The organism is Caulobacter sp. 602-2 (assembly GCF_011043625.1).
GTDB lineage: Bacteria > Pseudomonadota > Alphaproteobacteria > Caulobacterales > Caulobacteraceae > Caulobacter.
Genome location: NZ_JAAKGT010000008.1, coordinates 57,672 through 169,191, shown reverse-complemented (window position 1 = coordinate 169,191; position 111,520 = coordinate 57,672). Strand labels below are relative to the sequence as shown.

The following is a 111,520-nucleotide window of genomic DNA, read 5'->3' as shown; positions in this document are numbered from 1 at the left end:
ACAACATCCGCGACTGGATCATCCGCAACAGCGCCGTGCCGATCGGCACCGTTCCGATCTACCAGGCGCTGGAGAAGGTCGGCGGCGTGGCCGAGGACCTGAACTGGGAGGTCTTCCGCGACACCCTGATCGAGCAGGCCGAGCAGGGCGTCGACTACTTCACGATCCACGCCGGCGTGCGCCTGCCGTTCGTGCCGATGACCGCCAAGCGCGTCACCGGCATCGTCAGCCGCGGCGGCTCGATCATGGCCAAGTGGTGCCTGGCCCACCACAAGGAGAACTTCCTCTACGAGCGCTTCGACGAGATCTGCGAGATCATGCGCGCCTACGACGTGTCGTTCAGCTTGGGCGACGGCCTGCGTCCGGGCTCGACCGCCGACGCCAACGACGAGGCCCAGTTCTCCGAACTGCGCACCCTGGGCGAACTGACCAAGGTGGCCTGGAACCACGGCGTGCAGGTGATGATCGAGGGGCCTGGCCACGTGGCCATGCACAAGATCAAGGCCAACATGGAAGAGCAGCTCAAGCACTGCCACGAGGCCCCCTTCTACACCCTCGGCCCGTTGACCACCGACATCGCCCCTGGCTACGACCACATCACCTCGGCGATCGGCGCGGCCATGATCGGCTGGTTCGGCACGGCGATGCTCTGCTACGTCACGCCCAAGGAGCACCTGGGCCTGCCCGACCGCAACGACGTGAAGGTCGGCGTGGTCACCTACAAGCTGGCCGCCCACGCCGCCGACCTGGCCAAGGGCCACCCGGGCGCCTCGATGCGTGACGACGCCATCAGCCGGGCGCGGTTCGAGTTCCGCTGGGAAGACCAGTTCAACCTCGGCCTCGACCCCGAGACCGCCCAGGCCTTCCACGACGAGACCCTGCCCAAGGAGGCGCACAAGACCGCGCACTTCTGCTCGATGTGCGGCCCGAAGTTCTGCTCGATGAAGATCAGCCAGGAAGTCCGCGACTTCGCCGCCGCCCAGGCGCCGAACACCGCCGAGCTGGGCATGGCCGAAATGAGCGAGAAGTTCCGCGAACAGGGGTCGGAGATTTACCTGAAGACGGAGTAGGAGCGGCTTTTCAAAAGTCGTCCTTGCATTGAAGCTGGCGAGGCCCGGTCCGAGACGACCGGGCCTTTGTCATGTTGAGGCGCATGTTGACAGCGCTGATCATCGCCGGGCCGAACGGGGCGGGGAAAACCACCTTCGCCAATGCTCTGCTGGCGCGGCGTGTGGAGCCCTTTGAGTTCGTCAATGCCGACGAGATCGCACGCCGGATGAACCTTTCGTCCCTGGATCCGGCGACGGCCATGTTGGCAGGGCGGCAGATGTTGAGCCTGCTTGACGCCCTGACGTTGGAGAGGCGCGACATAGCCCTGGAGACGACTTTGGCGAGCCGTGCCTACGCACGCAGGATCGAGCGATGGCGAGGCGAGGGCTATCGTGTGGAACTGGTCTATCTGCGGCTGCCCACCGTCGAGGATTCATTGGCCCGCGTGCGCAGACGGGTCGAGATGGGCGGCCATGACATTCCGGAGCGTGATATTCGACGCCGGTTTCCCAGAAGCCTTCAGTATCTCGAAGAGATCTACAAGCCTCTCGTCGACGCTTGGCAGGTGTGGCTGAGTGGCGAGGAAGGGCTGGAACTGCTAGATTCATCGTCATGAACCAGCGCACCGATATCAAGCTCGTCGGGGAGGCCTTGAAGGAGGCCGCCTGGAAGGCGCGTCACGGTACGCGCGAGGAGCGCGCGGGCAAGTTTCTGGGCAAGCAGGCGGCGGTCGAGAAGGCGGTTGCTACGCTTCAGAAGAAATCCGGCGACTGAGTCCTGGCTGAACGGGGCGGCATGAGGGTCCTGGCCGGCCTAACCCTGATCGCGGGGCTTCTCCATGCCGCGCCGATCGCGGCGGCTCCTGCCGATTTCCGGCCCATCATCGAGACCGGCCCCATCGCCAGACCCCTGCAGGGCGTCTGGAAGTCTCGCGGCTACGGCTGGGCCGTGCGGTTCGACGCCGACGGGCCAAGCCTCTATCACCTCGCCGGCGAGGACTGCTGGCGCGACCCGCGCGCGGAGGCCGATCCCGACGGTGTGCTGAAGCTTTGGCGGCCCATGGGCGCGGCGCTCGAGACGGCGGGCGAGGCCGACGGGACGGTCTATCGCTTCGATCGGCTGAAGGCCCTGCCGGAGGCCTGTTCCGAGGTCCGGCCCTGGACCCCGCGCCGGACCCTGGCTGTCGTCGCCGACACCTTCGAGGCCTCCTACCCCCTGTCGCGGGAGCGGGGCCTGGACTGGCCGGCGCGACGGGCCGCGGCCGTCGCGGCTCTCGGCGAGGCGCCCGACGAGGCGGCGCTGTGGAGGGCGCTGGGCGTGCTTCTGCGGGGGATGAACGACGCCCACGTGGCGCTGGACGGGATCGTCGGCGGCCAGCCGCGCACCCAGCGGTTCGGCGAGGCGGAGGCGCTGATGCGGGCCAAGGCCGCGCCCGGCGGCGAGGCGGCCTGGGCGAGGGCCTGGCGGGCCGACCTGCTGGCCGCGCCCCTGGGCGTTCGCGAGGCGGCCGGCGGGCGGATCCTGTGGGCACGAAAGGGGAAGGTCGGCTATCTCGCCGTGACCGCCATGGGCGGCTTCGATCCCAGATCCGGCGACGACGACCTCGCGCTGCTTGAGGCCACGCTGGACGAGGCCGTCACCGCCTTTTCGGGCGCAGAGGCGGTGATCGTCGACGTCAGCGACAACCGCGGCGGCTACGACGTGATCGCCCGCCGCATCGCGGCCCGCTTCGCCGACCGCCGGCGCGAGGTCGGATCCAAGGTCGCGGTCGGCGGCGACGGCGTCGCCCAGCCGCTGTTCATCACGCCGTCGGACCGCCCGCGCTACCTCGGCCCTGTCTGGCTGCTGACCAGTCAGGTCACGGTCAGCGCCGGCGAGACCTTCACGCTGTCGATGCGGGCCCTGCCCAACGTGCGCCAGGCGGGCGAAACGACGCGCGGGGCGCTGTCGGACCAGCTGCAGAAGCCGCTGCCCAACGGCTGGCGCTTCGCCCTGCCGGCCGAGGTCCACCGCGACGCGCAAGGTCGCGTGGCGGAAGGCGAGGGGGTCGCGCCGCAGGTTGCGCTGCCGGTCTTTCCGCCCGGCGATCCGCACGGACACCTCCGGGCGCTGGACCGTCTGCTGATCTTGATCGACGGGCGCTGAACTTTTTCGCGGCCCCCCTGTCGGCCTCCTCCGCGTTGGAACGTCCTATGGGGGCCAACAACGATCCAAGGGAGGATCCCATGACCTATGTCGACGGTTTCGTGCTCGCCGTGCCCAAGGCCAATGTCGAGGCCTACAAGGAGATGGCGACCCTGGCCGGCTCGATCTGGATGGAGCTCGGCGCGATCTCCTATGTCGAGGCCATCGCCGACGACGTGCCCTACGGCGAGCTCACCTCGTTCCCCCGCGCCGTCCAGCTGAAGGACGACGAGGTGACGGTGTTCTCGTGGATCACCTACGAGAGCCGGGCCAAGCGCGACGAGATCATGGCCAAGGTCATGGCCGACGAGCGCCTCAAGCCGTACATGGACAAGATGCCCTTCGACGGAAAGCGCATGATCTTCGGCGGCTTCGAGAGCCTGGTGGAGTACTGAGGGCCTATTTGGCCTTCATCGACTCCTCGCCGTTCATGATCTGGATGCCCGTGGCCTGGCCGCCGGCGCGAAGCTTGGCGATGTAGCCGATCTCGTGCTTGGCGCCGCCGTGGTCGGGCTCGATCTCCAGCGAGTCCCTGTAGGCCTTCTCGGCCTCGTCGAGGCGGCCCAGCTCGATCAGGGAGAAGCCCCGGGCGCGCAGCAGCCGGGCCTTGCCCTGCTGGTCGGAGATCAGGAAGGCGGCGGCCTTCTCGAAGGTGGCGTCGTACAGCGCCAGGGCGTCGGCAAAGCGGCGCTGCGCCGTCAGCACCATGCCCTTCTCGGTGACCAGCATCAGGTTCTCGGGTTGCAGGGCCAGACCCTTGTCGAGCCATTCGGAGGCCTTGTCGTAGTTGCGCGCCTCGACGGCGGCCGAGCCGAGCAGGAAGTAGGCCAGGCCATAGGTGTTGTAGTCGACGACCACCTGGGTCTTCTGGTCCGGCGCGGCCTTCTCGGCCGCGGCGCTGGCCAGCAGGCTGGCGATCAGGCCCTGGTCCAGGTTGTAGGCCCGCACGATGAAGGTGTCGCCCTTGCGCTCGACCAGCGGGTAGGCCGCAGGGGCGTGCGAGGCCACGGTCTCCAGCGCCGGAACCATCTTGCGGATCGTCCCGAGGTCGCCGCTGTTCATCGCCTTCTTGACCGTGGCCTGGTCCTTGGCGGCCTGGGCGTCGGCGGCCGAGGCCGGCGCGGGCGCCGGGCGGGCGTGGACCATCGCCGGCGTGGCGGCGATCATCAGGGCGGCGACGGCGGCGGCGATACGCATGGACTTCCTCCGGTGAAGCTCCAAGTTATTCTACGTCTGTAAGATTGCAAGCGGGGCGTGCGGTCGGTGCGATGGCCCGCTTGAGTGGATGCGAGGGTGGAACAGGCAGGAGTGCGCCGGCATTGCAGCCTCATGCTCGAACTGGTTCTGGATCTCTGCAACCTCGTCGGCGGCTTCCTGCTGGCGATCGGTCTCCTGGCCCTGCTGCCCCGGGCGGGCGACGACCTGGGGCGCTTCGCCGCGCGCCTGGCGCCGTTCGGCTGGATCGTCGGGATCGCGGCCCTGGTCTGCGGCGGCTACTTCCTGATCGTGCACCTGGTTTCAGGGCCGCACGTCTTCCATTTCGAGATCGTCGGCATCGCCGTCGGCGTGCTGCTGCTGTGGGACCGCCTGCGGGCCGGGGTGCTGGCGCGGCGCCTGGGCGGGTCGGGCGAACTGCCGGCCAGCGGAGCGCAGGGCGCGGGACTGGTCTTGGCGATCTTCGGGATCATCGCCATGATCGTCGGGTTGCAGGGTCTGCTGACGCCCGATTGACGAGTAACGACCGCTTAAGGGCCTGGGCGCAGACTCGGCGGCAAGCACGATGCGGTCAGGGAGGCCGTCATGTCGTCCACCGTCACCTCCAGCACCCGGAGGTTCAGCGATCACTTCGAGCCGCAGGACATCGATCCGCAGGAGCAGCGTCGTCTGCGCGGTCATCTCGAACAGATCGACTACACCGCCTTTCTGTCCAATCGCGAGATCATGGCCCAGGCCCTGGGCAGGCTCGACGCCGGCCATTTCCAGAAGCTGGCCGTGACCACGGCCCAGGCCCGCGCCCGCTGGGCCGCCATGGCGCTGGCCATAGGCCAGTCGGGCCGCGCGCCGGATCCGGCCGAGGTCGAGAAGCTGGCCGGACTGCGCCTGGCCTATGACGAGCTTTCCGCCGCCTACGAGGCCCTGCGCCGGATGGTCGAGCGCGGCTACGTCGCCTACGGGCCGACCGCTTCTTCCTGAGAAAACGGGTTCGCGTCGGGAGAAGACTGGGGGGAAGGGGCCTTCTCCCGACGCGTCCGCCATGGAGCGCCGCAACCCTGCCGGAGGTTGTGCGCGGGCGGTTCGGGCCGTCGCCTAGGGAGCGCCGTCCGAGCGAGTCGCCGCACCTGCGGCCTCGGATTGACCATGCTCTTTATAGTTGTGCCGAGCAATCCATTTTTTCCACCGAGGGTCGAAGTTCCGTCGGGGAAAGCCTTGCCTTGCATTTGGGCGCCTCGGCCGGAGGCGCCCAGCCGTCTACGGCAGGCGGTCGCCGCGGTGCAGCGGGTCGGGCAGGGGATCGCCGGCCTTCACGAACTGCAGCGAAACCGAGTTGATGCAGTAGCGCAGCCGCGTCGGCGCGGGGCCGTCGGGGAAGACGTGGCCCTGGTGGCTGTCGCAGCGGGCGCAGCGGGTCTCGATGCGCACCATGCCGTAGGAGGTGTCGCGCACAGCCCTGACGTGGTCCTCGTCGAACGGCGCGTAGAAGCTGGGCCAGCCGGTGCCGCTCTCGAACTTGGTCTCGTGCTTGAACAGCGGCAGGCCGCACAGCCGGCAGCCGTAGACGCCGGGGCTCTTTTCGCCCAGCAGGCCGCCGCAGAACGGCGCCTCGGTGCCGTGATGCAGCAGGACGCGGGCCTCCTCGGCGGTGAGGTCGGCCTCCAGGCGCTCGCGTTCGGGCTCTGTGGGCGGGGTCAGGTCGAAACCTGTGGAAGAGAGGGTGGCGGCTTGGGTCATGCGTGCCAATCTAGGGGCTCGCACGGCCCGCCGGTAGGGCGCGCCGCATCAAGGGACGGGAAGCCTGCCATGATTACCTCGACCACTCCCTACGTCGCCGAGCGCGAGACCGTGGCCACCCTGGGGGTCGTCTCGGGCGAGGCCATCATCGGCGCACACATCTTCCGCGACCTGTTCGCCGGCATCACCAACATCATCGGCGGCCGCGCCGGCGGCTACGAGAAGGCCCTGCGCGAAGCCCGCGACATCGCCCTGCAGGAGATGATCGACGAGGCCCGCCGCCAGGGCGCCGACGCCGTGGTGGGCGTGGATCTCGACTACGAGGCCCTGGGCGCCGACAACGGCATGCTGATGGTCACCGCCGCCGGCACCGCGGTGAAGCTGCGCTGATGACCGTCGCCGTCGCCTTTCTCCAGCCCGGCTGGGCCGACTGGGAAGCCGGTCACGTGCTGGCCTCCCTGCGCGAATATTTCGGCGTGCAGATCGAGATCGCCACCCCGACCGGGGATCCGGAGACCTCGATCGGCGGCGTCCTGGCCGCCGCCGACTACCGCTTCGACGATCCGGTGCTGTCGGACGCCGACGCCTACCTGCTGATCGGCTCCGACGCCTGGCAGGGCTATGACAACGACGCGGTGTTCAGCCTGCTGCGCCAGGCCCACGCCGACGGCAAGATCGTCGCCGGCATCTGCGGCGCGACCATCGCGCTGGCCAAGGCCGGCTTGCTGGCGGGCAAGGCCCACACCTCCAACGGCAAGGACTGGCTGGCCGAGCAGGCTCCCGGCTACGCCGGCGCCGAGGGCTATGTCGAAAGCCCCCGGGCGGTGGTCGACGGCAGGATCGTCACCGCCTCCGGCTCGGCCCCGGTGACCTTCTCGGCCGAGGTCACGCGGCTGATCGCGCCCGAGGCTTCGGAGCGCCTCGACGGCTACGTGGCGATGTTCGCCCGCGAGTTCGGCGAGGGCTGAGGCCTCACTTCACCGCCGCCGCGCCCGCCCGGGCCAGGACGCCGTCCTGCTCGGGCGTGGCGCCGGCCACGCCGACCGCGCCGACGATCCTGCCCTCGACCAGCAGCAGCTCGCCGCCCTCGATGGCCAGGGCGCCGTTGGAGATGGCGTTGAGGTTGCCGCCCTTGACCGCGTCCTGGAACGCCTTGGTCGGGCGGCGATAGGCGGTGGCGGTCTCGGCCTTGCGGCGCGAGACCTCGGGGGCCGAGTACGAGGCCCCGTCCATCTTCCAGACCAGCACCGGGGCGCCGTTGGGCTCGACCACCGTGATGGTCACGGCCACGCCGGTCTTCAGGGCCTCGGCCTCGGCGGCGGCCGCCACGGCCTTGGCCTCCTTCAGCGTGACATTGCGGCCGTAGGGCTCGGCGGCGTTCGCGCCCGAGCCCAGGGCCAGCAGGCCGGCGATGATCAGAACCTTGCGGATCATGGCAGCTTCACCTCGTCGTTCAGGGCGGTGATCTGCGGCTGGTCGCTGACGATGCGCAGGCGCAGTTCCGACGGCTTGGCGCCGGCCGGGATCTTCAGGCGGGCGGTGTGGACCTTGGGCGTCAGGTCCTTGGGCGCGGCCAGGGGCGGCACGACGGCCGAAGCCAGCACCTTGCCGGCGGCGTCGACCAGTTCCAGCTTCGCGGCCTTGGCGTCCTGGGCGCCCAGGCTGTGCACCTTGGCGGTGATCGCCGAGCCCTTCACGCTGACGTCGCCGCGGCCGATGCCGAGGTCGGCGCGCTGGGCGGGGTCATCGCCCGGCGTCGCCAGGGCCATGTCGATGATCGTGGTCTGGCCCGGTTGCAGCACGACGCTGACGGCCTTGGTGCGCTCGAAGGCGACCTGGCGGGTTTCGCCCGCCCCATCGATCGCGTCGTCGCCCGTGGTGTCGATCCCCTGGGTCAGCGTCCATTGGCCGGGCGCGACGTTCCAGCCGGTCATGGTCGCCGTCACCGGCTTGTCCGACAGGTTGTAGGCCACGACCTTGAAGCCCTTGGCCGTTCCGTCCTTGACCAGGATCGCCACGTCCTCGCCTTTCGCGGCGCCCTCGAAGCGCCAGCTGACGATGTGCCCGGGGTTCATCTGGCCGCGCTTGTTGGCGATGCCGCCCAGGCGCGAGCGCTGCAGCACGTCCGACGGGATCTCCACCCGATCCGACCACCAGTGGCCGTCGGTGTGCATGTACATGTGCTGGTCGGCCCACTGGATCTCGTCGGCATAGGCCTTTTCGAGCCAGGCCTTGTCACCGGTCAGGCTCCAGGCGGCGAAGCGCTCCATGGCCCCGCCCTTGGCGGCCGACTTGACGATGGCGTCCTTGTTGGCGTCGGCCAGGCCCAGCATCGACAGGGCGTTGTCGTTGAGGTCGTTCAGCGATTTGACGCCGTTCTTGCCCATCCGCCACTGGATCGGCGCCAGGTACTTGGCCTCGCCCGTCCAGCGCCAGGCCTGCCAGAAGATCTGGAACGGCCCGCTGGCGCCCGAGCCCTGCAGCACCGTGCCGCCCCGCTCGGCGTCGGTGCGCCAGTTGATCTCGTTGGGATAGGAGCCGTCGGCCTTGGCGTGGGCCAGATAGCCGTCGGCCAGGCCCAGCACGATGTCGCGGGCGGTCTTGTCGCCGTTGTAGTCGCCGATCAGGATCGCCGGGTGCACCACGCCGAACGAGTAGGGCTTCTGCCACTCCCACGGGCCTTCGCGGTACGAGATCGAGCCGCTGTACCAGTTGGTGTTGAAGTGGACGTGGCCGGCCGGATTGCGATCGATGATCCCCGGCAGGGCCTTCACCGTCGTGAACAGCCGCTCGACGGCGAGGGGATCGCCGTAGTCGAGATACATCGCCTCGCTGTTGGAGTTGATGCCCTCCTCGTAGGCGTGCAGCTCGTCGGTGGCGATGGTCGACAGGCCGTTCGTGAACATGCCGTTGCGATAGACCGCGTCGGTCAGCAGGTTCAGCGAGCCTTTCACCTTGTCGGGATCCACGCCCATCAGGGCCAGGCCCGGCCATTGCTGCAGCAGGTCGGTGTCGTCCGACAGGCCGCCGCCGAAGTCGCCGTACGGAACCTGGCGCTCGTCGATCCACCAGTTGATGAACCTGGCCACCCGCTTGAGGTCTTGCGTCTGGCGGAAGGCCCACAGCGGAACGCCGTCGGGCGCCTTGGGCTGCTCGAAGGCCGGCCAGCCCTGGCTGCCATAGGTGATGTCGCCCCAGTACTCGCGGCCTTCCTTGTGGTCGGGATCCACGCGCAGCAGGTCGGAGATGTCGGCGTAGAGGCGGCGATAGAGGCCCTGGCGCTTGGAGGTGGTGTGCTCCTCCACCAGGAAGGCCCAGTTGTCCTTCACCTGGTTGAAGCGGTCGGCGACGTGCTCGGCCTGCGCTTCCTCGCGGGCCTTGAACACCAGCCGCACCTTGGCGCCGTCCAGCGCCTTGGGGCCGAACGCGGCGCTGTCGGCGGCGATGGTCAGGTACAGGCTGTCGGGCGTCAGGATCCGGTCGCGCAGATCCAGCCACAGGGTGCGGGCCTCGCCGGCCTTCACCGAGACCGAGACGTCGATCATGTTGCGGCCCGGCCAGATCGGGTCCTTGACCTGGATGTTCAGCGGGATGGTCGTTCCCGCCGCGCCGGGCAGGGCGGGGATGTCCAGCGCGATCCCGTCCAGGCCGTCGCGGGCGTTCTCCCAGCCATAGGCCCAGTTGCGGGCCAGCGGCTGGGCCGCCGGAGCGTCGCCGAAGCCCGACGGGATCATCACGTGGACGATCGGCAGGCCGGGCGCCGAAAGGTCGGCGGCCGGACGCTTGCGCTGCGGGGCCGCGTCGGGAATGGCCACCACCGTCGCCCGCTCGCCGGCCGGGAAGCGCCCGGCGACATAGGCGTTGAGGTCGGCCAGGTTCAGATAGTCCGGCGCCACGTCGGCCCGGACCGTGTAGTTCATCTTGAAGACGCCCTCGGGCTCCTTGCCCGACGAGACGTCATAGGCCCAGATCTCCTGGATCGGGGTTTCCTGGTCGGTGTTGGTGAAGGTCAGCACGCCGCCCTTCAGCGGCTGGGCCAGGGTGGTCACCGAGCGGTAGAGGCCCTTGGGCCGCACGCCGACCTTCACGCCCTTGTCGCCGGCCCCATTTTCTTGATTTGGCGCCGCCCAGGTCAGGTCGCCATAGGCAGGTCCCTGAATCTCCAGCCGGCTGATCGGCTCGTCGGGCAGGGCCAGCGTCAGGGCCTTGCCGCCCTCGACATAGACGTTCCAGTCCGGCAGCGGGAAATAGTCGTCGCGGCCTTCCAGGCGCGAGCGGTTGTAGACGCCGGGCCAGGTGGTCTCGGGGATGCCGTCGTTGGCCCGCCACATCCACTGCTTGATGTCCTTGGCGTCGGCGAACTCGACCTTGCGGATGCGGGTGGCCGGATCCGTCAGCAGGGGCGGGGCCTCGCCGGTCCAGCCGTGGCGCAGGCGCCAGGCCGCGCGCGTGGCCGGATCGTCCAGCGTCGGGACCGGGGCGGCGGCGCCCGGGGCTTCGTTGCGGGCCAGGGCCGCGACGCCGGCGGCGTCCAGCGCGCGGTCGTAGACGCGGATTTCGTCGAGATCGCCGCCGCGCAGGAAGTTGTAGCGGCTCTGCACCTGGTGCGGGGCGATCACCCGGCCGGCGATGCCGAATTGATCCAGGCCCGCGTCATAGGCCCGCTTGGCGTCCTTCCTGGCTGCGGGCTTGCCGTCGACGAACAGCTGCACGCCGGTCTGCTCGTCCCAGGTGAAGGCCAGGTGCGTCCAGGTGTCGGGCGCCGGCGGCTTGTCGAGCTTGAACGAGACGCGGGTGCGGGCCAGACCGTTGTCGGTGACGAAGGCGTCGAAGCCGTGGCCGTTCCAGTCGACGCGCAGGAAGGCCATATCCCAGCTGGTGTGGTCGGCGTAGCCGACGCGGAAGATCACGAAGGGCGCGACGCCGACCGGATAGCCCGAGCGCCAGAAGAACGACAGCGTGCCCCGTTGGGCCTGGATGTTGCCCGGCGCGTTCCAGGCCAGGATGCCGTCGTCCTGGGCCGACAGGGCCGGACCGGCCTTGCCGGCGGGGATCACCGCCACCTTGTCGGCGAAGTTGGGGATGGCGTCGCCGGCGGCGTAGTCGGCCTTCAGGCCCTTGTCGCCGGAGACGTGGAAGAGGAGGGCGGGTTCTGAAGGGGCGGCCGCCGCGGCCGCGCCGGCGGCGGTCAGAACCGAAAAGGCCGAGGCCAGAAAAAGCGCCTGCTTTACCACGCGTCACTCCCTAGTCGTTCTTATTGGAAACCGGTGTCATGGTTCCTGCGACGCTTTTAGCGCGATGGGCCCGCGTTGCAAACCGGCCTTGGCCTGTTACGCCTAGGAGAGGGCATGCGCGGCGCGAGATGCTCCCCCTCTGGGGGAGCTGTCGCGAAGCGACTGAGGGGGCCCAGCGCCGCGCTGTCCCCCTCCGGCCCTCCGGGCCACCTCCCCCAGAGGGGGAGGATCTACGAAGACCAACCGTTCGAGGGCCGCCGATGTTCAACAAGATCCTGATCGCCAACCGGGGCGAGATCGCGGTGCGGGTGATCAAGACGTGCCGGCGGCTCGGGATCGCCACGGTGGTGGTCTATTCGGACGCCGACGCCGACAGCCTGGCGGTCGAGATGGCCGACGAGGCCGTGCACATCGGCGCCTCGCCGGCCGCGCAGAGCTATCTGGTGGCCGACAAGATCATCGCCGCCTGCAAGCAGACCGGCGCCCAGGCCGTGCACCCGGGCTTCGGCTTCCTGTCGGAGAAGGCCGAGTTCGCGCAGAGGTGCGCCGACGAGGGGATCGTGTTCATCGGTCCCAATCCCGGCGCCATCTCGGCCATGGGCGACAAGATCGAGAGCAAGAAGTTCGCCGCCGCCGCGGGGGTCTCCTGCGTGCCGGGCCATATCGGCGAGATCGCCGATGTCGCCGAGGCGATCAAGATCTCCGAAGAGATCGGCTATCCGGTGATGATCAAGGCCTCGGCCGGCGGCGGCGGCAAGGGCATCCGCGTGGCCTGGAGCCGCAAGGACGTCGAGGAGGGCTTCCCGGCCGTGCGGGCCGAGGCCGCCGGCGCCTTCGGCGACGACCGCATCTTCATCGAGAAGTTCATCGAAAGCCCGCGCCACATCGAGATCCAGGTGCTGGGCGACAAGCACGGCCACGTCGTCCACCTGTTCGAGCGCGAATGCTCGATCCAGCGGCGAAACCAGAAGGTCATCGAGGAAGCGCCCAGCCCCTTGCTGGATCCAGAAACCCGCGCGGCCATGGGCGCCCAGGCCGTGGCCCTGGCCAAGGCGGTGAACTACGACAGCGCCGGCACCGTCGAGTTCGTGGCCGGCCAGGACAAGAGCTTCTACTTCCTGGAGATGAACACCCGCCTGCAGGTCGAGCACCCGGTCACCGAGCTGATCACCGGCCTTGATCTGGTCGAGCAGATGATCCGCAGCGCGGCCGGCGAGCCGCTGTCGTTCGGCCAGGACGACCTCTCCATCAACGGCTGGGCCATCGAGAGCCGGATCTACGCCGAGGATCCCTATCGCAAGTTCCTGCCCAGCATCGGCCGCCTGGTGCGCTACGCCCCGCCCGAAGAGGGCGAGAAGGCTGGTTACGCCGTGCGCAACGACGCCGGGGTGCGAGAGGGCGACGAGATCTCGATGTACTACGACCCGATGATCTCCAAGCTCTGCACCTGGGCCCCGACCCGCAGTGAGGCGGTGGCGGGCATGGCCCGGGCGCTGGAGGACTTCCACATCGAGGGCCTGGGCCACAACGTGCCGTTCCTGGCCGCGGTGATGGACCAGGACCGCTTCGTCTCCGGAAAGCTGGCCACCAGCTACATCAAGGACGAGTTCCCCGACGGCTTTGCCGGAACCGAGCCCACCGCCTTCCAGGCCGACCTGCTGACCGCCGTCGGCTGCGCCATGCAGCGCCTCCAGGCCCAGCGCCTGGGCCGCGCCCGGGCCGACTGGACGGTGGTGATCGGCCACGGCAAGCAGCGCGTGCACCTGTCCGGCGAGGGCCAGTCCCTGAGCGTCGAGCTGCTCGACGCGGGCCGCACGCTGAACCTGGCCGACATCGCCTGGCGGCCGGGCCTGCCCACCTTCCGCGGCGTGCTGGACGGCCAGGCCTTCACCGCCGAGGTCGCCCCCGCGCCCGAGGGCTTCACCATCCGCCACCGCGCCGCCAAGGCTAGGGTGCTGGTGCTGACCGCCCGCAGCGCCGAACTGCACGACAAGCTGCCCGCCAAGGCCCCGGCCGACACCTCCAAGCTGGTGCTCTCGCCGATGCCGGGCCTGGTGGTCTCCATGGACGTCGCGATCGGCCAGCAAGTCCGCGAGGGCGAGGTCGTCTGCGTGCTCGAGGCCATGAAGATGCAGAACATCCTCCGCGCCGAGCGCGACGCCGTCGTCAAGACCGTCAACGCCAAGCCCGGCGATCCCGTCGCCGCCGATCAGGTCCTCGTGGAGTTCGACTGACGCCTGTGTTTAGGTCGCCCCCGAAATCAATCGGGGGACGATTCCATGGACGTGAAGCACAAGCTGTTCGGCTTTTCCGGGCGTATCCGGCGGCTCGACTACTGGCTGCTGGGGATCGGCACGAGCATCACCATCGGCGTGCTCGACGCGGTCCAGACGCTGGTGCTGAACGCCGGTGACTTCAACGCCCTGGAGACGGGCGGCAACATCGCCAGCGTCGTGATCTCGCTGGCGCTCAACCTGATGGGTCTCTGGATCAACATCGCCCTGATGCTCAAGCGCTGTCACGACCGCGACAAGCGTTGGGGCTGGGTGGCCTTCTTCCTGCTGGTGCCGATCGTCGGCTGGATCTGGGGTTTCATCGAGCTGGCCTTCCTGGACGGCACCCAGGGGCGCAACCGCTTTGGTCCCTCGCCCAAGGGCGTCGGCGGCGGCGAAGAGGACGACCTGGCCAAGGTCTTCGCCTGAGCACGGCCGGGTTTCGGCGGCGCGGCGAGCAACCTTGGGTTTGTGAAACGCCGCGTCGCGTGATCTAAGCTTGGCCATGGCCAAGAAGCGCACGCATTTTCTTGTCGAAGGACTGTTCGGGTTCGAGGGCCGCATGCGGCGCTCTGAGTTCTGGATGCTGAACATCGGGATCGGCGCGATCAAGTTCGTGCTGGCGCTCGTGATCGGCGGGGCCATGGGCCTGGGGATGGGCGACCAGCAGGGGCTCTTCGTGCGCCTGGGCCTGGATGCGCTGTTCTTCTGGCCGGCGCTGGCCTTCGCGGTGAAGCGCGGGCACGACCGCAACCGCCCGGCCGCCTTTTCGATCGGACTGACGGCGGTCATCACCGGCATGGCGCTGTGGCTGGTCTTCCTGTCGGCCTCGGTGACCGCGGCCGCCGGGGCCGCCGACATGGGCACGGTGGCCGTCATCGGCATCGGCTCGCTGATCTATATCGCCCTGCTGATCTACTGGTTCGTCGACTATGGCTGCCTGGACGGCACGAAGGGGCGCAACCGGTTCGGCGCGTCGCCCAAGGGCCTGAAGGGTCCCGGCGACAAGGACCTGTCCGAAGCCTTCGCATGAAGACGCTGGCCGGCAAGCTGTTCGGTTTCTCCGGGCGGCTGGTCCGTCGCGACTACTGGCTGCTGGGCCTGCCGGCCTTCGCCGCACTGGTCGCGGTCAACCTGCTGATCCCGGTCGAGATGACGCCGGGCGGGCCGATCTATACGCCGCCGGTCATCCTGCGCCTGGCGCTGTCGGCGCCGCTGATCTGGGCGCTGTACGCGATCGGGCTCAAGCGCTGCCACGATCGCGGCAAGGGACGCGGCTGGCTGCTGCTGTTCCTGGTCGTGCCCGTGGCCGGCTGGGCCTGGAGCCTCGTCGAACTGGGCTTCCTGCGCGGCCAGCCGGGCGCCAACCGTTTCGGCCCTTCGCCCTACGGCGACGAGAGCCTCGACGAGATATTTGCCTGATGACCTTCGCCCAGAAGCTGTTCGGCTTTCACGGTCGTTTACGCCGGCGGGACTTCTGGCTGCTCTTCATCCTGATGATCGGCGCGTCGGCCGCATTGGCGTTCGCGGTGCGCCGTGGGCTGGGCCTGGCGCCCGACGATCCGTGGATGGATGCGCTGAACCTGGTCACCGCGTGGCCGATGACGGCCATTGCGGTCAAGCGCCTGCATGATCGCGACCGCAGCGGCTGGCTGGTGATCATCATCTGGGCGCAGACCGCCGTGTCGATGCTCGCCGCCTTGTATCCTGGTTCCAGACTCCAAGTGATCGCCCAGGTCCTGTTCGGCCTTGTCCAGCTCTGGATGCTCGTCGACCTTGGCATTCTCGACGGCACGAAGGGCCCCAACCGATACGGCCCTTCGCCCAAGGGGATCGGCCCGACGCCGGAAGGCGAGATCAGCGAAGTTTTCGCCTGAGGGTGTGACCCGGCGGCGACTTCCGCTGGCGCTCGGCTGCGCCTAGGTTCCGCCGAGAAGAGTCGCGGAGCCTTAGATGAACGGTCGGATCGATTGGGCGGAGCTGTTCCTGTCCTCAACGGGCAGGCTGGCGCGTGCGCCGTTCCTGATCGCCTCGGCCGTGCTGATCGGCGTGGCGGTGCTGTACGAGGCCATCGCCGGCGACGTTCTGCGGCTGCTGACCGGCTGGCTCGTCTATTCGGCCCTGTTCTACAGCGGCGCCTGCGTGCTTTCGAAGCGCCTGCACGATCGCGGCCGCTCGGGCTGGTGGGCGGCGCTGGTGCTGGTGGCCCTGGTCGCCGTCTGGCCGACCCCGCAGCACTTCCTCGACTTCGTGTTCGCCCTGGTGATCGTCTGGGCGATCGTCGAGCTGGGCGTCATGGGAGGAGAGCAGGGGGCCAACCGCTACGGCCAGCCGCCCCTGAAGGCGCCCGCGATCTAGTCGCCCTGCACCGGCGCTTCGGCGTCCTCGACCGCGCCGAACACCTTGCGGAAGCTGGCCTTCAGGGCCTCGTCGGCCTCGTCCAGCGTCACCGGCAGGCCAAGGTCCACCAGGCTGGTGACCCCGTGCTCCACCTGGCCGCAGGGCACGATGCCCGAGAAGTGCGACAGGTCAGGCTCCACGTTCAGGCTGATCCCGTGGAAGCTGACCCAGCGGCGCAGCTTGACGCCGATGGCGGCGATCTTGTCCTCGCGCGACCAGCCCGCGCCCTTGCGCTCGACCCAGACGCCCACGCGTCCCTCGCGCATCTCGCCGGTGACGTTGAAGGCGGAAAGGGCGTCGATGATCCAGGCCTCCAGGGCCGCGACGAAGGCGCGCACGTCGCGCCCGCGCCGGGTCAGGTCCAGCATCACATAGGCCACCCGCTGGCCGGGGCCGTGATAGGTGAACTGGCCGCCGCGGGCGCTCTCGAACACCGGAAAGCGCTCGGGCTCCAGCAGGTCGGCGGTCTTGGCCGAGACGCCGGCGGTGTAGAGCGGCGGGTGCTCCAGCAGCCAGATCAGCTCGCCCGCCGTCCCGTCGGCGATGGCCGCCGCGCGGGCCTCCATGGCGGCAACGGCTGCCGGGTAGGGCACGTAGCCGGTCGAAACCGCCCACCCCGCCGGGGCGCCGTCGGGGCGCGACAAATCGGGAAGGCCTTTGTCTTCAAGGTTTAACGGGCGATCAAGCATGCGGCCTTAGTCTTGCATGAGCCGGGGCGCGGTCATCCCGCCGCTCGGCAACTTCAGTTCCAGGGGCCTTACTTCGTGAGCCAGGTCAACGCCGTCAATGTCGAGATCTCCGTTCTGCTCGGCCGGTCGATCCTGCCGATGCAGCAACTGCTGCGCATGGGCCGCGGCGCGGTGATCCCGCTGGACGCCAAGACCAACGACGAGGTCTGGATCCTGGCCAACAACCACCCGATCGCCCGCGGCGAGATCCAGATCAACGACGATCGCATCGCCATCCAGGTGACCGGCCCGGCCGACGTCTACGACTACATGGCCGGCGGCGCCTGAAGTTCCCTGTGGGTTCTTCGAGATAATCGAACTCTCCTCTTCCCAAAGCCGATTCAGTTTGCTACCTGCCGCGCCTCACCACGAGCGGTCGTGGCGGAATTGGTAGACGCGCAGCGTTGAGGTCGCTGTGGGGCAACCCGTGGAAGTTCGAGTCTTCTCGACCGCACCAGGTGAACTTGCGTAGAGCGCGGCAGGCTTCGGTTTCCGAATCGCCTTCCGCGCTCTAACCATTTTTCGGCCAAGGTTTGGGAGCAACCGCCCGCCAAGCTTCGGCTTTCAATCATTCGGATCACGCGCGCGCAGCTCAAGCCTCGCCTAAAGTTCAGGAGGTCCCCATGACCCGGGAAAACGCCGACCTGAGCGAAGACGCGCGCCACGCCCTGACCATTCCCGAGCCCGAGGTCGTCGAGGATCTCGAAGACCTGGCGCTCGGCGACGACTACGCCCTCAAGCCCGACTATGTGGAGATGGTGGTCGACGCGGCCGATCGCGGCGACACCGCGCGCCTGTCCGAGCTGGTGGGCGCGCTCGACCCGGCCGACGTCGCCGACCTGATGGGCTTCCTGTCGGCCGCCTATCGCGAGGAGGTCATCCCCGTCCTGGCGCCCCACGCGCTGGGCGAGATCATCTCCGAACTGGAAGACAACATCCGCGAGGAGGTGCTGGAGGCGACCCCGTCGGTCACCCTGGCCCGCGCGCTGGAAGAGCTGGACACCGACGACGCCGCCGACGTCATCGACGACCTGGACGACACCAAGCGCTTCCAGGTGCTGGCGGCCATGGGCGAGACCGACCGGGCGGCCATCGAGACCACGCTGTCCTACGAGGACGAGACCGCCGGCCGCCTGATGCAGCGCGAGTTCCTGGCCGCGCCGCAGTTCTGGACCGTCGGCCACACGATCGAGCACGTGCGCCAGTCGGGCGACAGCCTGCCGGAGCTGTTCTTCGACGTCTATGTGGTCGACCCCTCGTACACCCCCGTCGGCGCCCTGCCGATCAGCCTGCTGCTGACCAGCAAGCTGGAGACCCCCCTGGCCGAGATCATGGAGCCGGTGACCGAGATCACCGTCGACATGGACCAGGAGGAGGTGGCCTACATCTTCGACAAGTACCACCTGATCAGCGCCCCGGTCGTCGAGGCCGGTGGTCGCCTGGTGGGCCAGATCACCGTCGACGACATCGTCGGCGTCATCCGCGAGGAGGCGCAGGAAGACATCCTGGCGCTGGCCAACGTGTCCGACGTCGGCCGCGACGCCAGCGTCGTCGAGATCGTGCGCTCGCGCCTGCCCTGGCTGCTGCTGAACCTCCTGACCGCGACCATCTCGGTTTCGGGCATCGCCCTGTTCCAGGAAGAGATCTCCAAGCTGGTGGCCCTGGCGGTGCTGATGCCGATCGTCTCGTCGCTGGGCGGCAACGCCGGCACCCAGACGCTGGCGGTGGCCGTGCGGGCGCTGTCGAGCAAGGAGCTGACGGCCGCCAACGCCACGCGCATCATCACCCGCGAGCTGCTGGTGGGCCTGATGAACGGCCTGACCCTGGCCATCGTGATGGGCGGGGCGGTCTATGTCTTCTACGACAATCCCAAGCTGTCGCTGACCGTGGCCCTGGCGCTGGTGGTCAACATCTTCACCGCCGCCGTCGGCGGCATCCTGGCGCCGCTGACGCTGGAGAAGATGGGCCGCGACCCGGCCGTGTCGTCGTCGATCTTCGTGACCTTCCTGACCGACTTCGCCGGCTTCTTCTCGGTGCTGCTGATCGCGGCGCTGCTGTTCAATTGATCCTGGCCGTCCGGTTCATTTTTCTTACCCATTCCTTGAGAAACGGCGCCGGTCTTGCGCGGGACGAGGCGAGGGCATCCGCCCCTGTTTCAAATTGGGTCGTTTCTCGCGATGAAGCCGCGTCATCAGGTCTCCCGCGCCGCCGTCGATCTCATCAAGAGATTCGAGGGCTATCGGCAGAAAGCCGCCCAGCTGCCCGACGGCCGCTGGACGATCGGCTACGGGCACACCCTGACCGCCCGGGGCGGCGCCAGCGTCTCGGAACAGGACGCCGAGGCCCTGCTGCTCTACGACCTGATCACCGTGGCCCATGCGGTGAACGAGCACACCTACGCCCCGCTGAACCAGAACCAGTTCGACGCCCTGACCTGCTTTGCGTTCAACATCGGGACCGAGAACTTCATGCGCTCGGGCGTGCTGCGCCGGATCAACGAGGGCTCGCTGCTGCAGGCCGCCTGCGCCATGGAGATGTGGCGCAAGGCCGACTTCGAGGGCGAGCGGATCGTCATCGACGCCCTGGTGCGCCGCCGCGCCGCCGAGAAGACCCTGTTCCTGACCCCGCCCGACGGCCAGTGGGTGCCCGCGCCCAGCCCGGTGCTGCGGCCCAAGGTCGACTACGACGCCAGCTGCGCTGTTCCGAAACAGACCCCGGCCGCCGTCTCGGCCCGCCTGGAGGGCGACAGGGCCGTCGCCGAGCGCGAGGAAGGCCCCGCGCCCCTGACCCCGGCCGTGCCGGAAGAGGACGCCCCCAGCGCCAGCCAGCAGGCCGCCGCGGCCGTCAGCGCCCGCCTGGAAGCCATCCTGGCCGACGAGCCCGTCCGCCCGGTCGTCAAGCCGGTGCAGGACCTGGCCATGCCCGAGCCGCCGCTGGCTCCCGCTGCGGCCCCCGCGCCGGTCCCGGCCGCCGAGCCCGCCCCGGTGCTGCACGCGCCCGTCGAGCCCGCGCCGACCCTGGAGCCCTTCCGCCTGACGCCGGAAGAGCCGGTTCCGGCCCAGGCTCCGCTGTTCGTGCCCGATCCTCCGGCGGCGCCGGCCCCCCTCCCGTCGCAGGTCGAGCCGACCCTGTTCGAGACCGCCCGCGAGCCGGCCCGGTCACCCTTCAACCTGGGCGGCTTCTCGACCAGCGGCGCCGAGGTCGACATCCAGACCCTGGACGTGCCGCTGAACCCGCCCGAGCAGCCGGCCTTCGGCGGCGGCAGCCTGCTGGTCAGCCTGGGCCTGCTGGGCCTGGCCCTGTTCGGCGGCGGCGTACTGTGGAACCTGTCGGTGGCCTCCGATCCGGGCCTGACCGCCGTGCGCATGTTCGGCTGGGGCGCCAGCGTCATCGGCGTCATCTGCTTTGCGGTCTCGGCCTATCTGCTGCTGCGCAAGCTGGGCGGACCCGATCTGGACGACGAATGATCGTCGAACGCCGTGGCTGAAAGGCCGGTCGGACCCCTGATCGCCGAAGAAAAGAGCATGAACGCCCGCTGGTCTCGTTGATCGGCGGGCGTTTGTGCTATGCCTCTGGGCATGACGCTGCAAACCGCACCCTCGATGGACTTCGCGCTCGGCGAGACGGCCGACGCGATTCGTGAAACCACGGCCCGCTTCGCCGCCGACAAGATCGCGCCCCTGGCGGCCCGGATCGACGAGACCAACGCCTTCCCGCGCGAGCTGTGGGTCCCGATGGGCGACCTTGGCCTGCACGGCATCACGGTCGAGGAGGAATTCGGGGGGCTCGGCCTCGGCTATCTCGAGCACGTGGTGGCCATGGAGGAGATCTCCCGCGCCTCGGCCTCGGTGGGCCTGTCCTACGGCGCCCACTCCAACCTCTGCGTCAACCAGATCCGCCGCTGGGCCACGCCCGAGCAGAAGACCCGCTACCTGCCCAAGCTGATCAGCGGCGAGCATGTCGGCTCCCTGGCGATGAGCGAGGCCGGCGCCGGCTCGGACGTCGTCTCGATGAAGCTGCGCGCCGAGCAGGTCGGTGACCGCTACGTGCTGAACGGCGCCAAGTTCTGGATCACCAACGCCCCGCACGCCGACGTGCTGGTGGTCTACGCCAAGACCGGCGAAGGCAGCCGCGGCATCACCGCCTTCCTGGTCGAGAAAGGCATGAAGGGGTTCAGCGTCTCCAAGAAGCTCGACAAGATGGGCATGCGCGGCTCCGACACCGCCGAGCTGGTGTTCGAGGACTGCGAGATCCCCGAGGAGAACGTCATGGGCCCGGTGGGCGGCGGCGTCGGGGTGCTGATGAGCGGCCTCGACTACGAGCGCGCCGTGCTGTCGGCCGGCCCCCTGGGCATCATGCAGGCCTGCCTCGACTACGTGCTGCCCTACGTGCGCGACCGCAAGCAGTTCGGCCAGGCGATCGGCTCGTTCCAGCTGATGCAGGGCAAGGTCGCCGACATGTACGTGGCCCTCAACTCGGCGCGGGCTTATGTCTACGCCGTCGCCAGGGCCTGCGACGCGGGCAAGACCACCCGCTTCGACGCCGCTGGCGCGATCCTGATGGCCAGCGAGAACGCCGTGAAGGTGTCCCTGGAAGCCATCCAGGCCCTGGGCGGGGCCGGCTACACCAAGGAATGGCCGGTCGAGCGCCTGCTGCGCGACGCCAAGCTCTACGACATCGGCGCCGGCACCAACGAAATCCGCCGCTACCTGATCGGCCGCGAACTGGTCGGGGCGTAGAAACAAAATCCTCCCCCGGTGGGGGAGGTGTCGCCGAAGGCGACGGAGGGGGGACGTTTTCAGCCGTCGCGGCGCTGGCCTATGCGCCCCTAAGCCCTTCCCCATCGAGGGGGAAGGGAGAAGACCCGCGGACGGGGATGGAGCCGCGTGGATCCCCGGCGTATCCCGAAAAGAGTTCCACGAACTCAACCACTTCCAACTTTCTCGCGCCCCTGGATCAGACGGGCTCAAACCCGCCGTACACTCAAAGCTGTCCCGTCGCGGGGAGAGGGCGCAAGGATCCGGCCCGAAGCGTGCGGCGGTGATGCGATCGAGCGGGGCCGCCGGAGCTGCGTGAGCAGGGCCGGGCCAGGCTTAAATGAGGATGGGGGACGTAAACCCATCCATCGGGAGCTTGCCTAAATAGGCTCCCGCCCGTCCAAGGGTCCGCGCCGCCATGCACGCCTGGCCGTCAAGAAACGGGGCGCCCTGCATGGGGAAGGGGTAAAAGGCGGAAGAGGCCTGCGCGCCCCGGCCTGAGGGATAACGATCGCGCGGGGCGTTCAGCTTCGTCGAAACGGTACTTGAAACTCACACATCCGGGCGAAGCCCGGACGCCCCGCGCCCTCTCCATCAGCTCTGCGCAATCGCGCGAGAGGCGGAGAAGCCGCGCCTCCGCGCGGCCCCCTCAGTCGCTCCGCGACAGCTCCCCCAGAGGGGGAGCATCTTGCTGACTAGATCCTCCCCCTCTGGGGGAGGTGGCCCGGAGGGCCGGAGGGGGTCAGCACCGTCCCATTGACTAACTCATAACTCATCAGTTATGAAACTCACATAACCCGTCAGTTATCGATTATCCCCCATGGAAACCCAGACCGACCTCCTGTTCCGCGCCCTGGCCGACCCGACCCGTCGGGCCCTGTTCGAGCGGCTGTGCCGCGAGGGCGAGCAGACCGTGGGGGCGTTGACGGCGACGGCGGGGGTGTCGCAGCCGGCGGTGTCCAAGCACCTGGCGGCGCTGAAGGCGGCCGGTCTGGTCGCCGACCGGCACGAGGGCCGGCAGACCCACTACAGCCCCCGTACGGCGGCCCTGGGGCCGCTGGCGGACTGGACCAAGGACATGGCGCGGTTCTGGGAAGGGCGGTTCGACGCCCTCGAGGACCTGTTGAGCAGGATGGACCAATGACCGATACGCGCACCGCCGTCGTCGAGCGGGAATTCCAGCATCCCCCGGAAAAGCTGTGGCGGGCCCTGACCCAGCCGCACCTGATCGAGGAATGGCTGATGAAGAACGACTTCGCCCCGAAGGTCGGCCATCGCTTCCAGCTGAAGGGCGAGTGGGGCGGCACGCTGGACTGCGAGGTGCTGACCATCGAGCCGGGCCGCGTGCTGGCCTACCGCTGGGACTTCGACCACGAGGACCCGGCCTATGGCCTGAAGAGCATCGTCACCCTGACGCTGACCCCCACCGCCGCCGGCACGCATCTGCGCATGGAGCAGGCCGGCTTCCGTCCCGACCAGAAGCAGGCCTACGGCGGCGCCCACGCCGGCTGGAAGACCTTCTTCGACAAGCTGGACGGACTGCTGGCGAAGGAAGGGTAGGGGCGAAACCCTCGCCCTTCGGCAGGCTCAGGGTGAGGGTTTTCAGCCGCCGAGCCGACCATGGTCCTCATCCTGAGCTTGTCGAAGGACGAGGACCACGCAACCACAACAAAGGGAGAAAACCATGAGCGGCTTCATCCGCCAGGGCCATCGCTGGCTCTCCATCGCCTTCACCCTGGGCGTGCTGACCTACATCGCCGTGATGACCACGAAGGGCCAGCCGGCGGCGTGGGTGGGCCTGCTGGCCCTGATCCCGTTGATCCTGCTGCTGGTCTCGGGGCTTTATCTGTTCGCGCTGCCCTACGTGCTGCGCTGGCGGAGGAAGGGCTGAGCCATGACGGGCGACAAGGGTTCCGTGAAGCTGCTCGCGGGCGGCAATCCGCAGATCCCCAAGGGCGACGGCGACGCGCCCGTCCAGGCCTACATCGCCGCCATGCCCGGCTGGAAGCGACAGGTGGGCGAGCGCATCGACGCCGTGGTCGCCCGCGAGGTGCCCGGCGTGCGCAAGGCGGTGAAGTGGAACTCGCCGTTCTACGGCGCGCCGGACGGCGAGGGCTGGTTCCTCAGCCTGCATTGCATGACGAAGTACGTGAAGGTGGCCTTCTTCAAGGGCGCGGCGCTGGAGCCGCCTCCGCCGGGGCCCTCGAAGCAGGCCAACGTGCGCTATCTCGACGTCTACGAGGACAGCCTGAGCGAAGGGGCCTGGGACGAGGCCCGGTTCGCCGACTGGGTGCGGCAGGCCGCCGCCCAGCCCGGCGAGAAGATGTGAGGGAGTGACGACATGAAGGCGGAAGCCGCCGGCGAGCCCCAGAGCGGGGCGCAGGCCAGCAAGCTGATCGACGAGCGCATCGCCTCGCTGGGCGACTGGCGCGGAGAGACCCTGGCCAGGGTGCGGGCCCTGATCCACGAGGCCGATCCCGACGTGCTGGAGGAGTGGAAGTGGCGCGGCACGCCGGTGTGGTCGCACGGCGGCATCGTCTGCACGGGCGAGACCTACAAGGCCTACGTCAAGCTGACCTTCGCCAAGGGCGCGGCGCTGCCGGATCCCGCGGGGCTGTTCAATTCCAGCCTGGAGGGGAACACTCGCCGGGCGATCGACATCCACGAGGGCGCGACGATCGACGGGGCGGCGCTGAAGGCGCTGTTCCAGGCGGCGGTGGCGCTGAACCTGAGCAAGAAGAAGGGCAGGAAAACCCCTCTCTCCTAGAGAGAGGGAGGGGCCCGCCGCGAAGCGGTGGGAGGGTGAGAGGTTTCAGAGTCGGACGTCTTTGTGAGGCCCGTTTGTTTGCGGGGAGGGGCGGGCTTGCCTGTCGGCGGCGTACCCACTCACCCTCCCACGCCTTGCGGCGCGGGCCCCTCCCTCTCTCCATGAGAGAGGGTCGAAAAAAGCCGCCCCGGTTGCCCGGGACGGCCTTTTCGTTTCGCTTTCGCGACGCCTTAGAACTTGTAGGTGGCGCCGACGAAGAAGCGACGGCCGGCATAGCCGGTGTTGATCAGGCGGATGTCGCCGGCCCAGGTGGACTCGTCTTCCTTCGTCAGGTTCTTGCCTTCGACGAAGAGCGCGAGGCCTTCCGGACCCGGCTTCCAGGTGACCTTGCCGTCCAGGTAGCCGGTCGGATCGCGGAAGATCGGGTTGGCCGAGGTGTCGGCCGCCGTGACCAGGTATTCCGAGCGGTAGTTGTAGGCGAGGCGGGCGTTGATCGGGCCCTTCTCGTACCACAGGGTGGCGTTGTAGCTGTGCTTCGACAGGCCCGGATAGGGCAGCTGCGAACCGTCCAGCGAGCTGTAGACGCCGACGTCGGTGGCCTTCTGGTAGGTGTAGTTGAAGTCGACGCCCAGGCCCGACAGCAGGCCCGGCAGCCAGGTGAAGGCCGTCTTGGCGGTCAGCTCGACGCCCTGGATCTTGGCGCCGTCGCCGTTGATGTAGGTGTTGTAGTAGTACAGCGTGCCGTCGCCGAAGATGTCCTGCTGGCCCAGGTTGGTGCGCTGCGACAGGTAGAACGAGCGGATGTCCTTGTAGAAGAAGCCGGCCGACAGCTGGGTGTCGCTGTCGGGGTACCACTCGAACGACAGGTCGTACTGGTTAGCGCGGTACGGCTTCAGGCCCGGGTTGCCGGCGGTGCAGCTGTCGGGGCCGTCTTCCGACGTGCCGTCGTTGGTGTAGTTGATGGTGCAGGTGACGCTGGGCATCAGGTAGTTGACCAGCGGGCGGGCCATCAGCTGGGCGAAGCCGGCGCGGGCGCTCAGGCGGTTGTCGATCAGCCAGGTCTGGATGTTGAAGCTCGGCAGATAGACCGTGTACTTCTTGGTCATCGTCGTCTGGACGTTCGACACCGTCGTGGTGGTGGCGACGTTGTTGACGAGACGGGTCTCGTTGCGGGTCAGCTGGCCCGTGGCGGTCGTCTCGGTGGTGACGCGACGGACGCCGAAGTTGCCGAGAACTTCCTTGCCCAGCAGGTCGAAGCCGTAGTCCAGACGGATGTACTGGGCGCCGGTCTTCTCACCGACGCGGTACGGGATCTGGTCGTAGGTCTTACCGTCGTTGCCGACGCCCTTGTACAGGTTGTCGAGGTTGAAGTGCGTCGTGTCGAGGTATTGCGAGATACCGGCGAACGACGGGTACTTCCAGCTGTCGGGCAGGCCGTTGCCGCCGTAGTAGAAGTTCGACGGCAGCTGGGTCATGGCCTGGGCGAACACGGCGTTCGAGAAGGCGCGCGACCAGGTCTCGGTCGAGTTCCAGTAGCTGGTCTGATAGGCGTTGCCGAGCACCGGGTTGGTCTGGTCGGCGGTCTGTCCGGCCAGCACCGTGGCGGTCGAGTTCACCGAGTTGGCGTAGATGACGATGTCGTCCAGCGCGCTGGTCGGGTTGGCGCCCGTGTTGACGATGTAGCCGCCGTAGCCGTAGCCGTAGGTGTTGGCGTCCGAATAGCGGCCGCCGAACTTGACGCTCTTCAGGAACGGCAGGTCGGTGCGGTAGGTGAAGTCGATCTTGTACTGGTCTTCCTCGCTGGCCGACTGCGAGGGGCGGTACTGGATCTGGTACTGGTTGACCGCCGAGGCGTCCGAGGGGCTGTAGCCCTGGGCGAAGGTGAAGATCGGGGCCGAGCCGTTCGGGTCCAGCGTGACCTTCAGGCCGGGCGTGTTGAACGACACCGAGGCGTTGTTGGTCTGGCTGAGGGTCTCGGTTTCGCCGTGCGAACCGACGAAGTCGACCTTCAGGCGCTCGCCGTCATAGTTGAAGCCGAACGTCGTGTACTTGGACTCCGAGGTGTACTTGAAGTCGCGCGACGAGATGCTGAAGGCGTTGTTGCCGCCGCGGTTGGCCGTGCCGACGCAGTCGCCGATGACGAATTCGGTGACGTTGTGGTTGGCGTCGACCTTCACGCCCGGGACGTTCTGGGCGGTGGCGGCCGTGACGCGGGCGCAGCCCGGGCCGTAGTTCAGGGCGTCGAGCGAGGTCAGGCCCGTGCCGTAGTTGATGTCGTTGAGGATCTGCTCGCGCTTGTTCTGCTGGTAGGTGACGAAGGCGTTCAGGTTGTCGGTGAACTTGTACTGGGCGGTGAACTCACCCGAGGTGCGGGTGTCGTCACGGGTCCAGACGCGGTAGCGCGGCACGCGCGGGCTGTAGTCGTACCACTGGCTTTCGCAGGCGGTGCGGGCCTGGGCGGTCGACAGCACCGCGGCGTTCGGCGTCGTGATGGTGGCGCAGCTGGCTTCGGTGTCGAAGCCGGCGATGTAGTCGCTGACCGCCTTGCCGTAGGTCGGGTTGTAGTACTCGACGGTCTTGTCGGCCGAGTTGTCGAAGTCGCCGAGCAGGGCCCAGGAGTGGTCGTCGTAATAGTCGCCGCGGGTCAGGACGCGGTCGTAGGTGACGTTGCCCATCAGGCCCAGGCGGCCGTCGAACAGCTGGGTGGCGCCGAACACGCTGCCGCGCGGCTTCCAGCCGGGCAGGGTGTCGAGCTTCTGCTGCGAGGCCGTGAACGACATCGTCGGCTTCTTGAAGTCGAGCGGCTTGCGGGTGGTCACCGACACGGTGCCGCCGACGCCGCCTTCGGTCATGTCGGGGGTGAAGCCTTTGAAGACGTCGATCGACTTGACCATTTCCGACGGCAGTTCGCGGAAGTCGTTCGAGCGGCCGCCGCCGCCGTAGACCGACAGGTTGCCGGCGGTCGACAGGGCGCTGACGCCGTTGATCTCGACGCGGTTCAGGTCGGGTTCGACGCCGCGGATCGACACCGCGTTGCCTTCACCAAAGTCGCGGGCCAGCTGCACGCCGGTGACGCGGCCCAGGGCTTCGCCGACGTTCTTGTCGGGGAACTGGCCGATGTCTTCGGCGACGATCGAGTCCGAGACCGTGCCGGCGCGCTTCTTGCGGCCCATGGCCGACTGCAGGCTGGCGCGGGTGCCGACGACGACGACTTCCTCGACGGCGGTCTCGGTGGACGCGCCGGCGGCGGGAGCCGGAGCGGTCTGGGCGAGGGCCGAGCCGCCGCCGACCAGCAGCAGGACGGCCGCCATGCCCGTGGTGCGCATCAGTCCGTTATCGCGTCGGACCTTGGTGTTGACCTTCATAGTATTCCTCCAAGTCGTGGGTGGCGAACCACCCGGCCGGCGGCGTCTCGCGAGGCGGCCGGCCTTAAAGTCGTGAGATGGAAGCCTGGGCGGCGGGAGCGTCCGACGAAGACCGGCAGTCGAATCGGAAGTCCCTGGGCCCGGGCCGTTGCGATGCGCGAAGATCGAGGGCAGGGCGGACCGGCGGCGCTGTGCGCTCTGGCGGACGTTCCTGACGGCGAGCCTGGGGTAAGGAGCTGACGCCTCGACGGTCGGCGGCGAAACGCTGCGCCGGTCCGTATCTCGATCTTCTGCGATCGTGCGCGTGTTGCGGACACGCGGCACTGTCCAAGGCGGTCTGTCGTCCGTCGCGGACCTTTGGTCTCTGCGTACGGAACGTATCCATCCATTTCCAAACCGAAGCCACGAGTCAACGGTCTGTAGACAAAATTGCGTCGGCGGGGCCTGTAGCCCCATTCGTGTGACAATTAAAGCACCATATTCCCATATGGTGGAATGCTTTTGCAGTAATCGGGATTAGTGCTTGATTTTGGCGCGTATCCTGCCCACTGTGGCGACATTCGGCGCGTCCGCGCGCCCGGCCGACGGCAAGATCGGGATCGAGAGGAAACGACAGGACATGGCCCCAAGGGCCTTCCCCGTTCCCTACCGCCCCATCGAACCGCCTGCCGCCTTGGGGTAGTCAGCAGGGAGGGACAGTCATCCCACCGGTCGCTTCGGCGGCGCGTCGGACGCTTTCGCAGAAGGCTCGGGCGTGACGAGGATACCGGTGTCTATAGCGGTCTTTTAGTCACTAGAGATTGTGGTCGCGTTTCTCGGCGTTGTGTGTGCGTGCCGTGGGTCGACGCTTCCGGAAGCGGGTTTCGCAAGGGGTTGCGGGCGCGCTTCGAGCACTGACCGTCCCGTCCTGCAGAGGGCGGGGCGAATTCCATATCTGGGGGGCTCTGCCGGGCGTCAACGCGCCTGGCGAGTCTGATCGCCGCGGCGCCTTGTCCGCGAGCCTGGCGCGTGGGCGCACCGAGATTTTCTATTCCCGAAACGAAAGAAGCCCCGGAACGTGTCCGAGGCTTCCGATCCGTTCACGGCCTGCGCTCGGGCGCGCGGCCGAAGGACGGCATTTGTCCGCAAAGGGCGCTGGAGGTCAGGGTTGACCCATGGTCTTCACGGAGCGTTCCAGCGCGTTCGCGATCGACAAATGAGACACTGGATCACCTCCTTTCGGCTGCGCGTCACAACCTGACGCCCAACTAAGGTTGGGTGCGAAAGGCGCTTTGGCAAGTGGCCGGCGACGGCGCGCGCGACCTGTCCGATCGGGTGATGGGGGCAGCCCCGGTTCGCGCAAAGGGGGACCGTGCGCGATCCGGGGCCGCGCTCCTGGCGGCTGGCTAGAGGGCGCGCCAGGCCAGGAGGATGAGAGTCCAGAGACCAAGGTTGAAGGCCAGGGCCGCCACACGGGGGCCGTTCACGCGCGCGGCCAGGGCCACGGCGCGAGGGCGCTGGGCATGGGGAGCGGCGGTGGCGGCGGTGCGGGTCACGGCGGTGGTTCCTTCGGATGTCGGGGCGACGCCGGGTGCGTCGCGCTTCTGATGATTAAGATAGGAAGCCGGCCGTTAGTTTCATATGCGACAAAACGGACGCGGGGCCTCATGGTCCTGCGCGAATTGTCGCAGAGAGTCGCGCATGCCCGCCTGGGATCCTGACGTCTATTCCCGCTACCGCGCCTATCGCGACCGGCCGGCCCTGGACCTGATGCTGAAGATCCCTCGCGACCTGGATCCCAAGGAGATCTGGGACCTGGGCTGCGGCCTGGGCGAGCACGCCGCGCTGCTGGCCGCGCGTCATCCCGGAGCCGTGGTCCACGGCCTGGATTCGAGCCCGCAGATGCTCGAGCGCGCCAAGGGGCAGGGGGCGGACGTCGACTGGGTGCTGGGCGACATCGACGCCTGGCGCCCGGCCGTCGCCCCCGACCTGATCTTCACCAACGCCGCCCTGCAATGGCTGGATGGGCACGAGGCGCTGTTTCCCCGGCTGCTGCAAAGCCTGGCGCACGGCGGGGTGCTGGCCTGCCAGATTCCCCAGGTCGAGGACGCCGGCTGGCGGCGCAGCCTGCGCGAGGTCGCCGCCGAGGGTCCTTGGGCCGGCAAGCTGGCGGCGCTGGACGGCGTGCGCCAGGGTCACGATCCGCGCGCCTATCACGACTGGCTCTCGCCGCTGGCCGGAGACCTCGACGTCTGGGTGACGACCTATGTCCACGCGCTGGAGGGCGAGGACCCGATCGTCGACTGGACCTCGGGCACGAGCCTTCGACCCTATCTGGAGCGGCTGGAGCCCGGCGCCGAGACGGCGGCGTTCCTGGCGGCCTGGCGCGAGCGGCTGGCGCAGGACTATCCGCGGCGGGACGACGGGATCACGCTGCTGCCGTTCACGCGACTGTTCGTGGTGGCGCGGCGGTAGAGGGCTTTTGATCCCTCTTTCCAAGAGAGAGGGATCAGAAAACTACTCCATCTCCGCCAGGCTCTTCCTGCGCCGGAGCTCCGTCACCGGAACCTCCAGGCCGTCGAGCGCCATCGCCGCGGCCTCGAAGCCCGCCGCCACGGCCGGTTCGAAGGCTTTCCAGTCGCGGATGTCGACGCCTTCCAGCTTCGGCGTGACCAGCACGTCGCTGGCCTCGCGGCTGGCGGCCAGGTCCCGGCTGGTGGAAACGGTGGCCGCGCGCATCAGCAGCGCGACGATGGGCGGGCCCTTGCGCCACTCGCCCGAGACCAGCCAGCGCCAGAACGACGGCGGCGTGACGATGTCGTCGGCGGTGATGCTGCGGCCGCGGGTGACGTCGACGCCGATGATGGGGCCCAGCTGGAAGGCGCGCATGACGTCGGCGGGGAAATTCTTCATCACCGCCCCGTCGACCAGCACCGCCTCGCCGTTGGTCACCGGCGGCAGCACCCCCGGCAGCGAGATCGAGGCGCGCAGCGCCCGATGCAGCGCTCCGGTGCGATGCAGGTGATAGGCGCCCGAGGTCAGGTTCGACGACACGCAGAAGAACGGCAGCCACAGGTCGGCGATGTCGATGTCGCCGAAGTGCTCGTGCAGGCGGTCCTTGACCTTCTCGCCCCGGGTCATGGCGATCAGCGGAAAGGCGATGTCGTCCAGCGGGCTGGATTCCACGAAGGCCTGGCGGATCCGGGTCTCCATCTCGCCGTCGTCCCAGCCCATGGCCAGGCCCGCCGCGACGATGGCGCCCATCGAGGCGCCGCCGACGAAGTCGATCGGCACGCCCCGTTCACGCAGCGCCTGGACGGCGCCGACATGGGCGTAGGCCCGCGCGCCGCCGCCGGAAAGGACGAGACCTACCGACTGCCCGGTCAGCACCCGGGCCAGGCGCTCCACGTCGGCCAGGCCGTTTTCGCGCAGGTGGAACAGCCGGGCCGCGTCGGTGGCCTCGACCCAGGCCTGCGAGCCCTGGGGTCGCTGGGCGGCGGGCGGCTGGATCAGGATCAGGTCGATCAGGCGCTGGGCCTGCAGCGGCCGCGAGGCGTAGGTCGGGAGCTCGCTTGGCGGCGGGCGATCGCCGCGGCCGACCCGGAACAGCCGGTCGACCTGGCGACCGACCACGTGCTTCCAGGCCGTCTCGTGCATCTCGGCGACGTACAGCACGAAGTCGTGGGTGCGCTCCACGCGGCTGAACCACTCGGTGGGGGCCAAGAGGCTCTCGCCGCCCTCGACGGTGACCGCATAGCCCAGCGAGGCGATGCAGCGGGCGATGCGCTCGATGATCGGGCGGATGGGCGGGCCGTCGCTGGCGGCGATGAAGCCGTAGACCGACGGGTCGCCGATGGAGGCGTGAGCGCCGGCCTGGCGAGCGCGGCGGATCATCAGCCGCGACAGCTCGATCATCACGTCGGGGTCCTGCTCGACCGCCTCGAAGAAGGCGGTGCGGGGCAGGGCCAGGACCTCGGAATCGCGCAGGGCCACCATATGGGCCGAGTGCGGGGCGCCGGCGATCATCGCCATTTCGCCGGCCGGCTCGCCCGGGCGGATCACGCCCAGGAACTGCGGTTCCTGGCCCTCTTCGCGCCTGAAGGCGCCGAGGCGGCCTGTGCGCAGGAAGTAGAGGTGGTCGGAGGCCTCGCCGGGCGCATAGAGTAGGGAGCCGCCGGGCAGGGAGAACCAGGCGGCGTCGCCCTCGCGCCCTTCGCGCGCGAACAGCCGGGCCAGGGCCGTGTCGGCCATGAAGTCGGGTAGGGTGACCACGAGACGGACGCTAAACGGAACCGGCGAGCTTTGCCAATGAGGGTGAAATATCGTCGCTTTCGGAAGGAAACGGAAAAGGCTATGCCTCGCCTATGCCGAAGCTGAACACGCTTATTGACAAGAACAGCGCTTCGTTCGCGAAAAACGCTGCCCACAACACGGCCCTGGTGGAGGAACTGCGCGAAAGGGTCGCGACCGCGGCCCTGGGCGGCTCGGAGAGCGCCCGCAGCAAGCACGCCGCCCGTGGCAAGCTGCTGCCCCGCGAGCGCGTCGAGCGTCTGCTGGACCCCGGTTCGCCGTTCCTGGAGATCGGCCAGCTGGCCGCCTTCGACCTCTACAAGGGCGAAGCGCCGGGCGCGGGAATCATCGCGGGGATCGGCCGGGTCTCGGGCCGCGAGGTGATGATCGTGGCCAACGACGCCACGGTGAAGGGCGGCGCCTATTTCCCGATGACGGTGAAGAAGCACCTGCGCGCCCAGGAGATCGCCGAGCAGAACCGCCTGCCGTGCGTCTATCTGGTCGACAGCGGCGGCGCGAACCTGCCCCACCAGGCCGAGGTGTTCCCCGACCGCGACCACTTCGGCCGGATCTTCTTCAACCAGGCGCGGATGAGCGCCCGCGGCATCGCCCAGATCGCCTGCGTCATGGGCTCGTGCACCGCCGGCGGCGCCTATGTGCCGGCGATGAGCGACGAGACCGTCATCGTGCGCGAGCAGGGCACCATCTTCCTGGCCGGCCCGCCGCTGGTGAAGGCCGCCACCGGCGAGGTGATCAGCGCCGAGGAACTGGGCGGGGCCGACACCCACGGCCGCCGTTCGGGCGTCGTCGACCACGTGGCCGACGACGACGAGCATGCGCTGGAGATCGTCCGCTCGATCGTCGCCAACCTCAACGCCGAGAAGCGGCACGAGGCGGTGGTCGCCGACGCCGAGCCGCCGCTCTACGACCCCGAAGAGATCTACGGCGTCGTGCCGACCGACGTGCGCGCGCCCTACGACGTGCGCGAGGTGATCGCCCGCATCGTCGACGGTTCGAAGTTCGACGAGTTCAAGGCGCTGTACGGCACGACCCTGGTCTGCGGCTTCGCCCGCATCTGGGGCCAGCCGGTGGCGATCCTGGCCAACAACGGCGTGCTGTTTTCCGAGAGCGCGCTGAAGGGCGCGCACTTCATCGAGCTGGCCTGCAAGCGCAAGATCCCGCTGGTGTTCCTGCAGAACATCTCGGGCTTCATGGTCGGCGGCAAGTACGAGGCCGGCGGCATCGCCAAGGACGGCGCCAAGCTGGTGACCGCGGTGGCGAGCGCAGAGGTGCCGAAGTTCACGGTGCTGATCGGCGGCAGCTTCGGGGCCGGTAATTACGGCATGTGCGGCCGCGCCTATAGCCCGCGTTTCCTGTTCACCTGGCCCAACAGCCGCATCTCGGTGATGGGCGGCGAGCAGGCCGCCAGCGTTCTGGCCACCGTCCACCGCGACGCCGCGACCTGGAGCGAGGAGGAGGCAGAGGCCTTCAAGGCTCCGATCCGCCAGCGCTACGAGGACGAGGGCAATCCCTACCACGCCACCTCGCGGCTGTGGGACGACGGGATCATTGATCCGGCGCAAACCCGCGACGTGCTGGGCCTGGCCATATCGGCCAGCCTGAACGCGCCGATTCCGGAGACGACCTTCGGCGTCTTCAGGATGTGACGGTGCAAGCGGAACCTCTGCTTTGGGCGTACCATTAGACTTCCGATTAGAAGGAGCGTGCTCATGACCAACCCCATCGCCGACCCGATCGTCGAGGTTCCCGACACCGACGCCATGAGCCCGCTGGTCCATATCGATTCCACGCCCGAGGGGGCGGTGACGGTGTGGATCAACCGGCCCGAGAAGAAGAACGCCTTCGACGGCGAGACCATCGCCGCTCTGGCCCAGGCGTTCGAGACCCTGCACGGGGCCGAGGGCGTGCGGATCGTGTTCCTGCGCGGCGTGGGCGGCACGTTCTGCGCCGGGGCCGACCTGGAATGGATGGCCGCCGCCGCCGAATGGGACGAGGACGACAACCGCACCGACGCGCTGGAACTGGCGCGGATGCTCAAGGCCCTGCACGACATCCCGGCCCTGACCGTGGCCCTGGTCGAGGGCGCGGCCTTCGGCGGCGGGGCGGGCCTGGTGGCCGCCTGCGACCACGCCCTGGCCAGCGCGGATGCGAAGTTCGCCTTTTCGGAAGTGAAGCTGGGCCTGACCCCGGCCACGATCAGCCCCTACGTCATCGCCGCCCTGGGGCCGCGCACGTCCAAGCTCCTGTTCGCCACCGGCCGGGTGTTCGACGCCGACGCCGCCTGGAGCTACGGCCTGGTCGACGAGGTGTTCGACGACGTCGAAGGCCTGGTCGCCGCCCAGGACGCCCTGATCGAGGAGGTGCTCGTCTGCGCGCCCGGCGCGATCGGCGACGCCAAGGCCCTGGTCAACGACTTCGCCTTCGAGAAGATCGATCGCGGCCTGATCGACGACAGCGCCCGCCGCATCGCCCGCCGCCGCGTCTCCGACGAGGGGCAGGAAGGCGTTCGGGCCTTCCTGGGCAAGCGCAAGCCCAGCTGGATGGCCGACAGCTAGCAAGCTGTATCCGAGCGGCGGTCATCGCGCGCGATGCGATTTCCTCAGGTTGTATCGCGCGTAGCATCATGCCCCGGGGCCACTTGGCGGGCCTTGGGGGATGATCATGATATCGCGTGCGGCTCTGGTGGTCGTGGCTCTCTGCGCGGCGGCGCTGTCCGGCTGCGTCGAGACGGTGCAGGGGGCGAACTGGAGCGGCCCGGATGTCTGGACCGGCGACGGGCGGCTCACCTCTAAGAAGGCTCTGCAGGAGCATGTCGAGGGCGTGGCCGTGCTGGTCTGCCGCCAGGCCGAGGAAGGGCGACTGGCCGACTGCCGGATCGGCCTTGAGACGCCGGAAGGCTACGGCTTCGCCGATGCGGCGATGCGGATGTCTGGGCAGATGAAGATCGTCCCCGCCGAGCGGCGTCCGTTGGGGGAAATCCTGGCCCTGCCGGTGTCGTTCTGCCCCACGCCCAAGGACCGCCCGGCCTGCCAGGCGCGCGCCGCGCAGCGGGCCAAGGAGGTGGCCGAGAAGGCGGGCTGAAGGCGAGTGCGCCTCGAAAGCCCCTTGCCCCGGCCGTAAAAACGCGCATCTAGGCGCCATGCGCCGGTTCGACTTTTCCAGCCCCGACTTCGCCCAGGCCTTCAAGGCCTTCCTCGACGAGCGCCGCGGTTCGCCCGCCGACGTCGACGCCGCGACCGCGGATGTGCTGGAGGCCGTGCGACACGGCGGGCTGGACGCCGTGCTCGACTACACCCGCCGCTTCGACAAGGTGGAGCTGACGCCGCAGACCGTGCGCGTCACCGCCTACGAGATCGAGGCCGGCGCGGCCGAGTGCTCTATCGAGGTGCGCGAGGCCATCGCCTTCGCCGCGGCCCGCATCCGCGCCTATCACAGCCGCCAGCGTCCGGCCGACCAGGCCTGGACCGACGAGGCCGGCGTCGAGCTCGGCTGGCGCTGGACGCCGCTGGAGGCCGTGGGCGTCTACGTGCCCGGCGGCCGCGCCGCCTATCCCTCGACCGTGCTGATGAACGCCGTGCCGGCCCAGGTGGCGGGCGTCGACCGCATCGCCATGGTCACCCCGCCCGGCAAGCTGCAGCCTGCGGTGCTCGCGGCGGCCAAGGAAGCCGGCGTCACCGAGATCTGGCGCATCGGCGGGGCCCAGGCCGTGGCCGCGCTCGCCTATGGCGCCGGACCCATCCAGCCGGTCGACAAGATCGTCGGCCCGGGCAACGCCTATGTCACCGCCGCCAAGCGCCGCCTGTACGGTGTGGTCGGCATCGACGCCCTGGCCGGCCCATCGGAGATCGTCGTGGTCGCTGACCGTGACAACAACCCCGACTGGATCGCCGCCGACCTGCTGAGCCAGGCCGAGCACGACCCGGCCGCCCAGTCGATCCTGATCACCGACGACGAAGGCTTCGCCGCCGCCGTCGAGGCCGCCGTGACCGAGCGGCTCAAGACCCTGTCGACCGGCGAGGACGCCGCCGCCTCGTGGCGCGACCACGGCGCGGTGATCATCGCCCCGCTGGACGAGAGTCCGGCCCTGGTGGACGCCATCGCGCCCGAGCACGTCGAGTTCGCCACGGAGAACCCGGAAGCGCTGTCGGACCGGGTGCGCCACGCCGGCGCGATCTTCCTGGGCCGCCTGACGCCGGAAGCCATCGGCGACTACGTGGCCGGCTCCAACCACGTGCTGCCGACCAGCCGCGCGGCGCGCTTCCAGTCGGGCCTGTCGATCTACGACTTCATCAAGCGCACCTCGATCGTGAAGTGCGACGCGGCCTCGTTCGGCATCCTGGGTCCGCACACGGCGGCGCTGGCGCAGGCCGAGGGCCTGCCGGCCCACGCCCTGTCCGCATCCATCCGGTTGCCTTCGAAGGGCTGACAGGCAAATCTCGCCATCCGATGTCAGACGCGCCCAAGCACTTCCTGAAGACGATCGCCATCGACGAGGATTCGCTGGCCGCGGCCTCGCGCGACCAGGAGCAGGAGCGCCAGGTCGCGATCTTCGATCTCCTGGACGAGAACTATTTCGAGCCGGCCGAGGCGCAGGGCGGGCCCTATGACCTGAAGCTGTCGCTGATCGAGAACCGGCTGGCGCTGGATATCGCCGGCGCCGGCTACGAGAAGCGGCACCTGCTGTCGCTGTCGCCGTTCCGCGGGGTGATCCGCGACTATTTCATGATCTGCGACAGCTACTACCAGGCGATCCGCAACTCGACGCCCCAGCAGATCGAGGCCTTGGACATGGGCCGGCGCGGCCTGCACAACGAAGGTTCGGCCCTGCTGCGCGAGCGGCTGGACGGCAAGGTGAAGACCGATCTCGACACGGCCCGGCGCCTTTTCACGCTGATCTGCGCGCTGCACTGGCGGGGCTGATCGTGGTCGATCTGCCCGATGCGGTGCTGTTCACCTGCAACTACAACCGCGTGCGCTCGCCGATGGCCGAGGCGCTGTTCAAGCGCTTCTACGGCACCCGGGCCTATGTCGATTCCTGCGGGCTGAAGCCGGACCCCGCCGGGGAGGGGATCGACCCCTTCGTGGTGGCGGTGATGGACGAGATGGGCGTCGATGTGGCCGCCCACCAGCCCAAGACCTTCGACGAGCTGGAGGACGACAGCTTCGACGTCGTCGTCTCGCTGACGCCCGAGGCCCAGCATCGGGCGGTGGAGCTGTCGCGCGACCGCTCGGTCGAGATCGAGTACTGGCCGACCCACGATCCGACCCTAGTGAACGACGGCTCGCGCGACGCCATGCTGGCGGCCTATCGCGAGGTTCGCGACACGCTTTCGGCCGCGATTCGCGCGCGTTTCGGGACACCATCGACGTTTGGGGGGTGAATGCGCTATAAGCCCCGCCTCGCAGCCGCGGCTCGCGTCACGACTCGCCCGCGGGTCGCGCGGGCCGCGTTGCTATTGAACCCCTGTTGAGAGGCCTGATGGCTAAGGAAGAACTGCTCGAGTTTCCCGGCACGGTCAGCGAACTGCTGCCCAACGCCACCTTCCGCGTGAAGCTCGAGAACGATCACGAGATCATCGCCCACACCGCCGGCAAGATGCGCAAGAACCGCATCCGCGTGCTGGCCGGCGACAAGGTGCTCGTGGAAATGACGCCCTACGACCTGACCAAGGGCCGTATCACCTACCGCTTCAAGTAAGCCGGGCGCGCACATGACGGTCGCCCAGCCTTCGCTGGTCCTGGCCAGTGCGAGCCCCCGGCGCTTGGACCTGTTGGCCCAGGTCGGCGTAACGCCCGACCGGGTCGATCCCGCCGACATCGACGAGTCGCCACTGCGCGACGAGACCCCGCGTCGCCACGCCCTGCGCCTGGCGCAGGAGAAGGCGCGCGCCGTCGCCGCCCGCTCGCCGGGCGATTTCGTGCTGGCCGCCGACACGGTGGTGGCCGTCGGCCGCCGCATCCTGCCAAAGGCCGAGAGCGAGGGCGACGTCCGCTACTGCCTGACGCTGCTGACCGGACGCGCCCACAAGGTGCTGACCGGCGTCGCGCTGATCGGGCCGGACGGAACGATCAGCTCGCGCGTCGTCGAGACCCGGGTGGTGTTCAAACGCCTCTCGGCTTCCGAATTCGAATCCTACGTCGCGGGCGGGCAGTGGCGCGGCAAGGCCGGCGGCTACGGCGTGCAGGGGCAGGCGGGCGGCTTCATCGTCGACCTGCAGGGCTCCTATCCCAGCGTCGTGGGCCTGCCGCTGTACGAGACCCTGTGCATGCTCGAAGGCAAGGGCTGGACCCGTCGCGAGGCCGCCGCATGAGCGAGCGTCGCGCATACCTCCACAAGGGCGTCGGCGAGACCGTCGGCGTCGTCACCCTGGACGGCCGGCCCGAGCGGCTGATCGTGCAGTGGCCGGGCGATGATCCGCTGGACGCCGAGGGCGTGCGGGGCGTGGCCCGGGTGAAATCCATCGAGCGCGCTTTCGGGGCGGCCTTCGTGGCCCTGCCGGGCGGCGCCGACGTGCTGCTGCCGATCAAGCCGGACATGCCCAAGCTGGTGCAGGGCGGCCTGGTCGAGATCGAGATCCGCACCGTCTCGCGCGCCGACAAGGCCGCCGTCGCCCGTTTCGTCGCCGAAGGTCCCGTGGGGGAGGGGGCCGAACCGCGCGTGCTGGCCGCGGCCCCCACGGTCGAGGAGCAGCTTCGCCACTATGTGAAGGCCGGCTCGCCGACCACTGGCGAGCGCGCCCTGGAGGCCGTAGAGGCGGCCGAGGCCGACATCCTCGAGACGATCTTCGCCCTGCCGGGCGGGGGCGACGTCGCCGTCGAGACGACCCGCGCCCTGACCTCGGTCGACGTCGACCTGGGCGGCCGGGAAGGCGACGCCAAGCGCGCCGCCCGCCAGGCCAACATGGCCGCCATCGCCGTTTCGGCCCGCGTGCTGCGCCTGAAGGGGCTGGGCGGCCTGGTGGTGTTCGACCTGGTGGGGCGCGGCCATGACGGCCAAGCCCTGACCGTGGCGGCCCGCAACGCCTTCGCGCCCGACAACCCTGGCGTGGCGATCGGGGCGATCAGCAAGTTCGGGGCGCTGGAGATGGCCCTTCCGCGCCGCGCACGGCCGGTCATGGAGCGCCTGGTCGACGCCCGCGGGGCCTGGACGGCGCCCTACGCCGCCCGCCGCCTGGCGCGGGCTCTGGAGCGGGAAGGGCGGGCCGATCCTGGCGGCCGCCTGGCGGCCCGCTGCGCCCCGGCCGTGCTGGAGGCCTTCGCCGAGCTCGACGCCGGCCTGGCCGAGCGCCTGGGCCGCCGTTTCACCGTTTCGGCCGAGCCGGGCTGGAGCAACGACCGCATCGAGGTGTCCGCGGCATGAGCAGCGCCTGTCCCATCTGCGGCAAGCCCGCCCAGGACGCCACGCGTCCGTTCTGCTCCAAGCGCTGCTCGGACGTGGACCTGCAGCGCTGGCTGTCGGACCGCTACGTCGTGCCGGGCGGTCAGGACGACGAGGAAAACCCTCCATCCACAGACTTCGACAATTAGTCGAAAAGGCCGCTGGACAAGCCCGGCGGCCTCTCTTATAGACCCCCTCCTCGCCGCAGGGCGAGGCCAGGAGCGGCCTTCACCGCTTCGAAGGCCCAAGGGCCTGGGTAGCTCAGTTGGTAGAGCAGCGGATTGAAAATCCGCGTGTCGCTGGTTCGATTCCGGCCCCAGGCACCACCTTCCTTCTCCCCTGTGCAGAACGGGTTTGCGGCGCTCCGAAGGAGCCTGCGTATTCGCGCGTTCTAGAACGGTTTCCATTCGTTGTTCACGGCTCGCTTCTAGGGGGGGGGCGGGCGGCGTGAGCCCGGGCGTTCCGGGGCGGGGTCGTCGGCATTCGACCCAATCAACCCTTCTTTTTCGGGGCATACAGGGGGGGCACGGGGCTACCCATGTTCGAGAAGCTCCGCCGAACGTTGAGCAGGACAACGATAGCCGCAACGCCAACCGCGCCTTCACAGCCCGCTGATAAGGTCGTGCCTTACCGTTTGGCTGCGATCGATGTTGTCAAGGCGGTGAGGCGCGACTAGCAATCAAGTCATGCTGACCAGGATCGAAATCGACGGCTTCAAAACGTTCGAGGGCTTCGCTCTCGATCTGCAGCCTTTCACGGCAATTGTCGGACCCAACGCCAGTGGAAAGTCGAACCTCTTCGACGCCCTTCGATTCCTGTCGCTTCTCGCGCAGACCGACATTCGGACAGCGATGCAGGACCTTCGCGGCCTGCCGGAGGAGCTATTCCGACAAACCCCGTCGGGGAATGTCGACACAATGCGCTTCGCGGTAGAGGTCTTACTTGAGCGAACAGGTACCGACGCGTTCGGGCGGACCTACGTGATCACAGCGCAGCGGCTTCGCTATGAACTGGTCCTGGAGATGATCCGCGACGCTGACGGATACCCACGTAGCGTGCAGGTCGTGAACGAGCACTGCCGACCTCTTTCCAGGAAAGAAGACACTGCGTCGTATTTGGCGGCCATAAAGCCGAAGTACAATTCGCAAAGCCCCTTCATCCGCGTCAGCGATGATGGTGAAGCGCTATGGCTGCGACAAGATGGTTTTCAAAAGCGGGGCAGGCCCGTCAGCCTTTCCCTCGTCGAGGCGTCTCGGACCGGTCTATCGACAGTGACCACCGCCGAGTTTCCGCACCTTTACGCACTACGCTCTGCGCTTTCGGCGTTCAGATTTTTAGAGATCAATCCCAAGGCGGCACGCAGCAGCAACGACCGGTTTGAGGATCGGACCCTTAAACCAGATGCGTCCAATCTCGCGGCCGTACTCGCAGATCTTAAAGATGAAACGGCGAGCGACACGCGACCCGATGGCGTCCTAGCGGACATTGCGGCCGACCTTTCGTCGCTTATCCCCTCGGTATGCAAGCTTCAGGTTAGCAATGATGCTGCTCAGAGGCAGATTTCTTTTAGCTTGGTTTTTACGGACTCATTGGAGTTCAGCTCGCGCGTCATATCTGACGGCACGTTGCGTCTTTTGGCGCTGCTAACGATACTTAATGACCCACGACGTCGAGGCACGCTATGCTTTGAAGAGCCCGAAAATGGCGTGCATGAAGGTCGCGTGCCAATGCTCATTAAATTTCTCCGCGATGCTGCTCGCATCGAACCTGGTTCAGACACCGTCCCGTTTCAGATTCTGATCAATACCCATTCTCCGAAAGTAATGAGTGCGCTCGAGGATAGCGAAATCGTTGCTGCCGATGGAGTTTCGGTCATCGACCCTGCGACACGCAAAAAGGCCAACAGGACCCGTATGCGAACAGGGTTGGGCCGAGAGATGGACATGTTTGATCCGGAGCGCCACCTCACGCGGTTCGAAGTCGATCGCCTCCTTCAAAATGCGACTGACGCCGCATGAGCACCTATGTCGCTTGGGCCGTCCTTTACGAGGGCGAGACTGACGCTGCCTATTATGACGTCCTTATTCCTCGAGTGATGGAGGAGATGGTTATCGCTGGCACCAAATTGCCGACAATCCCAACTGCGCCCGCCGTCCGCTTCACCCGAGGATCATCAGAAAAGGTCGCAGCGGAAGCCTGCGCTGCGTCAGAAGCGTTTCACTTGGTCTTTATCCATGCCGACACCGGGGGGCGCAGCCTTGAGGCTGGAATGGGCCAGCGGTCTACGGATTACTGCCAAGCTATGAACGACCGTTGCGAGTGGCCGATGCCGCGCTGCATCGTTATTGCGCCTCGTCACGAAACCGAGGCTTGGATTTTGGCTGATCCACAAGCGGTGACGAGCACCCTGGGCTATAGTGGGGCTCCTGCCGCGATAGGGCTTCCTGCAAACGCCGCCGCTGCTGAGCGGCTCGCCGATCCCAAAGCTGTTCTGCACAGCGCAATCGTTGAGGTTCGGGGGCGCAGACGGGCTGTCGACGTCACCCAGGTGTTCCCGGCCATCGCGCAACGCCAGCGTTTAGAAGAACTTCGTCGGGCCAGATCATTTCAGGTTTTCGAGGATCATGTTCGACGAGCCTTGAACGACCTCGGCTGCCTGTAGACCTAGCATCAAAATGCAACCAGAAAGCAGCGCTTTCGACAGTTAGCCAACCAAGGCTGGACTTAGGCGCGGCCCGGCTCTCACGCTGCAACATTCCCCACACGGAAAGCCGGCGGGCGAATGAAGGGGGAAGCGCCGCACTCCGGCCGGGGTGAGGGTGCTCCTTCTGCTCTCTTGCGGCCGGGGAGGGGCGAGGTCAGCGTCCTTCGCTCAAGCTTCTAGCTAAGTCGGCGGGGCGACGGATTCTTGTCCCGCCAGGACATTTGCGTGCGGCCGCTGAGATTCTGGGGTGCCTCGTTTGGAGGACATCTGACCACCCCGCGCGCACTTGCCGGAAGATCGCTGTTTTGTCGCTATGCTGCGCTGCGGCGCCAATATTCCCTTTGGTAGGGAAAAACCGCCCCGAAATCCTGATTTGCCATTTGTGCAGTGCAGCAAAGGGCGTCCATCGGGGGGGACTGTCGTAAATTTATGCCCAAGCGGCCCCCTTGACGGTGCGAAAAGGGGTTGCCAAAGGACCCATGCCGCAATTCTAACATTGCGGTAAGGCCTGGGCTTCGAGAGGAGCTCCGGTCACTCGCGCTTCGAAACGATCCTTCACGGCGGGCATGAGCCTTCCGCGGCGGGCGTAACGGGTCGAGCGCAGCGAAGCGGGTTCGCCCACCTTCCGAGAGATCGGATGGGAAAGCGGGCTTTTCAAGTTAGGGTGGAGACGCTCTCGCGCGACGACCCTCGGTCCAAACGTGCTAGACCAATCAGGAACTGGCGACAGATGCTCGACATTAAACGGAAGACCCCCCTCATCGCTCTCGTCGGCGCCATGGCGCTGATGGCGAGCGCCCCGGCCTTCGCTCAGGACGCCGCCGCTCCCGCGCCGGCCACCACCGAAGCCGCCGCTCCGGCCGCCACCCCGGCTGCTGAAACCCCGGCCCCGGCCGCTGACGCCGCTCCCGCCGAGGACGCCGGTGAAGCCGCCACCGAAAAGATGAAGTCGCACTCGCTGACCCCGGTCGGCATGTTCCTGGCCGCCGGCATCGTCGTTAAGGTCGTCATGATCGGCCTGATCCTGGCCTCGATCTTCTCGTGGGTGCTGCTGATCACCAAGCTCCTCGAGTTCGCCAGCCTGAACAAGCAGACCGACCAGTTCCTGGAAGCCTTCCGCGGCGCCCGTTCGATCTCCGACATCGCCCGCATCGGCTCGTCGGAAGAATTCGAAGGCAACCCGCTGGCCGACATGGCCGCCGCGGCCGCCCAAGAAGTCGAACTGTCGCGTCAAGCCGGTCTGCAAGTCGGCGGCGAACACCGCGACTCGACCCTGGCCCGCGCCACCTACGCCATCAACGCCGTGCAAGCCTCGCTCGCCAAGCGTCTGTCGGGCGGCATGGTGTTCCTGGCTTCGGTCGGTTCGGGCGGTCCGTTCATCGGTCTGTTCGGTACGGTGTACGGGATCATGACCTCGTTCATCAGCATCGCGAACACCAACACGACCAACCTCGCCGTCGTGGCCCCGGGTATCGCTGAAGCCCTGCTCGCCACCGGTATCGGTCTGTTCGCCGCTATCCCGGCCGTTATCTTCTACAACTACTTCCAAACCCGCATCTCGGCTTTCGGCACCCGCTCGGAAGGCTTCGTTGCTGAACTGATGAACGCTATCTCGCGTCAGCTCGACAAGGGGGCGTAAGACCGATGGCCGCCAAACTTTCGGGCGGCGGCGGCGACAGGTTCAACGTCGAACAGAACAGCGAGATCAACGTCACGCCCTTCGTGGACGTCATGCTGGTCCTCCTGATCATCTTCATGGTGGCGGCTCCGCTGGCCTCCGTGTCGATCGAAGTGAACCTGCCGCCGGCGGTAGCGAAAGCATCGCCTAACCCGCCGAAACCGGTCTACATCTCCATCAAGTCAAACGGTCAGCTGTACATCGGCGACGATCGCACTTCGATTGACACGATGGGTGAAGACCTGACGAAGAACATCGGCAGACGCGACCCTTCGAAGGAGCGCATCTTCATCCGTGCTGACGAAAAGACGCGCTACGGCTCGTTCATGGAGGTGATGAACACCCTCCAGGACAATGGGTTCTACAGCGTGGCTCTCGTGGGCCGTGATGAGAACAGCTGAGGGGTGATGCATGGCTGAACAACAAGCGCCCGAGCATCGCCACTACGATCCGCTGACTTCGGAAGGCCCGCGCCGGAAGAAGGGCATCGGCACCTTCGGCGTCGCGACGATCATCGTGATCGGCCTGCACGCGGCTCTCTTCGCCTACCTGGCGAAGCAGAAGTTCGAGGCAGTGCTGAAGGAGTACAGCGACGAAGCCGTGGATGTGGAGCTGCCTCCGCCTCCGCCGCCTCCGCCGCCGCCTCCGCCGCCGCCGCCGCCGCCGCCGACCAACGCTCCGCCCCCGCCTCCCGCGGTGGTGCAGCCGAGGCCGCCGATCGCGCCGCCGCCGGACGTGACGCCGCCGCCGCCGCTCCCGATCCCGCCCGTCAAGGAGCGGGTCGAGCAGACGGCGCCGCCGATCATCTCGTCGGCTCCGCCGGCGCCGGTGACGGCTCCGCCGGCTCGCGCTTCGGTCGTGACGCGTCCTGACTGGGCGCGCAAGCCGAACGCGGACGACATGGCCCGGTACTATCCGGACCGTGCGCAGCGGATGGAAGTCGGTGGTCGTGCGACGATCCGTTGCACGGTGAACGCCAAGGGTTCGCTCGAGAACTGCTCGGTCGTGTCGGAATCTCCGGCCGACTACGGTTTCGGCGACGCGGCCCTGAAGCTGTCGCGCCTCTTCCGCATGAAGCCGAAGACCCTCGACGGGGCTCCGGTGGACGGCGGCGAGATCACGGTGCCGATCACCTTCCAGGTCCCGCAATAGCGCCAGGCCTGGGACGATCCCAAGAAGACGCCTCGGAACTCCGGTTCCGGGGCGTTTTTCTTTGCGCGCAACGGGGGGCGAAGGCGCGGCGGCTTCAAGGCCCCTTCGGGGCGTGCGATTTTCTCTCGTGGGGGGCTTTTCGCCGCTTGATCCCGGGGGCGGGTCCGACTAAGAACACGCCTCTCGCGGAGCCGCCTTAGCTCAGTTGGTTAGAGCGCTAGATTGTGGATCTAGAGGTCCTCGGTTCGAGCCCGAGAGGTGGTACCACGAGACGATGAACAGGCCCGGCGGCGACGCCGGGCCTTTTTCGTTTCCGCCGCGCGAAAGCGGGCGCGCCATTGCGTCGCGGCGGCGCGGCACCGCATGGCGAACGCCTTGGCGCCATGGGACTTTTCCGATGCGGCCGGGTGTGCCTGGGACGCATCGTCGCGCATCTGCACGGACCATAGCCAAGTCGCGTGCAACGTGCGTACGGTGATGTTCACGACACCGCCGCTTGAGCGGGCCCGCGCCGCGGCGCGGAGCGAGATCGGGGAGGAAGCAATGGCTGACGGCGCTATGGGAATCGTTCCGACCGAAGAACAGGTGGCGGCCGCCGCGCTGGACGTGGCCACGCTGCTGGGCTTCGCCGATCTGCTGCCGGCCTACGCCGTGGCGCAAGGCGGCGAGAAGCTGGACGTGCTGGGCCTGATCGTTCGCGTGATCGCCGCCGACGTGCTGGGCGTCGAGCCTGGCGGCGACCGGATCGCCCCCGAGACGGCGCTGTTCCTGGGCCAGGACTAGGCCCGAGGGGCCGGCGCCCGACCGCGCGTTGGTCCGGGCCGGCGATCCTCGATCATGTCAATCTCGCGCTTCCGTCCAGCCGCCGCCCAGCGCCTGGTAGAGCGCCACGGCGTTGAGCAGGCGAGCCTCGCGCACCTGCGACAGGGCCAGTTCGGTAGCCAGAAGGCCGCGCTGGGCGTCCAGTTCTTCCAGATAAGCCACGTAGCCGGCCTGATAGCGCTTGTGCGCATGGCCTAGCGCGTTGGCGGCCGCGTCGCGCTGCAGGCGGGCGTGGTCCTCTTGCTCGGCCAGGCGGCCCTGGCCCTCCAGGGCGCTTTCGACCTCGTTGAAGGCCGTCAGGGCCGCTTTCCGATAGGCGAAGGCGGCCTGGTCGCGCCGCGCGGCCGAGGCGTCCGAGGCTCCGCGCAGACGGCCGCCGTCGAAGATCGGGGCCAGCACGCTGCCGCCCAGGCTCCAGATGGTCAGCGGATCCAGGTGTCGCACCTGCAGGCCCCCGGCCGCGGCCGACAGCCTGACCTGCGGCAGGAAGGCGGCCCGGGCGGCCGCCAGGCTGGCGTCGGCGGCGGCCAGGCTCGCCTCGGCCTGGGCGATGTCGGGGCGGCGAGCCAGCAGGGCCGAGGGCAGGGGGGCCGCTGGCTGCGGCACGGCCAGGGCGTCGAGCCCGCCCCGGGCGATGGGGCCCGCGCCGTCCTCGCCGGCCAGCAGGGCGAGGCGCGCCTCCTGCCGCCGGACGGCCAGCTCCAGGGCCGGCACGCGCTGGGCGGCGGCTTCCAGTTCGCCCTCGGCCTGGCGCAGCTCGAGGTTCGAGGTCAGGCCCTGCTGGGCGCGGCGGCGGGCGCGGGCGGCGGCTTCCTGGCGCGAGACCAGGGTGGCGCGGGCGGTGGCCAGCTGGGCGTCCAACGAGGTCAGGGAGACATAGGCGCGAGCCACGGCCGCGGCGACCGACAGGCGCGCAGCGTCACGGGCGTGGCGGCTGGCCCGCAGGCTGGCGCGGGCCGCGTCGTCGCCGGCTCGCAGGCGACCCCAGAGATCGATCTCGTAGGCGGCCTGGAACTGGCCCTGCGCGGCCAGGGGCTCGGCCGGCGTGCCGAACGCCGACAGTTCGCGCTGCTTCTGCACCCCGCCCGTGGCGTTCAGCGTGGGCAGCAGGACGGCCCGGGCCTGGGCCGCCAGCCCCTCGGCCTCGCGCACGCGCGCTTCGGCGATTCCGAGGTCGGCGTTGCGGACCAGGGCGGCGGCGACCAGATCGGAAAGACGGGCGTCGCCGAAGGCCTTCCACCAGTCGGCGGCGACGGTTTCCTGGCCGCCGGAGGTGTCGGCGCGCCAGCCGGCGGGCGGGGCCAGGCCGGCCTCGGGCGGCGGCGCGGTCCTGGGGGCGGGCGTGGCGCAGGCGGCCAGCAGGAGCGTCGTCGCCAGCAGGGGGAAGGCCGGGCGCATCAGCGGCGGTCTCCCTCGCGCGGCGCCTTGGCCAGGTCGACCTGCGCCTCGACCGACATGCCCGGCCGCAGGCGGGCGAGGTCGGGCTGGCCGGCGTCGAGCACGATGCGCACCGGCAGGCGCTGGGCGATCTTGGTGAAGTTGCCGGTGGCGTTCTGGGCCGGCAGGATGCTGAACTCCGAGCCGGTGGCCGGCGAGATCTGCTCTATGCGGCCATGGAAGCGCCGGTCGCCCAGGGCGTCGACCGTGACGCTGGCGGCCTGGCCCGGGCGCATGCGGCCGGCCTGGCGCTCCTTGAAATTGGCGATGATCCAGCGCTGGGGCGGCACCAGCGAAACGAGCTGGGTGCCGGCGGTGACGAACTGGCCCTGGCGCACGCCGATCTGGCCCAGCTGGCCGTCGGTCGGGGCCAGGACCAGCGTGTTGTCCATGTCGATCTCGGCCAGCCGCAGCGCGGCGCGGGCGGCGGCCACGGCGGCCTCCAGGCCCTGGCGCGAGACGCCCACCGAGCGGACGTCCTGGCGGGCGATGTCGCGGCCGGCCTGGGCTGCGACGACCTGGGCCTCGGCGGCGCGCAGGGCCGCGCGGGCCTGGTCGCGTTCGCGTAAGGACACCGAGCCGTCGGTGGCGAGGTCGGCGACGCGGGCCATGTCGGCGCGGGCCCGCTCCAGCTGGGCTTGGGCCGAGCCGATGTCGGCGTGGCGAGCGGCCAGGGCGGCCTCGCGCGAGGCCTGGGCCTGGGTCGAGTTGGCGAGATCCGCTTCACGGGCGGCCAGGGTGGCGCGGGCCTGGTCCAGGCGCTGGCCGTAGATGCGGCGGTCGATCTCGACCAGGGGCTGGCCGGCGCGCACGGTCTGGAAGTCCTGCACCAGCACCTTGGTGACATAGCCGCTGAGCTGTGGCGCGATCACCGTCACCTGGCCGCGCACATAGGCGTTGTCGGTGCGCTGCACCGAGCCGGCGAAGGGCGGCAGCTTCCACAGGAACAGGATCAGCAGCACCACGGCTAGGGTGATCACCGCCGTCAGCACGATGGCGCGCACGCCCGGCGGCCGGGGCCTGGCCGGAGGCGGGGCGGCTGCGGCGGCGCGGTCCTCCGGTTGCGGGGGCGGGCTGGCGGGCGGCGGGGCGGCGGCGTCGGTCATGCGGGTTCCGAGGCGGGCTTGGGTGGTGTCGGTGAAGAGGGCGGCGCGGGCGCCTGGACGCCCTGGCGCTTCATGCGCACGGCCAGCAGCACGAACAGCAGGGCGGCGTAGAAGAACTGGGCGACGGCGATGGCGCCGATCACCCGGAAGACGTCGTTGAAGGCCAGGATGTTGGCCTGCTGGACCAGTTGCTGGGTCAGCAGGGCCACGCCGTCGGCGGCGCGGAAGGCCGGATCGCCCTGAGTAGCGGCGTAGGCGCCGCCATAGGCCTGCAAGGTCGCCGCCACGGCGGGGTCCGAGCCGGTCAGGTGTTCGGCCAGATAGACGGCGTGGTGCTGGGCCCGGACGGTCTGCAGCGTGCCCAGCAGCGAGGCCCCGAACAGGCCGCCCAGGTTCTGGGCCACCCCGAACATCACCGAGAAGGTGATGATCGAGCCAAGCCCCCGGGTCAGCAGCTGGCCGATGCCGAACATGAAGGCCGGCCCCAGGAACATGGCGGCGGCGAAGGCCAGCAGGGCCTGGCTGAGATAGAGATTGACCGGCGCGGTCAGCACCGTGGCGCGCGCGTCGAGGAAGGCGCCGACGGCGATCAGCAGGATCGAGCCGAGGAACTGCGGCGCCAGGGTCTTCTGGTTGAGGGTCGCAGCGCTGACCACGACGCCGGCGACGGTGGCCAGCAGGACAACGCCGTAGAGCAGGCGCTGCTGCTCGGCGGCCAGCCCCAGGACGTTCATCAGGCCGGCGGCGCCGACGCTCTGCTCGGACAGGATCAGGCGGACCAGCGCGATGTTGAGGCAGAAGCGCAGGAAGGCGGCGGTGGCCACCCAGCGGGTGTCGATCAGCGGGTGGACGCGGCCGTGCTCGACCAGCGAGGCGATGGCGATCATCACCACGGCGGCGGCCAGGCACCAGCCCAGCCACGGCGCCTCGAACCACCAGACCACGCGGCCCAGGCCCAGCACCGCGACGATCAGGCCAAGGCCGCCGCCCAGCAGGGCGAAGGTCAGGGCGTCGGTCTTCTCGAAGACGTGGATGCGCACCCCGTGCGGCAGGCGAAACAGCAGCACCGCGGCCAGGCAGGCGGCGGCCAGGCAGGCCTCCAGCGCGTAGAGACCATGCCAGTAGGCCGCATCCAGCAGGCCGGTGGAGATGACCCGGGCCAGCGGCGCACCCAGCTGCGAGACCCCGACCCCCAGCACCAGCGCGCCCATCCGGAACGAGGCCGGGAAGGCTTGCAGCATGTAGAACATGGCCAGCGCGCTGAGCGCGGCGGCGCCGACGCCGCTGATCGCCCGCAGGGCCAGGGCCATCGGATAGTTGTCGAGAAACAGGTGGGCGAAGGCCGCCACCGTGTAGAGGCTGAGGAACACCAGGGTGAACCGGCGGATGCCGAACTGCTGACGATACTTCACCAGCAGCAGGTTCATCGAGATGTTGGTCATCACGTAGATCGTGGTCAGCCAGGCGCCCTGAGTGGGGGTGAGGCCCAGCGAGCCCTGGATGGCCGGCAGGTTGACCGAGATCAGCGCCGTGCCCAGCGAGCCGGTGACCCCGATCAGGACCGAGATCAGGGCGTGGACGATGCGGAAGGGCAGGGGGAAGTCGGGCGTCGAAGGCGAGCCGGGGATCAGCGGCCGCTCGTGCGGCAGCCAATCCGGGGTCTGGCCGATCGTCTCGCCGTGCCGGGGCATCACGCCTCTTGGTGCTGACGGCGTCACTGTGGGATGCGCCGGGCCGTCGGTCAAACACCGTCTGGTCGCAGCCTGGCGAGCGTGGCCTTGCCGCGTCTTGAACGAAATTCCTCAGACATCGGCGCATCTTGACGCTTGCGCCAAATTCGAACGCTTGTAAGGGTTCCCTAGGGGTAAAGGGGATTGAAGTCTTGAGTTCGACCACCGAGATCGCCGCCGGCCAGGACGCCGAGGCGCAGGAAACCGAAGCCGTCACCAAGAACCTGGTGTTCACGGCGGCCGAGCGGCTGTTCGCCCTGCACGGCTTCCAGAACGTGTCGGTGCGCGACATCACCGCCGCGGCGGGCGTGAACCTGGCGTCGGTGAACTATCACTTCGGCTCCAAGGACGCCCTGCTGTTCGAGATCTTCAAGCGCCGCACGGCCGAGCTCAACCGCGAGCGGGCCCGCATGCTGCACGAGGCCAACGACCGCAACGCGGGCGCGCCCCCCGTGCGCGAGATCCTGGCCGCCCTGCTGACCCCGCCGCTGCGCTGGCTGGCCCCCGACCACGAGCGCCGCATCTCGCTGCAGTTCCTGATCCGCGCCCGCAGCGAGGGCACCGACGAGATCCGCCAGGTGCTGAAGACCGACGTCTCGCACCTGCGCCGCTTCTCCGACGCCCTCCTGAAGGCCCGTCCGGACCTGTCGCCGGAAGACGTCTACTGGCGGCTGCACTTCACGCTGGGGATGCTGCACAACAACCGCTTCGCCGAGTTCGACCGCCTGAACGTGCTGTCGGAAGGCCAGACCAGCGAGGCCGACGTGGTCTCGCTGCTGGAGCGCATGCTGGCCTTCGCCGAGGCCGGGTTCGCGGCTTAGGGGTGATGCTCCCCCTTCATCCCGTCATTCCCGCCCTTGTGGCGGGAAACCCTTTTTCCGTTCGCACGTGAAGCGCCGGCGGACTGCCAAGCAGTCCGCTCCATCCGCCCTTGCGGCTGACAGAGGGGTTCCCGCCACAAGGGCGGGAATGACGGGCGCTTAGAAGGAATGCGCGAAGCGGGCCCTGTAACCAGCGCGCACCAACTCAACTTCCGATCATCTGCACGAATCACCGGCATGTGAGGAACGATCGCGAAGGTCGGGGGTTAGAGTGGCCCCATGGCTCGGCTCGGCATCACTCATGAGACCCGCTACGCTTACGAGCGCCCGGTGGCGTTCGGGCCGCATCGGCTGCTGATCCGGCCGCGCGACAGCCACGCCATCCGCATCGTCGAGGCCAGGCTGGCGACCTCGCTGCCCGGCCAGACGCGCTGGAGCTACGACGCCAGTGGCAACTGCGTCTGCACCTTCCAGCCGGAGGGGGAGGCTGACTTTCTGACCATCACCAGCAGCCTGGTCATTGATCGCTTTCCCGCGCCCCTGACCGACCAGGCGGTGGCCGATCCGCACACGGTCTCGCCGATCGTCTACGGCCGCGAGGACCGGGCGGTGCTGGATCCGTTCATCCGCCCGGCCACCGAAGACGCCGACCGGGTGATGCTGCGCTGGCTTCGCGAGCAGATGGAGCGGCCGGACGAGCCGGCGGTGGATTTCCTGCTGCGCCTGAACGCCACGATCCACGATCAATTCGAATACCAGGCGCGGTCGGCCGAGGGCACCCAGAGCCCGGCCCTGACCGTGGCGCGCGGGGCGGGCACCTGCCGCGACTTCGCCTGGCTGATGGTCGAGGCCCTGCGACGGCTGGGCTACGCGGCGATGTTCGCCACCGGCTACATCTACAGCCCCTCGCACGGCGGGATCCGGGGCGCGGGCGCGACCCACGCCTGGTGCGAGGTGTTCCTGCCCGACCTGGGCTGGACCGAGTTCGATCCGACCAATGGCCTGGCCGAGTCCGAAGACCTGATCCGGGTGGCCGCCACCCGCACGCCCGCCGAGGCCCTGCCGGTCTCGGGCACGGTGATCGGTGATCCGGGCCTGTCGGAACTCAGTGTGGCCGTCGACGTGCAGCAGCTGGACGCGCTGTGCGAGGCGGCTTGAGCCTTATCAAATGAAAAGCGCCGGCAAGGCGCGTAGAGTGATGTTCAGACGGGAGGCGCCGCCATGATGACCAAGCCGTTCCAGCACCAGAAACCCACGACGGATTTCGCTTTCTCGAAATCGGAGCCCAAGGCCCAGCACGGCCAGAAGCCTGACAAGGATTGCGTGGACCTGAAGGACGAGAAGCGCTCGTTCGAGCCGCGTCCGGGGCATTGAGGGATTAAGCTCTGAGAAGCTCAGCTTATGGAGGTATGGTCGCTCATGACCGAGCTGACCGACCATGAGCTGAAAGCGATCAATCTGATCATCGCCAGGCTTGCGCCTCTAAAGCGGGATCAGATGTTGGCTGACCTGGCCGCCGCCGAGATCGAGGTGTTGCTGGCGGATCGCTCGATGCTGCGATTTCACCTGCCAGGCCATGTTCCATCCTCACCTGGTCAAACCCCTCTGGGCCAGGTTGGCGGTCAAGGGGATGAGCTTCTGGACGTCGTGCTTTTCGAAGACAGCGATGGGCGTCTTTTCGAGGTCGAACGGACTTGGCCAGAGCTGTGATTGGCTCAGGCTAGCGCGGCTTGGAGGCCTCTTGCTTTGGGGAGAAAAGCCCTCACCCCCGCCGCAGGATGAACTCCCGATCCTGGATCTCGCCCACCGGGAAGATGTACTCGCCGGCCTTGGCAAAGCCCATGCGGCCATAGAGGCGCTGGGCGCCGAAGTTCTCCGACCAGACGCCGATCCACAGCGGGCGCGGGCCGTCCTGCTCCAGCCATTCCAGGGCCGTGTTCAGCAGCAGCGAGCCGCGGCCGCCGCCCTGGTGGTCCTTCAGCACGTAGATGCGCTTGAGCTCGCCGTGGTCGGCCTGCACGTCGGGGTGGGGCAGGTCGCAGGGGCCAGCCAGGGCGTAGCCGATCGCCTGGCCGTCCAGCTCGAGGATCCAGCTGGCCTTGGCGGGATCGGAAAGGTCGCGGCGCGTGCGCTCCAGGCCGTAGGCGTAGGCCAGGAAGGTCGCCAGGTCCTTGGGCGGATAGAGGTGGGCGAAGGTCTCGGTGAAGGTGCGCGCCCCGAGGGCCGACAAGGTCTCGGCGTCATCGAGGACGGCGCGGCGAAGGGTCGTGCTCATGGGCAGGTGATGCCCCGAAAAAGGCGGCGCGGACAAGCCGTGTGACGCGTTCTTGAAATGCGATTGGTCTTATGGCGACCGGCCGACAAAGGGCCTAGGTAGGGGCCGCCATAGTGCGGTTTTTGGGGTCGGCCTCGGGCCGGACCGACCCCCATGCTTGCCAAGCGCGCACGGGCATGTCATGACAACGTTGTCATAGGGTGGACGAAATTGACCAAGAAAAAAGCCGATAACGGTGAGACGGGCCGCGACGTCCTGGTGCTCCTCGGAGGCGCCGGCGACCTGGCCCTGCGGATGCTTCTGCCGTCGCTGTATTTCCTGGAAGTCGACCGGCTGCTGCCGCGTGACCTGCGCATCTTCGGCGTCGCCCGCGGCGATCTGGACGGCGCCGGTTACCGCAAGCTGGTGCGCGAGCACCTGGGCAAGCGCGCCAATGTCGAAGAGGCCGCCTGGGAGCGCCTGGCCGCCCGCCTCGACTACCTCTCGGTCGACATCACCAAGGAGGAGGGGGCCAAGGCCCTGGCCGACAAGATCGGCGGCCATGACTCGCTGACGGTGTTCTTCGCGGTCTCGCCCAGCCTCTATCCGTCCGCCTGCCAGGCCCTGCAGGCCGCCGGCCTGACCGGCCCCTCGACGCGCCTGGTGCTGGAAAAGCCGATCGGCCGCGACCTCGAAAGCTCCAAGGCCACCAACGCCGCCGTCGGCGCCGTGGTCGACGAGAGCCAGATCTTCCGCATCGACCACTATCTGGGCAAGGAGACGGTCCAGAACCTGACGGCCCTGCGGTTCGCCAACGTGCTGTTCGAGCCGCTGTGGGACAACAAGTCGATCGACCACGTCCAGATCACCATCGCCGAGACCGAGAAGGTCGGCGATCGCTGGCCCTATTACGACGAGTACGGCGCCCTGCGCGACATGCTGCAGAACCACCTGCTGCAGCTGCTGTGCCTGGTCGCCATGGAGGCTCCGTCGGGCTTCGATCCCGACGCCGTGCGCGACGAGAAGGTCAAGGTGCTGCGCTCCTTGCGGCCCTTCACCAAGGACAACGTGGCGCACGACACCGTCCGCGGCCAGTACGTGGCGGGCGTGGTCGAGGGCACGGCCCGCGCCGGCTATCTCGAAGAGGTTGGCCAGCCGTCGAAGACCGAGACCTTCGTGGCCATGAAGGTGGCCATCGACAACTGGCGCTGGGCCGGCGTTCCGTTCTTCCTGCGCACGGGCAAGAACCTGCCCGACCGCCGCACCCAGATCGTCGTGCAGTTCAAGCCCGTGCCGCACAACATCTTCGGCCAGGTGACGCAAGGCGAGATGCAGGCCAACCGCCTGGTCATCGACCTGCAGCCGGAAGAAGACATCTCGCTGTCGGTGATGACCAAGCGTCCGGGCCTGTCGGAAGAGGGCATGCGCCTGCAGTCGCTGCCGCTGTCGCTGAACATGGCCGCGCCGGGCGCCCGTCGCCGGATCGCCTACGAGAAGCTGCTGCTGGACGCGTTCCGTGGCGACCGCACCCTGTTCGTCCGTCGCGACGAGGTCGAGGCCGCGTGGCGGTTCGTCGACGGCGTGGCCAAGGCTTGGGCCGACGCCGGCATCGAGCCGGCGACCTACGCTGCGGGCACCTGGGGGCCGGCCAGCGCCGCCTCGCTGATCGCGCCGCAAGGCCGCGGTTGGAAGTCGTAAGAGAGGGATGCGCAACATGCCCAAGCTCGAAGTCTTCCCGACCCGCGAAGCCCTCTACGACGCGGCCGCCTCGACCATCGCCGGCGCCCTGACCACGGCCGTGGCCGCCCACGGCAAGGCCGGGTTCGCCGCCACCGGCGGCACCACGCCCGCGCCGGTCTATGACCGCCTGTCGTCCCTGACCGTTCCCTGGGACAAGGTCACGGTCACCCTCAGCGACGATCGCTTCGTGCCGGTCGATCACCCGGGCAGCAACGAGGCCCTGGTGCGTCGCCACCTGCTGACGGGCGATGCGGCCAAGGCCGCCTTCGCGCCGCTCTATTTCGACGGTGTCGAGCACGAAGCCTCGGCCGCCAAGGCCGAAGCGGGCGTCGCCGAGGCCCTGCCGTTCGGCGTGGTGCTGCTGGGCGTCGGCGCCGACGGCCATTTCGCCTCGCTTTTCCCGGGCAATCCGGCCCTGGCCGCGGGCCTGGATCCCGACACCGACCGCCTGGTCGTCGCCGTTCCCAAGGGCGAGCCGGCCCCCGACCTGCCGCGGATCAGCCTGACTTTCCAGGCGTTGATTCAGGCGTCGCTGATCGTGTTGCTGGTCACGGGCGAGGCCAAGCGTGAGCTCCTGGAAGGCCAGGTCGATCCCGACCTGCCGATCGCCAGGATCCTGAAGCAGGACCGCGCCCCGGTCCGCATCCTCTGGGCGGAGTAAGTTCTGATGGCCCTCAATCCCGTCATCGCGCAGATCACCCAGCGGATCATCGAGCGCAGCCGTCCGACCCGCGAGGCCTATCTGGCCCAGATGGAGGCCGCCGCCCTGGCCCAGCCGGGCCGCGCCAAGCTGTCCTGCGCCAACTGGGCCCACGCCTTCGCCGCCTCGCCGGCCGCCGACAAGGTGCGGGCGCTGGATCCGAACGCGCCCAACCTCGGCATCGTCTCGGCCTATAACGACATGCTGTCGGCCCACCAGCCGCTGGAAGAGTATCCGGCGCTGATCAAGGAAGCCGCCCGCGAGGCCGGCGCCACGGCCCAGTTCGCCGGCGGCGTGCCGGCCATGTGCGACGGCGTCACCCAAGGCCGTCCGGGCATGGAGCTGTCGCTGTTCTCGCGCGACGTCATCGCCATGGCCACGGCCGTCGCCCTGACCCACGACGCCTTCGACGCGGCCATGTACCTGGGCGTCTGCGACAAGATCGTTCCGGGCCTGGTCATCGGCGCCCTGACCTTCAGCCACCTGCCGGCGGTGTTCGTGCCGGCCGGCCCGATGACCTCGGGCCTGCCCAACTCCGAGAAGGCCCGCATCCGCGCCCTCTACGCCGAGGGCAAGGTCGGCCGCGACGAACTGCTGGCCGCCGAGAGCGCCAGCTATCACGGCCCGGGCACCTGCACCTTCTACGGCACGGCCAACACCAACCAGATGCTGATGGAGCTGATGGGCCTGCACCTGCCGGGCTCGGCCTTCGTGCATCCCAACACCCCGCTGCGCAGCGCGCTTGTCAAGGAATCGGCCCGTCGCGTCGCCGCCGTCACCCACAAGGGCAACGAGTGGATCCCGGTCGGCCGGGTCATCGACGAGAAGGCTGTGGTCAACGGCGTCGTGGGCCTGATGGCCACCGGCGGCTCGACCAACCTGGCTTTGCACATCGTGGCCATGGCCAGGGCGGCCGGCATCATCCTGACGCTGGAAGACCTGGACGACATCTCCAAGGCCGTGCCGCTGCTGGCCAAGGTCTATCCGAACGGTTCGGCCGACGTGAACCACTTCCAGGCCGCCGGCGGCATGGCCTTCGTGGTGCGCGAACTGCTGAAGGCCGGCATGGCCCACGAGGACGTCCTGACCATCGCCGGCCCCGGCCTGTCGAACTACCACCAGGAGCCCTACCTCGAGGACGGCGAACTGAAGTGGCGCGAAGGCCCGGAAACCTCGCTGGACGAGGCCATCCTGCGCCCGGTCGAGAACCCCTTCAGCAAGGAAGGCGGCCTCAAGCTGCTGGCCGGCAACCTGGGCCGCGGCGTGATCAAGATCTCGGCCGTGAAGCCCGAGCACCACGTGATCACCGCGCCCGCCGCCGTGTTCCAGGAGCAGGAAGACTTCATCGCCGCCTTCAAGCGCGGCGAGCTCGACCGCGACGTGGTGGTGGTGGTGCGCTTCCAGGGTCCGTCGGCCAACGGCATGCCCGAACTGCACAACCTGTCGCCGTCGATCTCGGTGCTGCTGGATCGCGGCCACAAGGTGGCCCTGGTCACCGACGGCCGCATGTCGGGCGCCTCGGGCAAGACCCCGGCCGCCATCCACGTGACGCCGGAAGCCGCCAAGGGCGGGCCGCTGGCCTATGTCCAGGACGGCGACGTGATCACCATGAACGCCGACACCGGCGAGCTCTTCATCCATGTGGACGAGGCGGAACTCCTCGCCCGCACGCCTGCACCAGTCCCGGCGTCCAAGCCGGGCTTCGGGCGCGAACTGTTCAGCTGGATGCGACACGGGGTCGGCGCCGCCGACGCCGGCGCGTCCGTGCTGTTTGCTTAAAGGGAACGGGAAACCCATGAACGGCGCCAACGCACACGGCCTGGGCCTCGTCGGAGACATCGGCGGAACCAATGCGCGCTTCGCCCTGGTCGACTTCGACGGTCCAGATCCCCGGCTGATCGAGCCCACCGCCTACAAGGGCGAGGACTACGACACGGCCGAGGACGCCATCGAGGACTATCTGGCCAAGGTGGGGGTCAAGCACCCCGACCAGGCCGTGGTCGCGGTGGCGGGCCCGATCGAGCACGGCGCCGTTCACTTCACCAACATCGACTGGCGCCTGTCGGAAGACAGCCTGCGCCGCGCGGGCGGTTTCCGTAACGCCCGCCTGATCAACGACTTCACGGCCCAGGCCCTGGCCGCGCCGCGCCTGTCGCCCAAGGACCTGCGCCAGATCGGTCCGCTGCCGACCTCGGGCGAGGGCGACCTGGCCATCATCGGCCCGGGCACCGGCTTCGGCGCCGCCGGCATGGTGCGTCGCCACGGCTGCGACACGCCGCTGACCACCGAAGGCGGCCACATCTCGTTCGCCCCGGTCGACGAGATCGAGATCGAGATCCTGCGCGGCCTGCAGGCCAAGTACGGCCGCGTGTCGGTCGAGCGCATCCTGGCCGGTCCCGGCATGGAGGATCTGCACGTCCTGCTGGCCAAGATCGAAGGCCGTCCGGTCGAGGAACTGGCCGCCAAGGCCATTACCGAGGGCGCCGTGGCCGGCCGCGAATGCTGCAAGACCACGGTCGAGCGCTTTTGCGCCATTCTCGGCTCGACGGCGGGCGACCTGGCCCTGGCGCTCGGCGCGCGCGGCGGCGTGTTCATCGCCGGCGGCATCGCGCCCCGGATCATCGACCTGCTGGAAGCCAGCGCCTTCCGCGAGCGCTTCGAGGCCAAGGGCCGGCTGTCGGACTACGTGAAGGACATCCCGACCCACGTGATCCTGCACCCGCACACCGCGCTGATCGGCGCGGCCGTGGCGATGACCCCGGACGGCCAGGCCTCGATTTCGTAAGGCCCACCCACTCTTGTCATCCCGGCCGGACGCCCGCGTTAGCGGGCGGGAGCGCCGGGATCTCTCACGGTGGCGACACTTGAAAGGTGCGAGATCCCGGCTCTTCGCTGCGCTACGGCCGGGATGACAATGAAGGGGCGGTGGAAGGAGGCGGGGAGGGGGATCGTCCCCGTTTTCAGCAGCCCCGTTCAAAAAGGGGTCGCCTTGACAAGGTTGTCATGGCTTGTTGTCTCGCTTGAAGGCTGAATCAACGCCGCGCGAGGCCATTTCTTGAACGCCAAGGTTACGATCCACGACGTCGCCCGCATGTCGGGCGTATCGATCAAGACCGTGTCGCGGGTGCTCAACCGCGAGCCCAACGTCAAGGCCGACACCCGCGACCGGGTGCAGGAGGCGGTGGCGGCGCTGAACTACCGGCCCAACATCTCGGCCCGCAGCCTGGCGGGCTCCAAGGCCTATCTGATCGGGGTGTTCTTCGACAACCCGAGCCCCGCCTACGTCACCGACGTGCAGCTGGGCGCCATCGGCCGCTGCCGCACGGAAGGCTATCACCTGATCGTCGAGCCGCTCGATTCCGAGGGCGACGTCGAGGAGCAGGTAGCGCCGATGCTGGCCACCCTGCGCATGGACGGCGTGATCCTGACCCCGCCGGTCTGCGACGACGTCCGGGTCCTGGCGGTGCTGGACGCCGAGGGCGTGCCCTATGTGCGCCTGTCGCCCGACCGCGATCTCGACCGTTCGGCCTATGTGCGCATGGACGACATGGCGGCCGCCTACGAGATGACCGCCCACCTGATCAAGTTGGGCCACAAGGACATCGCCTTCATCAAGGGCCACCCCGACCACGGCGCGGCCCACCTGCGCTATGACGGCTATGCGAAAGCCATGGCCGACCACGGCCTGGCGGTGCGCGAGGATCGCGTGGCCCAGGGCTGGTTCTCGTTCCGCTCCGGCTTCGAGGCGGCCGAGACCCTGCTGGCGGGCGAGGATCGTCCCACCGCCATCTTCGCCTCCAACGACGACATGGCCCTGGGCGTCATGGCCGTGGCCAACCGCCTGCGCCTGAACGTGCCCGAGACCCTGTCGGTGGCCGGCTTCGACGACACGCCCGGCGCCAAGGTCGTCTGGCCGCAGCTGACCACCGTGCGCCAGCCGATCCAGGCCATGGCGGCGGCAGCGGCCGACCTGCTGCTCAGCGGCGACCTGAAGGGCGAGGACGGCGCGGCTCCCTCGCGCCTGCTCGATTTCGAGCTGGTGGTGCGCGAGTCGACGGGACCGGCCAGCAACTGAGCAATCGGCCGCATAGGTTGCGCGTTTTGTGGATCCGTACGGCCAAGCTCAATCTTAAGTGAATGGCTCAGCTTGTCATGAGCTCGTCGAACTTGCGTGCTTGATCCTGGCGGGTGGCAAGCGATAGCGAGTGTTCGACTATGGCCGTTGAATCCAACTTCAAGGCGATCGAGGGACTGCGAGGGTATCTGGCGCTGTGGGTGGCCATTGGCCACGCCTTCCAGATGGCCGGGTATTTCGACCTTCCCGGACCGTTCAAGATCGTCATGAAGGGCGCTGTCGCCGTCGAGATCTTCATGATCGTCAGCGGCTTCGTGATCACCCATCTGTTGACCACGAAGGAAGAGAGCTACGGCCGCTACGTCGTGCGGCGGTTCTTCCGCCTCTATCCGTGCTTCGTGCTGTGTTGCCTGATCGGCTACCTGATCATCCCGCTGATGAGCGATTTCGTTCAGTCGCGCGACTGGAGCGGGCCGGCCTGGACGCCCTATGTCGACAGCATCGTCCAGCTGGAAGACCAGCAGCGCGACAACTTCTGGGCTCACCTTGGCCTGCACGCGGTCATGCTGCACGGCCTGGTTCCCGGCGAGGTGCTGCCGCGCGCGCCGATGACCTTCCTGCCGGCCGCCTGGAGCATCTCGCTCGAATGGCAGTTCTACCTCGTGGCCCCCCTGGTGCTGGCGATGATTCGCACGCCGGCGCGGGCGGCGGTGCTGATCGCCGTCTGCATGGGCCTGTTCGCGTCCTACCGGCTGGGCGTGTTCGGGTCGTTCGAGGTGGCGTCCCATCTGGCGGGCAACATCGGTCCGTTCGCGGTGGGCATCGCCTCGCGACTGGCCTTGCCCCACCTTCGCAAGGTCAGCGCCAACGCCCTGACGCCCGCCATGTTCGCCGGCGCCGCGGCCCTGGTCCTCCTCTACAAGGAGGCGCTCACCCTGCTGCTGTGGCTTCCGTTCTACTGCTTCCTCGTCTGGGGGCAGGGCAGGGGGCTGTCGGGCAAGGCGTTCGACCTGCTGTTTTCCAGCAAGGCCGTGGTCTGGGCGGGCACGATCTCGTTCTCGGTCTATCTGCTGCATCGGCCTGTCCAGGTTCTGGCGGTGACGCTCGTCGAGCGGCTGGCCGGCGTCCTGTCGCAACCCGAGACCCTTGCGGTCCAGTTCGTGGCGACCGCGCTGACCCTGCCGCTGGGCTGGCTGACCTATCGCTTCGTCGAGAAGCCGGGCATGGCCCTGGGGCGTCGGGTCGTGGCCCTGTCTCCCTTCAAGGCGGCCACTGCGACGGCCTGAGCCGCTTTCGTCGATAAATCATACAAATAAAGAAAGAGAATTTTGTTACGCGATTGACAGCGTTGTCCATTGACAGCGCTGTCGCGTTACTCCTAGGTTGCATCCGCCGACCCCCGAGAAGGGCCGGAGAACAAGGGAGGATGCGCAAGGCATCCCGAAAAACTGGCGAACTTGCTCACGTCGACACCGTCGGCGGAGATCGGCTCTCTGCGGCCGTAACCTAGGGGAATGCTCATGATTTCGAAGACTTATGCGACCCGGAACGCGCTGATGGCAGCGGCGTCCTCGGTCGTTCTGCTGGGCGCGGGCCAGGCCATGGCCCAGACCGCCGCGACCGACGCGGCGGCTCCGGCCTCGGCCCAGGAACCATCCTCGGTTGAGGAGGTGATCGTCACCGGCTTCCGCGCCTCGCTGCAGAGCTCGCTGTCGGCCAAGAAGAACTCGAACCTGATCATCGAGTCGGTCACCGCCGAGGACATGGGCAAGTTCCCCGACCAGAACATCGCCGAGTCGCTGCAGCGCCTGCCTGGCGTGCAGATCGACCGCGAGAACGGCCAGGGCACCCGGGTTCGCATCCGCGGTCTCGACCAGAACGTCACGGTGCTGAACAACGACATCTTCGTCTCGGGCATGGAGCTGTTCCGCCTGGGCGAGGGCAAGATCAACCAGACCAACTCGCTGGAAGGCATTCCGTCCGAACTGATCGGCGGGGTCGACGTCTACAAGTCGCCCGACGCCTCGCTGCTGGAAGGCGGCCTGGGCGGCATCATCAACCTGAAGACCCGCAACGCCCGCAGCTTGCGCGACGACATCACGATCGCCGGCGACCTGCGTGGGAACAAGGCTGGCGAGACCGACTGGAACCCGACCGGCTCGCTGGTGCTGGGCTACAAGTTCAGCGACCGCTTCGCCGTTCTGGGCACCGTGTCCTACGACAAGACCGAGCTGCACACCGACGTCCTGGGCGGCGAGAACCGCGGCGGCTGGGCGTTCAACGACCGGCCGGTGGTCGGCGGCGGAACCCTCGACGTGTGGTCGCCCGAGTATCGCTACGCCACCTATCGCGACCAGGAGCGCAAGCGCCTCGGCGCCTCGCTGAATCTCGACTTCGCCCTGACCGACTCGCTGCAACTGACCGGCGACTGGTTCCACTCCGACCTGAAGATCAAGACCAGCGAGGCCTCGATCAAGTTCCCGTTCGCCAACGAGAACGCCACCTACGCCGCCGGCGCCAGCGTCGACAGCAACGGCGTGCTGCAGAGCGGCACGGTCACGGCCAACTCGGCCGAGGGCACCTCGTACCTGCAGGACTCCCAGGCCAAGACCGACAACTTCCAGGTCGCCCTGAACTGGGACAACGGCGGGCGCCTGACCGGCAGCGTGCGGGCGGCCTACTCGACCGCCGACTACGAGAGCGCCAGCGCCAACAATGACGTGCGCTACACCCAGTACACCGTACGCAACGGCACGGCCGCGGGCCTGACGCCCAACGCCACCGCCCCGGCGACCTTCACCTACAGCTACGCCAATGGCGACAATCCGAAGTTCACCCCGGCCAACGCGGCGCAGTTCACCACGCCCTCCAGCGTGTTCGCCAAGTCGCACTGGGTGTTCGGCGAAGACACCCAGATCGACAACACCTCGATCCGCGGCGACCTGAAGTGGCGGCCCGAGTTCGGCGAAACCGGCGACCTGGTGATCAGCGCCGGCGTCCGCTACGCCGAGCGCAAGATCGACTCCGAGTTCTGGCAGCTGCTGGCCGACTATTCGGGCAAGGGCGAGCTGAACGGCCGCACCTACGGCCAGGACTGGACCCCGTACGGCTACTTCCAGGACGGCGCCATCGGCTTCAAGTCATGCGGCCTGCCGGCCGGTACGCCGGGCCGTCCGAACTGCGGCCAGACGGCCACCGACGACGGCCGCTTCGGCGCCTCGCCGGCCCTGATCACGCCCTACCAGACGGCGGCGTCGAACCCCGAGCGGTTCGAGACCCTGACGGTGGGCGGCATCACGGCGCTGTTCCAGAACCGCAGCCAGATGGAAAACCCGGTCGCCTGGCTGTCGAACCTCTATTCCTCGACGCCGTTCAAGAAGTTCGCCGACCCGATCCAGTCGTTCCGCATCAAGGAGCGCACCACCACCGGCTACGGCATGGTCGACCTGGGCGGCTCGGACGATCGCTATCACGTCAACGCCGGCGTCCGCGTCGTGCGCACCGAGCTGACCATCGACTCCAGCGGCACCCCGACCTCGCCCTGGTACTGGGGCACCGACAGCTGGAACGGCGTCATCGGCAATCCGGACGCCATCAAGACCACCCGCGAATATACCGACGTCCTGCCCAGCGCGAGCGCGGTGTTCGACGTCAACGACAGCGACAAGGTGCGTGTCTCGGCGGCCCGGGTCGTGTCGCGTCAGGACCTGTTCCAGCTGGGCCAGGGCTCGGCCTTCAACTTCACCCGCAGCTCGACCCCGGGTCCGAACCTCAACCGCTTCCTCTACACCAACGGCAGCGGCGGCAATCCGGACCTCGACCCGTACCGCGCCTCGCAGTTCGATATCGCCTACGAGCGCTACTTCGGGCGTAGCGGCATCGTCTCGGGCGCGTTCTTCTACAAGAGCGTGGACTCGTTCATCCAGACCGACACCGTGCCGCGCACCGTGGCCGACGGCTCGGTCGAGGGGGCGACCCTGGGTGTCTACACCGCGCCGGTGAACGGCGACGGCGGCAGCATCAAGGGCGTCGAACTGGCGGCGCAGTACGCCTTCGACAACGGGTTCGGCTTCAACGCCAACTACACCTTCTCGGACTCCGAGACCTCCAAGTCGAACGACTACGACGACAACCTGCCGATCCCGGGCGTGGCCAAGCACGCCTTCAACCTGCAGGGCTTCTATGAAGGCCACGGCTTCGAGGCCCGCGTCTCCTACGCCTGGCGCGACAAGAGCTACCAGGGCGACTTCTCGTTCGGCTCGGGCGCGGACCGCCACAGCCTGGGCACGTGGGAGCGGGCCTATGGCCAGCTCGACGCCCAGGTCGGCTACCAGGTGACCCCGGCGATCAAGGTCGTCCTGGAGGGCATCAACCTGACCGAGGAGCCCACCGGCCGCTACCTGCAGTGGGAGAACCTGCCGTTCCGCTACGCCACGGCCGATCGTCGGATCGTGCTGGGCGCGCGGTTCAAGCTGGGGATGTAAGTCCTCTCATGCCGGCGACGGAGATCTTGCGAGCCCGTCGCCGGCTCTTTTCCTGACACGCGCTCCGCCAGAGGGCGCGAACGGGGAGGAAACGCCATGGATCGCGCCATAGGCTCGATCGCCATCCTGGGCGGCGGCACCGCCGGCTGGATGGCCGCCGCCGTGCTGGCCCAGGTGCTGCGCGGGACGAAGACGACCATCACCCTGGTCGAGAGCGCCGAGATCCCCACCGTCGGGGTGGGCGAGGCGACCATTCCGCCGATCCTCGACTTCCTGCGGCTGCTCGAGATCGATCAGGGCCAGTTCATGGCCGCCACCGAGGGCAGTTTCAAGCTGGGCATCCGCTTCGACGACTGGCGGGTCGTGGGCGAGCGTTATTGGCACCCGTTCGGAACCTTCGGGCCGTCGGTCGACCGCCGGCCCTTCCATCACATCTGGCATCGGTTGCGGGCGGCGGGCGATGATCCCCGCGTCGAAGCCTACAGCCTGGCCACGGCGCTGGGCGACGCGGGCCGCATGGCTTTCGCCGACGGGCAGGGGCAGGGGCCCCTGGGCGGCATGCGCCACGCCCTGCACTTCGACGCCGGACTGGTGGCGAAATTCCTGCGGACCTATTCGGAACAGCGCGGCGTGCGCCGGCTGGAGCGTCGGGTCGAGGGCGCGACCCTCAAGGACGACGGCTTCGTAGAGGCCCTGGTGCTGGACGGCGGCGAGCGGCTGGCGGCCGATCTCTTCATCGACTGCTCGGGTTTCCGGGGCGTGCTGATCGAGGGCGCGCTGAAGACCGGCTACGAAGACTGGAGCGACTTCCTGCCCTGCGACCGGGCGGTGGCGGGCCTGACCGTGCGCGACGCCAACCCGCCGCCCTTCACCCAGGCCGCGGCGCGGCCTGCCGGCTGGCGCTGGCGGATCCCGCTGCGGCATCGCACCGGCAACGGCTACGTCTATTCCAGCGCCCATGTCGGCGACGACGAGGCCCTTGCCGACCTGGAGCGCGAGGCCGGCAAGCTGCTGACCGAGCCGCGCATCCTGAAGTTCACCGGCGGTCGCCGCAGGGCGTTCTGGAACCGCAACGTCGTGGCGCTGGGCCTGGCCTCGGGCTTCATCGAACCCCTGGAGTCGACCAGCATCCATTTCGTGACGAGCGGCCTGATGAAGCTGCTCGACCATTTCCCGGACAAGGGTTTCGATGCGGCCAACATCGCCGACTACAACAAGGCCCTGATCGCCGAGTACGAGGCGGCGCGCGACTTCATCGTGCTGCACTACCAGCCTACGCGGCGCGACGAGCCGTTCTGGCGCGAGCGGGCGCACGCGGCCCTGCCGCCGGACCTCGCCGACCGGCTGGCGCTCTATCGCGGCACGGGGCGCATCCCGCACCGGCCGACCGAGCTCTTCACCGAGCTTTCCTGGTTCTACGTGCTGGAGGGCATGGGCGTACGGCCGGTCGCTCATGATCCGCTGGTCGAACTCTCCGATCTTTCGCAGGTGCGCGAGGGCCTTTCCGGCTGGCGGCGGCGTGTCGCCGAGATCGTGCAGGCCGCGCCCTCGCACGACGCGGCGCTCGACATGATCGCGGGCCGGGCGCGTCCGGCGGCTTGAAAGGGCAGGCGGGCGAGGAAACGAAACGATACAAAAAGAAGATAGACAGCGCTGTCAGGAAATGGTGTCTGATCCATGTGACCGCTATCGCCACGCGCCTGAAGGGCGGCGGGCATGACGGTCGCGAAACGAAACAAGGGAAGGAAACCGCTTGGCCGACCAGCGCGCGATCGCGCCGCGGCCTTCGTCATCCGTCGTCTTTCATCCCGCTCCAGCGTCGGCGCATCGCGTCGGCGGGATGCCGTCTTCCGGCTGTCGGTTCCCCCCTCCGGCCGCGTGGACGCGTTGCTGGAGGCCCCTCCTGCAAGGGGTTGCTCCCACTGCGGCGCGGCGGGCTCGCCGCGCCGATCTTTTCGGATTTTCTCGCTTTCAAGGGCCCCGTCATGAAGCTTCGCCGTCCGCTCCTTCGCGCCTCGTCGCTGGCCTTGACCGTGGGCCTGACCCTGCCGGCGCTGGCGGGCGAGCCGAGCCTGATCGCGACGACCCCGCAGACCACGGCCCATCCCGAGCTGTGGCCCTCTGCCAAGAGCCCGGCCAGCATCACCGACGCCAAGACCGAGGCCTTCATCACCGACCTGATGAAGAAGATGACGATCGAGGAGAAGGTCGGCCAGACGATCCAGGGCGACATCGCCTCGATGACCCCGGCGGACCTGGCGACCTATCCGCTGGGCTCGATCCTGGCCGGCGGCAACTCGGCGCCCGACGGCAACGACCGCGCCACGCCCAAGGCCTGGACCGACCTCGTCGACGCCTATCGCAAGGAGGCCCTGGCCAAGCGCCCGGGGCGCACGCCGATCCCGCTGATGTTCGGCATCGACGCCGTGCACGGGCACAACAACATCGTCGGCGCGACCATCTTCCCGCACAATGTGGGCCTGGGCGCCATGCGCGACCCGGCGCTGATCGAGCGCATCGGCCAGGCCACCGGCGAAGAGGTGGCGGTGGTCGGCGGCGACTGGACCTTCGGCCCGACGGTGGCCGTGCCGCGCGACGACCGCTGGGGCCGCGCCTATGAAGGCTATGGCGAGGATCCGGAGATCGTCGCCAGCTATTCGGGGCCGATGACGCTGGGCCTGCAGGGCAAGCTTTCGCCCGGCAAGCCGATCGCGCCGGGCCGCATCGCCGGCAGCGCCAAGCACTTCCTGGCCGATGGCGGCACCCAGGACGGCCGCGACCAGGGCAATGCGGTGATCTCCGAGCAGGAGCTGGTCGCGATCCACGCCCAGGGCTATCCGCCCAGCATCGACGCCGGCATCCTGACGGTGATGGCCTCGTTCTCCAGCTGGAACGGCCAGAAGATCACCGGCAACAAGACCCTGATCACCGACGTGCTGAAGGGCCGCCTGGGCTTCGAGGGTTTCGTGGTCAGCGACTGGAACGCTCACGGCCAGCTTCAGGGCTGCTCGAACGTGTCGTGCCCGCAGGCGATGAACGCGGGCCTCGACATGTACATGGCGCCTGACAGCTGGAAGGGCCTCTACGAGAACACGGTCAAGCAGGTGAAGTCGGGCGAGATCCCGATGGCGCGCCTGGACGACGCGGTGCGCCGCATCCTGCGGGTCAAGGTCAAGTCGGGCCTGTTCGACCGCGTGGCTCCGCAGGTGCAGGGCAAGTTCGATCGCCTGGGTTCGGCCGATCACCGCGCCGTCGCCCGCGAGGCGGTGGCGAAATCTCTGGTGCTGCTGAAGAATGACGGCGTGCTGCCGATCAAGGCCGGCGCAAACGTGCTGGTGGCCGGCGACGCCGACGATATCGGCAAGGCCTCGGGCGGCTGGACCCTGACCTGGCAGGGTACGGGCAACAAGAACAGCGACTTCCCCAACGGCCAGTCGATCTGGGGCGGCCTGAAGGAAGCGGTGGAAGCCGCCGGCGGCAAGGCGACCCTGGCCAAGGACGGCAAGTTCGCCGGCGCCAAGCCCGACGTGGCCATCGTGGTGTTCGGCGAGGACCCCTATGCCGAGTTCCAAGGCGACGTGGCCAACCTGGCCTACCAGCCGAACGGCAAGACCGACCTGGAGCTCCTCAAGAAACTGAAGGCGCAGGGGATCCCGGTGGTGGCGGTGTTCCTGTCAGGGCGCCCGCTGTGGGTGAACCCCGAGATCAACGCTTCGGACGCCTTCGTCGCGGCCTGGCTGCCGGGCTCGGAAGGCGGCGGCGTGGCCGACGTGCTGGTGGCCGGCAAGGACGGGAAGTCCAAGCGCGATTTCACCGGCAAGCTGTCGTTCAGCTGGCCCAAGCGCGCCGACCAGGGCCCGCTGAACCGCGGCCAGCCCGGCTATGACCCGCAGTTCGCCTATGGCTACGGCCTGTCCTACGCCAAGCCGGCCAAGGTCGGGACGCTGTCGGAGAGCGCAGGCGACCTCGGCACCGCCGCCAGCGTCGACCGCTATTTCGTCGCCGGCCGGGTGCCTGCCCCGTGGATGCTGAGCTTCTCGGGCGCGGGCGCGGTCAAGACGATCGACGCCGGGGCCCAGGAAAACGGCCGCCAGGCCACCTGGACGGGCGAGGGCGAAGGGCTGCTGGCGGTGCAGGGGCCGCCCGTCGACCTCTCGCGCCAGACCACCGGCGACATGGCCGTGCTCGTGCGGTGGCGAGTCGACAAGGCTCCGGTTGCGCCGGTTTATCTGACTGTCGGTTGTGGCGAATCCTGCGGTGGGAGGCTAGACGTAACGTCAACGTTGTCAGGTTCGAAAATCGGCGAATGGCGATCCGCCAAGATCAAACTTTCCTGTTTCCAGGCGGCGGGCGCCCAAATGGCGCACGTTTCGTCTCCCTTCGGCCTGAGCACCTCGGGGCCGCTGGCGATTTCGCTCACCGAAATCCAGCTGGCGTCCAACGAGGGCGACGCTTTCTGTCCCAAATAATCCCCCAAACTGACAAAGGAGCGGCCGCATGATCCGCGCGCGTCGTTCCCGCATCGTCGCCACCATCGGCCCGGCCTCGAGCTCGCCGGAAATGATCGTCAAGCTGGCCACGGCCGGCGCCGACGTCTTCCGCCTGAACTTCAGCCACGGCGCCCACGAAACCCACGCCGCCGTCTACGCCGCCATCCGCGCGGCCGAAGCGGTGGTTGGGCGTCCGCTGGGCATCCTGGCCGACCTGCAAGGGCCCAAGCTGCGCGTCGGCAAGTTCGCCGACGGTCCGGTTCAGCTGAAGCCCGGCCAGGCCTTCCGGTTCGATTCCGATCCGACCCCGGGCGACGAAACGCGGGTTCATCTCCCCCATCCCGAAATCCTGACCGCGATGAAGCCGGGCGCGACCCTGCTGCTCGACGACGGCAAGCTGCGGATGACCGTGACCGAAGCCGGCCCCGGCTACGCCAACACGACGGTCGTCAACGGCGGCAAGCTGTCCGAGCGCAAGGGCGTGGCCGTGCCGGACGTCATCATCCCGATGTCGCCCCTGACGCCGAAGGACCGCGAGGACCTGGCGTTCGCGCTGCGCCTGGGCGTCGACTGGATCGCCCTGTCGTTCGTGCAGGCGCCGGAAGACATGGCCGAACTGCGTCGCATCGTCGAAGGCCGCGCCGCGGTGCTGGCCAAGATCGAAAAGCCCCAGGCCCTGCAGACCCTGGGTCCGATCCTCGATCTCTGCGACGGCGTGATGGTGGCCCGCGGCGACCTCGGCGTCGAAATGGCGCCGGAAGAGGTGCCGGTGGCGCAGAAGGAAATCCTGCGCGCCGCTCGCGAGCGCGGCATTCCGGTGATCGTCGCCACCCAGATGCTGGAGTCGATGACCAGCTCGCCGACCCCGACCCGGGCCGAGGCCTCCGACGTGGCCAACGCCGTGTACGAGGGCGCCGATGCGGTGATGCTGTCGGCTGAAAGCGCCGCCGGCGACTATCCGGAAGAGGCCGTCTCGATGATGAACCGCATCATCGAGCGTGTCGAACGCGACCCGCGCTGGCCCGAACTGATGCAGGCCGAGCAGCCGCATGTCGACGAAGACGCCGACGTGCTGGTGGTCGCCGCCGCCGGCGCGGCCAAGTCGGGTTCGACCAAGTGCCTGGTGGCCTTCACCACCACGGGCGCCACGGCCCGCCGCCTGGCCCGCGAACGGCCCCTGCAGCCGGTGCTGGCCCTGTCGCCGAAGATCGAGGCCGTGCGTCGCATGGCCCTGGTCTGGGGCGTCGAGCCGCGCGTCAGCGCCCAGCCCGACAGCCTGGAGGTCGTCACCACCGACGCCGCCGCCCGGGCTCTGGAGCTGGACCTGGCCAAGCCCGGCGAGCGCATCCTGATCGTCGCCGGCACGCCCTTCGGCGCCCCCGGCGCGGCCAACCTGCTGCGCCTGGCGCACGCGCCGTTCCCGGTGCGCAAGCGGTAGGCTAGGCGCTACGCATAGAGAAAAGGCCATCGCCTCGCGGCGGTGGCCTTTTTGCTTTGGGGGATGACGCCTGCGGCGACCCCCTCAGTCGCTCCGCGACAGCTCCCCCAGAAGGGGGAGCATCTTTTGGTCGCGGCGCTTCCAGATCCTCCCCCTCTGGGGAGGTGGCCCGGAGGGCCGGAGGGGGTCTTCTACGAGCCGAACGGTTCCGGCAGGAGCCGCTCATAGCCCTTCCTCACCGCGCCGTAGCATTCGCAGGCGATGGCCTCGAGGCCCTGGCGGTCGAGGATGTCGACCACGCCGCGGCGATAGCGGATCAGGCCCTTGGCCTGCAGTGCGCCGGCCACGGCGGTGACCGTGGTGCGCTGGACGCCCAGCATGTCGGCCAGGAACTCCTGGGTCAGGCTTATGGTGTCGACGTCTATGCGGTCGCGGAACCCCAGCAGCCAGCGGCAGAAGCGGGCTTCGACCGCGTGCAGGGCGTTGCAGGCCACCGACTGGATGGCGTGGCCGAACAGCGCGTCGTTGTGGCGCTCGATCAGGTCGCGCAGGATCGCGCTGCGATCGACGCCTTCGCGCAGGGCCGAGGCGCTGATGCGCGAGACCCCGCCCGGCGCCTGGACGATGGCGCGCGACAGCGACTGGCGCGGCGAGATCGCGGCCATCAGGCCAAGACCGCCTTCGCGCCCGATGGTGGCCGACTCGATGGCCGCGCCGTTCTCCATCAGCGTCATCAGCGAGATGACGCAGTCGTGCGGGAAGTAGACCGTGTCGATCGGGTCGCCGGGATCGTACAGCAGCTTCCCCTTCTCCAGGTCCTGATGGGACAGCTGGGCGGCGATGTAGCCGAAATCCTCGGGGGGCAGAGAAGCGAGCAGACGGTTCTTCAAGGGATGTAGAGGCCCTGTCATGGCGAATCGAACGCCGGCTTGCGGCAAGGGTTGCAAGCTATAGGCAGGACTGGGGTGCGGCGCTGTCAGGTAGCCGACGCAATGCAGGCGCCGTCGGGAGTAAATCGAGGTGGGGCTATATTGTGGCCGTACGGGGCGCAATAGCTCCAACTATCTCGTCTATGTCGGGTTCCCGACAAAGAGTGCTGGGCGAGGCTGAAACTACAGAGAAATCAACGAGCCGTCGCCGCCTGCCGCAAAGGAAAGGGCCGCGCCGTCGATGGCGCGGCTCTGATCGCCCGATCAGTCCGTGATCGGACTCAGGCGATGCCGATGTGGGCGCGATCGCCGAGGTCGGGCTTGCGGTCGGTGAGATTGGCCTTGGCGATTTCCCAGGCGAAGCGGATCGCGCCTCCCTTGGAGATCCACAGTTCGGCGTCGCGCACGTCGAGGCGCAGCAGCGTCAGGTGCGGGTCGTCCTGGCCGTTGGGATACCAGGCGGCCACGATCGGCGACCACCAGCGTTGGATGCGGGCGGTGTCGTGGTCGCGGCTGAGGCGGCCGCCGATACAGGCCTGGAAGTCGCCGTCCTTGGCCTGGACCACGAACATCGCATCGGCGCCCTCGGCCGCGACGGCCTGGGCGAGATCGGTGTCGTCGCGGGTGAAGAACCAGATCTGGCCGCTCTCCGGTTCGGCGAAGGCGGTCATCGGCTGATAGTGTTGGTGGCTGTGGACGAGGCCCAGCATGCCGAAGCGGGCGCTCTCGACCTCTTTCCAGAGGCGCTTTTCCACATCGGCCTTGTCGTGGGGATCGGTGCTCATGGCGTTCTCCTGCCTTCAGGGATGAGGGCAGGAGAACCGGTCGCGGGGAGGGCGGTTCCTAGGGTGGAGCTCCGCCTCGTGCGCCTAGAAACCCATCAGCCGCGCGTAGCGGTCGCGGTGGAACGACGCCCCGCCGAACAGGGCCTCGGCCACGCGGGCGCGCTTCATGTAGAGGCCGGCGTCGTGCTCGTCGGTCATGCCGATGCCGCCGTGCATCTGGACCATCTCGTTGGAGGCCAGGTGCAGCACTTCGCTGGCCTTGGCCTTGGCGAGGGACGACAGGGCGCGGGCGTCGGCGCCGGCGTCCAGGGCCTCCAGCGCGGCCTCGACGCAGGAGCGGGTGGTCTCCAGGTCGGTGAACCACTTGGCGGCGCGGTGCTGCAGCGCCTGGAACGTGCCGATCACCTGGCCGAACTGGGTGCGGGTCTTCAGGTAGTCGAGCGTGATCTCGAAGGCGGCGCTGGCCGTGCCCAGCATCTCGGCCGCCAGGCCCGCATAGGCGCGATCGAGCACGGGCTCCAGGACCGCCCAGCCCTTGTCGACCTCGCCCAGCACCGCCTCGGATCCGACCTCGACGCCGTCGAAGGCGATCTGGGCCGCGCCCCGGCTGTCGGCCAGCGACAGGTGGGTGCGAACGACGCCAGGCGCGTCGCCGGGCACGAGGAACAGGGTGACGCCGTCGGTCTGACCGCTCTGGCCCGACGTACGGGCGGCGACGATCAGCAGGTCGGCGGCCTCGCCGTCGAGGACGAAGGTCTTGGTTCCGTTCAGGGTCCAGCCGTCGACGCTTTGGGTGGCCGAGAGCGCGATCCGCGTCGGATTGTGGTGGGCGCTCTCGTCGATCGCCAGGGTGGCCACCGCCTCGCCGGTGGCGATCTTCGGCAGCCAGGCGGCCTTCTGGGCGTCCGAGCCGCCCAGTTCCAGGGCCGAGGCGGCGATCAGGGCCGTGGACAGGAGCGGGGAGGCCGCCAGGGTCTTGCCAGTCTCCTCCAGGATCAGGCCAAGGCCCAGATAGCCGAAGCCCGAGCCGTCATAGGCCTCCGGCACGACGACGCCCGCCCAGCCCATCTGGCCCATCTCGCTCCAGGCGGCCGGATCGAAGGTCTGCCCGGAGCGCTCGTTGCGCAGTTTGCGCAGGGCCGAGACCGGGGCGCTTTCCTGCGACCAGGCCTTGGCGGCGTCGCGCAGCATCGTCTGTTCTTCGGTCAGGACGGCCATGTCAGGCGCTCTCCATGTCTTGATGGCGGACGGCCCAGTCGAGGGCCTGTTCGAGACGGTCGTTGCCCCAGAAGAGCTCGCCGTCGGCGGTGACGAAGGAAGGCGCGCCGAACAGCCCGCGCTCGCGGGCCTGGCGCACGTGGTCTTTCAACTGGTCCTTGACCGCCGCCGAGGCGGCCTTGGCCAGGACGTGCTCGGGGCCCGCGCCGACGCCGGCGATCAGCGTGGCCAGAACCTCGGCGCTGGAGATATCGAGGTCGTCGACGAAATTGGCCTGGTAGACGGCGCGGCTGAAGGCCGGCGTCCAGCCGTCTTCCAGCCCGCAGATCGCCACCCGCGCAGCCAGCAGGCTGTTGCGCGGGAACTGGCTGGGGTGGTGCAGCGGCAGGCCCTCGCGGTCGCAGACCCGCTGCAGGTCGCGCCACATGTAGTCGCCCTTGACCGGGAAGGCGTTGAACGGGCTGTCGGTCAGGCCCTGCTGCTCGTTGAACAGCGGCCCGACCAGGAACGGCCGCCAAAGCACCGCCACCCCGGCCTGGGCGGCCAGATGCTCCACCCGCATGGCGGCGGGGTAGGAGTAGGTGGAGGCGAACTCGTACCAGAACTCGATCATGACCTTGTCTCCGCTGCTGGGCGGAAGGCTGTCACTGGTGATCGAGCAGGCCAAGCACGCGCTTGGCCACGACGTTCAGATTGACCTCGCTGGTGCCGCCTTCGATCGAATTGCCCTTGGCGCGGAGCATGGCGCGCAGGGCGGCGATCTCGTCGGGGGCGAAGCCTTCGCCTTCCCAGCCCAGGCCTTGGAGACCGAGCGCCTCGACCAGAAGCTCGGTGCGCTCCTGGTTCATCTTGGCGGCGGCGTACTTGATGATCGAGACGGCGGCGCTGGGGCCCGAGCCGGTCTTGGACTCCGCCTCGGCGCGGCGGACGGTCAGCATGAAGGCGTGAGCGTCCATCTTGTGGGCTGCGATGCGGGCGCGCAGGTCGCCGTCGGCGATGCGGCCTTCGCTGTCGACGCCGACATGGACCTTGGCGGCTTCCGCCACATCCAGCCCGGCGTTGCCGCCAAAGCCCGAGGCCGAGATGTTCTGGCGCTCGTACTGCAGGAGGCGCTTGGCGATCTCCCAGCCGCCGTTGACCTTGCCGACCAGCTGCTCCTTGGGAACCTTCACGTTGTCGAAGAAGGTCTCGCAGAACGGCGAGGAGCCGCTGATCAGCTTGATCGGCCGGGCCTCGACGCCCGGCGAGGTCATGTCGAACAGCACGAACGAGATGCCCTCGTGCTTCTTTGAGGTGTCGGTGCGCACCAGGCAGAAGATCCAGTCGGCCTGGTCGGCATAGCTGGTCCAAACCTTCTGGCCGTTGATCAGCCAGTGGTCGCCCTTGTCTTCGCACTTGGTCTGCAGGCTGGCGAGGTCGGAGCCCGCGCCCGGCTCGCTGTAGCCCTGGCACCAGCGGGTCTCGCCGCGCACGATTCCGGGCAGGAAGCGCTGCTTCTGTTCCTCGGTGGCGTATTCCAGAAGGACCGGGCCCAGCATCCAGACGCCGAAGCTCATCAGGGCGGGGCGGGCCTTGATGCGGCGCAGCTCCTGCTCGAGCACCTTGTTCTGGGCCTTGGAGAGGCCGCCGCCGCCGTATTGGGTGGGCCACATCGGGGCGGTCCAGCCCTTGTCGGCCATGCGGTCGAGCCAGAGCTTGGCGTCGGGGTTCTTCCATTCCGCCTTGCGGCCGCCCCAGGGGGCTTCCTTCTCGTCCGTCATCGGCGTGCGCATCGACGGCGGGCAGTTGGCCTCCAGCCAGGCGCGCGTCTCGGCGCGGAAGGTGTCGAGTTCGGTGGCGCCGAAGTCGGCCATGGCGGGCTCTCCCTGGATCGTGCCGGGCGCTTGGCGGCCCGCTTCGGCGCCCAGACTACGCCACGGAACGCGCGGAGCAAGTCGATTCAAACAATCGTTCGCATCGCCGTGCGCGACGAGAACGTCCCGGACGCGTTATAGAAGCGCCGATGACGTTTCCCGGTCCGGGATTCGCCGTTCAGGGGTCTTGATGTCCGCGCCAGAACTGAGACCCGCCGCGCTGGCGGTCGCACCGACTCTCGCGGCCATCCTGGCCGCCTCGGCCGGCGTGCTGCTGCTGGCGTCCGGCGCGACCCCGTCGGAGCCGACGCGCTTCGCCATCCTGCTGGCCTTCGCCCCGTCGGCGCTGATCGAGATCAGCCACTTCGTCTCGTCGATCATCGGCCTGGTTCTGGTGCTGCTGGCCTTCGGCCTGCGCGCGCGTCTCGACGCGGCCTGGTGGGCCAGCCTGGTCATGCTGGCCGCCGGCGCGGTCCTGGCCATCTTCAAGGGCCTGAACTGGGAAGAGACGGCGACCCTGACCGCGTTCTTCGTGGCCATCCTGCCCTTCCACGAAGCCTTCCCGCGCAAGGCGGCCCTGTCGCGCATGGAGATCACGCCCGGCTGGCTGCTGTCGGCGGCGGCCGCCATCGGCGGGGCGGCGTTCCTGGGCTGGTGGATGTTCAACCACGTCGAGTACGCCGACCGTTCGTGGATGCGGATCATGGGCGACCGCGAGGCCGCGCGCGCCATCCGCTCCTCGATCGCCGCGGCGGTGGTCCTGATGGGCATCGGCGTGTGGCGGCTGATCGCCACCCCGGCCACCCCGCCGGTCGTCGACGACACCGACCCCGATTTCGACCGCGTGCGCGCCATCCTGGCCAAGGCCGAGGCGGCCGAGCCGGCCTCGAACCTGGCCCTGCTGGGCGACAAGCGCTTCCTGTTCTCGGCCTCGGGCGAGAGCTTCCTGATGTTCGGCGTGCGTCGCCGCTCGTGGATCGCGCTGGGGCCGCCGATCGGCCGTCACGACGAGCGCATGGAGCTGTTCTGGCGCTTCCGCGAACTGGCCGACGCCCATGCCGCGCGGGCCGGCTTCTACGCCCTGGGCCCGGAAGACCTGCCCGACACCGTCGACCTGGGTCTGGCGATCCAGAAGACCGGCGAAAGCGCCATCGTGCCGCTGGAGAGCTTCTCGCTTGCCGGCCGCCGCCGTGAGGTCCTGCGTCGCAACTGGCGCAAGGCGGGCGAGGGCGGGGCGGCCTTCGAGGTTTTGCCGGCCGGCGCGGCCATGACCGTGATGGCCGAGCTGCGGGTGATCTCCGACGCCTGGCTGGCCCACCACGCCGGCGGCGAGAAGAGCTTCTCGATGGGCGGGTTCGACCCGCGCTACGTCGCCGAGTTCCCCGTCGCCCTGGTGCGTTCGGAAGGCCGCATCGTCGCGTTCGCCACCCTGTGGACCACGGCCCACAAGGCGTCGTTCTCGATGGACCTGATGCGCTACTCCGACGAGGCGCCCAAGAACATCATGGACTACCTGTTCGTCGAGCTCCTGCAGTGGGGCAAGGCGGAGGGCTACACGGCGTTCGAGTTCGGCATGGCCCCGCTGGCGGGCCTGGACGACCGTCCGCTGGCCCCGATCATGTCGCGCGTCGGCCGCCTGCTCTACGAGCGGGGCGAGGGCATCTACAATTTCCAGGGCGTGCGGCGCTACAAGGACAAGTACGACCCCGTCTGGCAGCCGCGCTACATTGCCGCGCCTCGCCGCTGGGCCATCCCTTTCCTGCTCGCCGACATCGGTCTCCTGTCGTCAGGCGGCATGTCCGGCCTGACGAAACGGCCGCGGCCTAATAGCGCGGGTCGCCCGTCTTAAGGCCCAGCAGATTGAGCGCGTGAGCGGCCAGAAGCAGGGTCGCCACCGCGCCCGCCATCATCAGCGGACGCCACGGCGCCATGCGCGGACCCTTTGCGGGGTTGGAAGGGCGCGCGCCCAGCCAGCCGAACAGCACGGTGAGGGCGATCGTCGTCGCGCCCGCGATCAGGGTCGGGATCATGTCCATGGGGCGCAGATGGCCTGCGACAATCGGCCTGGCAATAGGTTAATCCGCATTAACACATGGGAACCAAATCATCTGTACATACCTTGGTAACTGTGTCTGTTAACCTGTCCACAGGAACGCTAAATCTAGCGTTTCTCGTCGCGTTTACACGCTAGGAATCGGTGACTAGCGTGGGTCCCCAGGTGCGGGGAGAGCGATTCGCATGACTGCTGCAGCGCCATGGAGCGTAAAGGGAATCGACCCGAAGGCACGGGAGGTCGCCAAGGACCTGGCCCGTCGCTCGGGCATGACCCTTGGCGAGTGGTTGAACCGGATGATCATCGAGGGTGATTCCGCCGGTTTCGACGCGCCTCCCGCCGATCCTGTTAACGATACTGGCCGTTCGAACGGCCGCTCTGTTTACCTTGAGGCCGATCGCGCCGAGGCGCCGCCGCGCATCGAGGCGCCCGAGCATCCCGCCGACGAGGTGGGCCGCATGGCGTCGGCGCTCGACCGCCTGACCCAGCGCATCGAGGCCGCCGAGGCCCGCTCGGCCCAGGCCATCACCGGCATCGACCAGTCCGTGCGCGGCGCGCTGCAGCGCCTGTCGCATTCCGAACGCGAGCAGATCGCCGTCGCCGCCCGCTTCGAAGGCCTGGCCGACGAGATCAAGACCGAGCAGACCCGCAACGCCGAGCGCCTGCGCCGCATCGAGAACGAAGCCGCCGGCCCGCGCTCGGCCGAGGCCCTGCGCGCGCTGGAGAACGCCGTCGGCCGCGTGGCCAACCATCTTTACGAAGGCGAGGGGCGCACCCGCGAGACCCTGGCCGCTCTGGAAGCCAAGGTCGCCGCCCGCGACGCCGCGCCCGCCGCCGGTCTGGTCGACGAGGTCGTCGCCCGCCTGCAGGAGCGCCTGGAAGCCGCCGAGGCCCGCACCGCCGAGGCGCTGCAGCAGCTGGGCGGTTCGTTCCAGGCCCTGGACACTCGCCTGTCGGTCGTCGAGGGCGAGGGCGGCAGCGCCCAGAAGCGTCTCGAGGAACTGGCCGGCAGCCTGTCGGCCAAGATGGAGGCCGCCCGCGTCGAGATGGCCTCCAAGCTGCGCGAGACGGCCGACGGCCGCTTCGACCGCATGGAGCGCAAGCTGGGCGAGATGACCGCCCACATCCAGGCCGCCGAGCAGCGTTCGGCCCAGGCGATCGAGCGCATGGGCCGCGAGGTCGTTGGCCTGGCCGACGCCTTCAACCGCCGTATCCAGACCTCCGAAGCCCGCCAGGCCAATGCGATCGAGCAGGTCGGCGGCGAAGTGGCTCGCATCGCCTCCAGCGTCGAGCACAAGCTGAACCGCGCGGACAGCGTCCAGGCCCAGGCCCTGGAAAAGCTGGGCGTCGAGATCGCCCGCATCACCGAGAAGCTGGCCGAGCGCATCAGCGCCTCGGAGCGCCGCAACGCCCTGGCCATCGACGATGTCGGCGACCAGGTGGTTAGGGTTACCGATCGCCTGAACCAGCGCGCCGAGCGCAGCTCGCAGGAACTGATCGACCGTATCCGTCAGTCCGAAGAGCGCACCGCCCGCCTGCTGGACGAGGCGCGCGAGAAGATCGACACCCGCCTGGCCGACGCTCAGCGTCGCCTGGCCGAGACGCCCGCTGCTGCGCCGGCTCCGGCCCGCCAGGCCGCGCCCGCACCGTCGCCCTTCGACACCGATCGCTTCTCGTTCGGCGGCGAGGCCGTCTCCGAGGACGTGTTCGAGCAGCCGGCCTTCCCGCAGTCCGGCTTCCAGGCGCCCGTCGCGCCGGCCGCCGTAGCGGCGTCCGCCCAGGCCCCGACCGTCGACACCGGCTGGTCCGCCTCGGGCGGCTTCGACGCCGGCTTCCCGGTCGAGGAGCCCCAGGCGCCCGGTTTCGCCGACGAGGACTTCGAGGCCGCCGACGGCTTCGCCGCGACCCCGCAGGTCGAGGCGCCGTCGTTCGAGGCCGACGCCTTCGATCCCGAGCCCGAACTGCCGATGGCGCCGCCCCGCGCGCTGTCGACCCGCGAGGTCATCGAGCAGGCCCGCGCCGCCGCCCGCGCCGCGGCCGCCGGCGCCGAAACCAAGGCCAAGGCGAAGACCAAGGCCGACAAGGCCGCCGCCAAGTCGCTGTTCGCCGGCTTCGGCAAGGCGCTGCAGAAGAAGGACAAGCGTTCGTCCTCGACCCTGGTCACCGCGCTGCTGGTTTCGGCCGGCGCAGCGGCCCTGGGCGTCGGCACGGCGGGCCTGACCCTGCTGCCCAAGGATGGCGACGGTCCGCTCAACGACCGCGTGGCCCGGGCCATCGCCGGCCGCGCCGCCGACGTCGAGATCAAGACCGGCGAGGCCGACACCACCCCGGCCCAGCCGCGCGTGGCCATGGCCGTAGTGACCCCGGCCGCCCAGTCGGGCGCGACGGCCGCCGAAGCCGAGGCCCCCGCCGTCGACGACGGTTCGGCCCTTCTCGCCGAAGCGGTCAGCCGCCTGGAAGCCAAGGACCGCGGCGGCATCGCGCTGCTGCGCAAGGCCGCCAACCTGGGCCAGCCCAAGGCCCAGTTCCTGCTGGCCAAGATGGCCGAGATGGGCGAGGGCGGCGTCAAGAAGGACATGGCCGAGGCCCGTCGCTGGTACGAGCGCTCGGCTCAGGGCGGCGATCCCAGCGCCATGCACAACATCGCCCTGTTCGCCTATCGCGGCGACGGCGGCGACAAGAACCTGACCACGGCCGCCAACTGGTTCCGCAAGGCCGCCGAGACCGGCCTCGTCGACAGCCAGTTCAACCTGGCCCAGCTGTACGAGAACGGCCGCGGCGTCGCCCAGAACCCGGCCGAGGCCTATCGCTGGTACCTGATCGCTGCCCGCGCCGGCGACGTCGACGCCCGCGCCCGCGCCACGGCGCTGCGCGGTCAGCTGACGCCGGAAAGCCAGCGCATCGCCGAACGCTCGGCCGAAGCCTTCCGCTCGCGTCTGGCCGCCGCGCCGCGCACCACCCAGGTGGCGACCGCCGCCGCGCCGTCGACCGGCATGGCCACGGCCCAGCGCGCCCTCTCCAGCCTGGGCTATTACCAGGGTCCCAAGGACGGTGTTTCCTCGCCGGCCCTGCGCATGGCCATCCAGGCCTATCAGCGCGACCAGAACCTGCCGGCCTCCGGCGCGCTGGACGGCGAGACCCTCAGCCGCCTGTCGGCCTTCGCGCGCTGACCGCGCGCCGGCCTCTGTCGATCGAAAAACGCCCTCGGAGCCCGCTCCGGGGGCGTTTTGCTGTCTACTTACGGCGTGGACCTGGGCGCCGACCTCGGTAATAGTCACCGTTTCGACGCAAACCGGGCCGGGTGAAACAATCCAAGGGCCGGTTTGGACTAGGGTTTGCGCGGTCGGCCGGGACGCTGGCGATCGCGAACGGGGCGGGGGAAGGTCTTCGGACCTGCCGGAGGAGTGACGAGCTGATGACGGACCACGTGACCGAACGCGTGCCTGTTCCGCGCGCCGTATGGGTGTTCGGCCTGTGCACCCTGGCGCCCTTCGTCATAGCGTCCGGCCTGTTCTGCTATGGACCGCAGGGACAGCGCGGACCGGCGCTGGTGGCGTTGCTGGCCTATTCGACCGCCATGCTCTCCTATCTGGGCGGCGTGCGTTGCGGGCTCGAGATCGACCATCTGCGGCCGCGCTGGGCGACGCTGGGCCTTTCGCTGCTGCCGCCGCTGGCCGGCGTGGCGCTGATGCTCGGCGCCGAGCGCTTCGGTCCCGCCTGGCAGCTTTCCGGCTTCCTGTTCGTGTTCCTGCTGCAATGGCTGTGGGACGTCACCAGCCACGAAGGCCCGGCCTGGCGTCCGCGCCTGCGCACCCTGCTGACCACCGGCGCGGCCCTTTCGCTGGCCTTCGCGCTGGAACAGGCGCTGGCCCTTTAGGCCAAGGCCTCCCGAAGCAGCACCATCGACAAGGCGCCGGGGCCGAGCAGAGCCAGGCCGAGCAGCGCCGCGGCGATGCGTGCTCGCCTCCAGCCCAGGCCGCAGAACACCAGCCCGACGGCGGCGATCGCCAGCGAGAAGACGAACCACGAAATGTGGAACTCCGCCCGTCCAGCGCCCACCGACAGCTGCATGAGCAGCGCGTAGGGCGCGACCGAGGCCAAGAGGCAGATCAACGCCCCGAACAGATAGGCCATGAAGGGCCTCCCCACCGCCGCCGTGGCGACAGTATCGGCCGCGCGCCCGAGGCGTGAAGCGCTTTCTGGCGGCGCGTGAAGCCCGCGCCGGGCCTACCGCGCGGCCACGGCCTTTCTCGCCAGCGGATCGCTCAGGCAGGCCGAGGCCACGGCGTGGTTCAGCTTGGCCTTCTTCTTTTCCAGCCGGTGGGTCAGGGCCGTGCCGGCCGCGGCGCCGGCGAACGGGACCACCACGTTGCCGCCCACGCCCACCACGGCGCGCACGATACGGTGCTCGTTGTACTGTTCGGCTTCCGCGCGGGCCTTGCGGCACTTGGCGCTGTCATAGCGCGGATGGCTGGCGTCGAGCCTGGCGACGGTGTCGCGCGGGGCGGGATTGCTGGCGCAGGCCGACAGGACCAGAAGGGCGGCGACGCTCGGGATCAGCGGGCGCATGGGGCGCGGTCTCCCGGGTGGACGTTTCCGGGCAAACGCCGCCGGACGCCCGGGCGATCCCAGGGCCTAGCTTGCGTCAGTCGGGCCGCAGCGACTTGGGCCCCACCGCGTGCACGCGCCTGCCGCCCAGCGCCCCGGCCAGGGGCGGGGCGGCGAACAGGCCGGCGAAGGCCTGGTCCAGGATGTTCAGACCCCCCGTATAGGCGCCGAAGGCCGGCAGGATCAGGCGCTGGCCGTCGGTGACGAAGCAGCGCTTGCGCACGCTGCCGCGACCGCTGGAGACCCGGGCGGCCGGGTGCAGGTGGCCGGCCACTTCGCCGGGCTGGACGCCGGGCTCGGGCTCGTGGCGCAGGATCAGGCCGCCGATGGCCATCTCGTCGATGACCTGGCCGGGCAGGGCGCGGGGGCCGTCGGCGTCGTGGTTGCCCACCGCCCAGATCAGGTCGCGGCCGACGGCGAGCGCGCGCAGGCGGTCGGCGTCGTCGGCCGCCAGGCGATCCTCGGCCGCGCCGTCGTGGAAGCTGTCGCCTAAGAAGATCAGCGTCGCCGGCTCCAGCGCCGCCACCTCGGCTTCAAGACGGGTCAGGGTCTCGCGGGTGTCGTAAGGCGGCAGCATCTGGCCGAAGCGCGCGGCGTAGGACGAGCCCTTCTCGAAGTGCAGGTCGGCGACCACCAGCGCGCGCTCGGACGCCAGCCACAGGGCGCCGGAGCCGCGCAGCAGCACCGTGCGTCCGGCCAGCAGCACGGCGAGCCCTCCACAGTCACTGAGCTGGAACTTCGTCACTAGGAAAGCGCCTCCGCGATCAAGTCTTCCTCCGCCTCGGCCAGGATCATCTCGCCGGCTGCGTCGCCGGGCGCGCGCTCGCGGCCGATCTCCAGCATGATCGGCACGGCGAAGGGCGAAACCTTGTCGAGCGCCGCATGGCGGATGCGGCCCTTGATGCGGGCCAGCAGGTCGCCCAGACGCGCCACGTCCAGCTGGCCGGTCGCGGCGTCCATGCGGGCGCAGCGCAGCAGCAGGTGGTCGGGCTGGTGCTTGCGCAGCACGTCATAGATCAGGTCGGTCGAGAAGGTGACCTGCCGCCCCGACTTCTCCTCGCCAGGATAGCGCCGCTCGATGAGGCCGCCGACCAGGGCGCAGGCCTTGAAGGCGCGCTTCATCAGGAAGCTCTCGTTCAGCCAGTCCTCGAGGTCGTCGCCCAGCATGTCCTGGTCGAAGAGGTCAGGCAGGTCGAGTTCGTCCATCGGCCGCAGCGACCAGATGTTCAGCGCATAGTCGTTGCAGACGAAGCCCAGCGGGCCGACGCCCAGCCGGTCCAGCCGCCGGGTCAGCAGCATGGCCAGGGTGGTGTGGGCCAGGCGCCCCTCGAACGGGTACATGACCATGTGGAACCGCTTCCCGCGAGGGAAGGTCTCCAGCAGCATCTCGTCCTCGTCGGGGATGAGCGAGCGGGCCTTCTGATAGGCCATCCACTCCTGCACGTCGGGGGGCAGGGCGGTCCATTCGGCCTCGTCGTGCATCATCTTGCGCACGCGGCTGGCCAGATAGGTCGACAGCGGGAACTTCGAGCCGCCCCAGCTGGGCATCTTCGGGTCCTTCGCCGGGGCTGGGCTGACATAGGCGTCGGCGCCGACCAGGCTGTTGAACTGCCAGACCTGGCCGGCGAACACGAAGGTGTCGCCCGGCGTCAGCTGTTCGAAATAGCCTTCCTCGGCCTCGCCGATCTTGCGGCCGCCGCGCGCGCGGTCAGCAAAAGTGGAAGCCGGTTTTGCGTCTGACCGCGCGCCACTCAAAGTAGGCGCGCTCCCAGAGCGCGACGGCCTGCGGCCGCCGCCGATGCGGACGTTGACCACGGCCGGCGAGACGATGGCCCCGACGTTCATGCGGTGGCGCTGGACGACCTGGGCGTTGCGGGCCTTCCAGAAGCCGTCCTTGTCCTCGACGATCCGGCGGAAGCGGTCGTAGGTCTTCAGCGCGTAGCCGCCGGTGGAGACGAAATCGACGACGGTCTCGAAGTCTTCCCAGGAGAGGTCGGCGTACGGGCCGGCGCTGCGAACCTCGTCATAGAGGTCGACCAGCCTGAAGGGCTCGGAGCAGGCGCAGCCCATGACGTGCTGGGCCAGGACGTCGAGGGCGCCGACGCGGGCCGGCTCGCCGTCGAGGTGGTTTTCCAGGATGGCGTCGGCGGCGGCGCGGCACTCCAGCATCTCGAAACGGCTGGCGGGCACGAACAGGGCGCGGCTGGGCTCGTCCAGCCGGTGATTGGCGCGGCCGATCCGCTGGACCATCCTGGAGGCCCCCTTGGGCGCGGCCAGCTGGATGACGAGATCGACGTCGCCCCAGTCGATGCCCATGTCCAGGGTCGAGGTGCAGACCACGGCGCGCAGGTCGCCGCGGGCCATGGCCGCCTCGACCTTGCGCCGCTGCTCGGCCGACAGGCTGCCGTGGTGCAGGGCGATCGGCAGGCCGTCGTCGTTGAGCTTCCACAGCTCCTGGAAGGCGAACTCGGCCTGAAAGCGCGTGTTGACGAAGACGAGGGCGGTCCGCGACTGGCGGATGATCTCGTAGACCTCGGCCATGGCGTGCTGGGCGGTGTGCCCCGCCCACGGCACGCGGCCGCCGGAGACCAGAACCTCCACGACCGGCTGCGCGCCGCCCGAGCCGAGGACGAGGTCGACGGACGAGGCGTCGATCCTCCCCCGTTGGGGGAGGTGGCCCGGAGGGCCGGAGGGGGACGGCCGCAGGCCGGCGCTAGCCCCCTCCGTCGGCTTCGCCGCCACCTCCCCCAGGGGGGGAGGATCTTCTTGTCGGTGTCTACCCAGCCACCGTCTCACCAGATCCGGATCATCCACCGTCGCCGAAAGCCCCACCCGGCGCAGCCGCGGTGCGAAGGTCTGCAGGCGCGCGATGTCCAGCGCCAGCAGGTCGCCGCGCTTGGAGGGCCACATGGCGTGGGCCTCGTCGACGATCACGCACGATAGGTCGGCGAAGTATTCCCGCGCGCCCTCCCAGGCGCAGAACAGCGCCAGTTGCTCGGGCGTGGTCAAAAGGATGTCGGGCGGTCGGATGCGCTGGCGGGCCTTGCGGCTCTCGCCGGTGTCGCCGGTGCGGCTCTCGGCGACGATGGAGAGGCCCATCTCGCGGATCGGGGTCATCAGGTTGCGCTCGACATCGACGGCGAGCGCCTTGAGCGGCGAGATGTAGAGGGTGTGGATCCCGGCCGGGGTGTTGCGCGGCGCCCGTTCGGCGAGCTCGATCAGGCTGGGCAGGAAGCCGGCCAGGGTCTTGCCGCCGCCGGTGGGGGCGATCAGCAGGGCGTCGCGGCCGGCCTTGGCCTTCTCGATCATCGCCAGCTGGTGGGCGCGCGGAGACCAGCCGCGGGCGGCGAACCACTCGGAAAAACGCGGGGGAAGCAGGTCGGCCGGAACCATCGCGGTGGCTATAGCATGTTCCTGTTCTGTTTCTGGCGGGGAATCGACATTAGCCACCGAACGGCGTGCGAAGTTTGCGTATCTCGGCGGAGGTTTCTACGGTCGCGCTCGAAGTTTCCCGGAGTTCGCCCATGTCCCGCCGCGCCGCCCTTCTGCTGACCGCCGCCCTGGCCCTGCCGGCTTTGGCCCACGCGCAGGACAGCGCTCCGATCGACCCGGCCAAGCTGTCGGAGATCACTCGCGTGCTGGCCAGCGACGAGTTCCTGGGCCGCGCCCCGGGCGGTCCGGCCGAGCAGAAGACCACCGATTACATCGCCGGGCAGTTCAAGGCGCTGGGCCTGGAGCCGGCCGGCGACGCCGGGTCCTACACCCAGAAGGTGCCGCTGGTGCACACCCGCATCGACGGTCCGGTGGCGATGAGCTTTTCGACCGCCGGCGGCGCGATGGCCCTGGCCCAGGGCGAGCAGGCCCAGGTCATGACCCTGCTGCCGGTCGACAAAGTGGCGATCAAGGACGCCCCGCTGGTCTTCGTCGGCTATGGCGTCAGCGCGCCCGAACGCGGCTGGGACGACTTCAAGGGCGCGGACCTGAAGGGCAAGGTCGCCGTCTTCCTGATCAGCGACCCCGATCTGGAAGCCGAGGCCGGCGAGCCCGCCTACGGCAAGTTCGGCGGCAAGGCGGCCACCTACTACGCCCGCTGGACCTACAAGTACGAGGAGGCCGTGCGCCGTGGCGCGGTCGGCGCCCTGATCGTCCACGAAACCCTGGGCGCGGGTTACGGCTGGAGCACGGTGAAGGCCTCGAACGGCGAGGGCTACGACATCGTCCGCCCCGACCCGGCCAAGGAGAAGCTGCAACTGCAGGGCTGGATCCAGCGGGACGTGGCCGTCGACCTCTTCAAGCGCTCGGGCCTGGACTTCGAGGCCCTGAAGCGCTCGGCGCGCGAGCCGTCGTTCAAGCCGGTGGCGCTGAAGGGCGCGGCGTTCTCGGCCGCCTACAAGGTGGCTCATGAGCCGATGGTCAGCCACAACGTGGTTGCCAAGCTGCCGGGCACGACCCACGCCGACGAGAGCATCATGTACGCCGCCCACTGGGACGCCTACGGCGTGGGCGCGCCGGACGCACAGGGCAAGACCATCCGTCCGGGCGCGGCCGACGACGCCATCGGCGTGGCCGGGGTGATCGAGGTCGCACGGGCCTTCAAGCAAGGACCCGCGCCGCAGCGCTCGATCGTCTTCGCCGCCTGGACCGGCGAGGAGCGGGGCCTGCTGGGTTCGGAGTACTACGCCGTGAAGGCCGGCGACGCCGCGCTCGGCAAGATGGCCGCCAACTACACCCTCGACGTGCTGCAGACCGCGGGGCCCGCCAAGGACATCGTGCTGGTCGGCGCCGGCCAGAACGAGCTGGAGCAGGGCCTGGCCAAGGCCGCGGCCGCGCAGGGGCGCACCGTGACGCCGGACGCCAAGCCCGAACGGGCGCTGTTCTACCGCGCCGACCACTTCTCGCTGGCCAAGCGCGGCGTGCCGGTGCTGCTGGTGATGGGTCTGGGCGGCGGCGCTGACTTGCTGAACGGCGGCCGCGCGGCCGGCGACGCCTGGGTCGCCGACTACACCGCCCGCTGCTACCACCAGCCTTGCGACGCCTGGAGCGCCGACTGGGACCTGCGCGGCGCGGCCCAGGACGTGGCCCTGGTCTATGAAGCCGGCAAGGCGATCGCCAACTCGCGCGTCTGGCCCGACTGGAACGCGGGCTCGGAGTTCAAGCCGGTGCGCGCGGCCAGCGCGGGCCAGCGGAAGTAGGGGCTTTTCACTCCATCCTGGTTTGTCATCCCGGCCGGAGGATTGCGTGAGCGATCCGTAGAGCCGGGATCTCCCACGTCGGCCGTATCGGAACCGTGGGAGGTCCCGGCGCTCCGCTCCGCTACGGCCGGGATGACAAGCAAGAAGGGGAAAGCAGTTCCCCGTTCGTTTCCCCGCGCCGAAGTGTTAATCACTCCCCGTGAGCGCGCTTCCCCCGAATCTTGACCTTGCCCCGGCTCTGGTGGTGCTGCCCGGCCCGCGCGCCGGGCTGGCCGACGGCTCGGGCGAGGGCCGGGTGATCCGGCCGCCGGACGCACGCGACCTCTTCGAGCATGGGCCGGTGCTGGTGGCCCACGCGGCCATGACCGCCAAGCGCCTGAACCTGCACGCGCCGATGCGCTATCCCGGCATCTTCGACGTGCTGGAGCTCTATGCCTTCACCCGGCCGGCGACCTTCTGCGCGCCGTCGTCGGTGGGCCTGGCCATGGCGCTGGGTCTGCCCGAGCCGAAAGGCGCCGCCGCCCAGGCCCAGACCCTGCGCGAGGCCGCCGACTTCTTGCTGCGTGAACTGGCCCTTACCCCGCGTCCGTCGCGCGAGGAGGCCCTGGCCGTGGCCGAGACCCTGGCCCGGGCCGGCTGGTCGTGGGGGCCGGCGGCGGTCGGCGCCCTGCGCTCGGTTCCGGTCGGCAACCAGTTTCGCAGCTCGGGCCTCGATGTCTGGAGCCGTCTGGTCGAATGGGAGGACCACGCGCCGCTGGGCGAGCCGCTGTCGCGTCCCATCGATCCCGAGGTCGCCTCCGAACGCCTGAAGTCGCTGCTCACCCGCGCGGGCCTCGACGAGGTGCGCGAGGCTCAGGACACCTACGCCCGCGAGGCCTCGTTCGCCTTCCAGCCCCGGGAGCGCGAAGGCGAACCCCGGATGATGCTGGCCGAAGCCGGCACGGGCGTCGGCAAGACGCTCGGCTATCTGGCCCCCGCCAGCGTCTGGGCCGAGGCCAACGGGCCCTCGGTGTGGATCAGCACCTATACGCGGGCTTTGCAGCGCCAGATCGAGCGCGAGAGCGCGGCCATCTATCCCGACCCGCAGGTGCGCGCCCGCAAGGCGGTGGTGCGCAAGGGCCGCGAGAACTACCTGTGCCTGCTGAACCTGCAGGAGCAGGTCAACAGCGCCCAGCTGGGCAACGGCGACCTGGTGGGCCTGGCCCTGGCCGCGCGCTGGGCTCGGGTCAGCCGCGACGGCGACATGACCGGCGGCGACTATCCGGCCTGGCTGCCGACCCTGTTCGCCGTGCAGCCCTCGGCCCAGGCCAGCGCCGCCAACCTGGTCGACCGCCGGGGCGAGTGCATCCACGCCGGCTGCCAGCACTATCGCGTTTGCTTCATCGAAAAGGCCGTGCGGGCCTCCAAGCGCGCCGACATCGTCATCGCCAACCACGCCCTGGTCATGACCCAGGCGGCCTTCGACGGCGCCCGGGCGGCGCGGGGCCTGAAGGGCGACAATGAGACCACGGCGGTCAAGCGGGTGGTGTTCGACGAGGGCCACCACCTGTTCGACGCCGCCGACAGCGCCTTCTCGGCCGCCCTGTCGGGCGCGGAGGCCGCCGAATTGCGCCGCTGGATCCGTGGCCCCGAAGGGCGCGGACGGCGGGGCAGGGGGCTGGAGGCGCGCCTGCTCGACATCCTGGGCGACAAGGAAAGCGCCCGAGCGGCGCTGAGCGCCGTGATCCAGGCCGCCACGGCCCTGCCGGGCGAGGGCTGGTCGGGCCGCATCGCGCCGCCGGACGGGCAGGTCAATCCGATCGGGCCGATCGAGAGCTATCTGGTCGCGGTCATCGAGCAGCTGCGGGCGCGGACCAGCGATCGCGGCGGGCCGGAACTGGGCCTGCAATGCGCCGCGCGCCCCGCCGTCGACCTGGTGCGCGAGCGCGCCGGCGAGGCCGCCCGCGCCCTGGCCGGGATCGAGGCGCCGCTGCTGGCCCTGGCGCGCCAGCTGGAGGACGTGCTCGACGAGGACGCCGAGCACCTGGGCCCGTCCGAACGCGCCCGCATCGAGGGCGCGCTGCGGGGCCTGGACCGCCGGGCCCGGATGACCCTGCCGGCCTGGCGCTCGATCCTGAAGGCCATCGACGAGGACGCCCCGGATTCGCTCGAGGGGGAGGATCCCGACTTCGTCGACTGGTTCGAGGCCACCTTCCTGTACGGGCGCGTCGTCGATGCGGCCTGCCGTCGCCACTGGGTGGATCCGACCGAGCCGCTGCGGGCCGCGGTGCTCAGCCCCGCCCACGGCGTGCTGGTGACCAGCGCCACCCTGGTCGACCCGGCGCTGGAGGACCCCTTCGCCCTGGCCGAGATGCGCACGGGCGCGGCTCGTCTGCCCCAGCCGCCCAAGGTGCTGCGCCTGGTCTCGCCCTTCGACTACGAGAAGAACGCCCGCGCCTTCGTCGTCACCGACGTCAACAAGGAGGACGCGCGGCAGGTCTCGGCGGCGATGCGCGAGCTCTTCCTGGCCGCCAACGGCGGGGCCCTGGGCCTGTTCACCGCCATCCGCCGGCTGAAGGCCGTGCACGAGCGCATCGCCGCCCCCCTGGCCGACAAGGGCCTGCCGCTCTACGCCCAGCACGTCGATCCGCTGGAGGCCGGCGCCCTGGTCGACATCTTCCGGGCCGAGGAGGACGCCTGCCTGCTGGGCACGGACGCGATCCGGGACGGCGTCGACGTGCCGGGGCGCTCGCTGCGGCTCTTGGTCTTCGACCGCGTGCCCTGGCCGCGTCCGGACATCCTGCACAAGTCCCGTCGCACCAAGTTCGGCGGCAAGGGCTACGACGACTCGATCGCCCGCGCCCGGATCAGCCAGGCTTTCGGCCGACTGATCCGCAGGGCCGACGACCGGGGCGTCTTCGTGATGCTGGATGCGGCCGCGCCCACGAGGCTCTTTTCAAGTCTGCCCGAAGGGGTGACCATCGAGCGACTCACGCTCGTGGAAGTCATTGAAGCGACGGCCGCATTTCTGTCCGAAGCGCGCGATTAAACGAGCCGTGATGATCCTCCGTGGGGGGAGGGTATCAGGAGGATGGTTTTGCGGTTTCGTATCGGGGCGACGGCCCTGTTGTTCGCCGGTCTGGTGGCCGGCTCTGCGTCTGCGCAGGAGTTCGTGCGCGGCGATTGCCTGAACGTGGTCCAGCCGACGCGCGGCCTGCGGTTCGAGAATGACGATCACGCCCGCTGGTACAAGCGGTTCTGGACCGGCAACTGCCAGGACCTGTCGCTGTGCTTCCCCGGCTCGCCCAACTGGAACGACATCGTCACCAAGCTGCTGGTCAAGGGCGGCCCGTCCGAGAAGCCTGCGCTGCTGCCCAAGGCCTGCAGGCTGGGCCAGCTGATCGGCATGGAATGGGCGCGCGATCGCCGCATCAAGCGGATCTCGACCCAGGACCTCAAGCGCTTCTCCAACATCCTCGACGACGCCGGCGACCCGCTGAAGGGCGTCGAGGCGGTCGAGGTCAAGGCGCGCGCCCTGCTGTCCAAGCCGCAGGGCTGACCTTCGGGCCGAGCCGCCCCCGAACCGTCGTATTGACGACGTGGGGCCGTCGAATTTGTGCAATCGAACGCGTATAGAGGAGCGGTCGGGGAGAAGAGCAGCAAAGGGAGCGATCCTTATGGCCGCAGCGCGCCTGACCACCACCGATATCGCCATCGACGACAAGGCCGCGCCCAGCGAGGTCCGCTCGTCCCGCGCGCTCGTGCAGGCGGTGCGCTGGCGCAGCGGCCTGTCCCAGGCCGAGTTCTCGCGGGCCTTCGCCATTCCGCTGCCTGTGCTGAGCGAACTGGAGCATGGCGAGGCGCGCCCGGACGCCGCCATGCTGGCCTATCTGCGTGTCATCGACCACGCCCCCGACGTGGTGCGTGAAGCCTTGACGCGCGCGGGGCTCTAGCGGGCCACGCAGGGATGGCCCAGAAGGGGAGCGCTTTTCCCACCTGCGGATTACGAGATGTCCGATCCTGAAGACTACAGCCGCGGCTTCGGCGGCGAGGCCCTGGCCGCCCGCCTGAGGCGCGTCTCCGACCGGATCGATCGCGACGGCGCCCGGGTCTATGCCGCCCGGGGGATCCGGTTCGAGCAGCGCTGGTACGGCGCCCTGCGCCAGCTGGTGGAGCATGATCGCCCGATGGGCGTGGGCGAGATCGCCGCGATCCTGCGCATCACCCACGTCTCGGTCAGCGAGGCCAGCCGCTCGATGGAGAGGGCCGGCCTGATCGTTTCCCGGGCCTCGCCCGAGGACGGCCGGCGCAGGCTGCTGGAACTGACCGAGCAGGGCCGGGCGATGGCCGCCCGGCTGGCCCCGCTCTGGGACGCGTTCAACACCGCCGCGCGAGAGCTCGACGCCGAGGCCGGCCACTTGGTCCGCCTGCTCGACCAGCTCGACGACGCCCTGGACCGCCGGTCGATGTTCGAACGGATCATGTCGGGAATTTCATTGGACGAAGGCGAGGTCGGTATAGATATGTAGGTGCCTACATATATTCCTTCGAGGGGATCATGAGCACCACGCGTCGCATCTTCCTGGGAACGGCGGCCTCCATGCTGGCGGTCTGCGCGTCCGGGTCGGCCAACGCCGCCGGCCAGGCCTTCGCCATCAACGGCAACCTGATGCTGCCCATCGATCCGGAAAAGCCGGTCGACCAGGCGATGCGCGACATGGTCAGGGCCTCAGGCCTGACGGCGGCCAAGCAGACGATCGGCGGGCCTGGCACGGAGACGCGGGCCGAGACCGCGCAGTCCATAGCCGGCCTCGACAAGGCCGTGGCGCTCAATCCCGACCTCTATCTCAAGGTCGCCTCGGTCGCCGACTTCGCGCGGGCCAAGGCCACCAAGCGCCTCGGGATCATCTATTCGTTCGAAGCGTCGGAGATGCTGGAGGGCGACCTCGCCGCCATCGACCAGTTCCGCGCCGCGGGCGTGCTGGTCATGGGGCTGAGCTACAACCGCACCACGCCGTTCGCGTCGGGCACGATGTCGTCGCCGTCCACGGGCCTGACTGAGCTGGGCCGCCGCGCCGTCGAGCGGATGAACGCCTTGGGCGTGACGATCGACGTCAGCCACAGCGACGAGCCGTCCAGCCTGGGCGCCGTCGCCGCCTCGAGCAAACCCGTCCTGATCACCCATGGGGGCGCCAGCGCCGTTCACGTCCATCCGCGCAACAAGTCCGACCGGCTGATGCGGGCCATGGCCGAGCGGGGCGGGGTGATGGGGATCTACGAGTTGTCCTACCTGACCGACCCGACGGCCCAGCCCTCGCTGGACGTCTATTTCGCTCACCTGACCCACGCCCTGAAGGTCTGCGGCGAGGATCATGTCGGCATCGGCAGCGACGCCCTGCTGTGGCCGTTCGACACCTCGCCCGAGAGCATGGCCCAGTGGAACAAGAGCCTGGAAGAGCGCAAGGCCGCCGGCGTGGCTGCGCCGGGCGAGGGTCCGCCGCCGTTCGTGGTCGGCCTGAACCGCGCCGACCGCTTCACCGTCATCGCCGAAGAGCTGCGGCGGCGGGGCTACGGCGCGCGGGTGGTCGACAAGGTGCTGGGCGGCAACTTCCAGCGGGTCTTCACCGAGACCTGGACCGCCTAGCTAGTCCTTCTTGCGCTTCTGCGAGAACAGCCAGGCCCGCCAGGTCTCGTCGTGCATCATGTCGGGCGGCACCACGTGGGCCATGCCCGAATAGGAGACGAAGCGCACGTTCCCGCCGGCGTTGGCCAGGGCGCCGGCCCAGGCCAGGTCGGGGGCGTAGGGGTTCTCTCGGTCCTTGTCGCCGTGGACGATCATCACCGGGGTCGGGGCGACCTTGGCCGCCAGGGCGCGTTCGGGCGGCACGCCGGAGAAGGCCGCCACGGCCGCGAACTTTCCCGGCGCCAGCGCCGCGGCGTTCATCGCCGCCGAGCCGCCCATCGAGAAGCCGACGAGATAGATGCGGTCGGTGTCGATCGGCAGGCGGGCCGACAGGTCGTCGATCAGCGCCAGGACGGCCGGCAGGCTGGCGCCCGGACGCGAGGCCAGCAGCCGGTCGGCGCCCTTGGCGTAGTTGGCGGTGCGGGTCGGCGCCTGGGGCGCCAGCACGAAGGCCGGGAAGGTCTTGGCCACGCCGGGACGCGCCCAGCCGCGCACGAAGGGGCCCATCTGGGCCTTGTTGTCGTGGCCCACCGCGCCCGAGCCGTGCAGGATCACCACCAGGGGCAGCTTTTCCTTCGTGGCCGGCGACAGCAGGCGGTAGGGCAGGCGCACGCCGTCCGGCCCGGTGAAGCTGTCGGCGGCGAAGGCTTCGAGCGGCGGCAGGTCGGCCGGTGTCGGGCTGAGCGGCGTGGTCGCGTAGTTGCGCGTCTCGACCGCCAGCTTGGGCGCGGGCGCGCGATCCGGCGCGGGCGTCGAAGCGCAGGCGCCGAGCAAAAGGCAGGCGAGCAACGTAAGCGGCTTTTGCATGGCGTTTGCATAGCCTGCTTCGCGCCGCTTGTCTGGGGGGCGAGCAACCCCGGCCGTGGGCTGGGGGTTTATCTCCCGACGCCCTCGCGGGCGAAGCACGGGAGAAACCGGTCATGATCGGTCACAGGCATCATCAGGAAGACGGCCGCCATTTCACGCACGGCACCTCGTCGACGACCGCCGATTGCGCGGCTGAGGGCAAGCTGCGTCCGGAGGACCGTCACATCGAGGCGCCGCACGCCAGGCGCGCCGACCGGCCCCTGGCCGACAACGAAAAGCACGACCAACTGGCCGAGAAGGTCGAGTGCTCGGAAAGCCGCCAGGAAGCCCTGCTGGACGAGGGCTTGGAGGAAAGCTTCCCGGGCAGCGACCCGGTCAGCGTCAAGCGGATCACCTGACGGCGATCAGGCCTCGCGCGGGAAGCGCGCGGCGGCGCGGGAGGCGAAGCTGCCGCGGGCGGCTTCGCCTTCCGTCGCGCCGGCGCCGGGCATGACGACGCTGCTCTTGCGGCGACGGCGGCGCTGGCGCTGGGCGGAGATGTCGGAGAAGCGCATGGCGCCACGTTCGCGGGCGTCGCGACGCACCGCCTCGATGTGGCTGGCCAGATAGACGACCGCGATCCCGGCGACGTCGGCGGCCAGGTCGGTGAAGCTGGCGCTGCGATGGGCGAACAGCTGGGCGATCTCGGCGCTGGCGCCCAGCAGGATCGCGGCGATCGCCAGGTCGTTGCGGCGCATCTTCGGGAAGGCCAGGAAGGCGACCGCCGTCAGCCCGCCGAAGGCCAGGGCGTGTGCGGCCTTGTCGCTGAGCCCGAAGGCCTGCTCCAGCCCCTGGAACGGACCGAGCATCAGGGTTACGGCGCTGGCCGCTCCCAGGAAGAGCACGGCCTTGGCGGCGGTAACGACATGGTTGGGCGTCAGCATGGGCTCGGCTCGCGGTGGAGCCCTGAGTCCTAAGCCCGCATGCCTCGCAAACCGTGAAGGAACACGGTCAACGGAAGATGACTATTTCTTCGGCTGGGCGGGCGCGGGCTTGGCGGCCACGTCCTTGGCCGTCTTCCAGGCGTGGTAGGCCTCCAGGTAAGGTTGCCGGCGCAGGATTCTGGAGGCGGGATCGACGATCACCGGAACGGCGCCGCCCACCCGCACGCGGCCGGTCCCGTCGGCCATCGAGAGCGTCACCACCTTGCTGCCCACCTTCACCTCGACCGGCATCGGGAAGCGCCCGGCCGGGGTCTTCCAGGCCAGCACCAGGTCATCGCCCTCGCGGGTCTCGACCAGGTCCGGCAGGGCGGCGTGGCGCAGATAGGCGTCGAAGAACCAGCGATAATCGGCGCCGGTTGCGTCGTTGACGGCCTTGATGAAGTCCTCGGTCACCGCATAGCGCGGGGCGAAGTTGCCGGGCCTGGGATCGGGGCGGCCATAGACGAGCACGCGGGTGGCGGTGAAGAAGGCCTCGTCGCCGATCAGGCCGCGCAGCGTGTGCAGCATGTTGGCGCCCTTGTAGTAGATGTCCGTCCCGGGGCCGACCTTGGCGTCGTAGACGGCCTCCTCCTCCATCGGCTTGCCCGAGACGATGGGGAACTTGTTGAAGCTCTTCACCCGCATCTCGTTGAGCCGGACCATGTACTCCATGTCGCCGTGCAGCCACTGCGAATAGAGCGGCTGCATGTAGGTGCCGAAGGCCTCGTGCAGCCACATGTCGTCCCAGTCGACATTGGTCATCTGGTTGCCGAACCACTCGTGGGCCAGTTCGTGCTCCAGCAGCCAGTCGAAGCCGTAGATCTCCTGGGCGTAGCCGGCGCCGTAGGCGTTCAGCGTCTGGTGCTCCATGCCCAGGTGCGGGGTCTCGACCGCGCCCATCTTCTCGGACCGGAATGGGTAGGGACCGATCATCCCCTCGTAGAAGTCGAGCATCGGCTTGAACTGGGCGAACAGGCCGCGCGCCTTGGCCTCGTTGCCCTCGATGGCCCAGAACTCGATCGGAAAGCTGTCGCCGAAGCGGCTCTCGTAGGTGTCCTTCAGCTGAACGTAGGGACCGATATTGAGGGCGACGGCGTAGGTGTTGGGGCTCTTCATCCGCCAGTGGAAGGTGCGCTTGCCGGCCGCCTCCCGAACGTCGACCAGCACCCCGCCGGACGGGGCCGACAGGGGGGCGGGCACGGTGACGCGCAGGTCGACCAGATCAGGCTCGCCGGTCGGGTGGTCGATGCACGGCCAGAAGAGGTCGCAGCCCTCGCCCTGCACGGCGGTGGCGATCCACGGGCGGCCGTCGGGCGTGCTGGCCCAGACGAAGCCGCCGTCCCACGGGGCGCGCTTGGCCTCGACGGGCACGCCGGCATAGCGGATCCGCACGGCGGTGGTGTGCCCGGCGGCGATAGGCGCGGGCGGGGTGATCGACAGGCGGCCGTCGAGATTGCGCCAAGCCGTCGGCGGCAGCTCGCGACCGTCCAGCGACACCGCCGACACGGCGAGCTCGCGGTCGAGGTCCAGCACGATGGCCGGCAGTTCGCGATCGGCGCGCAGGGCCAGCACCGCCTCGCCGGCGATGGACTTGCGCTTGGGGAACACCTCGATCGACAGGTCGACGTGCTCGATCCGCACGCCGGCCTGGTCGGGCTTCAGCGCCCCGCCGGTGGCCAGGGTCTGGGCCGTGGGGGCGGCGCGGGGCGGCTTGGACGGCTTGCGGGCGGGGGCGGCTGCGATCAGCAGCGGCAGGGCGGCGGCCAGGGCCAGGGCTCGGACGGACGATGCAGGCACGGCGACTCCCCGCGATGGACAGGTCCATCGGTAGGGGAGGCGGGCGCTGAGGCCAAGCCGTAGAAACCCATCCCTCGATGAGAGAGCGTTTCTAGATCTTCTCGCTGATCTTGATCGCCACCTTGCAGCCGGTCTGGATGACCGCGCTCAGAAGGGGATAGGCCGTGGCCTCGTGGGCGCCTTCTTCGATGGCCAGGTCGTGGTGCATCAGTTCGTCCTCGCGGAACTGGACGAGCTCGGCGGTCAGGGCCGGGTCGCGGTCCTTCAGTTCCTCGATCTGGCCGGCATAGTGCTTCTCGATCACCGACTCGACGGCCTCGGTGCAGGCGTGGGCGGCCTTGTCGCCGATCAGGGCGGTGCCGGCGCCCAGGGTGAAGGCCGCCAGCCGCCACAGGGGCGACATCAGGGTCGGGCGGACCTTGTGCTCGTTCAGCAGCTCGTTGAAGCGCGACAGGTGGACCTGCTCGTGGCCCTCCATCTCCTTCAGCTGCTCAGCGACGCGCTGGTGGCCGCGGGCGTGCTTCATGACGGCCTGCTGGCCGCGATAGATGTGCACGGCGGCCAGTTCGCCGGCCTGGTCGACGCGCAGGATCTCGGCCAGGCGGGCGGCCTGGGCGCCGCGGCCGGGACGGGGCGGAACGGCTTTCTGGGCGGCGCTCATTGCAAGGCCTCCTTACGGCGAAGGGCCGCGAAGGCCGAGACGACGGCCAGGCCCAGCGAGACCAGGGCGTTCCAGCCGGCCATGGACAGGCCCAGGAAAACCCAGGCGGCCTTGTCGCACATCGGCGGCTGGATCTTGGCGCCCTTCAGCATGGCCACCAGGTCGCCCGACGTGGCGACGCCGCCGCCGGTGCAGGTGGTGGGGCCGGGCCACCACTTCCATTCCACGCCGGCGTGGAAGGCCGCAAGGCCCGCGCCGTAGAGGAAGATCGCGCCCAGCAGCCACAGGGCCGGCGTCCGCAGGCGCGTCCATAGCGGGGTGCGCTGCAGGACGGTGGCGACCAGGCCGACGGTTCCGGCGACCCAGTAGACCTCGCGCTGCTTCAGGCACAGGTGGCAGGGTGCCAGGCCCCCGAAGCTTTCGAAAGCGTGGGCCGCGCCCAGCATGATCGCGCTGGCGGCGAAGGCCAGGACCGGCCAGTGCTTGGCGATCCAGTCCAGGGACGGACGCTTGGGAACGAGGGGACCGGTGGTCACGGCCGGGGTGTCGGTGGTCATACGGCGCACGCGCCTCCGCTGCTTCCTCCCAGGAAATGGCTCGCGGCGAGGCCGATGACAAGGAGCAGGATCAAACCGCCGGCCACCAGGGCCAGGCGGCGCTCGATCACCGGCAACAGGGCCGGGCCGAATTTCTTGACGACGAAGGCGACGAGGAAGAAGCGCGCGCCGCGGGTGACGACCGAGGCGAAGATGAACATCGGGAAGCTGAAGGCCGCCAGGCCCGAGGCGATGGTCACCAGCTTGTAGGGGATGGGGGTCAGGCCCTTGGCCAGGATCACCCACACCCCGTACTTGTCGTACCAGCACTTGAACTCGGCCAGGCCGCCGGCATGGCCGGTGGCGGCCATCATCCACTGGCCGACCGGGGTCAGGAAGTAGCCGATGGCGTAGCCCAGGATCCCGCCCAGCACCGAGGCCAGGGTGCAGATGGCGGCGTAGCGCCAGGCGCGGTCCGGACGGGCCAGCACCATCGGGGCCAGCATCACGTCGGGCGGGACGGGGAAGAACGAGCTCTCCGCGAAGGAGACGGCGAACAGGCTCTTGGGCGCGTGACGCGAGGCGGCCAGGCCCATGACCCAGTCGTAGAGGCGGCGCAGCATGCGAACTCCCGTTTGCGGATGCGCCGTTGCTAGCAGGGGTCGGCGCGCTTGTCCCGGGCGATGCGACGACGTTTTCCGGTTCTTTTTGCGACGCCGCGAAGGCGGGCGTTCCGCCGGGGGGTAGATAAGAAAACGCCCCGTCCTCCAGGCGCCGGGCCGACATGGCGCGGAGGAGGACGGGGCCACGCGGTCGCCGCAACATTACGACCGCGTGTCTCGGTTAGGACCTTGCGGGTCCTAGAACTTGACCGCCAGCGAGACGCTGTAGTTGCGTCCCGGAGCGGTGTAGCCGTCGACGACCACGGGCGCGGTCGCCGTCCCGGTCGTGGTCGCGCCGCGCACGTCGCTCCACCACCAGTACTTTTCGTCGGTCAGGTTGAAGACGCCGCCGCGCAGGGTGACCGCCTCGGTGACGTTCCAGTAGGCCGTGGCGTCGGCCGTGGTGAAGGCCGGCGGCGCGAAGCACGTGCCCGTGCAGGTGACGCCCAGGCTGTCGAACGACTTCTTCTGCACGTGCATGACGCTGAACTGGCCGCCGAAGCGACCGGCCGGGTCGCGGTAGGACAGGCCGGCCGTGAACTTGGCCGGGTCGACCGACTGCAGCGGCGTGCTCTTGCCGGCGTTGGTCGAGTAGCCGCGCGCATAGGCGGCCGTGCCGATCAGACGCCAGGCCTCGCCGATGAAGATCTCGCCGCGAGCCTCGGCCCCGCTGATCTCGGCCTCGGCCAGGTTGACGTACTGGTAGACCGCCGGGTTGGCGGCGGTGAACGCGCCGCCGACCTGGATCTGCTCGATGAAGTCGTCGTACTTGCCGGTGAAGCCGGTGACGCCGATGTTCCAGGTGGGGCGGCGCAGGCGGAAGCCGAGCTCGAAGCTGCGGCTGGTCTCGGGCTTCAGGTCCGGATTGGCGATGGACTTGTAGAAGCGCACCGGGTTGGAAAAGCCGTTGTTGACCTGCGAAGGCGAGGGGGCCTTGAAGCCGGTGGCGGCGTTGCCGAACACGCTGATCAGGTCGGTGACCTGCCAGACGGCCGACAGCTTGGGCGAGAAGCGCGAGTCGCTCTGGCTGACCGGCGTGTTGGCCGTGAACAGCGCGTCGCTCTTGGGCTCCAGCTTGTAGTAGTCGTAGCGCAGGGCCGGATAGAAGGTGACCGGACCGGCCGAGAACTCGTCCTGCACATAGGCGCCCAGCAGCGTGTAGTCGGTGACCGGGAACGGATGGTTGGGGAAGGTCTCCCCGGCACCGGGCACGGTGCCGTCGCGCAGGCCGGTCTGGCGGGTGATCGAGGCGTCGCCGCCCCAGACGATCCGGTGATCGGCGCCGGCCAGGCTGGCCTTGCTGTTCAGCTCGATCGCGCCGCCGAACACCTCGTTGTCGAACTTGGCGTCGCGGGTGCGGTCGGCGTTGGTGCGGAAGTCCTCGGCCGAGAACTGACGCGTGGTGCTGTCCTGATAGTAGACGGTGGTGCGGGCGGTTTCGATCAGGCCCTGGCCGCCGGTGAAGACGTGGGCCAGGCTGACGCGGTCGCGACGCATCTTGTCGAAGGCGGTGAGGCCGATCGTGGCGCCCGCGGTCTGTGCCGCCGTCGGGTTGGTCGGCAGGATGGTGATCGCCGACAGCACGTTCCAGTCGATGTCGCGATCCAGGTGGTCGACCGTCAGGGTGAACTTGTTGCGGTCGTCGAGGTTGAAGGCCAGCTTGCCGAGAATGGCGTTGGACTGGTTGTCCTCGGGGTTGGCCACCGTGCGGGCGACGCTGGACGAGCCGTTGGCGCCTTGGGTCTCGGTTTCGTGGCCGTCACGGCGGGTGTAGGCCAGCAGGCCTTCCCAGCGGCCGCTGGCGCCGGCCACCAGGGCGCTTTCGGTCCAGCTTTCGTCGGCCGACGCGTAGCCCACGCGGCCGCGGGCGGCGAAGCTCTTGCCCTTCAGGATGTCGGACGGGTCCTTGGTGAAGAAGCTGACCGAGCCGGCGACGCCGTCGCTGCCGTACAGCGCCGAGGCGGGGCCGCGGACGATCTCGACCGACTTCAGCACGTCGACGTCGACATAGTCGCCGCGACCGACCGACTGGGCGCCGAAGGCGTAACCGTCTGGGACGCGCACGCCGTCGACCATGATCAGCACGCGGTTGCTCTCGAGGCCGCGGATGGCGAAGCCGGCGTTGCCGTCGCGGCCCGTGGACGAACCGGCGGCGGTGAAGCGCGACGGGGCGCTGCGCACCGCGACGCCGGGCTCGAAGCGCACCAGGTCCTTGGCGTCGTTGATGAGGGCGTCTTCGATCTCCTGGCTCGTCGTCACCGAGACGGTGGCCGGCACGGCCAGGATCGATTTCTCGCTACGGGTGGCGGTGACGGTGACCTTGTCCAGCTCGGCCGTGTCGGCGGCCGAGGAAGCGTCGGCCGCGAAGGCCGCCGTGGCGGAGAGCAGGGCGCCGGCCGAGACGGCGGCGAAGCATATGAGTTTGTTGCGCGACAAAAGAAGGAACCCCCAGTTTTCGGCCTCAGATGCGAATTGTTCGCATTCGTTGGATGGGGAGCTACGACCGTCTGGCGATTGGGTCAAGTTATTTGCGATTGATTCTTAGATTCATCCGCAATAGGAGCCTTCCCAACGCACCGATCGTCCTTGAGGGGGATTCCGATGAAGACCATGCTCGCTTCGGCGGCGCTGCTGGCGGGCCTTGGCCTGTCCGGCCTGGCGCACGCCCACTCGCCCTACATGCTGCCCAGCACCTTCGACGTCTCCAGCCGCAAGGTCGTCACGGTGCAGGGCTCGTTCGCCGAAGAGTTCTTCACCCCTGAAGTGGTGATGAAGTCCGACGCCTACGCGGTGATCGGTCCCGACGGCGTGCGCAAGCCGCTGACCCCGACCTACCTGCGCGAGCTGGCTCTGGTGGAAGCGCCGATCGAGGCGGCCGGCACCTATCGCATCACCACCGGCCAGCGCGCCGGGCGCGTCGGCAAGGCCACGCTGGTCAACGGCGAGTGGGAGTTCCTGGAGCCGGGCAAGGCGCCGGCCGGCGCCCAGGTGGTCGACATGCAGAGCATCACCACCGCCGACGTCTACGTGACCAAGGGCGCGCCCAGCGCCGCCGCGCTGGCCCCGGTCGGCAAGGGCCTGGAGTTCCAGGCCGTCACCCACCCCAGCGACATCACCACCGGCCAGCCGGCCAAGTTCGTGGTGCTGTACGACGGCAAGCCGGTGTCCGGCCAGGAGGTCACCGTGACCGCCGGCGGCGACCGCTACGCCGACGCCAAGAGCGCCCCGGTCACCGTCAAGAGCGACGCCCAGGGCCGCTTCGAGATCAAGCCCGAGCGCTCGGGCGTCTACCAGGTGCAGGCCCGCTATCGCGTCGCCCCGGCCGCCGCCGGCCAGCCCGGCCAGAGCCACACCTACTCGCTGACCTTCGAATCCCTGCGCTGAGAACCCAGATGATCCGCAACACCCTGATCCTGGCGGCCGTGCTGGCCGCCGTCTCCGCTCCGGCCCTGGCCGCCTCGCACGCCCGCGACACCTTCATCAAGGAGCAGGACGTCAACGGCGACGGCGTCGTCACCAAGGAAGAGTTCGTCGTCACCCGCGACCAGCTCTTCAAGGCCATCGACGCCGACAAGAACGGCGTGCTGTCCAAGGAAGAGTACGTCGGCGAGTTCAAGGGCCGTCTCGAAAAGCGCCTCGCCGCCTCGACCGAGACCGCCGAGAAGAAGGAAGAAGAGCGCGTTCGCCAGATGCGCCAGGCCGACGTGCGCTTCGGCGTCCTCGACAGCGACAAGAGCGGCGGCATCACCCCGGCCGAGTTCGCCTATTCGGGCTGGCGGATGTTCGTGACCCACGACACCAACAAGGACGGCACGGTCTCGGCCGCCGATCCGGTGGCCGCCGACACGAACTGATCCAGGTCAGTCCGTTCCCCTTGGGGGGCGCGCCCCCGGTTCCTTGATCCCCTTCTGGAGCCGGGGGCGCTAGTTCTCCGCGTAGACGCGCACCCAGTCGACCAGCAGGCTCTCGGGCAGGGCCGCGTCGTCGACGCCGCGCCTGCCCGTGGTCTCCGCCCACCGTCCGCCGACCGCCAGGTTGAGGATCAGGTGGAAGCGCTCGTCGAAGGGCCGCCCGCCCGGACGCGTGAAGTAGGGCTTGCCGTCGAGCAGCCAGGTCAGCCGTTTCGGCGTCCATTCCAGCGCGAAGACATGGAAGGCCGTCAGGTCGCCCAGGGCCGTGTCCGCCGAGTCGCTGCGGTTGGCCTGCAGCGTCGGGCCGTGATGCGCGGCCCCCCGCACCCGGTCGCGGCACGACCGGCAGCGCACCCCCAGGTTCACCGCCTCGGCTATGTCGATCTCGCCCGACAGCGGGTAGGGGCCGTAGTTGTCGTGCTCGGGCAGCATCCAGATCGCCGGCCACAGCCCCTGGCCCAGCGGCAGCTTGGCGCGCACCTCGATCCGGCCGTAGCGGAACGAGGCCAGCCCCTTGGTGCTGACCCCGCCCGAGGCGTAGTCGCGGCTCACGCGCGGGCCGCCGTCGCGGCGCGCCGGACCCGACGCGCGCTCCTTGCGAGCGTTCAGCCGCAGCACCCCGCCCGAGACCGAGACGTTGCCCGCCGCGTAGCACTGGCGCTCCTCGTTGCCGCCGCCCCAGCAGTCGGCCGCCGCCGTCCACCTGGCCGGATCCAGGCGATCGCCGTCGAACTCGTCCGACCAGATCAGCCGCGGAGCGGCGGCGGCCGGGCCTGTCAGGGCGGCCAGCAGCAGGGCGAGCAGCAGGCGTCTCACTTGATCGCCGTGGTCGAGCGGCCGCCGGGCGGCAGCCGCAGCGTCACGCGACCCTGGGCGGCCTTGGGCAGCAGCACCTCGACCTCGGCTGCGCCCTTGGGCGCGTCGGCGACCATGACCCATCCGTCGCCGCGTGGCTGGACGTCCAGGTCCAGGGCGTCGCGCGCCGTCCACCAGTCGCCGAACTGGCGCACCCCGCCCATCCATGCCCGGCCCTTCCAGCGGTCGGCCAGGGCCTCCTCGAACCGCAGCTTGTCGCCGACCTGGTTGGGGTGGATCAGCACCGTGACCACGCCGCGCTCGCGGGCGACCTTGGCCACCAGGGCGTCGGCGGCGTCGAGGCGCTGGAGCAGCGGCGGGGCCTCCTCGTCCTCGACGCCGACCGGGAACTCGAACACCGGCTGCAGCGCGCCGTCGGCCCGCCCGTCGGTCAGCTGGAAGGGCAGGTGGGTCAGCACCGTGTTGGCGGTGATCGACGAGGAATAGCGATAGCCGCTGGCGTTCAGGGCCTGGGGCAGGGTGAACGGATAGGCCAGCCGTCCGGGCCGGAACGAGACCACGTCCGCGCCCGCCAGCCTGTCGAGCAGGAACTTCGACACCCGGAGCTCGCCTAGGATCGTGGCCCCCTTCACGGTGTCGACGGTCTGGACGAAGGGGCGATAGCGCGGATAGCGCTCGCGGCCGTCGCCCAGCGGCATCGTGTGCTCGAAGGCGCCCGAATGGGCGACGGTGTGGCTGCCGACTTCCTGACCGCGCGCCAGCAGGCCCTTGACGTCGGCCACGGCCGCGTCGTCGAAGAACACCTTGTCGTTGTAGTCCTTCATGTACTTGGTCTGGACGAAGAACGTGCCTTGGACGCCCCGCGCCTTCAGGGCGTCGGCATAGGCCAGGGCGTTGTGGACCGACGGTCCGTAGTCGACGTCGTGGGTGAAGAGGATCGATGCCTGGCGGCCGGCCGGGGCGGTCGAGACCAGCCAGGGCATCGGCTCGCCGGCCACGTAGAGGTCGCGTACCCAGCGAAACAGCACGTCGAGCGAGGGCTCGTAGCCGTTGACGTAGTGGCGGGCCAGGGCCTCGGCGCGGCCGTTCATCGAGCGCTGGGCCAGCGAACCCAGGTCGACGCCCAGCACGCAGGCCTGGCCGCCCACCTTCCTGCACGCAGCGGCGACCGAACCGTCGTCGAAGCGGGCCGCCGCCTGCGCCGTCCCCGGCGCGTAGCCGACGCTGGCGACCTTCGCCTCGCCGGTGGAGGAGACGACGATCTCGTCGCTCTCGGGCTCGCCGGTCGCACCGGTCCAGCGCATGCGCAGGCGCGAGGAGGCCTCGGTTCCCTCGCCGACGCCGAACAGCTCGCCAAGTCCGCCGCCGGCCAGGTTGAAGGCCACCACCGTGCCGCCGTCGCGCACGTGCTGGGCCAGGGCGCGCAGCTGCTCTGCGCTCAGCACCCGGCCCGAGACGATCGGATAGACCAGCACCACCTTGTGCCGCAGGGCCTTGGCGGGATCCTCCGTCACCGTGATCGGCACGCCGTGGGCGCGGAAGCCGCGCACCAGGCCCAGCCATCCGGACTGCGGGTCGGTGACCAGAATCGCCAGGCGGTGCGGGCCGCCCCTGTCGAACTGCGCGATGCGGGTGCGGGGCGGCTCGACGATCTTCGACGCCTTGGCCGGGCCGCGCACGCCGGGAAAGACGTGCATCACCGACGGATCGGGCCGCTCGCGCCACCACCACCAGCCGCCGGCCAGCAGCACGGCGAGCGCGACGAGCAGCAGCGGCAGGCGACGGCGCATCATGGGGCCTCCAGTCCAGCGTCCGGCATCCAAGCCTGAAAACGCTCGCCGCGCGAGCCCGTGATTTCGCGCGCCGACAGGTTGCGGGCGAGCCGCGACGCTTTCCCTTCGGCGCGCGGGCTTCTATATGCGGACGCCTCCTGTTTCTCGTTCGTCCCCGGAAAGACGCCCCGTCCCATGGCTCGCATCCTGATCACCTCGGCCCTGCCGTACATCAACGGCATCAAGCACCTGGGGAACCTTGCGGGGTCGATGCTGCCGGCCGACGTCTATGCGCGCTTCCAGCGGGCCCGGGGCCACGACACCCTCTACATCTGCGCCACCGACGAGCACGGCACGCCCGCTGAACTGGCCGCCGCCGCCGCCGGCCAGGACGTCCAGACCTATTGCGAGGAGCAGCACGTGCTGCAGCACGACGTGGGCCGCGCGTTCGGCCTGTCGTGGGACCATTTCGGCCGCTCGTCCTCGCCGCAGAACCATCGCCTGACCCAGCACTTCGCCGAGGTGCTGGAAGCGCAAGGCCTGATCGAGGAGCGGGTCGACCAGATGGTCTACTCGATCGACGACCGCCGCTTCCTGCCCGACCGCTACATCGAGGGCACCTGCCCGCACTGCGGCTTCGAAAAGGCCCGCGGCGACCAGTGCGACAACTGCGGCAACCTCTTGGACCCGACCGACCTGAAGGACCCGTACTCGGTGATCTCCGGCTCGCGGAACCTGGAAGTGCGCGACACCAAGCACCTCTATCTCCTCCAGACCAAGATGGCCGACCGCATCCGCGCCTGGGTCGACAGCCACCCCGACTGGCCGACCCTGGCCAAGTCGATCGCCTACAAGCACCTGGACGAGGGCCTCATTGATCGCGGCATCACCCGGGATCTGGCCTGGGGCGTGCCGGTGACCAAGGACGGCCTGCCGCGCCCGGGCATGGAAGAGAAGGTCTTCTACGTCTGGTTCGACGCGCCGATCGAGTACATCGCCGCCACCCAGGAATGGGCCGAGGCCGGCGTCGATCGTGACTGGCGCTCGTGGTGGCGCACCGACGCCGGCGCCGACGACGTCCGCTACGTCCAGTTCATGGGCAAGGACAACGTGGCGTTCCACACCGTCAGCTTCCCCGCGACCATCCTCGGCTCGGAAGAGCCGTGGAAGAGCGTCGACATGCTCAAAGCCTTCAACTGGCTGAACTGGTACGGCGGCAAGTTCTCGACCAGCAGCAAGCGCGGCGTGTTCATGGACGCGGCGCTCGACATCCTGCCGCCGGATCTCTGGCGCTGGTACCTGACCTCGAACTCGCCGGAAGGCAGCGACACGGCCTTCACCTGGGAGCAGTTCGCCAGCGCCGTGAACCGCGACCTGGCCGACGTGCTGGGCAACTTCGTCAACCGCATCCTGAAGTTCACCGAGAGCAAGTTCGACGGCGTCGTGCCGGAAGGCGGCGAAATCGGTCCGCTCGAGGAGAAGCTCTACGCCGACGTCGCCGAGCGCCTGGCCGACCTCGCCGAGCAGATGGACGCCATCGAGATCCGCAAGAGCGCCCAGGCGCTGCGGGCGCTGTGGGTGGTCGGCAACGAGTACCTGCAGGAAGCCGCCCCCTGGACGGCGATCAAGACCGACCGCGACCGCGCCGCGGTGATCGTCCGCACGGCCCTGAATCTCGCCGCGCTCTACGCCCGCATCTCGGCCCCGTTCATCCCGTTCGCCGCCGAGAAGATCGGCGAGGCCTTCGGTCAGGCCTGGCCGCCCGCGTGGCCGTCGTCGGACGTCGCGGCCGAGCTGTCGACCGTGCCGGCCGGCCAGACGGTTCGTGCGCCCGAGGTCCTGTTCAAGAAGATCGACGACGACATGATCGCCGAATGGGCCGCGCGCTTCGGCGGAGCGGAATGACCTGATCCCTCTCCCCTTGTGGGAGAGGGTGGCCTCGCGGAGCGAGGTCGGGTGAGGGGTCTCTCAGACATTTGACGCCGCGATAGCCGATCCGCTGTCGCGGCGTTTTTCGTTTGTGCGACCCCTCATCCGTCGGCTTGCGCCGACACCTTCTCCCGCAGGGGGAGAAGGATTTCCTTCCCCTTCACCGCACGGCGCTCTACGAGCGGGCCATGCCGCTCGTCGCCCGTCTCAGCCTGTTCTATGTGGCCATCTACCTGGTCATCGGGGTGAGCCTGCCGTACGTGGCCACCTTCCTGCGGGCGAGGGGGCTTTCGGGGGCCGAGATCGGGGCCGTGCTGGCCGCGCCGCTGCTGCTCAAGCCCTTCACCGGTTCGATCCTGGCCGTCTGGGCCGACGGCTTCAGCCTGCGACGCTCGCCGATGATCCTGCTGGCGATCGCCGCCGCCGGGGCCTATCTCGCCATGCTGGTCGCGCCGGGGTTCTGGAGCCTGCTGGTCTGCTGGCTGCTGGGCGCGACGCTGTTCTCGACCATCTCGCCGCTGATCGACGTGGTGACCCTGCGCCGGGCGCGGCTGGAGGGCTTCAACTACGGCCTGCCGCGCGGATCGGGCTCCAGCGCCTTCATCGCCGCCAACCTCGCCATGGGCGTGGTGCTGACCCTGGTCGGCGCCGAGGTCATCGTCGTCTGGATCACCGTGGCGGCCCTGCTGACCGCCTTCGCGGCCTTCGTCCTGGTCCCGCCCGAGCGCGTGCACGACGAGGGCGAGGCCCCCGCCAAGCGTGATCGCTGGAAGGGCCTGGGCAGCCTGCTGACCGACCGGGTGTTCGTGCTGGCGGTGGTCACGGCCGGCCTTATCCAGGGCGCCCACGGCTTCTACTACAGCTTTTCGACCATCCTCTGGCGCAAGCAGGAGATCCCCGAGCCGATGATCGGCGTCCTGTGGGGCGTCGGCGTCGCGGCCGAGGTCGGGTTCATGTGGTTCCTGGAACCCTGGCGGCGTCGCGTCGGGCCGGGGCGACTGCTGGCCATGGGCGCTGGCGCGGCGGTGATCCGCTGGACGGCCTACGCCTTCGCCCCGCCGCTGTGGGCGCTGTTCCCGCTGCAGGCGCTGCACGCCTTCACCTTTGCCGCGAGTTTCCTGGCCTCGCTGCAGCTGATCGAGCGCCTGACGCCGCCCAAGAGCGCCTCGGCCGCCCAGGCCCTGAACTCGGCGGTGTCGCAAGGCTTCACCCTGGGCCTGGCGACCCTTGCCTCGGGCCCGCTGTTCGACGCCCTGGGCGTGAAGGGCTACTGGGCGATGGCGGCGCTGGGCGCGGCTGGGCTGTGCGGCGCGCTGGTGCTGGGCCGCAGCGCGCGGGTGAAGGCGGGGGCGTAGGGGCGTCCCCCTACCCCTTGGTTGTCATCCCGGCCGCAGCGAAGCGGAGCGCCGGGATCTCCCACGGCGGCCCTGTCCTGAAACGCGGGAGATCCCGGCTCTACGGCGCTGCGCGCCTTCGGCCGGGATGACAACCGAAAGGAAAGGGGCAGGGCCCCTCCCTCCCTAGATCTCGTACGAGACCTCTTCGCCTTCCAGCCAGGCCACGATCTGCTCGGCCGCGGCCACCGGGTCGACCTTGGTGGTGTCGATGACCAGTTCGGCCGCCTCGGGCGCCTCGTAGGGGCTGTCGATGCCGGTGAAGTTCTTCAACTGGCCCGAACGCGCCTTCTTGTAGAGGCCCTTGACGTCGCGGCTCTCGGCCACGGCCAGCGGGGTGTCGACGAACACCTCGACGAACTCGCCGTCGGCCAGGATCTCGCGCGCCAGCTGGCGCTCGGCCCGGAACGGCGAGATGAAGGCGGTCAGCACGATCAGGCCGGCGTCGACCATCAGCTTGGCGACCTCGGCCACCCGGCGGATGTTCTCGACGCGGTCCTCCTCGGTGAAGCCGAGGTCCTTGTTGAGGCCGTGGCGCACGTTGTCGCCGTCCAGCAGGTAGGTGTGGCGGCCCAAGGCGTGCAGGCGCTTTTCCACCAGGTTGGCGATGGTCGACTTGCCCGCGCCCGACAGGCCCGTCAGCCACACCACGCGGCCGCGCTGGCTTTTCAGCGCCGCGCGCGAGGCCTTGGAGACGTCGGTGTGCTGCCAGTGGATGTTGTCGGCCCGGCGCAAAGCGAAGTTCAGCATGCCCGCGCCGACGGTGCGGTTGCTGATCCGGTCGATCAGGATGAAGCCGCCCAGGTCGCGGTTGTCGGCATAGGCCTCGAACGGGATGGCCTGGTCGAGCGAGAGGTTGACGTGGGCGATCTCGTTGAGCTCCAGCCGCTTGGCGGCCGTGTGCTCCAGCGTGTTGACGTTCACCCGGTGCTTGATCTCGGTGACGCTGGCGCCCACGAGGCGCGCGCCGATCTTCAGCAGGTAGGAGCGGCCGGGCGGCAGGGGCTCGTCGTCCATCCACACCAGCGTCGCCTCGAACTGGCCGGCGACGGCCGAGGGGCTGTCGGCGGCGACCAGCACGTCGCCTCTGGAGACGTCGACTTCATCCGTCAGCGTGATGGTCACCGACTGGCCGGCGACGGCGCGGTCCAGGTCGCCGGGCAGGGTGACGATGCGCGACACCCGGCTTTCGCGGCCGGACGGCAGCACCTTGACCCGGTCGCCCGGCTTGACCACGCCCGAGGCCAGCTGGCCCGAGAAGCCGCGGAAGTCGAGGTTCGGGCGGTTGACCCACTGCACAGGCATGCGGAACGGCTGGGCCTGAAGGCTGTCCTCGACCTCGATGCTTTCCAGCCAGTCCATCAGGATCGGGCCGTCGAACCACGGGGTGTGCTCGCTGCGCACGGCCATGTTGTCGCCGCCCAGGCCCGAGATCGGGATCGGGGTGAAGACCGAAAGGCCGATCTTCTCGGCGAAGGCGCGGTAGTCGGCGACGATGGCGTCGAACACCGCCTGGTCCCAGTCGACCAGGTCCATCTTGTTGACCGCCAGCACCACGTTGCGGATGCCCAGCAGGCTGACGAGGTAGGAGTGGCGGCGGGTCTGGGTCAGCACGCCCTTGCGCGCGTCGATCAGGATCACCGCCGCGTCGGCGGTCGAGGCGCCGGTGACCATGTTGCGCGTGTACTGCTCGTGGCCGGGGGTGTCGGCGACGATGAACTTGCGCTTGTCGGTCGAGAAGAACCGGTAGGCGACGTCGATGGTGATGCCCTGCTCGCGCTCGGCGGCCAGGCCGTCGACCAGCAACGCAAAGTCGATCGCCCCGCCTTGCGTGCCCACGCGCTTGGAGTCGGCCTCGAGGGCGGCCATCTGGTCCTCGAAGATCATCTTGCTGTCGTAGAGCAGCCGGCCGATCAGGGTGGACTTGCCGTCGTCGACGCTGCCGCAGGTGATGAAGCGCAGCAGCGACTTGTTCTGGTGGGCCTCGAGATAGGCTTCGATGTCTTCGGCGATGAGGGCGGACTGGTGAGCCATCAGAAGTAGCCCTCCTGCTTCTTCTTCTCCATCGAGGCGGACTGGTCGTGGTCGATGACCCGCCCCTGGCGCTCGCTGGTGGTGGTCAGGAGCATCTCCTGGATGATCTCGGGCAGGGTCGAGGCGGTGCTCTCGACGGCGCCGGTCAGCGGGTAGCAGCCCAGGGTGCGGAAGCGCACGCTCTTGATCTGCGGCTCCTCGCCCTCGCGCAGGCGGAAGCGTTCGTCGTCCACCATGATCAGCGCGCCGTCGCGCTCGACCACCGGCCGCGGGGCCGAGAAGTAGAGCGGCACGATCGGGATGTTCTCCAGGTGGATGTATTGCCAGACGTCCAGCTCGGTCCAGTTGGAGATCGGGAAGACTCGCAGGCTTTCGCCCGGGTGCTTGCGGGTGTTGTAGAGCTTCCACAGCTCGGGGCGTTGGTTCTTCGGGTCCCAACGCTGCTCGGCCGAGCGGAAGCTGAACACGCGCTCCTTGGCGCGGCTCTTCTCCTCGTCGCGGCGGGCGCCGCCGAAGGCTGCGTCGAAGCCGTATTTGGCCAGGGCCTGCTTGAGGCCTTCGGTCTTCCAGAGGTCGGTGTGCAGGGCGCTGCCGTGGTCGAACGGGTTGATGCCGCGCGCCTCGGCCTCGGGGTTCTTGTGGACCAGCAGGTCGAAGCCCAGCTGCTCGGCGATCTTGTCGCGCAGCTCGTACATCGCCTTGAACTTCCAGGTCGTGTCGACGTGCAGCAGCGGGAAGGGCGGCTTGGACGGATAGAACGCCTTGGCGGCCAGGTGCAGCATCACCGCGCTGTCCTTGCCGATCGAGTACAGCATGACCGGGTTTTCGCACTCGGCCGCGACCTCGCGCATGATGTGGATGCTCTCGGCTTCCAGGCGCTGCAGGTGTGTGAGGCGGGCGGGCGAGATCACGGGCATGGTCGGCTCGTAAGCGACGGCGGGCGCCTGGGATGCAAGCTGGGTAAGGGCCAAGACGGTCGTCCGCAAACAGAAAGACTTCGCCCCGCGCCGGACGGCGGGAAGCGAAGTACCGGGGGAGCCTGCGACCTAGGTCTCCACGACCCGGGGAGCAAGGCTCAGAAATCTAGGGGCGCTGTCAGCTTGTGTGGGCGCCGTTGCGCCAACATGACCAAAAGTTCATTCGAGCATGACCATGGATTGCGGCATAACGGCGCTATCGGATCGACGGGTAAGCCGATGTCCTTCTTGTCAGAACTCCTCGCGGCTGTCGTGCTGTGGCTCTCGGCCACGGCCCTTTGCCAATTCGGCGTGGTGATCGAGGAAAAGATCGTCAAGCCGAAGGTCGAACGCACCGTAGCGCGTTCGCCGCGCCAGGCCGTGCGCCTGGAAACCGCGCCCAAGATCGTCTGCCCCGAACAGGCCGCGCGCCTCGCCCGCGCCTGATCCGTCCGCCCCGGGATCGTCGGGGCGAGCCCCCGCAGAATCGCGCAACACTCGGCCCGCTTTGGGGAAAACCGCGTCAACCGGCTATGCGCGGGCGCCTTTCGCGGCTAGGTTTACTCGCCTGCGCGATGAAGGGGCTTGCGCGCTGCGTCGCTGTGAGAGGCCCCCTCGTCGTTCGCCTTGGGACAGTGGCTGCGTATGAAGCCTAAGAAGCGCCGACCGCTCGACTTTTCCACCCTGCCGGTGGAGACGCCCCGCGACGATGCGGCGCCTGCTTCTGGCCTGCCCGAGTCGGAACCCTTCGCCGCCGCCGAGCCCGATCCGGACGCGCCGATCAGCGAGCCGGACAACGATCTCGACATCGCCGACCTGCCGGAAGCCGGTTTCCTGGCCGCGCCGTCGCGCGGCGCGCGTCCGCCGTCCTATCAGCCGCCCGAGCCCCAGCCCGAACCGGCGCCCGAGCCGCTGGCCTCGTCGATCGCGCCTGAGCCCGAACCCGAACCGGCGCCGCCGGTGGAGCCGGCCCCCGA

The 111,520-nt window shown here is 69.0% G+C and carries 104 protein-coding genes and 3 tRNA genes (2 of these 107 only partly in view); 74 read left to right on the top strand and 33 right to left on the bottom strand.

Annotated elements, in window-relative coordinates; translation table 11 throughout:
• The 5 genes from thiC to G5B46_RS16710 all read left to right on the top strand — a co-directional run.
• On the top strand, positions 1-1,070 hold the 3' portion of the coding sequence (gene thiC, locus G5B46_RS16730; RefSeq protein WP_165260517.1) for a phosphomethylpyrimidine synthase ThiC. 769 nt of this gene lie to the left of the window's left edge; only the last 1,070 of its 1,839 coding nucleotides appear in the window; the start codon falls outside the window, past its left edge; it ends in the stop codon at positions 1,068-1,070.
• A gap of 86 nt (positions 1,071-1,156) precedes the next feature.
• Complete coding sequence (locus tag G5B46_RS16725) at positions 1,157-1,666, top strand: AAA family ATPase (protein ID WP_205691723.1); 510 nt, start codon at positions 1,157-1,159, stop codon at positions 1,664-1,666.
• Complete coding sequence (locus G5B46_RS16720) at positions 1,663-1,824, top strand: hypothetical protein (protein ID WP_165260513.1); 162 nt, start codon at positions 1,663-1,665, stop codon at positions 1,822-1,824. The genes G5B46_RS16725 and G5B46_RS16720 overlap by 4 nt, the downstream gene beginning before the upstream one ends.
• Positions 1,825-1,845: 21 nt before the next feature.
• On the top strand, positions 1,846-3,195 hold the full coding sequence (locus tag G5B46_RS16715) for a S41 family peptidase (protein WP_165260511.1): 1,350 nt from the start codon (positions 1,846-1,848) through the stop codon (positions 3,193-3,195).
• A gap of 80 nt (positions 3,196-3,275) precedes the next feature.
• Positions 3,276-3,629: a DUF1428 family protein gene (locus G5B46_RS16710; RefSeq protein WP_165260509.1), complete on the top strand. Its 354-nt coding sequence runs from the start codon at positions 3,276-3,278 to the stop codon at positions 3,627-3,629.
• A 4-nt stretch (positions 3,630-3,633) separates the two neighbouring features.
• Here G5B46_RS16710 and G5B46_RS16705 read toward each other — a convergent pair whose 3' ends face one another.
• On the bottom strand, positions 3,634-4,431 hold the full coding sequence (locus G5B46_RS16705; RefSeq protein WP_165260507.1) for a tetratricopeptide repeat protein: 798 nt from the start codon (positions 4,429-4,431) through the stop codon (positions 3,634-3,636).
• 132 nt (positions 4,432-4,563) lie between these two features.
• Here G5B46_RS16705 and G5B46_RS16700 point away from each other — a divergent pair, with 132 nt between their 5' ends.
• The gene (locus tag G5B46_RS16700) at positions 4,564-4,965 is read left to right on the top strand and encodes a hypothetical protein (protein WP_165260505.1); all 402 of its coding nucleotides are present in this window, start codon (positions 4,564-4,566) and stop codon (positions 4,963-4,965) included.
• Positions 4,966-5,034: 69 nt separating this feature from the next.
• Positions 5,035-5,427, top strand: coding sequence for a hypothetical protein (locus G5B46_RS16695; RefSeq protein WP_165260503.1), 393 nt, complete (start codon positions 5,035-5,037; stop codon positions 5,425-5,427).
• A 276-nt stretch (positions 5,428-5,703) separates the two neighbouring features.
• Here the strand turns inward: G5B46_RS16695 and msrB are convergent, their stop codons facing one another.
• Positions 5,704-6,183, bottom strand: coding sequence for a peptide-methionine (R)-S-oxide reductase MsrB (gene msrB, locus G5B46_RS16690; protein WP_165260501.1), 480 nt, complete (start codon positions 6,181-6,183; stop codon positions 5,704-5,706).
• 69 nt (positions 6,184-6,252) lie between these two features.
• Between msrB and G5B46_RS16685 the strand changes: the two genes are divergently transcribed.
• Together G5B46_RS16685 and G5B46_RS16680 are read left to right on the top strand one after the other, a co-directional pair.
• Positions 6,253-6,573: a heavy metal-binding domain-containing protein gene (locus G5B46_RS16685; RefSeq protein WP_058349561.1), complete on the top strand. Its 321-nt coding sequence runs from the start codon at positions 6,253-6,255 to the stop codon at positions 6,571-6,573.
• Positions 6,573-7,151, top strand: a complete 579-nt coding sequence (locus G5B46_RS16680) for a type 1 glutamine amidotransferase family protein (protein ID WP_165260499.1) — start codon at positions 6,573-6,575, stop codon at positions 7,149-7,151. The genes G5B46_RS16685 and G5B46_RS16680 overlap by 1 nt, the downstream gene beginning before the upstream one ends.
• 4 nt (positions 7,152-7,155) lie before the next feature.
• Here the strand turns inward: G5B46_RS16680 and G5B46_RS16675 are convergent, their stop codons facing one another.
• Together G5B46_RS16675 and G5B46_RS16670 are read right to left on the bottom strand one after the other, a co-directional pair.
• Complete coding sequence (locus tag G5B46_RS16675) at positions 7,156-7,617, bottom strand: heme-binding protein (RefSeq protein ID WP_165260497.1); 462 nt, start codon at positions 7,615-7,617, stop codon at positions 7,156-7,158.
• Positions 7,614-11,417 carry a LamG domain-containing protein gene (locus G5B46_RS16670; protein WP_165260495.1) on the bottom strand — a complete coding sequence of 1,268 codons (3,804 nt, stop codon included), beginning with the start codon at positions 11,415-11,417 and terminating at the stop codon, positions 7,614-7,616. The genes G5B46_RS16675 and G5B46_RS16670 overlap by 4 nt, the downstream gene beginning before the upstream one ends.
• Before the next feature lie 260 nt (positions 11,418-11,677).
• Between G5B46_RS16670 and G5B46_RS16665 the strand changes: the two genes are divergently transcribed.
• From G5B46_RS16665 to G5B46_RS16640, 6 genes are all read left to right on the top strand, one after another.
• Positions 11,678-13,651 (top strand): acetyl/propionyl/methylcrotonyl-CoA carboxylase subunit alpha, encoded by a 1,974-nt coding sequence (locus G5B46_RS16665; RefSeq protein WP_165260493.1) that lies wholly within the window; start codon positions 11,678-11,680, stop codon positions 13,649-13,651.
• Between the two features lie 45 nt (positions 13,652-13,696).
• Entirely contained in the window at positions 13,697-14,119 is a 423-nt protein-coding gene (locus tag G5B46_RS16660; RefSeq protein ID WP_165260491.1) for a DUF805 domain-containing protein, read from the top strand.
• A gap of 133 nt (positions 14,120-14,252) precedes the next feature.
• Positions 14,253-14,723 carry a DUF805 domain-containing protein gene (locus G5B46_RS16655; RefSeq protein ID WP_165260489.1) on the top strand — a complete coding sequence of 157 codons (471 nt, stop codon included), beginning with the start codon at positions 14,253-14,255 and terminating at the stop codon, positions 14,721-14,723.
• Positions 14,720-15,112 carry a DUF805 domain-containing protein gene (locus G5B46_RS16650; RefSeq protein ID WP_165260487.1) on the top strand — a complete coding sequence of 131 codons (393 nt, stop codon included), beginning with the start codon at positions 14,720-14,722 and terminating at the stop codon, positions 15,110-15,112. Before G5B46_RS16655 ends, G5B46_RS16650 begins: the two co-directional genes overlap by 4 nt.
• Entirely contained in the window at positions 15,112-15,567 is a 456-nt protein-coding gene (locus G5B46_RS16645; protein WP_165260485.1) for a DUF805 domain-containing protein, read from the top strand. Before G5B46_RS16650 ends, G5B46_RS16645 begins: the two co-directional genes overlap by 1 nt.
• Before the next feature lie 76 nt (positions 15,568-15,643).
• Positions 15,644-16,048, top strand: a complete 405-nt coding sequence (locus tag G5B46_RS16640) for a DUF805 domain-containing protein (RefSeq protein ID WP_101713424.1) — start codon at positions 15,644-15,646, stop codon at positions 16,046-16,048.
• Here G5B46_RS16640 and lipB read toward each other — a convergent pair.
• A complete protein-coding gene (gene lipB, locus G5B46_RS16635) occupies positions 16,045-16,779 on the bottom strand; it encodes a lipoyl(octanoyl) transferase LipB (RefSeq protein WP_165260483.1) in 735 nt (244 codons plus the stop codon). The genes G5B46_RS16640 and lipB overlap by 4 nt on opposite strands.
• 12 nt (positions 16,780-16,791) lie before the next feature.
• Here lipB and G5B46_RS16630 point away from each other — a divergent pair, with 12 nt between their 5' ends.
• The 10 genes from G5B46_RS16630 to G5B46_RS16585 all read left to right on the top strand — a co-directional run bounded on the left by G5B46_RS16630 (position 16,792) and on the right by G5B46_RS16585 (position 24,342).
• Positions 16,792-17,106: a FliM/FliN family flagellar motor switch protein gene (locus G5B46_RS16630; RefSeq protein ID WP_101719464.1), complete on the top strand. Its 315-nt coding sequence runs from the start codon at positions 16,792-16,794 to the stop codon at positions 17,104-17,106.
• 84 nt (positions 17,107-17,190) lie between these two features.
• Positions 17,191-17,275 (top strand) — tRNA-Leu (locus G5B46_RS16625).
• Positions 17,276-17,441: 166 nt separating this feature from the next.
• Positions 17,442-18,884, top strand: a complete 1,443-nt coding sequence (gene mgtE, locus G5B46_RS16620; protein WP_165260481.1) for a magnesium transporter — start codon at positions 17,442-17,444, stop codon at positions 18,882-18,884.
• Between the two features lie 111 nt (positions 18,885-18,995).
• A complete protein-coding gene (spmX, locus tag G5B46_RS16615; RefSeq protein ID WP_165260479.1) occupies positions 18,996-20,285 on the top strand; it encodes a lysozyme-family localization factor SpmX in 1,290 nt (429 codons plus the stop codon).
• 111 nt (positions 20,286-20,396) lie between these two features.
• Positions 20,397-21,557, top strand: coding sequence for an isovaleryl-CoA dehydrogenase (locus tag G5B46_RS16610; protein WP_165260477.1), 1,161 nt, complete (start codon positions 20,397-20,399; stop codon positions 21,555-21,557).
• Positions 21,558-22,395: 838 nt separating this feature from the next.
• Entirely contained in the window at positions 22,396-22,719 is a 324-nt protein-coding gene (locus tag G5B46_RS16605; RefSeq protein ID WP_165260475.1) for a metalloregulator ArsR/SmtB family transcription factor, read from the top strand.
• A complete protein-coding gene (locus tag G5B46_RS16600; RefSeq protein WP_165260473.1) occupies positions 22,716-23,135 on the top strand; it encodes an SRPBCC domain-containing protein in 420 nt (139 codons plus the stop codon). The genes G5B46_RS16605 and G5B46_RS16600 overlap by 4 nt, the downstream gene beginning before the upstream one ends.
• Before the next feature lie 124 nt (positions 23,136-23,259).
• Positions 23,260-23,466: a hypothetical protein gene (locus tag G5B46_RS16595; protein ID WP_165260472.1), complete on the top strand. Its 207-nt coding sequence runs from the start codon at positions 23,260-23,262 to the stop codon at positions 23,464-23,466.
• A gap of 3 nt (positions 23,467-23,469) precedes the next feature.
• Positions 23,470-23,904: a DUF1801 domain-containing protein gene (locus tag G5B46_RS16590; protein ID WP_165260470.1), complete on the top strand. Its 435-nt coding sequence runs from the start codon at positions 23,470-23,472 to the stop codon at positions 23,902-23,904.
• Positions 23,905-23,916: 12 nt separating this feature from the next.
• Positions 23,917-24,342 (top strand): DUF1801 domain-containing protein, encoded by a 426-nt coding sequence (locus tag G5B46_RS16585; protein ID WP_165260468.1) that lies wholly within the window; start codon positions 23,917-23,919, stop codon positions 24,340-24,342.
• 230 nt (positions 24,343-24,572) lie between these two features.
• On the opposite strand, the gene G5B46_RS16580 is transcribed toward G5B46_RS16585, so the two are convergent.
• Both G5B46_RS16580 and G5B46_RS16575 read right to left on the bottom strand, forming a co-directional pair.
• Positions 24,573-27,707, bottom strand: coding sequence for a TonB-dependent receptor (locus G5B46_RS16580; protein ID WP_276611598.1), 3,135 nt, complete (start codon positions 27,705-27,707; stop codon positions 24,573-24,575).
• A gap of 1,385 nt (positions 27,708-29,092) precedes the next feature.
• Complete coding sequence (locus G5B46_RS16575) at positions 29,093-29,242, bottom strand: hypothetical protein (protein WP_165260264.1); 150 nt, start codon at positions 29,240-29,242, stop codon at positions 29,093-29,095.
• A 145-nt stretch (positions 29,243-29,387) separates the two neighbouring features.
• On the opposite strand from G5B46_RS16575, the gene G5B46_RS16570 reads away from it, so the two are divergent.
• Positions 29,388-30,161 carry a methyltransferase domain-containing protein gene (locus G5B46_RS16570; RefSeq protein ID WP_165260466.1) on the top strand — a complete coding sequence of 258 codons (774 nt, stop codon included), beginning with the start codon at positions 29,388-29,390 and terminating at the stop codon, positions 30,159-30,161.
• Between the two features lie 42 nt (positions 30,162-30,203).
• On the opposite strand, the gene G5B46_RS16565 is transcribed toward G5B46_RS16570, so the two are convergent.
• On the bottom strand, positions 30,204-31,937 hold the full coding sequence (locus tag G5B46_RS16565; RefSeq protein WP_165260585.1) for a patatin-like phospholipase family protein: 1,734 nt from the start codon (positions 31,935-31,937) through the stop codon (positions 30,204-30,206).
• A gap of 113 nt (positions 31,938-32,050) precedes the next feature.
• Between G5B46_RS16565 and G5B46_RS16560 the strand changes: the two genes are divergently transcribed.
• The 18 genes from G5B46_RS16560 (at position 32,051) to G5B46_RS16475 (ending at position 45,692) form a co-directional block, all read left to right on the top strand.
• On the top strand, positions 32,051-33,643 hold the full coding sequence (locus tag G5B46_RS16560) for a carboxyl transferase domain-containing protein (protein ID WP_165260464.1): 1,593 nt from the start codon (positions 32,051-32,053) through the stop codon (positions 33,641-33,643).
• 63 nt (positions 33,644-33,706) lie between these two features.
• Positions 33,707-34,552 carry an enoyl-CoA hydratase-related protein gene (locus G5B46_RS16555; protein WP_165260462.1) on the top strand — a complete coding sequence of 282 codons (846 nt, stop codon included), beginning with the start codon at positions 33,707-33,709 and terminating at the stop codon, positions 34,550-34,552.
• Positions 34,553-34,658: 106 nt separating this feature from the next.
• Entirely contained in the window at positions 34,659-35,078 is a 420-nt protein-coding gene (locus G5B46_RS16550) for a hypothetical protein (RefSeq protein ID WP_165260460.1), read from the top strand.
• Positions 35,079-35,136: 58 nt separating this feature from the next.
• Entirely contained in the window at positions 35,137-36,423 is a 1,287-nt protein-coding gene (gene hisD / locus G5B46_RS16545; protein ID WP_165260458.1) for a histidinol dehydrogenase, read from the top strand.
• A gap of 20 nt (positions 36,424-36,443) precedes the next feature.
• Positions 36,444-36,917, top strand: a complete 474-nt coding sequence (locus G5B46_RS16540; protein ID WP_165260456.1) for a UPF0262 family protein — start codon at positions 36,444-36,446, stop codon at positions 36,915-36,917.
• Positions 36,917-37,378 (top strand): low molecular weight phosphatase family protein, encoded by a 462-nt coding sequence (locus G5B46_RS16535; RefSeq protein WP_165260583.1) that lies wholly within the window; start codon positions 36,917-36,919, stop codon positions 37,376-37,378. Before G5B46_RS16540 ends, G5B46_RS16535 begins: the two co-directional genes overlap by 1 nt.
• 98 nt (positions 37,379-37,476) lie before the next feature.
• On the top strand, positions 37,477-37,695 hold the full coding sequence (gene infA, locus G5B46_RS16530) for a translation initiation factor IF-1 (RefSeq protein ID WP_004617696.1): 219 nt from the start codon (positions 37,477-37,479) through the stop codon (positions 37,693-37,695).
• 13 nt (positions 37,696-37,708) lie between these two features.
• A complete protein-coding gene (locus G5B46_RS16525; RefSeq protein ID WP_165260454.1) occupies positions 37,709-38,308 on the top strand; it encodes a Maf family nucleotide pyrophosphatase in 600 nt (199 codons plus the stop codon).
• Positions 38,305-39,357: a ribonuclease E/G gene (locus G5B46_RS16520; protein WP_165260452.1), complete on the top strand. Its 1,053-nt coding sequence runs from the start codon at positions 38,305-38,307 to the stop codon at positions 39,355-39,357. The genes G5B46_RS16525 and G5B46_RS16520 overlap by 4 nt, the downstream gene beginning before the upstream one ends.
• Positions 39,354-39,524 carry a DNA gyrase inhibitor YacG gene (yacG, locus tag G5B46_RS16515; protein WP_165260450.1) on the top strand — a complete coding sequence of 57 codons (171 nt, stop codon included), beginning with the start codon at positions 39,354-39,356 and terminating at the stop codon, positions 39,522-39,524. The genes G5B46_RS16520 and yacG overlap by 4 nt, the downstream gene beginning before the upstream one ends.
• Positions 39,525-39,625: 101 nt before the next feature.
• A tRNA-Phe gene (locus G5B46_RS16510) sits at positions 39,626-39,701 on the top strand.
• A 360-nt stretch (positions 39,702-40,061) separates the two neighbouring features.
• A complete protein-coding gene (locus G5B46_RS16505; protein WP_165260448.1) occupies positions 40,062-41,393 on the top strand; it encodes an AAA family ATPase in 1,332 nt (443 codons plus the stop codon).
• Complete coding sequence (locus G5B46_RS16500; protein WP_165260446.1) at positions 41,390-42,037, top strand: DUF4276 family protein; 648 nt, start codon at positions 41,390-41,392, stop codon at positions 42,035-42,037. Before G5B46_RS16505 ends, G5B46_RS16500 begins: the two co-directional genes overlap by 4 nt.
• 772 nt (positions 42,038-42,809) lie before the next feature.
• The gene (locus G5B46_RS16495) at positions 42,810-43,718 is read left to right on the top strand and encodes a MotA/TolQ/ExbB proton channel family protein (RefSeq protein WP_058347886.1); all 909 of its coding nucleotides are present in this window, start codon (positions 42,810-42,812) and stop codon (positions 43,716-43,718) included.
• A 5-nt stretch (positions 43,719-43,723) separates the two neighbouring features.
• Positions 43,724-44,158 (top strand): biopolymer transporter ExbD, encoded by a 435-nt coding sequence (locus tag G5B46_RS16490; RefSeq protein WP_058347885.1) that lies wholly within the window; start codon positions 43,724-43,726, stop codon positions 44,156-44,158.
• A gap of 10 nt (positions 44,159-44,168) precedes the next feature.
• Positions 44,169-44,909, top strand: a complete 741-nt coding sequence (locus G5B46_RS16485) for an energy transducer TonB (RefSeq protein WP_058347884.1) — start codon at positions 44,169-44,171, stop codon at positions 44,907-44,909.
• Positions 44,910-45,099: 190 nt separating this feature from the next.
• A tRNA-His gene (locus G5B46_RS16480) sits at positions 45,100-45,176 on the top strand.
• A gap of 276 nt (positions 45,177-45,452) precedes the next feature.
• Positions 45,453-45,692 carry a hypothetical protein gene (locus tag G5B46_RS16475; RefSeq protein WP_165260444.1) on the top strand — a complete coding sequence of 80 codons (240 nt, stop codon included), beginning with the start codon at positions 45,453-45,455 and terminating at the stop codon, positions 45,690-45,692.
• 57 nt (positions 45,693-45,749) lie between these two features.
• Here the strand turns inward: G5B46_RS16475 and G5B46_RS16470 are convergent, their stop codons facing one another.
• From G5B46_RS16470 to G5B46_RS16460, 3 genes are read right to left on the bottom strand one after another with little or no spacing between them, the layout of a single operon-like run.
• A complete protein-coding gene (locus G5B46_RS16470) occupies positions 45,750-47,129 on the bottom strand; it encodes an efflux transporter outer membrane subunit (RefSeq protein ID WP_165260442.1) in 1,380 nt (459 codons plus the stop codon).
• The gene (locus tag G5B46_RS16465) at positions 47,129-48,274 is read right to left on the bottom strand and encodes an HlyD family secretion protein (RefSeq protein WP_165260440.1); all 1,146 of its coding nucleotides are present in this window, start codon (positions 48,272-48,274) and stop codon (positions 47,129-47,131) included. The genes G5B46_RS16470 and G5B46_RS16465 overlap by 1 nt, the downstream gene beginning before the upstream one ends.
• Positions 48,271-49,965 carry an MFS transporter gene (locus G5B46_RS16460; protein ID WP_165260438.1) on the bottom strand — a complete coding sequence of 565 codons (1,695 nt, stop codon included), beginning with the start codon at positions 49,963-49,965 and terminating at the stop codon, positions 48,271-48,273. The genes G5B46_RS16465 and G5B46_RS16460 overlap by 4 nt, the downstream gene beginning before the upstream one ends.
• A gap of 191 nt (positions 49,966-50,156) precedes the next feature.
• On the opposite strand from G5B46_RS16460, the gene G5B46_RS16455 reads away from it, so the two are divergent.
• The 4 genes from G5B46_RS16455 (at position 50,157) to G5B46_RS16440 (ending at position 52,535) form a co-directional block, all read left to right on the top strand.
• Entirely contained in the window at positions 50,157-50,825 is a 669-nt protein-coding gene (locus G5B46_RS16455) for a TetR/AcrR family transcriptional regulator (protein ID WP_116568394.1), read from the top strand.
• A gap of 279 nt (positions 50,826-51,104) precedes the next feature.
• A complete protein-coding gene (locus G5B46_RS16450; protein ID WP_165260436.1) occupies positions 51,105-51,983 on the top strand; it encodes a transglutaminase family protein in 879 nt (292 codons plus the stop codon).
• A 63-nt stretch (positions 51,984-52,046) separates the two neighbouring features.
• The gene (locus tag G5B46_RS16445; RefSeq protein WP_205691735.1) at positions 52,047-52,199 is read left to right on the top strand and encodes a hypothetical protein; all 153 of its coding nucleotides are present in this window, start codon (positions 52,047-52,049) and stop codon (positions 52,197-52,199) included.
• Positions 52,200-52,244: 45 nt separating this feature from the next.
• Positions 52,245-52,535, top strand: a complete 291-nt coding sequence (locus G5B46_RS16440; protein WP_165260432.1) for a hypothetical protein — start codon at positions 52,245-52,247, stop codon at positions 52,533-52,535.
• 52 nt (positions 52,536-52,587) lie between these two features.
• On the opposite strand, the gene G5B46_RS16435 is transcribed toward G5B46_RS16440, so the two are convergent.
• Positions 52,588-53,100: a GNAT family N-acetyltransferase gene (locus G5B46_RS16435; protein ID WP_165260430.1), complete on the bottom strand. Its 513-nt coding sequence runs from the start codon at positions 53,098-53,100 to the stop codon at positions 52,588-52,590.
• Between the two features lie 210 nt (positions 53,101-53,310).
• Here G5B46_RS16435 and zwf point away from each other — a divergent pair, with 210 nt between their 5' ends.
• From zwf to pyk, 10 genes are all read left to right on the top strand, one after another.
• A complete protein-coding gene (gene zwf, locus G5B46_RS16430) occupies positions 53,311-54,777 on the top strand; it encodes a glucose-6-phosphate dehydrogenase (RefSeq protein WP_240903539.1) in 1,467 nt (488 codons plus the stop codon).
• A gap of 16 nt (positions 54,778-54,793) precedes the next feature.
• Positions 54,794-55,480 carry a 6-phosphogluconolactonase gene (gene pgl, locus G5B46_RS16425; RefSeq protein WP_165260426.1) on the top strand — a complete coding sequence of 229 codons (687 nt, stop codon included), beginning with the start codon at positions 54,794-54,796 and terminating at the stop codon, positions 55,478-55,480.
• Positions 55,481-55,486: 6 nt separating this feature from the next.
• Entirely contained in the window at positions 55,487-57,298 is a 1,812-nt protein-coding gene (gene edd / locus G5B46_RS16420; RefSeq protein ID WP_165260424.1) for a phosphogluconate dehydratase, read from the top strand.
• Positions 57,299-57,314: 16 nt separating this feature from the next.
• Positions 57,315-58,304: a glucokinase gene (gene glk / locus G5B46_RS16415; protein WP_165260422.1), complete on the top strand. Its 990-nt coding sequence runs from the start codon at positions 57,315-57,317 to the stop codon at positions 58,302-58,304.
• Between the two features lie 270 nt (positions 58,305-58,574).
• Positions 58,575-59,594, top strand: a complete 1,020-nt coding sequence (locus G5B46_RS16410; protein WP_165260420.1) for a LacI family DNA-binding transcriptional regulator — start codon at positions 58,575-58,577, stop codon at positions 59,592-59,594.
• 140 nt (positions 59,595-59,734) lie between these two features.
• Complete coding sequence (locus G5B46_RS16405; RefSeq protein ID WP_165260418.1) at positions 59,735-60,880, top strand: acyltransferase; 1,146 nt, start codon at positions 59,735-59,737, stop codon at positions 60,878-60,880.
• Between the two features lie 270 nt (positions 60,881-61,150).
• Entirely contained in the window at positions 61,151-64,078 is a 2,928-nt protein-coding gene (locus G5B46_RS16400; protein WP_240903538.1) for a TonB-dependent receptor, read from the top strand.
• 96 nt (positions 64,079-64,174) lie between these two features.
• Positions 64,175-65,680, top strand: a complete 1,506-nt coding sequence (locus G5B46_RS16395; RefSeq protein WP_165260414.1) for a tryptophan halogenase family protein — start codon at positions 64,175-64,177, stop codon at positions 65,678-65,680.
• Positions 65,681-66,063: 383 nt separating this feature from the next.
• Positions 66,064-68,547 (top strand): exo 1,3/1,4-beta-D-glucan glucohydrolase, encoded by a 2,484-nt coding sequence (locus G5B46_RS16390; protein ID WP_165260412.1) that lies wholly within the window; start codon positions 66,064-66,066, stop codon positions 68,545-68,547.
• A 28-nt stretch (positions 68,548-68,575) separates the two neighbouring features.
• Positions 68,576-70,006, top strand: a complete 1,431-nt coding sequence (pyk, locus tag G5B46_RS16385; RefSeq protein ID WP_165260410.1) for a pyruvate kinase — start codon at positions 68,576-68,578, stop codon at positions 70,004-70,006.
• A gap of 191 nt (positions 70,007-70,197) precedes the next feature.
• Here pyk and G5B46_RS16380 read toward each other — a convergent pair whose 3' ends face one another.
• The 5 genes from G5B46_RS16380 to G5B46_RS16360 form a co-directional block, all read right to left on the bottom strand.
• On the bottom strand, positions 70,198-70,896 hold the full coding sequence (locus tag G5B46_RS16380; RefSeq protein ID WP_240903537.1) for a Crp/Fnr family transcriptional regulator: 699 nt from the start codon (positions 70,894-70,896) through the stop codon (positions 70,198-70,200).
• Between the two features lie 320 nt (positions 70,897-71,216).
• Positions 71,217-71,720 carry a pyridoxamine 5'-phosphate oxidase family protein gene (locus G5B46_RS16375; RefSeq protein WP_165260406.1) on the bottom strand — a complete coding sequence of 168 codons (504 nt, stop codon included), beginning with the start codon at positions 71,718-71,720 and terminating at the stop codon, positions 71,217-71,219.
• A gap of 84 nt (positions 71,721-71,804) precedes the next feature.
• Positions 71,805-72,938, bottom strand: a complete 1,134-nt coding sequence (locus G5B46_RS16370; protein ID WP_165260404.1) for an acyl-CoA dehydrogenase family protein — start codon at positions 72,936-72,938, stop codon at positions 71,805-71,807.
• Position 72,939: 1 nt separating this feature from the next.
• Positions 72,940-73,551 carry a 2-hydroxychromene-2-carboxylate isomerase gene (locus G5B46_RS16365; protein ID WP_165260402.1) on the bottom strand — a complete coding sequence of 204 codons (612 nt, stop codon included), beginning with the start codon at positions 73,549-73,551 and terminating at the stop codon, positions 72,940-72,942.
• A gap of 31 nt (positions 73,552-73,582) precedes the next feature.
• Positions 73,583-74,791 carry an acyl-CoA dehydrogenase family protein gene (locus tag G5B46_RS16360; RefSeq protein WP_165260400.1) on the bottom strand — a complete coding sequence of 403 codons (1,209 nt, stop codon included), beginning with the start codon at positions 74,789-74,791 and terminating at the stop codon, positions 73,583-73,585.
• 190 nt (positions 74,792-74,981) lie between these two features.
• Here G5B46_RS16360 and G5B46_RS16355 point away from each other — a divergent pair, with 190 nt between their 5' ends.
• Positions 74,982-76,640 (top strand): bifunctional lysylphosphatidylglycerol flippase/synthetase MprF, encoded by a 1,659-nt coding sequence (locus tag G5B46_RS16355; RefSeq protein WP_165260398.1) that lies wholly within the window; start codon positions 74,982-74,984, stop codon positions 76,638-76,640.
• On the opposite strand, the gene G5B46_RS16350 is transcribed toward G5B46_RS16355, so the two are convergent.
• Positions 76,615-76,827, bottom strand: a complete 213-nt coding sequence (locus G5B46_RS16350; protein ID WP_165260396.1) for a hypothetical protein — start codon at positions 76,825-76,827, stop codon at positions 76,615-76,617. The two genes, G5B46_RS16355 and G5B46_RS16350, sit on opposite strands and share 26 nt — an antisense overlap.
• A gap of 202 nt (positions 76,828-77,029) precedes the next feature.
• Here G5B46_RS16350 and G5B46_RS16345 point away from each other — a divergent pair, with 202 nt between their 5' ends.
• Positions 77,030-80,014, top strand: coding sequence for an SEL1-like repeat protein (locus G5B46_RS16345; RefSeq protein WP_165260394.1), 2,985 nt, complete (start codon positions 77,030-77,032; stop codon positions 80,012-80,014).
• A gap of 245 nt (positions 80,015-80,259) precedes the next feature.
• A complete protein-coding gene (locus G5B46_RS16340) occupies positions 80,260-80,721 on the top strand; it encodes a DUF3429 domain-containing protein (protein WP_165260392.1) in 462 nt (153 codons plus the stop codon).
• On the opposite strand, the gene G5B46_RS16335 is transcribed toward G5B46_RS16340, so the two are convergent.
• The 4 genes from G5B46_RS16335 to G5B46_RS16320 form a co-directional block, all read right to left on the bottom strand.
• The gene (locus tag G5B46_RS16335; RefSeq protein WP_165260390.1) at positions 80,718-80,978 is read right to left on the bottom strand and encodes a hypothetical protein; all 261 of its coding nucleotides are present in this window, start codon (positions 80,976-80,978) and stop codon (positions 80,718-80,720) included. The two genes, G5B46_RS16340 and G5B46_RS16335, sit on opposite strands and share 4 nt — an antisense overlap.
• A gap of 93 nt (positions 80,979-81,071) precedes the next feature.
• Positions 81,072-81,413 (bottom strand): hypothetical protein, encoded by a 342-nt coding sequence (locus G5B46_RS16330; protein WP_165260388.1) that lies wholly within the window; start codon positions 81,411-81,413, stop codon positions 81,072-81,074.
• 76 nt (positions 81,414-81,489) lie between these two features.
• Positions 81,490-82,197: a ligase-associated DNA damage response endonuclease PdeM gene (gene pdeM, locus G5B46_RS16325; protein ID WP_165260386.1), complete on the bottom strand. Its 708-nt coding sequence runs from the start codon at positions 82,195-82,197 to the stop codon at positions 81,490-81,492.
• The gene (locus tag G5B46_RS16320) at positions 82,197-84,845 is read right to left on the bottom strand and encodes a ligase-associated DNA damage response DEXH box helicase (protein ID WP_165260384.1); all 2,649 of its coding nucleotides are present in this window, start codon (positions 84,843-84,845) and stop codon (positions 82,197-82,199) included. The genes pdeM and G5B46_RS16320 overlap by 1 nt, the downstream gene beginning before the upstream one ends.
• A 131-nt stretch (positions 84,846-84,976) precedes the next feature.
• Between G5B46_RS16320 and G5B46_RS16315 the strand changes: the two genes are divergently transcribed.
• From G5B46_RS16315 to G5B46_RS16290, 6 genes are all read left to right on the top strand, one after another.
• A complete protein-coding gene (locus G5B46_RS16315) occupies positions 84,977-86,644 on the top strand; it encodes a M20/M25/M40 family metallo-hydrolase (RefSeq protein WP_165260382.1) in 1,668 nt (555 codons plus the stop codon).
• A gap of 199 nt (positions 86,645-86,843) precedes the next feature.
• Positions 86,844-89,672 carry an ATP-dependent DNA helicase gene (locus G5B46_RS16310; RefSeq protein WP_165260380.1) on the top strand — a complete coding sequence of 943 codons (2,829 nt, stop codon included), beginning with the start codon at positions 86,844-86,846 and terminating at the stop codon, positions 89,670-89,672.
• Positions 89,673-89,720: 48 nt separating this feature from the next.
• Positions 89,721-90,182, top strand: coding sequence for a hypothetical protein (locus tag G5B46_RS16305; protein ID WP_240903534.1), 462 nt, complete (start codon positions 89,721-89,723; stop codon positions 90,180-90,182).
• 118 nt (positions 90,183-90,300) lie between these two features.
• Positions 90,301-90,576, top strand: coding sequence for a hypothetical protein (locus tag G5B46_RS16300; protein ID WP_165260378.1), 276 nt, complete (start codon positions 90,301-90,303; stop codon positions 90,574-90,576).
• A 57-nt stretch (positions 90,577-90,633) separates the two neighbouring features.
• Positions 90,634-91,152: a MarR family transcriptional regulator gene (locus G5B46_RS16295; RefSeq protein ID WP_165260376.1), complete on the top strand. Its 519-nt coding sequence runs from the start codon at positions 90,634-90,636 to the stop codon at positions 91,150-91,152.
• A gap of 29 nt (positions 91,153-91,181) precedes the next feature.
• Positions 91,182-92,267, top strand: a complete 1,086-nt coding sequence (locus G5B46_RS16290) for a membrane dipeptidase (protein ID WP_165260374.1) — start codon at positions 91,182-91,184, stop codon at positions 92,265-92,267.
• Here G5B46_RS16290 and G5B46_RS16285 read toward each other — a convergent pair whose 3' ends face one another.
• Positions 92,268-93,113, bottom strand: coding sequence for an alpha/beta fold hydrolase (locus G5B46_RS16285; protein ID WP_165260372.1), 846 nt, complete (start codon positions 93,111-93,113; stop codon positions 92,268-92,270).
• Positions 93,114-93,226: 113 nt separating this feature from the next.
• Between G5B46_RS16285 and G5B46_RS16280 the strand changes: the two genes are divergently transcribed.
• Positions 93,227-93,511: a hypothetical protein gene (locus G5B46_RS16280; protein WP_165260370.1), complete on the top strand. Its 285-nt coding sequence runs from the start codon at positions 93,227-93,229 to the stop codon at positions 93,509-93,511.
• Between the two features lie 6 nt (positions 93,512-93,517).
• On the opposite strand, the gene G5B46_RS16275 is transcribed toward G5B46_RS16280, so the two are convergent.
• From G5B46_RS16275 to G5B46_RS16250, 6 genes are all read right to left on the bottom strand, one after another.
• Positions 93,518-94,036 carry a VanZ family protein gene (locus G5B46_RS16275; protein WP_165260368.1) on the bottom strand — a complete coding sequence of 173 codons (519 nt, stop codon included), beginning with the start codon at positions 94,034-94,036 and terminating at the stop codon, positions 93,518-93,520.
• 81 nt (positions 94,037-94,117) lie between these two features.
• Positions 94,118-95,872, bottom strand: a complete 1,755-nt coding sequence (locus G5B46_RS16270; RefSeq protein ID WP_165260366.1) for a M1 family metallopeptidase — start codon at positions 95,870-95,872, stop codon at positions 94,118-94,120.
• A gap of 91 nt (positions 95,873-95,963) precedes the next feature.
• A complete protein-coding gene (locus G5B46_RS16265; RefSeq protein WP_165260364.1) occupies positions 95,964-96,533 on the bottom strand; it encodes a demethoxyubiquinone hydroxylase family protein in 570 nt (189 codons plus the stop codon).
• Positions 96,530-97,090, bottom strand: coding sequence for a disulfide bond formation protein B (locus G5B46_RS16260; RefSeq protein WP_165260362.1), 561 nt, complete (start codon positions 97,088-97,090; stop codon positions 96,530-96,532). Before G5B46_RS16260 ends, G5B46_RS16265 begins: the two co-directional genes overlap by 4 nt.
• Positions 97,087-97,692 carry a YqaA family protein gene (locus G5B46_RS16255; RefSeq protein WP_116568453.1) on the bottom strand — a complete coding sequence of 202 codons (606 nt, stop codon included), beginning with the start codon at positions 97,690-97,692 and terminating at the stop codon, positions 97,087-97,089. Before G5B46_RS16255 ends, G5B46_RS16260 begins: the two co-directional genes overlap by 4 nt.
• Positions 97,693-97,929: 237 nt before the next feature.
• Entirely contained in the window at positions 97,930-100,167 is a 2,238-nt protein-coding gene (locus G5B46_RS16250) for a TonB-dependent hemoglobin/transferrin/lactoferrin family receptor (protein ID WP_165260360.1), read from the bottom strand.
• 165 nt (positions 100,168-100,332) lie between these two features.
• Between G5B46_RS16250 and G5B46_RS16245 the strand changes: the two genes are divergently transcribed.
• Positions 100,333-101,115 carry a DUF4198 domain-containing protein gene (locus G5B46_RS16245; protein WP_165260358.1) on the top strand — a complete coding sequence of 261 codons (783 nt, stop codon included), beginning with the start codon at positions 100,333-100,335 and terminating at the stop codon, positions 101,113-101,115.
• A gap of 8 nt (positions 101,116-101,123) precedes the next feature.
• The gene (locus G5B46_RS16240) at positions 101,124-101,585 is read left to right on the top strand and encodes an EF-hand domain-containing protein (protein ID WP_165260356.1); all 462 of its coding nucleotides are present in this window, start codon (positions 101,124-101,126) and stop codon (positions 101,583-101,585) included.
• A gap of 69 nt (positions 101,586-101,654) precedes the next feature.
• On the opposite strand, the gene G5B46_RS16235 is transcribed toward G5B46_RS16240, so the two are convergent.
• Together G5B46_RS16235 and G5B46_RS24480 are read right to left on the bottom strand one after the other, a co-directional pair.
• Positions 101,655-102,458 carry a glycoside hydrolase family 16 protein gene (locus tag G5B46_RS16235; protein WP_346764941.1) on the bottom strand — a complete coding sequence of 268 codons (804 nt, stop codon included), beginning with the start codon at positions 102,456-102,458 and terminating at the stop codon, positions 101,655-101,657.
• Positions 102,455-104,251, bottom strand: coding sequence for a polysaccharide deacetylase family protein (locus G5B46_RS24480; protein ID WP_165260352.1), 1,797 nt, complete (start codon positions 104,249-104,251; stop codon positions 102,455-102,457). Before G5B46_RS24480 ends, G5B46_RS16235 begins: the two co-directional genes overlap by 4 nt.
• A 174-nt stretch (positions 104,252-104,425) precedes the next feature.
• Between G5B46_RS24480 and metG the strand changes: the two genes are divergently transcribed.
• Together metG and G5B46_RS16220 are read left to right on the top strand one after the other, a co-directional pair.
• A complete protein-coding gene (gene metG / locus G5B46_RS16225; protein WP_165260350.1) occupies positions 104,426-106,135 on the top strand; it encodes a methionine--tRNA ligase in 1,710 nt (569 codons plus the stop codon).
• Between the two features lie 212 nt (positions 106,136-106,347).
• A complete protein-coding gene (locus tag G5B46_RS16220) occupies positions 106,348-107,514 on the top strand; it encodes an MFS transporter (RefSeq protein ID WP_165260348.1) in 1,167 nt (388 codons plus the stop codon).
• A 165-nt stretch (positions 107,515-107,679) separates the two neighbouring features.
• On the opposite strand, the gene cysN is transcribed toward G5B46_RS16220, so the two are convergent.
• Both cysN and cysD read right to left on the bottom strand, forming a co-directional pair.
• Positions 107,680-109,587 (bottom strand): sulfate adenylyltransferase subunit CysN, encoded by a 1,908-nt coding sequence (gene cysN, locus G5B46_RS16215; RefSeq protein ID WP_165260346.1) that lies wholly within the window; start codon positions 109,585-109,587, stop codon positions 107,680-107,682.
• Positions 109,587-110,504, bottom strand: a complete 918-nt coding sequence (gene cysD / locus G5B46_RS16210; RefSeq protein WP_165260344.1) for a sulfate adenylyltransferase subunit CysD — start codon at positions 110,502-110,504, stop codon at positions 109,587-109,589. Before cysD ends, cysN begins: the two co-directional genes overlap by 1 nt.
• A gap of 288 nt (positions 110,505-110,792) precedes the next feature.
• Here cysD and G5B46_RS16205 point away from each other — a divergent pair, with 288 nt between their 5' ends.
• Both G5B46_RS16205 and G5B46_RS16200 read left to right on the top strand, forming a co-directional pair.
• Positions 110,793-110,990 carry a hypothetical protein gene (locus G5B46_RS16205; RefSeq protein ID WP_165260342.1) on the top strand — a complete coding sequence of 66 codons (198 nt, stop codon included), beginning with the start codon at positions 110,793-110,795 and terminating at the stop codon, positions 110,988-110,990.
• Positions 110,991-111,188: 198 nt separating this feature from the next.
• Positions 111,189-111,520, top strand: the start of a protein-coding gene (locus tag G5B46_RS16200; protein ID WP_165260340.1) for a polar localization protein TipN. 2,695 nt of this gene lie beyond the right edge of the window; only the first 332 of its 3,027 coding nucleotides appear in the window; the start codon lies at positions 111,189-111,191; its stop codon lies beyond the right edge, outside the window.

What these genes read in the sequence shown, in the direction of transcription:
- G5B46_RS16335 (WP_165260390.1), bottom strand. Translation starts at nt 80,978, where the DNA reads ATGGCCTATCTGTTCGGGGCGTTGATCTGCCTCTTGGCCTCGGTCGCG.
- spmX (WP_165260479.1), top strand. Translation starts at nt 18,996, where the DNA reads ATGAAGCCGCGTCATCAGGTCTCCCGCGCCGCCGTCGATCTCATCAAG.
- G5B46_RS16465 (WP_165260440.1), bottom strand. Translation starts at nt 48,274, where the DNA reads ATGACCGACGCCGCCGCCCCGCCGCCCGCCAGCCCGCCCCCGCAACCG.
- G5B46_RS16570 (WP_165260466.1), top strand. Translation starts at nt 29,388, where the DNA reads ATGCCCGCCTGGGATCCTGACGTCTATTCCCGCTACCGCGCCTATCGC.
- G5B46_RS24480 (WP_165260352.1), bottom strand. Translation starts at nt 104,251, where the DNA reads ATGATGCGCCGTCGCCTGCCGCTGCTGCTCGTCGCGCTCGCCGTGCTG.
- pyk (WP_165260410.1), top strand. Translation starts at nt 68,576, where the DNA reads ATGATCCGCGCGCGTCGTTCCCGCATCGTCGCCACCATCGGCCCGGCC.
- G5B46_RS16315 (WP_165260382.1), top strand. Translation starts at nt 84,977, where the DNA reads ATGTCCCGCCGCGCCGCCCTTCTGCTGACCGCCGCCCTGGCCCTGCCG.
- G5B46_RS16610 (WP_165260477.1), top strand. Translation starts at nt 20,397, where the DNA reads ATGACGCTGCAAACCGCACCCTCGATGGACTTCGCGCTCGGCGAGACG.
- G5B46_RS16495 (WP_058347886.1), top strand. Translation starts at nt 42,810, where the DNA reads ATGCTCGACATTAAACGGAAGACCCCCCTCATCGCTCTCGTCGGCGCC.
- G5B46_RS16655 (WP_165260489.1), top strand. Translation starts at nt 14,253, where the DNA reads ATGCGGCGCTCTGAGTTCTGGATGCTGAACATCGGGATCGGCGCGATC.
- G5B46_RS16605 (WP_165260475.1), top strand. Translation starts at nt 22,396, where the DNA reads ATGGAAACCCAGACCGACCTCCTGTTCCGCGCCCTGGCCGACCCGACC.
- G5B46_RS16240 (WP_165260356.1), top strand. Translation starts at nt 101,124, where the DNA reads ATGATCCGCAACACCCTGATCCTGGCGGCCGTGCTGGCCGCCGTCTCC.
- G5B46_RS16485 (WP_058347884.1), top strand. Translation starts at nt 44,169, where the DNA reads ATGGCTGAACAACAAGCGCCCGAGCATCGCCACTACGATCCGCTGACT.
- G5B46_RS16555 (WP_165260462.1), top strand. Translation starts at nt 33,707, where the DNA reads ATGACCAACCCCATCGCCGACCCGATCGTCGAGGTTCCCGACACCGAC.
- G5B46_RS16565 (WP_165260585.1), bottom strand. Translation starts at nt 31,937, where the DNA reads ATGGCCGACACGGCCCTGGCCCGGCTGTTCGCGCGCGAAGGGCGCGAG.
- pgl (WP_165260426.1), top strand. Translation starts at nt 54,794, where the DNA reads ATGCCCAAGCTCGAAGTCTTCCCGACCCGCGAAGCCCTCTACGACGCG.
- G5B46_RS16490 (WP_058347885.1), top strand. Translation starts at nt 43,724, where the DNA reads ATGGCCGCCAAACTTTCGGGCGGCGGCGGCGACAGGTTCAACGTCGAA.
- metG (WP_165260350.1), top strand. Translation starts at nt 104,426, where the DNA reads ATGGCTCGCATCCTGATCACCTCGGCCCTGCCGTACATCAACGGCATC.
- G5B46_RS16360 (WP_165260400.1), bottom strand. Translation starts at nt 74,791, where the DNA reads ATGGCCGACTTCGGCGCCACCGAACTCGACACCTTCCGCGCCGAGACG.
- G5B46_RS16580 (WP_276611598.1), bottom strand. Translation starts at nt 27,707, where the DNA reads ATGAAGGTCAACACCAAGGTCCGACGCGATAACGGACTGATGCGCACC.
- G5B46_RS16470 (WP_165260442.1), bottom strand. Translation starts at nt 47,129, where the DNA reads ATGCGCCCGGCCTTCCCCCTGCTGGCGACGACGCTCCTGCTGGCCGCC.
- G5B46_RS16365 (WP_165260402.1), bottom strand. Translation starts at nt 73,551, where the DNA reads ATGATCGAGTTCTGGTACGAGTTCGCCTCCACCTACTCCTACCCCGCC.
- G5B46_RS16675 (WP_165260497.1), bottom strand. Translation starts at nt 7,617, where the DNA reads ATGATCCGCAAGGTTCTGATCATCGCCGGCCTGCTGGCCCTGGGCTCG.
- G5B46_RS16395 (WP_165260414.1), top strand. Translation starts at nt 64,175, where the DNA reads ATGGATCGCGCCATAGGCTCGATCGCCATCCTGGGCGGCGGCACCGCC.
- G5B46_RS16440 (WP_165260432.1), top strand. Translation starts at nt 52,245, where the DNA reads ATGACCGAGCTGACCGACCATGAGCTGAAAGCGATCAATCTGATCATC.
- G5B46_RS16640 (WP_101713424.1), top strand. Translation starts at nt 15,644, where the DNA reads ATGAACGGTCGGATCGATTGGGCGGAGCTGTTCCTGTCCTCAACGGGC.
- G5B46_RS16550 (WP_165260460.1), top strand. Translation starts at nt 34,659, where the DNA reads ATGATATCGCGTGCGGCTCTGGTGGTCGTGGCTCTCTGCGCGGCGGCG.
- G5B46_RS16320 (WP_165260384.1), bottom strand. Translation starts at nt 84,845, where the DNA reads ATGGTTCCGGCCGACCTGCTTCCCCCGCGTTTTTCCGAGTGGTTCGCC.
- G5B46_RS16525 (WP_165260454.1), top strand. Translation starts at nt 37,709, where the DNA reads ATGACGGTCGCCCAGCCTTCGCTGGTCCTGGCCAGTGCGAGCCCCCGG.
- cysN (WP_165260346.1), bottom strand. Translation starts at nt 109,587, where the DNA reads ATGGCTCACCAGTCCGCCCTCATCGCCGAAGACATCGAAGCCTATCTC.
- infA (WP_004617696.1), top strand. Translation starts at nt 37,477, where the DNA reads ATGGCTAAGGAAGAACTGCTCGAGTTTCCCGGCACGGTCAGCGAACTG.
- mgtE (WP_165260481.1), top strand. Translation starts at nt 17,442, where the DNA reads ATGACCCGGGAAAACGCCGACCTGAGCGAAGACGCGCGCCACGCCCTG.
- G5B46_RS16585 (WP_165260468.1), top strand. Translation starts at nt 23,917, where the DNA reads ATGAAGGCGGAAGCCGCCGGCGAGCCCCAGAGCGGGGCGCAGGCCAGC.
- G5B46_RS16540 (WP_165260456.1), top strand. Translation starts at nt 36,444, where the DNA reads ATGTCAGACGCGCCCAAGCACTTCCTGAAGACGATCGCCATCGACGAG.
- G5B46_RS16350 (WP_165260396.1), bottom strand. Translation starts at nt 76,827, where the DNA reads ATGGACATGATCCCGACCCTGATCGCGGGCGCGACGACGATCGCCCTC.
- G5B46_RS16680 (WP_165260499.1), top strand. Translation starts at nt 6,573, where the DNA reads ATGACCGTCGCCGTCGCCTTTCTCCAGCCCGGCTGGGCCGACTGGGAA.
- G5B46_RS16520 (WP_165260452.1), top strand. Translation starts at nt 38,305, where the DNA reads ATGAGCGAGCGTCGCGCATACCTCCACAAGGGCGTCGGCGAGACCGTC.
- G5B46_RS16720 (WP_165260513.1), top strand. Translation starts at nt 1,663, where the DNA reads ATGAACCAGCGCACCGATATCAAGCTCGTCGGGGAGGCCTTGAAGGAG.
- G5B46_RS16340 (WP_165260392.1), top strand. Translation starts at nt 80,260, where the DNA reads ATGACGGACCACGTGACCGAACGCGTGCCTGTTCCGCGCGCCGTATGG.
- G5B46_RS16710 (WP_165260509.1), top strand. Translation starts at nt 3,276, where the DNA reads ATGACCTATGTCGACGGTTTCGTGCTCGCCGTGCCCAAGGCCAATGTC.
- G5B46_RS16475 (WP_165260444.1), top strand. Translation starts at nt 45,453, where the DNA reads ATGGCTGACGGCGCTATGGGAATCGTTCCGACCGAAGAACAGGTGGCG.
- G5B46_RS16370 (WP_165260404.1), bottom strand. Translation starts at nt 72,938, where the DNA reads ATGGCCGTCCTGACCGAAGAACAGACGATGCTGCGCGACGCCGCCAAG.
- edd (WP_165260424.1), top strand. Translation starts at nt 55,487, where the DNA reads ATGGCCCTCAATCCCGTCATCGCGCAGATCACCCAGCGGATCATCGAG.
- G5B46_RS16660 (WP_165260491.1), top strand. Translation starts at nt 13,697, where the DNA reads ATGGACGTGAAGCACAAGCTGTTCGGCTTTTCCGGGCGTATCCGGCGG.
- G5B46_RS16505 (WP_165260448.1), top strand. Translation starts at nt 40,062, where the DNA reads ATGCTGACCAGGATCGAAATCGACGGCTTCAAAACGTTCGAGGGCTTC.
- G5B46_RS16560 (WP_165260464.1), top strand. Translation starts at nt 32,051, where the DNA reads ATGCCGAAGCTGAACACGCTTATTGACAAGAACAGCGCTTCGTTCGCG.
- G5B46_RS16265 (WP_165260364.1), bottom strand. Translation starts at nt 96,533, where the DNA reads ATGAGCGCCGCCCAGAAAGCCGTTCCGCCCCGTCCCGGCCGCGGCGCC.
- G5B46_RS16355 (WP_165260398.1), top strand. Translation starts at nt 74,982, where the DNA reads ATGTCCGCGCCAGAACTGAGACCCGCCGCGCTGGCGGTCGCACCGACT.
- G5B46_RS16280 (WP_165260370.1), top strand. Translation starts at nt 93,227, where the DNA reads ATGATCGGTCACAGGCATCATCAGGAAGACGGCCGCCATTTCACGCAC.
- G5B46_RS16460 (WP_165260438.1), bottom strand. Translation starts at nt 49,965, where the DNA reads ATGCCCCGGCACGGCGAGACGATCGGCCAGACCCCGGATTGGCTGCCG.
- G5B46_RS16275 (WP_165260368.1), bottom strand. Translation starts at nt 94,036, where the DNA reads ATGCTGACGCCCAACCATGTCGTTACCGCCGCCAAGGCCGTGCTCTTC.
- G5B46_RS16290 (WP_165260374.1), top strand. Translation starts at nt 91,182, where the DNA reads ATGAGCACCACGCGTCGCATCTTCCTGGGAACGGCGGCCTCCATGCTG.
- G5B46_RS16595 (WP_165260472.1), top strand. Translation starts at nt 23,260, where the DNA reads ATGAGCGGCTTCATCCGCCAGGGCCATCGCTGGCTCTCCATCGCCTTC.
- G5B46_RS16695 (WP_165260503.1), top strand. Translation starts at nt 5,035, where the DNA reads ATGTCGTCCACCGTCACCTCCAGCACCCGGAGGTTCAGCGATCACTTC.
- G5B46_RS16345 (WP_165260394.1), top strand. Translation starts at nt 77,030, where the DNA reads ATGACTGCTGCAGCGCCATGGAGCGTAAAGGGAATCGACCCGAAGGCA.
- G5B46_RS16300 (WP_165260378.1), top strand. Translation starts at nt 90,301, where the DNA reads ATGGCCGCAGCGCGCCTGACCACCACCGATATCGCCATCGACGACAAG.
- msrB (WP_165260501.1), bottom strand. Translation starts at nt 6,183, where the DNA reads ATGACCCAAGCCGCCACCCTCTCTTCCACAGGTTTCGACCTGACCCCG.
- G5B46_RS16450 (WP_165260436.1), top strand. Translation starts at nt 51,105, where the DNA reads ATGGCTCGGCTCGGCATCACTCATGAGACCCGCTACGCTTACGAGCGC.
- G5B46_RS16285 (WP_165260372.1), bottom strand. Translation starts at nt 93,113, where the DNA reads ATGCAAAAGCCGCTTACGTTGCTCGCCTGCCTTTTGCTCGGCGCCTGC.
- yacG (WP_165260450.1), top strand. Translation starts at nt 39,354, where the DNA reads ATGAGCAGCGCCTGTCCCATCTGCGGCAAGCCCGCCCAGGACGCCACG.
- hisD (WP_165260458.1), top strand. Translation starts at nt 35,137, where the DNA reads ATGCGCCGGTTCGACTTTTCCAGCCCCGACTTCGCCCAGGCCTTCAAG.
- G5B46_RS16445 (WP_205691735.1), top strand. Translation starts at nt 52,047, where the DNA reads ATGATGACCAAGCCGTTCCAGCACCAGAAACCCACGACGGATTTCGCT.
- G5B46_RS16390 (WP_165260412.1), top strand. Translation starts at nt 66,064, where the DNA reads ATGAAGCTTCGCCGTCCGCTCCTTCGCGCCTCGTCGCTGGCCTTGACC.
- G5B46_RS16685 (WP_058349561.1), top strand. Translation starts at nt 6,253, where the DNA reads ATGATTACCTCGACCACTCCCTACGTCGCCGAGCGCGAGACCGTGGCC.
- G5B46_RS16705 (WP_165260507.1), bottom strand. Translation starts at nt 4,431, where the DNA reads ATGCGTATCGCCGCCGCCGTCGCCGCCCTGATGATCGCCGCCACGCCG.
- G5B46_RS16375 (WP_165260406.1), bottom strand. Translation starts at nt 71,720, where the DNA reads ATGAGCACCGATCCCCACGACAAGGCCGATGTGGAAAAGCGCCTCTGG.
- G5B46_RS16650 (WP_165260487.1), top strand. Translation starts at nt 14,720, where the DNA reads ATGAAGACGCTGGCCGGCAAGCTGTTCGGTTTCTCCGGGCGGCTGGTC.
- G5B46_RS16295 (WP_165260376.1), top strand. Translation starts at nt 90,634, where the DNA reads ATGTCCGATCCTGAAGACTACAGCCGCGGCTTCGGCGGCGAGGCCCTG.
- G5B46_RS16435 (WP_165260430.1), bottom strand. Translation starts at nt 53,100, where the DNA reads ATGAGCACGACCCTTCGCCGCGCCGTCCTCGATGACGCCGAGACCTTG.
- glk (WP_165260422.1), top strand. Translation starts at nt 57,315, where the DNA reads ATGAACGGCGCCAACGCACACGGCCTGGGCCTCGTCGGAGACATCGGC.
- G5B46_RS16330 (WP_165260388.1), bottom strand. Translation starts at nt 81,413, where the DNA reads ATGCGCCCGCTGATCCCGAGCGTCGCCGCCCTTCTGGTCCTGTCGGCC.
- G5B46_RS16260 (WP_165260362.1), bottom strand. Translation starts at nt 97,090, where the DNA reads ATGACCACCGACACCCCGGCCGTGACCACCGGTCCCCTCGTTCCCAAG.
- G5B46_RS16715 (WP_165260511.1), top strand. Translation starts at nt 1,846, where the DNA reads ATGAGGGTCCTGGCCGGCCTAACCCTGATCGCGGGGCTTCTCCATGCC.
- G5B46_RS16665 (WP_165260493.1), top strand. Translation starts at nt 11,678, where the DNA reads ATGTTCAACAAGATCCTGATCGCCAACCGGGGCGAGATCGCGGTGCGG.
- cysD (WP_165260344.1), bottom strand. Translation starts at nt 110,504, where the DNA reads ATGCCCGTGATCTCGCCCGCCCGCCTCACACACCTGCAGCGCCTGGAA.
- G5B46_RS16700 (WP_165260505.1), top strand. Translation starts at nt 4,564, where the DNA reads ATGCTCGAACTGGTTCTGGATCTCTGCAACCTCGTCGGCGGCTTCCTG.
- G5B46_RS16600 (WP_165260473.1), top strand. Translation starts at nt 22,716, where the DNA reads ATGACCGATACGCGCACCGCCGTCGTCGAGCGGGAATTCCAGCATCCC.
- G5B46_RS16220 (WP_165260348.1), top strand. Translation starts at nt 106,348, where the DNA reads ATGCCGCTCGTCGCCCGTCTCAGCCTGTTCTATGTGGCCATCTACCTG.
- G5B46_RS16500 (WP_165260446.1), top strand. Translation starts at nt 41,390, where the DNA reads ATGAGCACCTATGTCGCTTGGGCCGTCCTTTACGAGGGCGAGACTGAC.
- G5B46_RS16645 (WP_165260485.1), top strand. Translation starts at nt 15,112, where the DNA reads ATGACCTTCGCCCAGAAGCTGTTCGGCTTTCACGGTCGTTTACGCCGG.
- G5B46_RS16245 (WP_165260358.1), top strand. Translation starts at nt 100,333, where the DNA reads ATGAAGACCATGCTCGCTTCGGCGGCGCTGCTGGCGGGCCTTGGCCTG.
- G5B46_RS16590 (WP_165260470.1), top strand. Translation starts at nt 23,470, where the DNA reads ATGACGGGCGACAAGGGTTCCGTGAAGCTGCTCGCGGGCGGCAATCCG.
- G5B46_RS16405 (WP_165260418.1), top strand. Translation starts at nt 59,735, where the DNA reads ATGGCCGTTGAATCCAACTTCAAGGCGATCGAGGGACTGCGAGGGTAT.
- G5B46_RS16255 (WP_116568453.1), bottom strand. Translation starts at nt 97,692, where the DNA reads ATGCTGCGCCGCCTCTACGACTGGGTCATGGGCCTGGCCGCCTCGCGT.
- G5B46_RS16400 (WP_240903538.1), top strand. Translation starts at nt 61,151, where the DNA reads ATGGCAGCGGCGTCCTCGGTCGTTCTGCTGGGCGCGGGCCAGGCCATG.
- lipB (WP_165260483.1), bottom strand. Translation starts at nt 16,779, where the DNA reads ATGCTTGATCGCCCGTTAAACCTTGAAGACAAAGGCCTTCCCGATTTG.